We start from the raw sequence: 114662 nt of genomic DNA on the forward strand, positions 1-114662 counted from the left end.
TTGTTCAGTACCGGCGTAAAGTGGGGTTTCCGGCCTTTCTTTCCATGAACAAATGAGGTCATCCGGCATGAAAAAGACGCGTTATACCGAAGAGCAGATCGCTTTTGCCCTGAAACAGGCAGAAACAGGTACGCGGGTGGAGGAAGTCTGCAGAAAGATGGGGATTTCCGAGGCTACTTTTTACAACTGGAAGAAGAAGTTTGGCGGCATGGGCGTGACGGAACTGCGCCGGCTGCGCCAGCTGGAAGAAGAGAATCACCGCCTGAAACGGCTGGTCGCCGATCTCAGCCTGGACAAGGAAATGCTGCAGGACGTCATCCGAAAAAAGTTCTGAGGCCGGTGCAGAAACGCGAGGCGGTCGAATACCTGCTGGCGGCGTACCGCATCGGCGTTCGCAGGGGATGCCGGCTGATGATGCAGAGCCGAACGGTCTACAACTACCGCAGCTGCCGCGATGACCGGGCCCTCACGCAGCGGATACGGGAGATTGCAGAAACCCGCATTCGTTATGGTGTGCAGCGGATCCATATCCTGCTGCGGCGGGAGGGCTGGCTGGTTAACCACAAGAAAACCCACCGGATTTACTGTCTGGAAGGGCTGAACCTGCGGTCAAAACGCCCGCGGCGGCACGTGACGGCCAGGCACAGGCGTATCCGCCCGGCCGTGACCGCGGTGGATCAGTGCTGGAGCATGGATTTCGTTGCTGATAATCTGTTCAACGGACGCCGGATCCGTGCCCTGACTGTAGTCGATAATTTTAGTCGTGAATGCGTGGCGATCGAGGTAGGCCAGGGGCTTCGTGGTAACGATGTGGTCGCCGTGATGGAACGGATCAGGCAGACACAGCAGCGTGTACCAGAGCGGCTACAGACGGACAACGGGAGCGAATTTATCTCGAAAACGCTGGATCGCTGGGCGTATGAAAACAGGGTAACGATGGACTTCTCCCGCCCCGGGAAGCCCACGGACAACGCCCTGGTTGAGTCATTTAACGGCAGCCTGCGTGATGAATGTCTGAACGTGCACTGGTTCCTGTCACTGGAAGATGCTCAGGAGAAGATCGAGCACTGGCGGCAGGAATATAACCAGTACCGGCCACATTCCTCGTTAAATAACCAGACTCCGGAAGAATTTATCCGAAGCCTGCAAACAGGGCCGGATCTCTGATTTACCCTGGCACCGATATTGGGAGGAGATCAAACAGGGCCGGATCTCTGATTTACCCTGGCACCGATATTGGGAGGAGATCAATACCATCATGGCCCTGACTGATACCAAGGTGCGTTCTGCAAAACCGCAGGAAAAGGAGTACACCCTTGTCGAGAGGGATGGCATGTTTTTGCTGATACACTCTAACGGCTCCAAATATTGGCACTTTCGTTTCCGCTTTAGCGGTAAATAACATCTGATGGCGTTTGGGGTTTACCCTGAAACTTCGTTAGCCGATGCGATTCAGTACTAAAAGACGGGAGCACCTCAGCAACGTCGCTGAACCATGGCAATTGATGCCACACCTTTGGATCACCAATAATAAAAATATGCTTTTTGGCGCGAGTGAGCGCAACGTTAAGCAGGTTGGGTTTGCTGGCGGCCCATTTTGCGCCTCCATCGTCATGTTCATCGCATCCCAGCACAAAAATAACGATGTCGTTCTCTTTCCCCTGAAAAGTGTGTACCGTGCCGACGCTGTGCTTTTGCCACTCATTCACCTCTTTAGTGTCTAAACGCGGTGAATATCGTCTCCAGGTACTGATATCTCGCTGATCCAACAACTCAGTAATTGCCTTCTTAACTGCTTTAAACGGCGTAATGATGTAGATTTTTTGCAGCGCGACGTTCTGAATAAGTAAACGATCCAGCAGTTCGATTAAATTTTCACCGTGGCTGTCGCGATACTGCTTTTCGCCTTGTCCGCCTGATGAAATCACCCAGTGATTCTCAATCACGTTATTAACCAACTGACTGCCAATCTCGTCTTGATTAAGTCCGTGAATCATTCGGTTATCGTAAGCCATTTTATTTGCCAGACTGAACATGGGCTCAATGCAGCGACGGTGAACCCAAAGAGGAATACCAATCCACAAAGGCTGGTTCATCACCTCTAATTCACATCCCCACGGATTGGCGCGGTCGGCTATTTGCTGGACAGAAAAATGTGCAGGATTCCACTCCTCCGCGCGGTCATGCAGGGTATCCTCGCACAGGTGCTTGACCAGCGCCGGAGAGGTGGTGAATACAGGCTCAATCTGTAAAGGATCGCTAACCACGACCACGCGTTTCGCTCGCCAGATGGCGCCTACCGCCTGCTGCGGCGAGGCCTGGCCCGCTTCGTCAATCATCAGCCAGCCCAGATTTTCACCTTTAACGCCATGAAACATGCGTCCTACCGACGCAAAGGTGGTGGAAACGACCGGAACAACCATAAACAGCGTTTGCCACCAGCGCAAAGGATCACCATTCAGATGTGGCTTGTCTAAAAAGTTACTGAATTTTGATATCACCGGCGTGAGCCGTTTTTTATCCAGCGCTTCGTAAAGCCACGCCTGATGCAGCTCGATTGCGGCTATAAAAAGTAATGAACGCTGTCGATTAATCTCTTCATTTTGCCACAAGGCAACGCGCTGTAATGTTGCATCATTTACTGGCAGGGTAAGATCGGGCGTTGTGAGAGTCGGAAATTGCTGCTGTAAAGCTTGTAAAGCATGCCGATCTTCGCGCTGCTGACGCGCTTGCTGCTCAATGCGCTGCACTATTTCATCTTTCAATGTTTCGCTTTGATTCAGCTTGGTTTGATGTGCAGCAATATTTTGTGCATGCTCTATCTGCTGCGCGAGCCTCTCTTTTAGCTGGCTTGAAAGCGCGTGAAAATTATCTCTATATTCCTGCAATTTACGGCGCTTTACTAAACGGCTCAGCCATCCCGGCGCCTGGTTTTCAAGGACTTTCTGCTGTTGGTGCAGATGTTGAACCTGTTGATCCATGACGCTCTTTTTGGCTTCCGCCAGTTTCAGATCCCGTTGAATCGCTTCGCACTGCATTTCAATCTGGCGGAGCACGGGTAATAAATTATCCGGCGAGTGAGCCGCCACTTTTTTCAATAAATTGGCATAATCTGTTAACTGGCTGAACGTTTTTTCGGTCTGCTGTCGGCACGCAATAAAGCGCTTTTTCGCCGATGTGAAGGATGGCGCGTTGTGGTGCGTTTTCCAACGCCACAGGCTCAGGAAATTTTCAGTCTCAGGCCGTGAGGTTTCTTCAGGAGTATCCCTTTGAAAATGCTCATCAAAGAACAGGCGCTGGGTGAATTTATTGCGATTTGATTTCTTACCCAGCGCGGCAGAAATGATTCCCCAGCACTGTTTTTCCTCTTCCAGCGGGCGAAACAGGTGATAGTGACACTCCCTCCCTTTGCTATTGGTGTATTTCTTACGCTGGCGTTTCGGGCCATATTCAGCAGCCAACTGATTGGCCGTTGCGGCCAGATAATCAAGTGCGCGAAATTCCTTTGCGAGAGATTTTTTTTGCGGCAGCTCTTTGGAAATATTCTCCACCGCTGCATTATTGGATGAGGCGATAACCATCTCGAAACCGGTCAGTGCCGGAACAATAAAACCGTCCTGATCCAGCGTATCCTCGACTTTCTCAAAGCGCGAAAGTATCGTCCCGCGCTCCACAACGTTATGGGCAACCAGATCGCGTAGCAGAGTGGTTTTCCCTGTGCCAGGCGGGCCATTGACGGAAAGTAATCCACCGTCTGCCAGCTCTTCAACCGCCGTATTAATGGCGAACTGCTGCATCAGCGACATGGCATGTTCTGGCTCAGATGGCCAGCGGCCTGAGGGCATATTTGCCGGATGAAGTTTATCAATGATGGCGGCAAGCCCGTCCTGGGAATAGAGATCGACATTTCTCCGATCGCTACCAGAAAGGTAAGCGCCAAGCGCTTTACCCGTTTCTTTTTGCTCCAGAGCTCTGATTACGTTTTCAAGATCTTCAAAGAAAAAGCTATTGAGAATAGGCAATGCCAGGGCTTTATCGTTGTCGCTCGCCTCCTCATCCTGCTCGCTAATTTCTTCGCCGGCCGATTCATCACGTTCACCGTTGCTTTCGAACCACTCTATTTGTAAAACATATTGCCACTCAGGTGCAAAGTCCGCCCAGTCTCTCAGGTGCGTCTCTGATAATGTTAAAATATCGGCCGCGCGTAACACGCCTCCGCTTTTCTCATGTGAAGGTGTCAGCGTTAAGGCAAATTCAGCCAACGTATCGGCAAGGTGCCTGCAATCTTCAGTGAAAATTGCTGCGCTTAAATACTGAAAACGTCTCTTTTGCAAATGGCCCAGCGCCCAGGGAAGCGAGCTGACGGAGAGTTTATCCATGGCAGGGGCACCATCAGCATTTAACAGTACCTTGGCGAAACAGGTTGTTCCTTCCTGATCCAGTCGTTGTTCGATCTCTTCCCGGACGGCAATGTTTTGCTCCGCGCCGAATATCTCCTGGCTGAGGCGACTGGCGACAGATTTATCAAACAAACCGATGTGGATGCAGTACGAAGCTTTATGTGGGATCTCATATTCCTGCCGTAGATCGGCCGAAAGCCAGGGCAGCGCGTTATCACCGGATTGCCGCAGGGCGGAAGGGGAGATAAGCAGGGTTTTCTCTTTTTTTTCAACAGCGTAGGGCTGAAAAAATTCTATGCGCTGCCAGGCTTTTAAGATATCAATGGTTAGAGAGGTCACGGCCATCCAGGCTTAGTTAATTATCACATTTCATTAATGGGAGTGATGATATCGCAACTGTTGTCTGTTGGGTAGGCGCATTCCCTGAGACCGCAGGGGAACAGCTAACAGCTACAGTCCGGCAAAGCAATTAACCTTCAGCAGGGTAAATAATAATGGCGTCTTTGTCGGGAGAGTTGTGCCTGTTATCGGCTGGGTTATTTTAGCTAATGATGCAACACGGATAAGCTTTTACACTATGGATGAATACATTCGAATGGCACGCGGCGACGATAAGATATAAAAACCGACGAGAACGTATTGGCCATCCTCCGGGAAACACTATCAACGCTGGCTTCAATAACTGTTAAAGCGGTTCCTTTGAGTGTTGATACGTTACTCCAGGATGATGCAGAATGTGATGAGATTATTAAGGCAATTAAAAAAGTTCAGGGAGTTATTTAAGGTTTACAGGTCAGGTTTTGATATTGAAAATGATTTCCCCTGGAAAACTGAAGGGTTCTTTTGTAAATGGTTTACCAGAAGCGATCCTGAAGGTTATGGTAACACAGCATTAACGACAGAAATGTTTGTGCAATCAGCAAAAACAGGCAGATACACAATTTAAATTACAGTCTCGCCTCGCCTTTTTTTTGTGAACCCGATGCCTGAATTCGGCACCCTGCACACTTCCCACGTCAGGTTATGGATGCATGCGCGTATTCTCAGTTTTACTCTCTCAGCCAGTGCTTTCTTATTTCCTGTCATATGAATATTTCCATGACGGGGTGAATGACTCATTTACCTACTGCACTAAAGCTGCGGCGTATCAGTAGCGCTGCTAACTGCGTGCATCAGCGCGTTGAAACCGATGCAGCAGCCAGCTCCTGCTCTCCTTCGCCATCAGTGTTTACGCGCTATTTGTCGATGCCGAAGCCCTGTTTCAGCAACCCGTCCAGCACATCGGGGAAGTAGATGTGGCGATAATAACCTGCCACGCTTTCACTCCAGCTCTCGCCATCTGTGCGTCCGGTCGTCTGCCAGTGCTCACCGATCTGCTGATTATATTGCGCGATGTTCTCCTCAAGTCCGGCGGTCTGATAGGTTTCATTATGACGAAAGGTCTCAAACGGCAGGCGTGGTTTCTGATGTGCAGGCACATCGACATAGCCCATCGCGACGCCCGCCAGCGGAAAGGTGTGTTTTGGCAATTGCAATAACGCCACCATTTCCAGCGGCGAGCGGCGTATACCGCCAATCGGCACCACGCCCAACCCTTCAGAACGGGCAGAAGCCATGACCGACGCCAGAGCGATCCCGACATCCGTGGCACCGGAGACAATGCTTTCAACGCTCTGATGGGCAATCTGTTGTTCATTAATTAACGCCATTGCCCGCTCGCTTTTGTACATATCTAACACAAAAGTTAAAATATCGGCGCTTTGGCAATCCACGGCTGGCCGCCTGCCAGCTGAGCTATTTTTTGCCGGTTCTCAGCGCTGCGCGATACAATCACGGAGACCTGCTGTGAATTCACGGAGGTTGGCGCACGCCAGGCGGTGCTGATAATGCGTTCAAGCAGTGCGTCATCAATCGGTTGATCGGTAAAACTGCGTTCGCTTTTGTGGCGCGTAAAATTATCAATAACTGTACTCATAGAACCTCCGCATCAATGTGGAGTAAGTGTACAAACGCTTCTTAATGCGCCTTTACCCGGAAATGCCGTGCGGACGATATTTCCGGCACGTTGCACTGCGCACAGTATGCCGATAACAACGCCTGACCCGTTACAAACACCCTCCTTAAGCATGACGGTTCAGTTATATAAGCCGGGATCGTGAGCGTCGTCAGACATGGTGAGATTGTTACCTGTCAGGGGCAAGATGTCCGGGTCGGCAGACTGTGGCTGCTGCTGCAACCATTTTTCAAGCTCTGCCGGCGGCAATGGCCTTGAGAAGTAAAAACCCTGTACCTGATCGCATCCGTATGCTTCCAGCACCATCAGCGTTTCCCGATCTTCCACCCCTTCAGCAACCACCACATAGTTGAGATCTTTCAGCATACGGATAACGCTGGCGGCAATAATCCGGCTGCCGGGATCGATTGTCAGGCCCGAGACGAGCGCGCGATCCAGCTTGATCACGTCAATCGGCATTTGCCGAAGATAGCCAATGTTGCTGTAGCCGGCGCCAAAATCATCCAGCGAGATGCGAAAACCCTGCTTCCTTAGCCCCTCCATGTTCGCCAGCGCCGCCGGGTTTTCCGTGGCTTTCTCCGTTTCCAGGCACTCAATGCCCAGCAGCGAAGTGGACAGACCCGCCTGGGCCATTCTGGCCTCAAGGGTATCGGTAAAGTCGCTCCGCGACAGGTCGCTGACGCTGACGTTCACCGATACCGGCAGCAGGCAGGGCGTATCGGACCATATTTTCAACTGACGGATTGTTTCGCCAACCACCCAATCTGTCAGGCTGTTCATCAGGTTAGTGAACTGTGCCACGGGCAGAAAGCCGGCGGGGGATAACTCTCCGTGTTCAGGATGTCGCCAACGAATTAACGCTTCAAGTCCGACAGGTCGGCCGGAGGGGAGAGAAACTTTGGGCTGGTATACCAGGTAGAGACCACCTGTGCCGGTCTGAAGCGCGGCCGCCAGATCGTTCATCAGCCGGAAATCGCCGTTGCGCCGGGCATCGCTAAGCTCGTTAAAACTCCGCGCGCCCACGTGCAGGTTGATGGCCTCATGAAGTGCGCTGACGGCGCGGCGCAACGCTTCCTGGGCCGGAAGCTCTGTGGGATCGAAGCAAACCTCGCCAGCATGGATGGATAAATCCATCGCCACGCCATCCTCGGGGCGGGCGCTGACGTAACGCAGTTTATCAACAACATTCTGCGCGGAAAATCGCCCTTCCGCCGATGCCAGGATGGCGTAGCGGCCTGTCGCCACCGTATAGAGAATATCCTCCGGCGCCAGTTCCAGCCGCTCGCGCAGCAGGCCACCAATATCGCGCAGCAGCGCTTCAACCGGCGCCATACCCAGCGCGCGGGCCAGTTCGTAAGCTCGCGGCATATCAATGCAGTCAATTAAGGTCAGCCGGAGTGGGGCGCGTTGTTCTGAAGTGGACAGCAACTGAAGGTGACGGATTAACCGTTGACGGTTTGGCAACCCGGTGGCTACATCCGTAAAGCCCGCCGAATGCCAGGTTTCCAGGAAGGTCATCGCCAGGCGGGCGAGCGTTTCCAGCATCCTGATTTTCTTACGGGGGAACCGGTGCGGCACACGGTCTGTCACGCACAGCGTACCAAGAATAACGCCTTCCCGGTTTTTCAGCGGGGCGCCGGCATAAAAACGAATGCGGGGTGGCCCCACCACCAGCGGATGCGTGGTAAATCGAGGGTCAAGCAGGGTGTCAGTCACCACCATCACTTCGCCGCTATCCACAACGTAACGGCAGAAAGCGTCTTCCCGCGTCGTCTGACAAAGCGCGATATTGTGGGCAGCGCGGATGAACTGATGGCTGTCATCAATAACAGAAATAAAGCCGCCGGGGATCCCCAGTGACTCGCTGGCCAGGCAGACGAACTGCTTCAGAACATCATCCCGATTCTCGTCGGGCATTTTAAGCGCATCAGTGGCGTTCTGCCGCTGCGTTGCGTTTCCACGGAGGTTTATCAGCATACATTGATCCAGCCTGTGAGCAGGGCAATCGGGCTGCGAAGCGAAAAAGCAAGTGCTGTACTGATCCACAAGGACGGATGTTCAGAAACAGTTTAACGTTGCCGGATAAGGCAGAGCCGGTCACCGCAGGGTTCCTGTGTTCTGCCATCGATGCGACCATACGCTCTTGACATCAACGCGGCCGGTTTTTTCTGTTATCAAAAAGGTTATCGGTCAGCGGCTTGATAATTTTATGCCTGAATAAGCAATCTGCGACCGTTCCTGCTTAACCAACTTATTCCCTTAGTGTTTTTATACGAGGCTGCCTTCATGCCTGAGAGTTGGCGTTGAGGGGTGGGATGGTTTTGAGCATTTACATCGCGCGCATTGGCCGCATAAGTCAGGCCCGTTTCGGAACGGGCCTGACTCACTGTGAAAAAACGTCAGCGTTTTCCTCTCATTCAGGAGGCAGCGCATCATCCAGAAATCTCACGGCATTGCGTAAAGCGTGATCCGCTTCAGGAAGGAGTCCGGTAAATAAATGCCAGACGTGGAACATGCCAGGCCATATCTCAAGGGATGTCCTTACCCGATTCTCTCCAAGGCGGGATGCCAACTGCATGGCCCCGCTCAGCATGACCTCGTTTTCACCAATCTGGATAAGCGTAGGCGCGAGGCCTCTTACATCGGCAAATACCGGTGAGGCATCCGGATGAGTTGGCAATTCCCCTGCCAGGAAAATAGCGGCCAGTTGGGTCAGAAACTCAGTACTGCATAAGGGGTCGATACCATTTCTGATCCTCGCTGACTCACCACTGTGCGTCAGGTCTGCCCAGGGAGAGAAGGCAACGGCTGCGGCAGGAAGTGGGAGACCTGCATCCCGGGCTTTGCGCATAATGGTCACCGCCATGGCTCCGCCAGCGGAATCACCGGAAAGGGCAAGAGATCGCGGATCAACACCGCTTTCCAGCAAGGATCGATAAGCGGTGAAAGTATCTTCAACAGGAATGGGAAAGGGGTACTCAGGTGCCTGTCGATAATCAGGAAGGTAAACACGCGCGCGAAGACGTTTGGCATAATTTCCTGCCAGGCTGCGATAGCCGTTCACGCCTCCATGAACATAGCCGCCGCCGTGTATATAAAAGAGAGTGCGGCCCTCTATCAGGTTTTCAGGCGTCACCACCATCATCGGGATGTCGCCTGAATTAACGTGGGTGAAAGTCACCCCTTCCGGCACCGGGAAAAGACCATAAAGCCCGTTGTCATATTCTGCACGGGCTTCAGCCCAGCTTTGCACATCCTCCCCGGTTATTTTTCGTACTACGGGCATGGCTACCTTTTTCCAGCCATCGAAAGTTTTTTGAGCATGAGCAGTCAACATAATCGGATTGTCCTTGCGTTGAATTATTTTCTACGCTTTTAATATAAACAATAATTTCGGGAAAAAGGTTCTACAGTGAGCATCCAAAAATTCGGCACAGGTCACTATCTGAATGGAGAGATCGACCTTAATACCATGCGTGCCTTTGTGGCGATTGCTGAGACAGGAAGCATCGTTGCTGGCGGGAAAGCGATGGGATTAACACGTTCCGCAGCGGGAAAATCCCTTGCCCGGTTGGAAGCACATCTGTGTACGCGGTTACTTCATCGCACCACTCGCACTGTGTCACTGACTGCCGATGGGCACTATTTTTATGAGCGATGTGTACAAATCCTGACCGATATTCATGAGGCAGAAAGCAGCATCAGGCAGGATAACGCGCAGCCAAAAGGTACGTTGCGGATCACGGTTACATCAGCGTTCGGAAGGATCGTCATTCTGCCCTTGCTGAATGCGTTTTTGCAGAAATGGCCGGATCTGGATGCTGAAATAAGTTTTACCGACAGGCTGGTTGACCTGGTAGAAGAGGGATTTGACCTTGGTATCAGGTTGGGTGAACTGCCTTATGACTCAATGATGATTGCTCGCCCGATTACCCGGTGTCGCCCCTTTATATACGCTTCTCCAGACTATCTTCATAACAACGGCATGCCTGAAAACATTTCTGACGTTGGCGCGCATCAGAGACTGATATATGGGTTTCATTCGGGCTCAGGTATCTGGCAACTGAAGAATAATGACGGTGAAGAAGTTTTTGTGACGGGAAATCGCCGCCTGCGTTTTGATAGTGGGGAAGCTATTAAAGATGCGGCGGTAGAGGGAATGGGAATTGCCTTTCTGCCTTCTTTTTTGGCGGACGGAGACCTGCATAAAAAGCGCCTCGTGAAATTATTTCCAACCTTTTCAGGTAAAGAAACGCCCATTAATGCCCTATATCCCAGCCGAAGACACCTTGCGGCTAAAGTCCGACTTTTCATTGATATGCTGACGACGCATTTTGAGGGTTGAGAGAGCCGATCTGAAAACCATCCGCATCCGGTGACAGGAATTTACCGGGAAAACAGGTAAACGTAAATTTGCCTTACATCACTGCTGCGGTGAGGGTTGTTTATTTAAAAGCAGAGCAGGCTGTTTCAGGCGCGGTTCCTTCCGCGCCCTGGCCACTCAGTCTGACATAATACTTGCCGCCAGCGCTGCGCTGTCCGGCGTGTTACCAATCAACTCGGTTAGCAGGTTATTTACGCCATCGCTCATGGCGGTGAAGTGCGTTTGCGGCGAGCGGGTCACCACAATAAACACGCCAACGCTGTACTGTGGCACCATCGCTATATAGGTAATAAAGCCGCCGCCGCCGCCGGTCTTCTGAATAATGCCGGGACGCGATCCCTGCGGTGCCATATACACCCAGCCGAGGCCCAGCGCGGTGGCCTTGCCTGGTACATCCATGCCGTCCACGCGGGTGAGCTGGCCACGCTGGTAAATCATCGTTTGCAGGCGATCCGCCTGTGCGGTGCGGGTGCTGACGTCGGAAGAGAGGAACTGCTGCATCCAGCGGCCCATGTCGTCCGGCGTTGAATAGACGCCACCGCTGCCGATGGCCGCCAGCGTATTCATGCACGGACTGGCGCCTTTTGCCGCCACCATCAGCCTGCCGCACTGCTCAGGCGATGGCGTGAAGGTGGTATCTTTCATTCCCAGCGGACGGGTGATTTCGCGTTGCAGCAGGGCAGGATAGGACAACCCCGATGCGCGCGACAGCGCATCGCCCAGCAGGTCATAAGCCAGGTTGGAGTAGGCGGCCTGCGTGCCGGGAATGGACTTCAACTGGGCGTTATCCATCCAGCGCCAGCGCTGGCTGTAGGTTGGCCAGACAAATACCGGACGGTTGGCCTTGCCGCCGGGCTGCTCGCGCGGCAGGCCGCTGGTAGGGGTGGCAAGATTAACCAGCCGCACCGGCTGGCCGTCGCGCGACGGCACGCTGCTGCCCGCAGGCGCGTATTTACTCAGGGGATCGTCCAGCCGCACCACGCCCTGTTCAGAAAGTTTTACCAGCAGCTCGCTGGTCATCAGCTTGGTGAGCGAGGCAATACGGATTAACGAATCTTTCTGCGGTCGCACGCCGCTGCCGGGGCGGATCGCGCCTTTACTGGCAAAAACACGCTGGTTTGCGTCAATCGCCACAATCGCCATGCCGGTCGCCTTGGTGTTATAGAAAATATTCCCGGCGTAGCGATCGACGATTTGAGAGGCCAGCAGCGGATCGGGAGAGTTTTTTGCCGCCTGTCCGCAAAGCGGAAGCGCGGCGACAGCCAGAGCCAGCAAACGGTGAACCAGGGATTTCAAGGTATTGGTACCTGTCAGAATGAGCCAGTAAAAAACCTATAGTAATCTGTTTTCAGCAGGCAGAAAAAGCCGTCTGGCGTTTTTTATTACGCAACGGCGTAACAGGCAAAAACGCCCCGGTTTTATCGATCGGAGCGCGCGGTTAGTGTGACGAGATGACCTTGAGGCTGACCAGCCCAATGCCGAGCCGACGGGCGGCAAAGCCATCAATCGCGCCCTCGGTTGTTTCGATGGGGGAAGGCGGCAGAAGGGTGATGACGCGCGCGCGCGAAGGGTTGGCGAAATGTACCTTCACCTCGCTGTCGTGCTCGCTCAGCATCACCTGCTGCGTCTCGCTCCCCACCTTAATAGTAAACGGACGCTGGCTGTTGGCGCCAAAGGCGCGAGCGGTCAGCACCAGGTCAAATTCGGCAGGCAGCGGCTCCAGATACTCAATATTTACCGCAGGCAGCAGGTTCGCGTCAGACCAGCGCCCGCCCCAGGGTTCGATATACGACAGGCCCGTCACTTTCAGTACCTGTTTCGGCAGTCCTGGCAGGCCAAACAGAAGCGTGTCAGAGGTGTATTTCAGGTCATCGTCCACCACGCGCAGACGCGTCACCGCCTGCTGGTAACGTTCGTCGCTGTTGCCGCCAACGCGGCGGAATTTTACCTCGCCCCGGGTCACGCCGGGCTTCACCTGAACGATTTCCGGCGTGGCGTTGAGCGCGCCGTCCGCCACGCAAAGGTTCGGATTTAGCTCCAGCGTTTCATCCCACACGGCGCCCATTTTGTAACAGCGGTCAATCCAGACAAACTTCTCATCCGGCTCGAACTTCGCCAGTTGTTCTTTTAGTGGCGCGGCAAGATACACATCAAATTTTGGCTCAATTTTGTTCGGCTTTACCGATAACAGCAGCGGCAGCTTGAAAGGCACGCCGGAGAAGCTGAAGGTGTTCTTATCCGTATCAATGGTGTAGTCGGAAATTGCTTTCGGAAAGTTCCAAAGCTTAATCACGTCCGGCTTCCACTCGTTGATTTTATCTTTAATGTTCAAATAGGTTGTTGCCAGCGAAGTGGATGACAGGCTGCTGCGCCCCAGGCCAATAAAGTTATCGCCGCCCATTGCATCCAGCACCGTCGCGCCGTTATCCAGCGTACTGCGTTTCACCGGTATCGTTTTGCCGTCGGTTTGATCGCCGCGCACCATAAAAAACAGGTCGCTGCGGTCGTGCTGATTAAGGTACTGGAAGGCGGTGTTGTTCATCGCCAGGTGATCGGAACTGACCACAATAATAGTGTTTTTAAACCACGGCGTGGCCCGGATGCGCTCAATCAGTTTCGCAATATGCTCCTGACTACAGGCGACGGCTGCGAAGGATTTATTCGGCTTGCCCTGATACGGATAGGTCTTGCGCTGGCAGCTACGCGAGATAAACCCGTCCGGATGGTGCGTATCTACCGTCAGGGCAAACAGTGAAAAAGGCTGGTTCTGCTTCGCCAGCTCAACATATTTATCGAATACCACGTCGAGCAGCGTATCGTCATACCATCCCCAGTCGTTGCGATAGTTGGGATCTTTCACCACGCTTTTCAGCTCATTAAAGCCGTACAGATGATCAAAACCGTGCGAGGAGAGAAAGAGATCCTTACCGGCGAAGCTCAGGCTGGCGCCCTGATAAAAATAGTTCTGGTAACCGGACGCTTTCAGAATGTCGCCCAGGCAGACATTCTGCGGATAAAAGGTAGAGAGCGAGCTGGAGGCATTCCCATCAAAAGGCGCAAACAGTGGAATGCCGCACTGCGAGGCGACCATGCCGGCAATGGTATATTCGGTGCCGGGAAGCTGCATGGTATTGCTGAAGTCCGTGCTTTTTTTCCTGATGTTATTCAGCTCAGGCGCCAGGTCAGGAAAGGCTTTTTCATCAAAATAAGTGCGCTCAAGGCTTTCGGCATAGATGTAAACCAGATTAGGTTTACCGCCGCGCATTTGCGTGCCGGGAACCTTGTAGTGTGCGGAGAAATCGGAGTTGCCGCGGCCGATCTGCGATTTAATCAGGCTGCTGACCTGTTGATAAGCGGGCGTGGTTTTGATTGATGCCAGCGCCAGGATCACCGCCAGCAGGCTGTAGATCTGGCTGGCGCGATGGCCCTTACGCAATCGCAGGATCCACGACAGGAAAACGAACAGCGCCACCAGCGCTACGATCAGGCCGATAGCGGGCAGGATATATTTGCTCACGCCCGCGCCGCTGAGGCTGCTGGTAATGGTATAGAGCACCGCATCGTTAATGCCTTCACCGGTGAAGTAGTTGCTGGCGAGCAGCGACGCGTTGAGAATAATATAGAGGCCGAGAAACAGCAGGATCGCCGTGAACCACAGCTTATTTCTGCCTGCTTTCCAGGTGTAAAGCGACACAGAGGCAATAAACAATATCAGCGAAAGTAGTTCTGAACCCATGTGTGGCGTGTATCCTCAGATGCCCGTCGCAGGCGATTAATGCGCTGCTGTGAGCGCTAACTGAACAATTTAACGTGGCGGATTATGGCTGGCAATACGGCTGGCGGACAGCAGAAAGGGCACAGATGACGACTATATTATAGTCTGTTTACGATCTGTTTAATTTCGTAGCTCGAATGCATTGCAAAAATTAATGAATTTTGTTCCAGCGTACGCTAAATTTCGCCAAATGTCGGCGAAATGGAACGATTTAATGATAAAAATCCACTGCGCTATGTAGCATTGCTAATGTATCGTTCTTCGTACATTTCTTGCGAAAAGATCCGTAAACTCCGAGCCGGATCACATGCTCTCAGAGGAAGGTTCACTATTAATGCGTGAAAGTGCATCACATACCATTACCGATATTATCGCGCCCGATCTTCGGGTGCTGTTCTGCGGCATCAATCCGGGAAAATCATCGGCGCATAAAGGCTTTCATTTTGCCCACGGCGGCAATCGTTTCTGGAAAACTATCTGGCAGGCCGGTTTTACTGAAAGATTGCTTAAACCGGAAGAGGAGCAGCAGCTACTGGAGACCGGTTGCGGCATCACCATGCTGGTTGAAAGACCGACGAAAGAGGCCACCGAACTCTCTTCGCAAGAGCTGCGCGCGGGCGGCGAGGCGCTGAGGGAGAAAATCGCACGCTATCAGCCCGCATCGCTGGCGGTGCTCGGTAAACAGGCATACCGACAGGCGTTTGGCATCAGCAAAGTGGAGTGGGGCAGGCAGCCGCAAACGCTGGGCGTGACGGAAGTCTGGGTGCTGCCGAATCCCAGCGGCCTGAATCGCGCCTCACAGGAGGAACTGGTTACGGCCTATCAGGCCCTGAACAAGGCGCTCGATATTTGACCATAAAAAAAGCCCCCGCGAGCGGAGGCTTTTTATCAGAGCAGGGGATTTAGTCGTCCAGGAAGCTGCGCAGAACTTCAGAGCGGCTTGGATGGCGCAACTTACGTAGCGCCTTCGCTTCAATCTGACGAATACGCTCACGGGTAACGTCAAACTGCTTGCCCACTTCTTCCAGCGTGTGGTCGGTATTCATATCAATGCCGAAACGCATACGCAGCACCTTGGCTTCACGCGCCGTCAGACCGGCCAGAACGTCGTGCGTTGCAGAGCGCAGGCTTTCAGAGGTCGCGGAGTCCAGCGGCAGTTCCAGCGTGGTGTCTTCGATAAAATCGCCGAGATGCGAATCTTCATCATCGCCGATTGGCGTCTCCATGGAGATGGGCTCTTTGGCGATTTTCAGCACCTTGCGGATTTTATCTTCCGGCATCAGCATGCGCTCGGCCAGCTCTTCCGGCGTCGGTTCGCGTCCCATCTCCTGCAACATCTGGCGGGAAATACGATTGAGCTTGTTAATGGTCTCAATCATATGCACCGGAATACGGATGGTGCGCGCCTGATCGGCAATAGAGCGGGTGATCGCCTGACGGATCCACCAGGTAGCATAGGTAGAGAACTTATAACCACGGCGATATTCAAACTTATCCACCGCCTTCATCAGGCCGATGTTGCCTTCCTGAATGAGATCGAGGAACTGCAAACCACGGTTGGTATATTTTTTGGCGATTGAAATAACCAGACGCAGGTTTGCTTCGACCATCTCTTTCTTCGCACGGCGGGCTTTCGCTTCACCGATAGACATACGACGGTTAATGTCCTTAACCTGTTCGATGGTCAGGCCGGTCTCTTCTTCGATCTGTCCCAGTCTCTGAAGGCCGCGCTGCACGTCGTCAGCGACGTCATTAAGTTTTTCTGACCACGGCTTGTTCATCGCCCGCGCGGCTTTGAACCAGGTCTCGCTGGTCTCGTTGCCGGTGAACAGGGTAATAAAGTTTTTCTTCGGCATCTTACACATTTCAACACACAGCTTCATGATCAAACGTTCCTGGGTACGAACGCGATCCATCATCTTGCGCATGTTGTTTACCAGGTAGTCGAACTGCTTCGGCACCAGGCGGAACTGTTTGAAGACGTCAGAAAGATTCTGAATTTCAGTGACGGCATCGGCATGACTGCGGCCTTTCGCTTTGATCACCGTACGGGCTTTTTCATACTGTACGCGCAGATCGTTGAATTTTTCACGCGCCAGTTCAGGATCGATGCTGTTGTCATCCTCACTGTCGTCGTCCTCGTCTTCTTCCTCGTCGTCTTCGCGCTCTTCCTGAGAAAGCTCAGAACCGACGTGCGTCGCCGTTGGCGCGGCAATATCCTCTTCGGCGTTCGGATCGACAAAGCCGGTGATCATATCTGACAGGCGTGCTTCTCCTGCCTCGACGCGATCGTACTGCTCAAGCAGATAAGTGATGGCCTCAGGGTATTCGGCCACGGAACACTGTACCTGATTGATGCCGTCTTCGATGCGCTTCGCGATGTCGATTTCACCTTCGCGGGTCAGCAGTTCAACGGTACCCATTTCGCGCATATACATGCGCACCGGATCGGTGGTGCGTCCGATTTCGGATTCAACGCTGGAAAGTACCTGGGCAGCCGCTTCGGCAGCATCTTCGTCGGTATCGGAGCTGTTTTCATTCAGCATAAGATCGTCAGCATCAGGCGCTTCTTCAACAACCTGAATACCCATATCGTTGATCATCTGAATAATGTCTTCGATCTGGTCGGAGTCGACGATATCTTCCGGCAGATGGTCATTGACCTCGGCATAGGTCAGATAGCCTTGCTCCTTACCACGGGTGACAAGCAGCTTAAGCTGTGACTGCGGGTTTTGCTCCATAAGACGGTATCCACACTTCTGTTAATTAGATTGGTGTCGGTCGGCTACACACAGCCAACAATAACAGTGAGAGCATTTGATTATTGCCGCTGCCCATCATAGCGGCTTCCAGGTTCGACCTGGCAGGTATACGGCACTTAAGCCGCTTTGATCGTTGTTCGGGGCTATCCTGCTTGCCATTTTTAGCTTGCGCTTAGCGCACTTAAAAAGCCTGCCGATAACGTCCCTTAATTCTGCGTTAAACGTATTTTGAACGCGCTGATGATGCACATAGCCAGCGCTACTGCTTTTTTAATGCCTGGCTCAGCGCCCAAAATTCGCGGCGCTCTTCGGCATTCAACACATGCGTGCGATCACGCGCAATCAGCTCTTCCAGCCTGCGCTCCAGCGCGGTGTCATACATACTGGCCAGCGAATCTTTAAACATGGTTTCCACTTCATCATCTACGATCATGTGGTTCCAGGTGGCCAGGGTTTCAAGGTGCTGGCTAAATTTTGTTCCACGATACAATTCTAGTAGCTGTCCGGTGGTCAGGCCAGGATGCTCTACGCAAGTGCTCACTAACTCTACAAACAGAGCGAAGCCGGGAAGCTCGGAACTCTCCAGTCCGGCCAGAGAGGGAACCAGGGTCGCCAGCTTCGGATTTTGCACCAGCAGTCCAATCAGTATACGCATGGTTGTGCGTTTTAGCTGAGGCGGCTGAACCCGTTTCGCTTTTTCAGACTGCTGCGGCAGTAGTTTCTCCAGCTGAACGTGGTCGGGAATGCCCAGTTTGTCGCCTAAAACCTGACGAAGGTAAATGCGTAATGTTTCGCCCGGCACCTGACTTATCAGTGGCAATGCCAGCGTGGTCAACTGCGCACGGCCGTCCGGCGTACTTAAGTCTACCTGCGGCAAAAGCGTGTCGTAGAGAAACGCGGAGAGCGGCATCGCCTTTTCCATCCGCGCTTCAAAAGTTTCCTTACCTTCTTTTCGCACCAGCGTGTCCGGGTCTTCGCCGTCCGGCAGGAACATAAAGCGTAGCTGACGACCATCATTCATGTAAGGTAATGCGGTTTCCAGCGCGCGCCAGGCGGCTTCTCGTCCTGCTCTGTCGCCGTCATAACAACATATAACGTTATCGGTCGAGCGAAAAAGAAGTTGAATATGCTCAGGCGTAGTGGAGGTACCGAGCGATGCAACCGCATAATCGATACCAAACTGCGCCAGCGCGACCACGTCCATATACCCTTCGACGACTAACAGCTTCGGAGGTTCGGGGTGCTTTTTCTGCGCTTCGTAAAGGCCGTAAAGCTGACGGCCCTTGTGAAAAATATCGGTTTCCGGCGAGTTCAGGTATTTTGGCACTGCATCGCCAAGTACGCGCCCGCCAAATCCAATTACCCGCCCGCGCTTATCATGAATCGGAAACATCACCCGTTCACGGAAACGATCGTAGCTGCGGCCCTGCTCATTGGTGACCAGCATGCCCGCGTCAATCAGCGACTGGCGATCTTCTGGATTACTGCCAAAGCGCTTCAGGGCGTTATCCCAACCGGCAGGCGCAAAGCCGATGGAAAAATGCTGAATAACCTCTTTACTCAGGCCGCGCTGCGCAAGGTAATCGCGCGCGCCGGCGGCCTGGCTCTGCGTCAGGGCCTGCTGATAAAACTCGCTCAGGCCGGTCATTAACTGATAAAGGCTCTGCCGCTGATGCCGCTCAAGCTGGCTGGGGCCGCTGCCGCTTTCGTAGGGAATTTCCAGCCCGTGCAGCGTCGCCAGTTCTTCAATGCTTTCCACGAACTCAAGACGATCGTAGTTCATCAGGAAATCGACAGCGTTGCCGTGTGCGCCGCAGCCAAAGCAGTGATAAAACTGTTTTTCGCCGTTAACGGTGAAAGAGGGCGTTTTTTCATTATGGAAAGGACAGCAGGCGTGATAATTTTTGCCCTGCTTTTTGAGCTTCACGCGGGCATCGATAAGATCCACGATGTCCGTGCGCGCCAGCAGGTCGTTGATAAATACACGCGGAATGCGTCCAGCCATAAATCCCCTTCATCTTTCAGCCTCTGGCTGCGTTGGCTGTCTTCGCTCACTCCCATCACTTACTGATGTAAGCTCAGGGAGACTCGCTCTGTTGCCGCCTTGCCAGCAACTGAAATCTTTCGGGGATTGGTTACCCTTCATCTTTCAGCCTCTGGCTGCGTTGGCTGTCTTCGCTCACTCCCATCACTTACTGATGTAAGTTCAGGGAGACTCGCTCTGTTGCCGCCTTAACGTTAGTTCAGGGCCATAAACGGCAACAAGCCGCGCATTCCTTTCGGAAAGCACGGCCTTCATAACTACTTACTTGTCTGTGAGAGGTGAGGGCAAACCCTCAACTATTAATACAGACGAGTGCGGCGTGCGTTTTCGCGAGCCAGTTTCTTCGCGTGGCGTTTAACTGCTGACGCTTTAGCGCGCTTGCGTTCGGTCGTTGGTTTTTCGTAAAACTCACGACGACGAACTTCAGCCAGAACGCCTGCTTTTTCGCATGAACGCTTGAAACGACGCAGTGCTACGTCGAATGGCTCGTTTTCACGTACTTTAATTACCGGCATGTAACTCTCACCTCGATAAATTCGGTTTGCTGCTGGGCTTAAAGCCAGCTCATTTCAAAATGGTGCGGAATCTTACTCCAACACAGGCTGCGTTGTAAAGCACCATAGCATTAACTTACCAACAGTGCGCCCGTGCCGCTGCCGGTATTTTCAGGGCGCTTATTATATACGCTCACCTGAACGGAAGCGAAATACTTTTCCTTTTTGATCGGCCCGATGGCCCGACGCATGCTGAAAATTGCCGCGCCACGGGCTCTTCGTGGTACACTGCGCGCCGCCAGAATGAGGGTAAACGTCATGCGAGTGCTTGGAATCGAAACATCCTGCGATGAAACCGGGATCGCCATCTACGATGATGCGGCCGGGCTTCTCGCCAACCAGCTTTACAGTCAGGTAAAGCTGCATGCCGACTACGGCGGCGTGGTGCCGGAGCTGGCATCGCGCGACCACGTGCGGAAAACCGTGCCGCTGATTCAGGCCGCGTTGAAAGAGGCGGGGCTGAGGGCGAAAGAGATTGACGCGGTCGCGTATACCGCCGGGCCTGGCCTGGTTGGCGCGCTGCTGGTTGGCGCTACGGTTGGCCGGGCGCTGGCCTTCGCCTGGAACGTTCCGGCGGTTCCGGTGCATCATATGGAAGGGCACCTGCTGGCGCCGATGCTGGAAGAGACGCCGCCCGACTTTCCCTTCGTGGCACTGCTGGTTTCCGGCGGTCATACCCAGCTTATCAGCGTGACCGGCATCGGTGAGTACAGCCTGCTGGGTGAATCCATCGACGACGCGGCTGGCGAAGCGTTCGACAAAACCGCCAAGCTGCTGGGCCTGGATTACCCGGGCGGTCCGTTACTGTCGAAAATGGCGCAGAAAGGCGTTGAAAAGCGGTTTATTTTCCCGCGCCCGATGACCGATCGACCGGGGCTGGATTTCAGTTTTTCCGGGTTAAAAACCTTCGCGGCAAACACCATTCGCAATAATAATGACGATGAGCAAACGCGCGCTGACATCGCCCGCGCCTTTGAGGATGCGGTCGTTGACACGCTGGCCATCAAATGTAAGCGTGCGCTGGAGCAAACGGGCTTTCAACGTCTGGTGATTGCGGGCGGCGTCAGCGCCAATCGCACGCTGCGGGAGAAAATGGCGAAAGTGATGAAAGCACGCGGTGGCGAAGCGTTTTATGCGCGTCCTGAATTTTGTACCGATAACGGCGCGATGATTGCCTGTGCAGGCATGGTGCGTTTGAAAGGCGGAACGCGTGGCGAACTGAGCATTACCGTTCGTCCGCGTTGGCCGCTGGCTGAGTTACCTGCGTTAAAATAGGCGATCACGGGCTTAGGTATGTTTACTCAGCATAAGCCCGTTCACCCGCTTAGTTGCCCATCAATTTATTCAGCAAACCACCAATCAGAGGAATGCCGCCGATCATATTTTCAGCGATACCGCCCAGGCTGCCGCCCAACGCATTGCCGAGATCTTTTCCTATATCGGGGAAAAACTCATAGATATTAATAGTTCCAATGAGCGGCAGATCAAAATTTAACCCACCTGATACGTTGACGGCCAGCCCATATATACCATCGCCAATTGCCCCACCGACATTAGCGCAGATGTTCTGGATAAAACCGCTTCCGCTAACCATTTGTACTTGCTCGATATTTAATTCTTTCATCTCTCTTTCCTTGTGATTGTTGCAATAGTGCAGAGGTGGACATCACGTGTCCAAAAAGAATTCTATGCTTTTCCTTAATGATCAACTATCGCAATTCATTGATATATTTGCATTATCGTAATATTACTTTTTTCTCTTCCAGATCTTATTTTCCTGACCGCGCCACAGGCGCTGAATATTATCGTGATGACGCAGTAAAACCAGGCAAGAAAGCATGGCGACGGGGAAGGTAAACTGCGGCTTAAACCACCAGACGTAAAAAGGCGCGATCAGCGCGCTGATAATGGCGCCCAGCGACGAGTAGCCGCTCAGCAATACCGTCAGCAGCCAGGTGCCGGTCATCAGACCGGTCAAATCCCAGCCAATGGGCGCGATGGCACCAAAGGCGGTGGCGACGCCTTTGCCGCCTTTGAAGTTGAAGAAGATCGGGTAAATATGACCCAGGCATGCCGCAATGGCTGTCAGGCCGAGGTAAAGAGGCGAAACGCCGTAATGCCATGCCAGCCAGACCGGCAACATCCCTTTCAGTACGTCGAAAATCAGTACTGAAACTGCCGGAATTTTGCCGCCAATGCGCAGCACATTCGTCGTGCCGGGATTGCCGGAGCCGTGAAGGCGGGGATCGGGTAATCTGAACAGCCGACAAACCAGAATTGCGCTGGAAACAGAGCCGCAGAGATAGGCGAAAACGATCATTGCAAGCGCGAATACGCTCATAACTCCACTCCGTCCTGTAGGGGTCGTTTTATTCTCTTCATCCGTGGATAATACGCATAAACCGCCGGAAGTGGTATCCGGCAGCCTTAAAAACAGAGACGGTTATCATGGATATTGTATTTATCGAGCAGCTTTCAGTGATCACGACTATCGGCGTTTGGGAGTGGGAACAAACTATTCAGCAGAAGCTGGTGTTCGATGTCGAAATGGCCTGGGACAACCGTAAAGCTGCCGCCAGCGACGACGTGAATGACTGCCTGAGCTACGCTGACGTTTCCGAAGCCATCATCGCGCATGTGGCAGGCGGCAGATTCGCACTGGTGGAGCGGGTGGCCGAAGAGGTGGCGACGCTGCTGCTAAATCGATTCCCTACGCCCTGGGTGCGTATCAAAGTGTGCAAACCCGGTGCGGTGGCGCAGGCACAGCAGGTGGGTGTCATCATTGAGCGCGGGACTAATCCGAAATAAAACTATTGTGATTGCCATCACGATGAAACCAAACCACATTATTGTCTGTCATAGGCTTGCTGTTTTGCGCGAGCACTATTTGGCGGTAGCGTTGAGCCACCGCCTTTTTAATGTTTTTGATACGGATAGAGGTAGAATTGATGGCAGATATTCATCAGCTTTGGGTGGCGGCGATCCTTGGCATTGTTGAGGGCCTGACGGAGTTTCTTCCCGTCTCCTCCACCGGGCATATGATCATTGTCGGTCATCTGTTGGGGTTTGAGGGCGATACGGCTGAAACGTTTGAGGTCGTTATCCAGTTAGGCTCGATACTGGCCGTTGTGGTGATGTTCTGGCGCCGTTTGTTCGGTTTGATCGGCATCCATTTTGGTAAGGTGCCGCACGAAGGCACGGGAAAAGGCCATCTTTCCCTGATCCATATCCTGCTCGGTATGATCCCGGCGGTGGTAACAGGGCTGATTTTCCACGATGCCATCAAAACGTTGTTTAACCCTATTAATGTAATGTACGCGCTGGTCGTGGGCGGTGTCCTGCTGCTGGCGGCGGAGTACCTGAAACCTAAACAGCCAAAAGCGGTGGGCATTGACGATATGACCTATCGTCAGGCGTTTGTGATTGGCTGCTTCCAGTGTCTGGCGCTGTGGCCTGGTTTTTCCCGTTCGGGTGCAACCATCTCAGGCGGGATGCTGATGGGCGTGAGTCGCTACGCGGCCTCTGAGTTCTCATTTATTCTGGCCGTGCCGATGATGATGGGCGCCACGGTACTCGATCTTTATAAAAGCATCGGCTTCCTGAAAATGGATGATTTGCCGATGTTTGCCGTGGGCTTCCTCACCGCCTTTGTGGTGGCGCTGATTGCCATTAAAGTATTCCTGCGTCTGATCCAGAACATCTCCTTTGTTCCTTTTGCCATCTACCGCTTTATTGTCGCGGCAGCAGTTTATATGGTCTTCATGTAAGCAAGATGATGCGGGCCGTCAGGCCCGCGTTTACGCCTGCTCTTTCCATTCGCTCAGCGCTGAAATACGTCTTCTGGTTAACTCTTCCCGCACTTCGCTGCCCTTAAAACCGGCCTCAACCACCGCTTTGGTGGAGACAGCGCGTGCTACAGCAAAGGCCTGGCGCAAATAGTCGCCCTGCGGATAGGGATTGTTTTCAAAGCCGGTGCGCCCGCGCGCGTCTGCTTCGCTGGTCAGCGCGATCTGCTCAATGCGCTGCGGCTTGCGCCAGGCGTCCACGCGATCAAACAGCGCCACCAGCGCCTCTGGCGTTTGTCGCTCAATGGTATGTACCACGTCATGAAATTCGGTCACCAGCAGCGCCAGGTCGCGAACAGCGTTGGGCACGCGCAGCCGTTGACAGAGATTTTCTACCAGCGGTACGCCAGCCGGGCCATGACCGGGATGGCTCGGCCATTTCTCGCGCGGCGTCAGCGCCTTGCCAACGTCATGAAACAGCGTGGCGAAGCGGACGTCGGTCTCATCGCTGAGCTGCGCCACAATCGCAAGCGTCATCAACGTATGCACGCCGGTGTCAATTTCCGGGTGCCACTTCGCAGGTGCGGGAACGCCATAGAGGTTATCGAGTTCGGGAAACAGCACGGCCAGCGCGCCACAGTCTCGCAGCACCTGAAAATAGACCTGGGGAGAGGGCGTCTGCAATGCCTTTTCCGTCTCCTTCCACACACGCTCAGCCGTCAGCGCGCTCAGTTCGCCGCTGGCGGCCATCGACTGCATTAACGTCAGCGTTTCCGGCGCGATGGTAAAATCGAGATGCGCAAAGCGTGCAGCAAAACGCGCCACGCGCAGCACGCGCAGCGGATCTTCGCTGAAGGCGTTGGAAACATGACGTAGCTGCCGCTGAGTAATATCCTGTCGGCCATAGTAGGGATCGTAAAAGCTGCCGCTTTCGTCCTGCGCGATGGCATTGATGGTCAGATCGCGACGCTGCAAATCCTGTTCGAGAGTGACGTCTGGCGCAGCGTAGCAGCTAAAGCCGGTATAGCCGGTGCCGTTTTTGCGCTCCGTTCTGGCCAGCGCATACTCTTCATGCGTTTTCGGGTGGAGAAACACCGGGAAATCGCGACCAACCTGCGCATAGCCTTTATCCAGCATCTCCTGCGGCGAGGCCCCGACCACCACCCAATCTTTATCTGTGACCGGCAGGTCGAGCAGCGCGTCACGTACTGCCCCTCCGACAAGGTAAGTCTTCACTAACACAGCTCCTGAATCCGTCATTTCAATCAGCATACGCGATGTTAGCGGCAGGCCCCAAATTTACCAGGAAAATCCCCTGCGCGCGCCACGACAAAAAGGGCATCAACGGATGCCCTGCGAAAGAGTGATAAAACTCAGTTCATCCAGCGATCTTTCTTCTTCCTGCTGGGGATCATGTGCGGCAGCAGCAGGCCCAGCAGCAGGCCGACGCCAGCAACGCCGCCGCCGTACATAAACCACTGCATGATAATCGCGCGCTGCTTGTCATCAAGCTGCACGTTGGCCGCGTTAACTTTTTTCTGCGCGACCACCAACTCGTTTTTCAGCTTCTGGTTTTCATCTTTTAACTGATTAATTGCGCCGTCGCTGCCTGCCACTTTTTTCTGCATCTCTGCGGTGCGCTGATTCCAGCTGCCGTCAATATTCGTCAGCTTGTCGGTCAGTTCTTTAACCTGTTTTTCCAGTTCCGGCACGCGCGTACGCAGGCTGGGTTGCTCGCTGAGCTGCGCCAGCGGGATCCAGGTGGTTCGTCCGGTTTGGTCACGAATTTGCGCATAATTCGTGGCGCTGTTGGTTTGCAGCAGCGTCACTTCTTCACCGGCGTTCAGCGTGCCGACCAGGCGATAATCATTGCTGGGGCCACTGCGCACCCAGGTGGAGAGCTCATCGGAGATATAGCGTTTTTCTTCAGCGTGAACGGAGGCAGCGACGCTAAACGTAAGTAAAGTAAGGCCAATAACGTGTCTTTTATTCATTCGATGTCTTTTTTATATCAGTCCTGGTTAAAAAAGTAATGGCACAGTCTGGAACCGCCCCGCACAAAGCTGAATGAGAACTATCCTGTTCTCATTTCTGGTCGGGCCGTTGCGCAAAAGAGGAAGAAAGCCGAGACAGCTGCGGTAATTCTGCATTACTCTTCACGCTATGAATGGCGGGTAGTGCATCCCATCAGACGCTCTTTTATCGGTAGTTTTCCCCGAAAAAAGCAAAAAAGAGAACGCCACAACGCGCCAGAAACCCAAAAACCGTACCGGTAATCATTAAATCAAGAAGATATGACCATTGAGATTGAAATAAAGTTCATTGCAACCCCCGATGCGGCATCAGAATTGCCGACTCAGCTCACAGCGTGGCCTCACGAACACTCGGCTGCCGAAAAGCTGACCAATATCTATTACGAAACCAAAGATGCGCAACTGCGGCGCTGGGATATGGGCCTGCGTATTCGTGGCTTTGGCGACAGCTATGAAATGACGCTGAAAACGGCAGGGCAGAGCGTTGGCGGCCTGCATCAGCGGCAGGAATATAATATTCCGCTGACGCAGCCCGACCTGGCGATTGAAAAACTTCCGCAGACGGTCTGGCCTGCCGGAACGGATCTCTCCGCGCTTCAGGCACAGTTAACACCGCTGTTCAGCACCCATTTTCTGCGTGAAAAGTGGGTGGTTACTTACCGTGAAAGCGTGATTGAAGTCGCGTCTGACCGCGGTGAGGTTCGTTCCGGTGAGCTAACGGAAGCGATCAATGAAATCGAGCTTGAACTGAAATCAGGTCATCAAAAGGAACTGCTGGCATTTGCCGCCGAACTGGCCGGTATGGGCGGACTGCGTCTGGGCAGCCTGAGTAAAGCCGCGCGCGGCTACGCGCTGGCGCAGGGAAATCCTGCACGCGAGCGGCGGCCCTTACCAATATTAAAAGCGAAACCAAAAGCGACCATCGAAGAAGGTATGCAGAGCGCGTTCGCACTGGGTCTGGCACAGTGGCAATATCATGAGGAGCTCTGGCTGAGCGGTAATCACGACGCGTTACAGGAAATACGCCAGGCGCTGGAGACGCTTCGTCAGGCATTCACACTCTTCGGTTCACTGGTGCCGCGTAAGGCGAGCAGCGATCTACGCCAGCGGCTGGCCGTGCTGGAAGAGACGCTGAAAGCAGACGATCTGCATGCGGAAACACTCTGCTTTGCAGCAGACTCTCTACTGGCCCAGTTAGCACTTACCAACTGGATAGCCACGCAGGGATGGCGGGACTTTGTCAGCGCCGAAGCGGATGTCAAACTTCAGGCTTCATTTAAGCGCTTCAGCGATATCATGTTAGGCCGCATTGCCGCCGATCTCAAAAGCACGTTTGATAAAATTCGTCACATCAATGAGTATCAGGACAAGCTGCCGCGACTGAATCATCAGCTACTGGCGGTGCGGCTTCTGGCGGGGGCGTATGAACCATCGGCGGTCTATAGCTGGCTTAGCGGCTGGGAGCGGCTTGCGTTGGCGATTGAAACTCACGATCGTAGCTGGCTTGAGAACGCAGGTCATGACGTACTGAGAACGCCTGCTTTCTGGAAAAATGGCAGCCTCTGACCACGCTGCCTGACGAACGCCATACATAAAGGGAGTATTTATGTCTTCATCTCCTTCGCCGGAACTGCCGCCGCTGCTGGCGGAGGCGGCCAGCCGTACGCTGGATCTACCTGATGAGCCAACCGGCCCGCAGCGTGCCGTGCTGGCCTTCAGCGATTTCATTCGTGAGAACCTCACCCGTCATCCCGAATGGTGGCAGCGGCTGAACGCGCAACCGCCACGGCCCGGTGAATGGCAGCACTACGAAAGCTGGCTGGCGGAAAAGCTGGCCGAAGTGGGGGATGAAAACGCTCTGATGCGCGAGCTGCGTCTGTTCCGGCGTCATATGCTGACGCGTATCGCCTGGATGCAGGCGCTGGCGAGCAGCACAACCGGGGCATCGCTGAAGCAGCTCAGCGAACTGGCCGAAGTGCTGATCGTCGCCGCGCGCGACTGGCTATGGCACGCCTGCTGCCGCGAGTTTGGCACGCCGATGAATGCGCAGGGTGAGCCGCAGCCGCTGCTGATTTTAGGTATGGGCAAGCTGGGCGGCGGCGAACTGAACTTCTCTTCCGATATCGATCTGATTTTCACCTGGCCAGAGAATGGCACAACCCGGGGCGGCAGACGGGAACTGGACAACGCGCAGTTTTTTACCCGCCTTGGTCAGCGACTGATTAAGGTGCTGGATCAACCCACGGCGGAGGGCTTTGTTTACCGCGTCGATATGCGCCTGCGGCCCTTTGGCGACAGCGGACCGCTGGTGCTCAGCTTTGCTGCGTTGGAAGATTACTATCAGGAGCAGGGCCGCGACTGGGAGCGTTATGCGATGGTAAAAGCGCGGGTAATGGGCGACCGCAATGATCGCTGGAGCCAGGAGCTTCAGCAGATGCTGCGGCCGTTTGTCTATCGTCGCTACATCGACTTCAGCGTGATCCAGTCGCTGCGCAACATGAAAAGCATGATCGCTCGCGAGGTGCGACGACGCGGCCTGACCGATAACATCAAGCTTGGCGCGGGCGGCATCCGTGAGATTGAATTTATCGTGCAGGTCTTTCAGCTAATCCGCGGCGGTCGTGAAAGAACGCTTCAGCTTCGTTCGCTGCCAGCGGCGCTGGAGGCTATTGCCAGTCTTAATCTGTTGCCTGCCGCGCAGGCGACCCTGTTGCAGACGGTATGGCTGTTCCTGCGTCGCCTGGAAAATTTGTTGCAAAGCCTCAACGATGAGCAAACGCAGACGCTGCCCGCCGATGAGCTTAACCGCGTGCGACTGGCATGGGCGATGGGGTTTGCCGACTGGAGCGCGCTTTATCAGCAGCTTAATCAGCATATGCAGTCGGTGCGGGCGATCTTCGACGAACTGATTGGCGATGATACGCCCGACGCGGGCAGCAACAAAGAGGCGGAGGAGTTTGGTACGCTCTGGCAGGATCGGCTGGAAGAGGCCGAACTGACGCCTTTAGTCCCGCATCTGGACGCACAGACGCGTCAGCGTCTGCTGCGGGCGATAAACGATTTTCATCGCGATGTGGATAAACGCACCGTCGGCCCGCGCGGTCGTCAGGCGCTGGATCAGCTGATGCCGCGTTTGCTTTGCGAGGTGTGCCCGCGCGACGACGCGGCCGTCGTGCTGGAGCGACTGATCCCGCTTCTGCTGGGCGTGTTGACGCGTACCACCTACCTGGAGTTGCTTACCGAATATCCTGCCGCGCTGAAGCATCTGGTTCATCTCTGTGCCGCGTCGCCGATGGTAGCCAGCCAGCTTGCACGCTATCCGCTGCTGCTCGATGAACTGCTCGATCCGGCCACGCTTTATCAGCCAACCGCCACGGATGCCTATCGCGATGAGCTGCGCCAGTACCTGTTGCGCATTCCCGAAGAGGATGAGGAGCAGCAACTGGAGGCGTTGCGGCAGTTTAAGCAGGCGCAGCAGCTGCGTATTGCGGCTGCCGATATCGCCGGAACGCTGCCGGTGATGAAAGTGAGCGATCATCTTACCTGGCTGGCGGAAGCGATAATTGAACAGGTCGTGCAGCAGGCCTGGCAAATGATGGTGCAGCGCTTTGGTCGTCCGCAGCACCTTGAAAACGCGCAGACGCGTGGGTTTGCGGTGATTGGCTATGGCAAACTTGGCGGTTGGGAACTGGGTTACAGTTCCGATCTTGACCTTGTTTTCCTGCATGACTGCCCGGCCGATTCTGTTACCTCCGGCGAGCGTAGCATCGATAGCCGACAGTTCTACCTGCGGCTGGCGCAGCGTGTGATGCACCTGTTCAGCACCCGAACGTCATCGGGCATTCTCTATGAGGTGGATGCGCGCCTGCGGCCTTCCGGGGCGGCGGGAATGCTGGTCAGCACGTTTGCCGCCTTTGATGAGTATCAGCGGCAGGAAGCCTGGACGTGGGAACATCAGGCGCTGTCGCGTGCGCGCATCGTGTTCGGCGAACCGGCGTTGAGCCAGCGCTTTGACGATATCCGACGTGGTGTCCTGTGCCTGCCCCGCGAACCAGAGAAACTCAAAACCGAGGTGCGCGAAATGCGTGAAAAAATGCGCGCGCATCTGGGTAATAAGCACAAAGGCCGCTGGGATATCAAAGCGGATCGCGGCGGCATTACCGACATTGAATTTATTACGCAGTATCTGGTGCTGCGGTATGCGGCTGAGGCGCCGGAACTGACCCGCTGGTCGGATAACGTGCGCGTGCTTGAACTGCTGGCCAACCACGGACTGATTGACGATGAAGAAGCGCGCGCGCTGACAAAAGCCTATGTGACGCTGCGTGATGAGCTGCATCATCTGGCGCTACAGGAGCAGCCGGGGCATGTGCCGCCGGAAACCTTCAGCGCTGAGCAGGCGACGGTCAACGCCAGTTGGCAACGCTGGTTCGAAGCGTAGCGTTCCGTGTATTCATGCGGCGGCGCCCTGAAAGATGATGGCTAAAATGGGCGGGATAATCAGCTTGTGATATTATCGCGCGCACTATTTTTGACTTCGGCCTGGAGTATCTGGAATGAAAATTACGCTGCCCAATTTTAAGCGTGCGGGTGTTCTGGTAGTTGGCGACGTGATGCTGGATCGCTACTGGTACGGTCCAACCAGCCGCATCTCGCCGGAAGCGCCGGTTCCGGTGGTGAAAGTGGATAGCGTGGAAGAGCGTCCCGGCGGTGCAGCAAACGTGGCTATGAATATCGCGTCGCTTGGCGCGTCCTCCCGGCTGGTGGGCCTGACCGGCACCGACGATGCAGCCCGGGCGCTGAACAGCACGCTCACCGGCGTAAACGTACAGTGTGATTTTGTGGCCGTTTCCACCCACCCGACCATTACCAAACTGCGCGTACTTTCGCGCAACCAGCAGCTTATCCGGCTTGATTTTGAAGAGGGCTTTGAGGGGATCGATCCTGAACCTTTGCATCAGCGTATTCGTCAGTCGCTGTCTGATGCAGGCGCACTGGTGCTCTCTGATTACGCCAAGGGCGCGCTGGCCAGCGTCGAAACGATTATCCGCATCGCGCGCGACGCGAAGGTGCCGGTACTGGTCGACCCGAAAGGCACGGACTTTGAGCGCTATCGCGGCGCCACGATTCTGACGCCGAATCTGTCGGAATTTGAAGCCGTCGCGGGCAAGTGCGCCAGTGAAGAAGAGATCGTGTCGCGCGGAATGGCGCTGATGCAGCAGTTCGAACTCTCTGCGCTACTGGTGACGCGTTCAGAAAATGGTATGACGCTGCTCCAGCCGGGCAAGGCGCCGTTCCACCTGCCGACCCAGGCGCAGGAAGTTTATGACGTCACCGGGGCAGGCGATACGGTGATTGGTGTGCTGGCGGCGGCGCTGGCGGCAGGCAACACGCTGGAGGAGAGCTGCTTCCTCGCTAACGCGGCGGCGGGCGTGGTGGTCGGCAAACTGGGTACTTCTACCGTTTCCACCGTTGAACTGGAAAATGCGATCCGCGCCCGTCCTGAGTCGGGCTTTGGCGTGATGAACGAAGAGCAGCTTAAAGACGCGGTGGCGCTGGCGCGTCAGCGCGGCGAAAAGGTGGTAATGACCAACGGCTGTTTCGACATTCTGCACGCCGGGCATGTCTCCTATCTGGCTAACGCGCGTAAGCTGGGCGATCGGCTGATCGTGGCGGTCAACAGCGATGCATCAACCAAACGTCTCAAGGGCGAGAGCCGTCCGGTTAATCCACTGGTTAACCGTATGATTGTGCTGGGCGCGCTGGAGGCGGTCGACTGGGTGGTCGCTTTCGAGGAAGACACGCCGCAGCGGCTGATTGCCGACGTGCTGCCGGATCTGCTGGTGAAAGGCGGAGATTACAAGCCGGAAGAGATTGCGGGTAGTAAAGAGGTTTGGGCCAACGGCGGCGACGTGCGCGTGCTGAATTTCGAAGACGGTATCTCAACCAGCAACATCATCAAAACTATCCGTTCGCAAACGTGAGGGGATAATAAGTAAAAAGGGCGCATAAGGCGCCCTTTTTCGCTTATAAATCTTCCGTTTTGAGCACCCCGGCGACGGGGGCAGCACTTTGCGGCACCGCGCCGCGGCTTTCAAGATCGGCAATACGCTGTTCCAGCGCCGCCAGTTTCTCACGCGTGCGCAGCAGCACCTGCGTCTGCACATCAAACTCTTCACGATTTACCAGATCCAGACGGGTCAGCTGTGACTGAAGCGTTTGGCGGATCCTTTTCTCTACGTCGTCGCCAAACTCGCGAATGCCTTTCGGCATGGATTCATGGACCTGACGTGCGAGCTGTTCAATTTTTTTAGGGTCGATCATGGCGGCTTCCTGATAGCGGCAAATTTTATTAAGTGTAATGCCATAACCTGAAAGGATAAACCCGAAAAAGCCAAAGCCGGAAAATGGATAACGACAGGCACATTTTGTACATTGCCCTGTTGTTTTTTCAGGGTTATAGTAATCGTGCTTATTCTCAGGGCGGGGCGAAATTCCCCACCGGCGGTAAATCAGCTCACGCTGAAAGCCCGCGAGCGCTTCAGGCTTCCTGGCCTGAAGGTCAGCAGATCCGGTGTGATTCCGGGGCCGACGGTTAAAGTCCGGATGGGAGAGGGTAACGCATCTGTCGGGCCTGCGCCCGCCTTGCCGTTATTTTTTGTCACCGTTTGACACTCCTAAGCACGCCCTGGTTCTGGTAACCCATAAATTTTATAAGGTTTTATTACCATGAATCAGACGCTACTTTCTGAATTTGGCACGCCTGAACAGCGTGTGGAACGAGCCATTGCCGCACTGCGCGACGGTCGCGGCGTAATGGTGCTGGATGATGAAGATCGCGAAAACGAAGGCGACATGATTTTTGCCGCCGAAACCATGACAGTTGAGCAGATGGCGCTGACCATTCGTCACGGCAGCGGCATCGTTTGCCTCTGTCTGACCGAAGATCGCCGCCGCCAGCTTGAGCTGCCGATGATGGTTGAAGATAACACAAGCGCCTACGGCACCGGTTTTACCGTTACCATCGAAGCAGCAAAAGGCGTGACGACCGGCGTATCGGCGAAAGACCGGATCACCACCATTCGCGCTGCCATTGCAGATGACGCGAAACCCGGCGATCTGAATCGCCCCGGTCATGTTTTCCCGCTGCGCGCGCGTGAAGGCGGCGTGCTGACCCGCGGTGGTCACACCGAAGCCACTATCGATCTGGTCACCCTGGCCGGTTTCAAACCGGCAGGCGTATTGTGTGAACTGACCAATGATGATGGCTCAATGGCTCACGCGCCGGAAGCGGTGGTTTTCGCTAAACAGCATGCTATGCCGGTGGTGACGATTGAGGATCTGGTGGCGTGGCGCCGCAGCCACGAAACCCGTCAGGCAAGCTGAGCAAAGCCGACACGTTAAAAACCGGGCCTGGCCCGGTTTTTTTATGCTTAACCGACGCCGCTGCTTTGTAGCAGCGTCAGGCTGAATTCCATTACCGTCATGCCGCACAGCACGCCGTAGCTCGGATTACCGTGCGGATCGACGTCACGCGCCAGCGGCATCAGTTCATCCACGGAAAGCGCGACCATAATGCCAGCCACCGCCGCCATTACCGCGCCCATTACCACTGGCGACAGCAACGGGCCGAGCAGCATGAACGCCATCACGCCGCCCGCAATTTCCGCCATGCCCGACAACCCTGCCCAAAATAACGCTTTACGCTTTGAGCCGGTTGCGGCAAACATTGGCCCGGCAACGGCCAGCCCTTCGGGAATGTTATGGATGGCAACGGCCAGCGCAATGCCAAAGCCGAGTTTAATATCGCTGCTGGCGGTAACGTAAGTGGCCACGCCCTCAGGAAAATTATGCAGGCTGATGCCGAGCGTGAGTAAGATAGCAGTGCGACGCAGGCTGGCTGGTGTGTCGGGAGACGCGGACAAATCCTGCGGATGCTGATGAGGCAGCAGGCGATCGAGTGCGTAATAGCCCAGCAGCCCGGCGATAAACATGCCGTAACCGAGAACCGGCGACATGCCCTGCGCATTCAGTGCGGCAGGCAGCATCTCCATCAGCGAGATAAGCAGCATTATCCCGGCGGCAAAACCAAGCGAAAAAGCCAGCACGCGGTTTGAAGGTTTCTGCCCGATCACGCCCAGAAACGCGCCGATAAAAGTGGCGCCACCGGCGAGCACGGTCAATAACAGCGGCACGGACATGCGTTTCTCCCCTCACAAAATGAAAAGTATAGCCTTGGCTATACATTGCAGACAATTTAGCACTCCGTTCGTAAAGAAACGTTACCTGTTCGTCAAATTTCCTGAAAATCTTCATCATGACTCTCCGCGTTTATCACGACGAAAAAGCGCGTAATGTAGCCATCATTAAGGTAATTCGTAGAGGGTATTTACAATGAGTAAGTTACGCATGCCCGCGCTTTTTCTCGGACACGGCAGCCCGATGAACGTGCTGGAAGAGAATACCTGGACCCAGGCCTGGCGCAGACTGGGAGAAACGCTGCCGCGGCCAGAGGCGATCCTCGCCGTTTCCGCACACTGGTACACAAACGGTACTGCCGTCACTGCCATGGAAAAACCGCGCACCATTCACGATTTTGGCGGCTTTCCGCAGGCGCTGTTCGATACGCACTATCCTGCGCCCGGTTCGCCCGCGCTGGCGCGTAAGATAGCTGACGCGCTCTCGCCGCTGGCCGTGCAGCAGGATCTGGCGTGGGGATTGGATCACGGCTCATGGGGCGTATTGATCAAAATGTATCCGGATGCGGACATTCCGGTTGTACAGCTGAGCGTGGACGCCACAAAGCCGCCGTTATGGCACTTTGAACTGGGTCGCAAGCTGGCAGTGCTACGCGAACAGGGCGTGATGATCGTCGCCAGCGGCAACGTGGTGCATAATCTGCGCACGGCACGCTTTCAGGGCGAGGCGGAACCCTATCCCTGGGCCCGGTCGTTTGATTGCTACGTTCGCGACAATGTTGGCTGGGAAGGGCCGGCAGAACAGCATCCGCTGGTTAACTTTATGCAGCACGACGGCGCAGCGCTGTCGAATCCGACGCCGGAACACTATCTACCGTTGTTGTATGTTCTGGGCGCGCGCGACCACGATGAGGCTGTTTCGATACCGGTTGAGGGTCTTATCATGGGATCGTTAAGCATGCTGTCAGTGCAGGCAGGCTGAAGGGCGGTCAACTGCCGCCCTGATTTAACGCATTACCCGATAAAGGCGTGCGGATAGAAGCGTGAAAGATCCTGGGTGATCAGCGCGCGATCTTCCCGCAGGCCGATCCCGGCAGGCTGATCGTCTATCAGCCAGCTGCCGATTAACGTGTAGCTATCGCCAAATTTCGGTAGCGGATGAAACTGCTGCACAATCATACCTTCTTCGCCATACGGGCCGTCGACGCGGGCAATCTCTTTACCGTTATCGATAATGCGAATATTTGCACCCTCCCGGGAAAACAGCGGCTTGATCACGTATTTGTCCAGGTGCGGAACATTATCATCCGCAAACCAGGCGGGAAGCAGATTGGGATGATTGGGGAACATTTGCCACAGCAGCGGTAGCAGCGCCTTATTCGAAATGATGCTTTTCCAGGCCGGTTCCAGCCAGCGCACGCCCGCGTCTTCCAGCTTGGTGGAAAACGTTTCGCGCAGCATAAACTCCCACGGATAGAGTTTAAATAAATTGCCGATCACCTGGTCGTCAACGTCGGTGAACTGACCTTTTTCGCCCAAGCCAATATCGTCAATATAGAGAAATTCACTGGGCAGACCGGCTTCCGTCGCGCAATCCTGAAGATATTGCACCGTGCCGCGATCTTCTTCCGTATCGCGGCAGCAGGCGAAATGCAGCCAGCTAAATCCGTGCTGCTGATGCAGCGCAGTAAAGCGCTCAATCAGCTTCTCTTGCAGGCTGTTGAACTGGTCGCTCTGCGCGGGCAGATTTCCGGCGTTAAGCTGATCCTCAAGCCATAACCATTGAAAAAAAGCGGCTTCGTAGAGGGAGGTCGGCGTGTCGGCGTTGTTCTCCAACAGCTTTGCGTCCGTCTTACCATCCCATGCAAGGTCAAGACGGGAATAGAGCGAGGGCTGGCTGGATTTCCATGAATCGCGCACAAAGTTCCAGGTATGCTTTGGAATGCGAAATTTCGTTAACAGTTCTTCACTGTTAACGACTTTTTCCACCACCTGTAAACACATCTGATGCAGTTCGCTGGTCACGTTTTCCAGCGTCTCAACCTGTTGCAACGTAAACTGATAGTAAGCGTCTTCACACCAGTACGGTTCACCGTGCATGGTATGAAAACGAAATCCATATTCCGTTGCTTTTTCACGCCAGCCGGGACGTTCCGTGATGGGTAAACGTTTCACCCGTCAGCCTCCAAAGGAGCGACGTGAACCTGAGGTCGCGCTGCTGCGTTGCATAGTCGACTGCTTCGCCACGCTTTCGCCAAAGCCGCCACGGGTCACCGTACTGGTGGTCGCCGGTTTTGGCGCCAGTGCGGTTTTCGGTACGGTCATAGTGCGCCCCGGGGTCGCATTGCCGAAGCTTTTGCCCGCGGCGTCAACGAATTTACCGTTAGCAGGACTGTTTGGCGCACGAGAAGTAAACAGCGGCTGAGGCGCAACGCGACCGCTGCCGCCCATCATGCGACCCATCATATAACCGGCCATCAGCGGCATCCAGAAGCTGCCGCTCTGCTGCGACTCGGCATTGGTGTTGCCGACACCGGCCTGCGCGGGTGCCTGCTGGCACTGGCCTTCGCCAAACTCTGCCACACACTCTTCGCGGCTGGCGTATTTCGGCGCGGTTTTGGCCGCCTCTTTTTGCGCGTCGTTAAATGCGGTGGTGCACTGCTCGCTTTTGCCAGGATTGGCGCTTGAGCAGTCGTCGGCATTCTGATAAAGCGAAACCGTTTCATCCGCCTGCTCACAACCGGCAAGCATAAAAACAGCGCTGACGGCGAAAGCGACGGGTGTTAAGTGTCGTGCGCTCCAGCTTTTGCGAAAGGAGGCATGATTAATATTTTTTGTCCGTTTCATCATTATTGTCCTGAGCCCAGAGTAAGGGGACAGGATAGGGGAATGGCGCTGAAAAATGAAGCGAGAAGGCCGCAATGGTGGTGGGTATTTACACAGCTATACGTTCGTCAGATCGTTTGCGTGCGTCCACCCAATGCGGACGCACGCGAAGAGCTTATCTACAAAATCAGCAGCTACTCACCCGATTTATTACCTGAGTCAATGGAGCCGATGTTAAAAACGATGCCATCGACGTTCAGGTTTACCTTGTTATCCGCATAGATGCGGTTAAACAGATAATTTCCAAGCTGTGATGCAGTAATATCGATATTATTACCCGCCCTCACCGTACTCCAGTTATGAAAACCGCCATCAATATCAAGAGTAATATCATTCCCGGCAGAGATATTTTGATAATTTGAAAAAGCCTGGTCAACCTTTAGCTGAAGATCATTTTCGGCCTGTAATAAGCCAGAGGTTCCGTTAATAGCATGCGTTGTCATAAGCAGATCCTGCCCGGCCTTCACATTGCCATTTTGATTGCGCATCTCTTTAATGTTAAGGATGGCACTCTGTTTGCTTAAAATATCGGCATTCGCGTTATCAACTGAATTTGCATTGATCGTCATATCGTTATTACTGAGGATCCGGCTCTGCTGATTACTCAGTCGCTCGGTTTTAAGATTAAGCGCGCCTCCGCTAACGATGCCACCCTCAACATCAATCTCGATATTTTCCAGCCAGACGCCAAACATCGGACCATATAGCGTCTTATAGCGATTGACGACTGACTTTGCATCAATCTTCATATCGCCTTTTGAAACCAGGATACCACCCGTATTGCTGAGTTTGTTGGTATTAATGATCAGCTCGCCCGTTGCGATGGCGGCAGTATCGTTTATAACGGAATCAGTCGCGTTCAGGGTGGTTTTTCCACCTGTTTCAATGCCGCCCATCCGATTGTCAATTTTAGTGGCGTTAATGGTAAGATCCTGACCGGTTGTGATGCCACTATAACTCAGATCAAGCTTATCGATGTTCAGCAGCATATTATTTGTAGCATACAGACCGCCGCGATAATTCCACAGGGAGTTTGCCTTTATCTCCATATCCCCTTCGCTGAGCAACCGTCCAGTTTCGTTATTGATATGATCTGTTTCGAGCGTAAATTCCTGCCTGGCATAAATGACAGAATCGTTGACGTTTTTCAGATTAGCCGCCGAGATATTTATGGCTCGTTGACTTACCAGTTCCGCAGAGCGACCGCTTGCGCCGTTTTCAAGGTCGCCTTTACCGGTATTGATAACCAGATCGCCCGCACTCCTTATCGAGGCTTTATTAACCAGTTTTCCACTTTGAATAGTTAAGTGTCCAGTGGAAACCAATTCGCCGGCGTTTTCAAAATTGTTCCCCTGTGTTGATAGCACCATATTTCTGCCACTTTTAATGCGCCCGCTGTTGCTTAAATTTCCTTTGAGCGTCGTGGTTAGATCACTGGCAGCATCAATGACGCCATTATTACTCAGATAGCCTGCTGTAGTGATCGTAATATCATTCAGCGTTGACTGAAGCAGACCTGCGTTTTTTACGCCAAAGCCTTCTTCAGTCGCAATCATCGTAATACGATCGGCCTGAATGCCCCCCAGCGCGGTCACATCGACGGCAACTTTATTGCCAAACCAACTGTTATTCTGACCTGTTTTAGTCACATTAAGCGTATCATTATCAACAGCGTTCTTTCCGGTAACAATTCGCAGGTTTTCGGCTTTTAATGCTGCGCTGACTTTGAGCATATTCGTCAGGATATCGGTGTAGGATGAATCATGGTCGATCAGACCTTTGCCTTTGATATCAACTTGCCCGCCTTTAATATCAAAACTTTTGAGCACGCCATTGTCAATAAGCGCTTTACCGGTCGCCAGGGTTGAGCGTTGTGTGTTGATGAATCCACAACCGCTACAGGTAATACCTGCGGGGTTTGCAACGATAACCTGCGCTTTTTCACCGGCAACTTCGACCATACCGGCGAGAATGCTTGGGAGACCACTGGTGACTTCATTCAAAATAATAGAGGCTGACTGCCCGGCAAGCCTTTCATTGGCAGCTATGTTGCCAGCCAGTTGCGTGTTGCTGGCCTGAGTTCCGTTGTTTAAGACAACGCCCTTCATGCCTACATCAAAGTTAGAATAAACATTATGAGAGAGCCCATTCCCAGAAACAGGATTAATATTTACAACTGTTGTTCCATTATTGCTTGAAATAATTTTTGGTGACTGGGGATGATTCATATCAGGAATTATGGCTGAATAGCTCTGAATGCTGTATCCTGATGCGATCAACGTTGCAATAAATGCACTATAGATCGGTGATTTCTTTTGATTTTTATCCCGCATATGATATTTCCTTATTTGATGGGGTCGGGGGTTATGGGAAATTTTATAGTGAGGATTTTCAGATCATAAGAAATCCTCCCCATATATATTGGCATTGAAAAAAATAACTTTATATAGTAATAAAGTTATTTGCATGTGTGAGAAATTTGACGGAATATTAAATTAATCATCTGGAGTATTATGAAGTAAGATTCAGTACGCTTTTCTGGTATTCTGACAGGACTAAATAAGTTGTATATCATTATTGTTTTGTTATAAAATTCAGCTGGTAAAACTCCCGATTAAAATCTTCGGGGCATCATAGTGAAATAAGAGGGATCTTAATGCGCACCTTAAACCATCATGAAGTGCTTTGTGTCAGTGGCAGCGGTAGTGAAAATGCTTTTGATTTTATCATGGATGCTATTTGTGGTTTTATTAGCGGGCCGGTGAATGCTATGCTTAACTTCATACCTGATATTATATCAAACTTAATTAACTTCGGCGCCAGCGTGCTGACGGCTATTTTTCATGAAGCCTTAGCAAGAATGGGCTTATAACCATCCAGTTTATTTATTACTGGTGGGAATAAGCGTTGTAGTAAAGTAAGTGTGTTGTTTCTAAGAGTATTAATTCTACTTAATAAGGAAGGAGTAAAAAATGAGGGAACTCACTGTTAAAGAAATACACCAGACCAGTGGTGGAATATTCGGTATCATTACAGCGCCGATTGGTGCTTTCATTGGTTTTGTTGTCGGTGAACTCGTCGATGAAGCGCTGGCAATGTTTGGCAATTTCGAGACAAACTTCAGAGGTGCTGGCATGAGTTTAGGTGCGGGAATCGCGGCACTCATCGGCTTATCACCTATTATGACGCTGGTCTTCATGCGTGAAGGTATCTTAGGTATGGTACAAAACGGCCTTGATATTGCTCAGCAAGCCAGGGATCGTCGTCAGCCTTCCGCATAATATTCTGTCATTTCTGAACTAATTAAACCACGTCCTGAGACGTGGTTTTTTTAATTATCCACATCGGCAGGTTTAAACTGACTAAGATCATGCAGGATTTTCTTTGCCTGATGATAGTCGCGTTTAAGGACGTTATATTTTTCAATACTAAATATCATTAATGGTATCAGCAGGCAACATAAATAGACTGCCCAGAATTGAGCGTTACTGAAACTGGATAAAATCAGGCAGGCAGAGCATGTCCACGCAAGGGTGATGCTCATCCAGAAAATTATTCTGCTTTTTATCGCGGTTTTCAGATATTTTTTTGACGTCAGGTTAACAAGCGCTTCAGAAATAATTTCTCCGCAGAAAATGTACCGTCGGCTTCGCTGCGCGACCAGCAGCATAAAGCCAGTTACAATCTCCATTAGAATAATCATTGCAATAATAAAAGCTGGTGAGTCAATACCTGCCGTTACGCTAAAGTCAGGCTTGCTGGAGAGGGGAAGCACCAGTGCAAGATTAACCATGAGCACTATGACGATATCTTCAACGAGATAATGGGTTATGCGCCTTCTTTTTATTTTCAATAAAGTTCGTTTTGAAATATGTAAAATTACTTTTTGAATATAAGCATGGAGCGTTTTTTTATGTAAAACAAAGATTCCATATGGCAGGATAATTACTCCACAAAAAAGCAGCCAGCCGGTAATTAAATAATCCGGAAGCAACATGCTAATGCCATATAGTACTATGGATGTCGCTATCGATATTCCTGCGCTGCATAAAGGCTTTGCAAGCCAGATAGTTATATCTCCAATGGTTTTTTTTGCTAATTGTTCAATAGTCTGCTTATTTTCATACATGCGCATCGTACAGATGGTATACATCCAGTAAGCCCGTCCTTCTCTGGCCATTGTCCACGCGAAAGATACCGCAATGGCCGTCAGGCCAGTAAACATCTCTTGCGGGGTGGCATAAAGTGTATTCCTGACCAGAGAAGTCATCAGAATTGCGACAGAAATAAAGCAGCCAATCGCGAAGAATACATTATGCCGATTGATGAAACGGAAATAGGTCGGGATCATTATTCGCAATGCCTTATACAGAATTCAGAGGTAATAATAAATCACGGTAATGATATTTACCGTGCGTAAGTCTGTTTTCGTCCAGTAGTGTTAACAGGAATTTTTTTGCGCTGATTTCAAGAAAGTTATGCTGCGCAGTCTGCTGGCAATGCACCATCGTTTCGCGCCAGCGCACCGGGTCTGTCAAATGATGCGCAAGATGGTCGATAATCGCCTCCGGACAGGTTTCAGGCTGTGCGGTGCGATTCATATAAACAGCAATCTCAGGTGCTTTTAGCGGCAGAGATGACAAAAGTTGGCGAAGTTCCGCTACACCTGCGGCCATCAGTTCGCAATGCCATGCACCATTTACCGCCAGTTTAGTGGGTGCGATGCCTCTTGACAGCAGGGCACTGACCAGGGTTTTCATTGCGTCAATGTTGCCCGCAACCACCTGGCGATCGGCTGCATTGTCGCACGCTACCTGCAAAGTCGGGCGTAGTCCAAGCTCGCCGATCAGCGTCGACAGCGTGTTTCTGCACAAACCCTGAATGTGATACATGGCGCCTTTATTTTCAGTCGCCAGCCGCTGCATGATAGCCGCACGCCCGGCAATCGCCCTGAACAGGCTTTCCTGCGTAAAAACACCCGCCAGCCACAGCGCTGAGTATTCGCCAGCGCTATGGCCAGCGCAGGCTGTAACAGGCAGTTTTTCTTGTTCTTTCAGTGCGGTTACCGCCGCGACATTAAATGCGGTAATGGCGATTTGTTGATATCGCGTTTGCGTTAAACGCGTCATCGGTCCTTTCAGGCAAAGTTTGCGAACATCCATGCCGGTTATATCACTGGCGCATTCAAATACCTGGCGGGTAGCCGCTGAGCGATCGATAATATCGGCACCCATGCCGGGTTGTGCCGAACCCTGGCCAGCAAACAGCACCATCCATTGTCGTTCACCGTTACCAGAAATAGCGTAATCCTGCATAATAAAGTCCTTTTTCGCCAAATAAGCTAAATTCGCTGCCAGCACGCCCAAAACTGAGTGTTGTACCTGTATAAATTTCCGTGTCATCCCTGACCGGGCTACTCACCTGCATAGTTGTTAACACGCTTCCGTCCGTCAGGTTAGCGATCGCTGATGTTCGCCAGTTCAATGCGCCTGTTTCACTACGATTTCGGCTGTTAAACAGCATAAGATAGTGTTTGGTTTGTAATGCGCCCTGTCGGCCGGTTCGGTCAATTTCAGCGGCCATTAAACGTGAATAAAGGCGAAAGCCATCCTGCACGATGGGCAATGAGGTTATGGGATAACGGGGGTTGATATAGCCGCCGTTCGCAAAGGCAACATCCCGCGTTAACTGCCGCCATTCACTGCGAGAGTAACCCTGACTCTGGCCATAATACTCAACGCCTGATTCAATTTGTTCGCTGCTGGTATAGCGCACGCCGCCGCCAATATCGCCGGTGACACCGCCTGAACGTCGACTAAACGGCTCTTTTGTTGCCGAAGCATCGTAGCTGTGCAGTCCCTGGGTGGCCTCTTTTTGAAGGTGGCGCCAGGTTTGACCCTTCGCGAATCCCCCTTCAAGATTGAGCACCCAGTTGTCGTTCAGCATGTAATTCACGCCGGCAGAAAGGCGCTTTTGCGCACCGGCGAGCAGCGATATCGTTGAGGTTCTGTTCGCCAGCCCACTTGTCGAATAGCTGAAAAGATAGCGATCCTGAGCATTAGTTCTTTTAAGCGAGCTCTCGTGGTAGTCAGCATCAATATCCGTATTTTCCTGCGTCAGCCGGGGCAGGATCACCGCATCCCAACTGCCGGAGGCCGTCAATAAACTGGCGGAGATCCCCCACGATCCTTCATCGTAAAAAGCGGGCCAGCTATCGCCTGCGGCATTAACGTGAACGCTGCGAAATGCCCCGTGAGGGTTACGCAAAAGATCCAGTGGCGATACGGTATAGAGATAACCGTAACGCCGTCGTATTTTTCCTGCGTCAATAAACAGATTTTCACGAGCGGCCCAACTGAGCGCCGCCAGGTTATAAAACATTCTTCCCTGACGACGGCGATCCTGTAGCGAACCCGGCTGATGACGGTGCCAAATGAACTCGCCGTTGGCTTCGCCTTTAAAAGTGAGTGCTTCTCCGGCATAACAGTTAAGCGAAGCCGAACCGTAAACGTTTAGCAACGTGTTGTGTTTGAATGCGTTGTCATGATCGTTCCACTGTGTACGGCTACTGCTTAATTGCACTCCTTCCAGACCCACATTCCCTCTGGGAGATTGGCAACCCACATCCGCCAGCGCCGCCAAAGGCATAAGAAACACCAGTAAACCAGGCTGTTTCATTGGCTGCCCCGGCTTAAATAGTCTTTCTGAAAATAGCTTTCAGGCAGCGATTCCAGCATCAGATCGCTGTACGTCATGGTGGTCCAGTTATCTTTTCGCAGCGCATCTTCTACGATAATTGTTGCCGGACGCATTACGCCCAACGCGTCGGTATAGTTATGGTAGCGAGAGCGCTTAATCAGCCGTCCTTCCGTAGAAAGGAAATCTATCTGCTGAGGGTAATACGTGCCGACTTCGACCCAGTAAGTAATGGCGGGATAGGGGACTGACGGCCACCGGCGGGTTAACGACAGCTTGTAGCATTTGGTTTCGTTACACGCTTCCGTGCCCAACAGGGTGGAAACGTAGGAGTAGTCGAAGTCCGCTGCGACCACATCGCCATTCGAGACCTGGCCCAGCAGGCGTTGCTGGCGCGAAATAGGAATGGGACGACGCAGTTCCGGCGCGAAATACCACATTTTATCAAGATCGGAGAGCAGTACTTTACCCTTGTCTCTCACGGGGGAGACGAAGCGCACCAGCGCGCGCGCTTCGCCTTTTTCGCGCTGCTCATCCGGTTTATAGAAGCGCATTGAGATATCCAGCACCTGCTGCTTTTCCGTCAAATCCCTGCCGTTCTTATGCTCCGTTAGCGTCAGCGTATAGCGGAAGGGTTTGTCCGGAGCACGAACACGGTCGGCGCGACGGATGATCTCTCTGGCTTTGCTGTCTTCTTGCGTGATTTGCGACAGCTGCTCGCGATCCAGTGAGAGCACCGGCGGCCGATCTTCCGCCTGCAAAGGGGCTGACAGCAGGAGCAGGAGTAGTAATGGCAGCATTTTTCCACCTCAGGCCGACAGCGACATGCCAAGATCGGCAACAAGTGTGGTGCCGCGAATAGCGCTGGACTGAGGAGAGATTAAAAAGGCTGCGATATCCGCGACTTCTTTCGGCTCAATCAGCCAGCGGCGCGGACTGTGTTCATATCGCGCGTACAGCTCTGGCCAGAGTTTTTGCAGATATTCCGCCATATCGGTGTTAACCATACCCGCACACAGGCCATTGACGCGGATGCCCTTTGCATAGAGTTCCACCTCAAGATAGCCAACCAGCGACTCAAGCGCCGACTTCACAATGCCCAGCGGATAATCGGGTAATACACGACGGCTGCCCATACTGGATATGATGCAGATTGAACCGCCGACAGGCATCAGCGGTACAATTTCGTTAACGCAGCTATTATTTCCGATGATGTTGCCATTCAGCAGCAGTTTCCAGTCGCTACGGGTCATCTCGCTAAAGGGCTTAAACGGTGCGCTGGCGGCATTAAGGACTAAATGGTCGATTCGCTCCACGCCGTCCTGCTTCAATTTTTTAACCATTTCAGCAATTTCACGCGGTTCGCTGATATCAGCCTTCGCCAGTCTGACCGACACCTGCTGCGCGGCGGGCGATACCAGAAACTGTTGTAGTCCGGCTGCGCTTTTCCCCTGATCTTTTCGATAGTTTAAAATAAGATCATAGCCCTGAGCGGCAAACTCCTGCGCCATGGCCATGCCCACGCCGCGGCCGGCACCGGTAATAAAAACGGTTTGATCCTTTTTATTCATTTTTCATTCCCTGATTTAACCTTATTAAATTAATTCCTAAACAAAGCGAAATGCTTCAGCAATAACCAGATTGGCTGCGCGGCGTGAAGGAATAATCGACGCAATAAGCGCAGTCACCAGCGGTAACGCACATGAGAACCAAAACAGATGCATATCCTGATCCCACATCACAAACGCCAGATATCCCTGTGTATAGCCGGGAGAGGGCGGCATGGGTACGCCATTAATATTGATAAGCATGGCAATGATCAGTCCAAAGAAGACGCTCAACACGGCACCTATCAAGCCGATGATGATCCCTTCAAGAATAAACAGCCGGCCAATATACGATTTGCTCAGCCCCAGCGCTCTTAGCGTGGCAATTTCGCGGGTGCGTTCAATGACATTCATCATCAGGGTGTTGCCGATCATAAACACCACGATAATGCTGACAATGGTCTTGATAAACAGGAAAATACCTTCAAAAAGATTGACCACCTGATGGTAAAAAATGGCCAGTTCATCCCAGGCGTGAACCTCAAGAGGAAGATTATTTGCCCCGACAATCTCCTTAACCCGAGCCATTACCGCTTCGGTCTGGCTGGTGTCCTGAAGGAGCATAATAATTTTGCTGACATCTTCGGTCTGTAGCAGATGCTGGGCCGTTGCAAGCGGCACTTTAATTGCCGTATCGTCATAGTCTTTAATCCCCGATCGGAACACGCCGCGAACCAGGGCAGACATTGCGTTCTGGCCGCCTTCAGGATTCACCACCAGCAGATCGGTCCAGTCATCGTAACCTGCGTTCAGCATGTTTGAGACACCGCTGCCCAGCGTGATATTAAGCGGCTTAACGTCTGATAAATCGCTGCCGGAAATAATGGTGTCCAGCGCACCCAGCAGTAACGAGGTTTTTGGTTCAATGCCTACGCCGGCAAAAAACGTTGAGACGCCTTTGTCGTACTGCGAAATGATGCCGGAAAACTCCAACTGGCCGGTGATGGTTTTGGTCTGTTCGGCAATCATGGGGTCGGCCAACAACAGGGCTTTCACCTTTGTATAATCTTTAATGGTGTATTGCAGTGAGCGACTGTTGCCGTTAGCCATATAACCCTGTTGATATATCTGGATATGGCCAAGATTGGTGCGGATGGTCTGTTCGCGCAGGGCATAGAATGAGTAATCGACAAAACCGCCAAAAATGAACACCGCTACGCCGCCAAGCGTAATGGCCATCAGTGTTACGGCCGAGCGGCGCCGGTGACGAAACAGATTAAGAAAGGTATAACGAATATCCGTTGGCTTTCGCACCAACGTAACGGCCACCACGCAGACCGCATAAGCAATCAGAATATTAGAGATAATGAATAATACGTTGCTCATCCTTTGCCCTCCATAAGCGGGAGTATCACCTCGTCAATTTCTTCCGACGTCCAGGCGGGTGCCGTACCAGCGTTATTTTCCAGCAGGGCTTCGCCGTCAGCGTCCATCTCATGCAGCGTTTTCCATGCCAGGGCGGCCATGTCGCCGTCGTTGCAACTTTCTGCCGCACGCGCGCGCATCAGCGTCAGCATCGGTTTAAGCGAGGCAGGAACGGCGTCATTCAGGGTGTTCACATCTTTGATAGCAACAACACAACGGCCGTTACTGGCAGGTACAAAGGCATCCATACGCGCACGTAGCCAGAACAGACGCCAGTTTTCAGGCTCAGTCTCTGCGGCTTCATCCAGTGCATAAAATCCCAGTTTTGAAAGCTCAGCCGCGCGCATGTAATTCTTTTTACGCAGATAATCACCCGCCTGAAAGAGCTGCCCATAGCCATAAAACATTCTGACGGTACGGTCGTCAGGTTGAGCGCCAAGCTGTTTTTCTAATAAAAACGTCGCGTCGTTGAGTCTGGCGCTATCTCGCTTATCCTGCATCAGCAGCAGAGCCTGCGCGGTAACATTATCGGTGCTCAAGGCTTGCAGGCGCTGCTTCAGTTGCGAACCGGCGGCCCAGCCTGACGAAGGCAAACCCAATACCATCAGGGCAAGCAGTAGCAAAAAGCCGAGCCCCAGACGGGTCAGCTTATGCATTGCAGTAATCATCCTTGATCCTTCCATCTTCAATTTGCAAAACTCGCCGCGCCCGGTCGCGTAATAACGGGGAGTGAGTGGAGATAATGAACGTGGTTTTCAGTTCATGGTTCATCGCCAACAATAAATCGATAATCTCTTCACCCGTCCGGGTATCCAGGTTACCGGTTGGTTCATCAGCAACCACTAAACGCGGCTTTTTCACCAGCGCGCGCGCGATCGCCACCCGCTGCTGTTGACCGCCGGAAAGCTCACCCGGCGGCCGACGGTAATGATCCAGTAAGCCCACTTTCTCAATAATATGCATAACCTGCTCGCGGGCGTCGTTTCGCCTGAATCCGTTGAGCATCAGCGGATAGTAGACGTTATCGAAAACGCTGAGCACCGGCAGAAGGTTAAAGAACTGAAAAACAAACCCTATGGCGTCAGCACGCAGCTTCGCCATCTGGCCATCGTTGAGCTGCGCGAGATCGTTGCCAAGCAGATACACTTCTCCGTGAGTCGGTTCATCTATGCCTGCGAGCAGGTTAAGCAGGGTACTTTTACCACTGCCGGACGGCCCGCAGAGTGCGATAAACTCACCATCATGGATCTCGGTGGTGATGGCATGAAGCGCATGAACAGGATTAGCCGGATCGCCATAGCTTTTGCTGGCCTGATTCAGAATGGCCAGCGGTAGAGGTCGGGCAGACTGAGTGTTCATAGTGACGTGTTTTTCTCCCTGAGATCGATAGTGTCCTGATGCAGTGCCGCTGCCGGAAGGCAATTAACCAGCCACAGGCGTTGGTCGGGATGCAGGCTGCTTATCAGGGCCGGCGTCCGCGCCGCTTCAGCCGTAAACCAGTGATATATTCCCAGCGCCGGATTCAGACTGCCGCTGTCTCCGTATTGGTGATAAAGAGGGACATGGTGGGCGAACGCGGCTGCGGCGCGGCGGTTGATGTCAAGCAAAGCAGGCGCCGGAGGAGCACAGCTGAAAATGTGTTCACCGCCGGCATCACGCCAGTATTCTGACAACCGCTCTGCGGCGGCGCGGTGCGCTGTCGGCAGGATCTGCCTCGGGCCAACCGAGAGGGAGGGCAGGGTCTCCTCGCATTTTGTTACCAGCATACAAAGATTGCGCTCTACGGCGAAAAGCGCATTCGTCCCGCGTTGTGGCGACGGTTTTCTGCGCGGCCAGCGCTCTGTCTCGGATAAAGACATCACCGGGAAATGCCGATGTTGGCCGCAAATCACCACGTTATCGGCAACACCGCTATGAAGACAGTCCTGCGCCATATCCAGCGCCAGCAAGAAGCCCGTGCGTTCACCGCGCAGTTTGCCGCTAAAGGCCTGAATCTTAAAATCCCACAGGATTTTTTTGGGCAGGATGTCGACAAACATCGAATCACGCCAGTTATCGATATCTTCGAACAGACTGGTTTCGCCCCAGGAATCGAAAAATATCATGGCGTTTTTTGCCCCGCGCTGACGCAGCCGTTTCTGCGCTGCGCGAGTCTGTAAGGCACGCTCGCAGGTATCGGTAAAGGCGTCGATGCTGTCACGAAGTTCCGTTTTACGTGGCGCAAGCGGCACGTCACCACCAAACCGGCGAAACATCCAGCCATCTGTTAACGTTTTTCTGCACGCTTTTTTATAAAGTGACGCTTCCCAGACATTATGCCAGCCGGGTTGGAAGCGGACAGGCAGGCTGGTGGGCTCCTGTATCTCCATGGCAACCAGTCCTGTCGCCAGCGCGGAAGTGGGTTTCAAGGCTGCACCTCCCGGCGCGAAAGGACGCTGCTGACGATAGAGCCTTCCATGCCCAGGGCCGTTTTGACCAGATGTCGGGCCGTTAACGTAACGGGGGCGGTATTGCAATGCAGGTGAAGATGGCTGGAGGTCGTCGTCTTCACCGGACTGTGCCAGGAGAGCAGTCGCTGTGTTTTCAACGCGTCGCAGGCAATAATCAGATCCACCAGCGCGCTACAGGTGGAGAGGTAGCCTGTCTGGCCTTTATAGCTCACGACCGGAATGCCTTCATCGCCCCAGAGTTTACGAATTGCCATCGCTTCGGTGTTATCACTGGCAGGAATGCCGTTACCGTGGGGAAATATGCAGCCAATCGACCCGGCGGCAACGTCGGCTTCCTTCATCGCCTGCTCAATTGAGTGCGTAATGGTGCGGAAATCACCCGTTGAGGCGTTATCACGCGCTCCGCTGTGTTGATAGCTGACACAACTATCCAGATAGACCGCTGGCGAAAGCCCACGTCTGCGGGCGAGGTCATCACGGCACATCAGTAGCGCTGCGGCGCCGTTGCTGAATAAAACGCTGCTTTCCCGTCCATTGAAAGGGCAAGCGGGAGATTCACCCAGCATGTTTTGCGCGGCAAGAAACATCATATCCTGAGTCAGGATATCCACCCAGCTGACCACCAACGCAACGTCTGCCAGACCGCTGCGAAGAGCGGCGTGCGCAAGGTGCACCGCCGACATTGACGATGCGCTGGCGCTGTATAACGTGGCGGGAGGGCGCGTCAAACCGTAGTGCGCAGCCAGGGCCTCGCTGAGCGCGTCCTGAGCATAACAGTTGGCATGCAATTTTTTGATCGCCGGAAAATAGAGCAGATCTTCCGGGTCGTTGCGATCGCGGTAGCCCGCCACTTCGGCGATATCTGTCCTCAGTCCGTTGCCGGCTATATAAACTCTGACGCGCTCGCCGCTGAGCAAAGAGTGCGGCTGGCCCGACTCGCGCAGCGCTTCATCGATAACGCCGGTTATAAGCCGCAACGTTTCTTTGAGCGTGAGCGCGCGGCGCGTCTTTTGAACGGGCAAAGGCGCGTGTTGCGGATTCACAAACATATTCATCATGCTGCGATCGCGCTCACAGCTGAACCACGGGCGCGAAGGAACGTGGCGACCGGCGGTGAGTCCGGCAATCAGCGCCGGTACATCGCTGGCAAAGGCGCTATACGATCCCCGACCAATCAGCGCCACCGCCTGATTGCGCGACGTCATGCAGGTTTCCTGAGTACGATGGCGTAATGGTTGCCGCCTTCTGTTGAACCCAGCACCAGCGCCGTTTCCACCGTTTGCTTACGTCGCTCGGTAACGAAATCCACCTCTTTTTCGCAGAATGACGTGGTGTGTGGAATGGGCAGAATCTCGCTGCGGCGCATGATTTCAGAAACCATTATCACATTCAGGATCCCCATACAGGATTCCACTACCCCGAAGCAGGCGTTGTAGTTAACAAAGGGCGTTGAGGCCATTTTTTCAGCAAATACATCGCGTATTGCGTTAACTTCGGCACGATCGCTGCTCGACGTACCAATACTGGAACCACAGAAGAGTGAAATATCTTCAGGAGCAAGCTGCGCTTCTGTAAGCGCCTGGCGTATGGCGCAGGCCAGGGCTTCAGCATTTCCCTCTGTGCTGTCAATGTCGAAATAACCGGTACTATTGGCGCGGCCATACCCTGCTATTTCTGCCAGAATCGTGGCGCCGCGTTCAGTTGCCCGCTCGGTGTCCTCAAGGAACAGCATGCCCGCCCCTTCACCGGTGAAAAAACCGGCGGGACTGTCGCTGTAAACGCGAAACGCTTCCGGCGATTCATTCATCATCAGGTTGCGATGGAGCGATTGCAGATAGACCGAGAATGAATTCATCGCCTCATCCGCGCCGCCCACGATGGCCTCAGGTTGCAGACCCTGCCTTACCAGTTCATAACCATAGGTGAGCGCACCCAGGCCGGCATTCATGCCGGTTGCGAGCGTGGTGTTATATCCTTTTATCCCTTCAGAGATGGAGCAGAAGGTGGAGATAGCATTCATCAGCGAGCCGGGAAATTCGGAGGTGCGCACGTTCGCCGTATCGGGATAGAGGCTGTTCAGATAGCGTTCGACGCGCTTTTGCGGCCCGCGCGACATGCCAAGCACCAGGCCCAACTGATGGCCGTCGCGCTTGATTTTACGTCCGGCCTCTTTCATTGACTGCGTCAGCGCCAGCAGAGCGTAGGTTCCGACGTCATCGGCCTTGCGCGGATCGTAACGGCGGAGATATTTACGTGGTTCCAGGCCGTTTATCAGATGCTGCCAGGTTTTTCCGCGCAGCTTTTTGCGCCACTCGCTGCCATCGCCATAGCGTTCAAACAGGAAGTTTTGCATTTCGCTGTTCTCCTGCAAATTGCCGATCATCTCTTCAAACTGCTGAATGGTCTCCTCGTCCAACATCAAAGGAACCAGGCCCTGCGGGGAGGTATCCTGCCAGAGACGATCGAACACGGCGCTCAGATCGTGCCCCTGCGACGTCACCATTCCGCGGCCCACGATGGCTACGCGTCGGGGTTTGTAAGCTGTTTCTGCTGCGCTGCCCACATGCGGGCTGGCGATCACGCAGCAGTTATTACCGCCGAAAGCATAATTGTTCTTCATAAACAGCCGGACAGCGCCGCGCTGGAACTCATTTGGCACGTAATTGAGATCGCAGTTGATGCGTGGTGAACCAAAATTCAACGTTGGCAAAATCATGTCATCGGCCAGTGTCAGGAAACAGGCAACCATCTCAATGATGCCCGCTGCGCCAATATTGTGACCGATATATGACTTTGTTGAACTGACCGGAATTGCGGCGATGTGAGGAAACACTTTTTTCATCGCCAACGTTTCACAGCGATCGTTGGCCTCGGTGCCGGTGCCATGCGCGTTAATGTAATCGATATCAGCGGGTTGCAGGTTCCCGTTTGCCAGGGCGCTATTCATTACCTGTACGGCGCCTTCGGCACGAGGATCGGGCGCGGTTTCATGGCAGGCATCGCCGGAGGTGGCGTAGGAGATCATCTCACCGTAAATGGTGGCGCCACGGGCCACCGCATGCTCATACTCTTCCAGTAACAGCGCGCCTGCGCCTTCGCCAATTGACATACCCGGCGTGCCAGAAAAGGGGCTGGTTGGCGTCGGTTTCATCGCCTGTAATGCGTAGAACCCGGCAAACGTTGGCAGGTAAATGGGTTCTGTGCCAATAACCAGCGCGGTACTGTTTTTACCGTTTTGGATCAAATCAAACCCGATGCCCATGGCGTTGGTGCTGGCCGTACAGGCCGTTGCGAGCAGCTCAAATCCCCCTTTCAGACCGAGCAGGGATGCCACGATGGCGCTACAGGACGAGAAGCAGCCGCAAACAATCGCTTTTTTGAGTGAGAATCGATCTGGCTGGTTTTCGAAAAGTGGAATAAAGGCTTCCGTGCCCGCAGAGGAGACGCCGATAATGAGCGCCGTTTTTGCGCGCCGATCCGCTTCATCCAGGCGTGCCGATTCAAGCGCTTCGTGGCCCACTTTATAAGCCCACAGGGCAGCGTTATCCAGGGTGGCGATCTGTTCTTCGCTCAGTCCCGGAAAATCAAGCGGTTGTAAGACTTCCGAGGCATTGGCATCTTTGAACAGGCCCAGGTATTTTTCGCTTGGGTGTATTCCGCAGGTTTTATTTAACAGCGCCTGTTTGAACTCAGGGACATTGCTGGCGATGGAGGAAAGCTGCCCCATGCCGGTAATGACTACCCGCTTACGTTTTACTAACATTATTTCGTCTTCCCTTACCAGGCTTCCCTGAAATCGCGTTATTCTGCTGCTGTTACCGCCGCATCGGCCTCAGCCTTTTCTTTTTCTTCTCTCTCTTTTTGCCATTCCAGTTGCTGAAGAAGATCGCGGGGGCGGCTGCTGTCGATATAGCTGTGTTCCGAAGGATTCACCAGGAAGCTGTAGTTGCGGGCAAAAGGCACAGCGGCAGTCTGTAGTGAGATGAGCTTCCCATCCGCCGTGCGCGCAGAAAAGTGGGTAAGATCGGCCCAGGCGTACGCATTATCGATAAAAAGTCGGCCAATGGTTTTTTCAAGATCGGCCGAGTAGCCGCACTCAATCACTTCACCAATGGTTTCGCCGTCAAACAGGATCTCGTCGCCTTTTTGCGGCAGTATGTCCGGCTGGCCGTCAATGACCATGCCAACGATGCGGCGTCGCGGCCCGGCTTCAAGGCGCTCCTTCAGCGGGGCCATGCCAATAAATGCTTCTTTATCGTAACGCACCATCCATTGCAGTTGGAGTTCGACAGGACAGCGGCTAATGTGGGAGGGTTGCCAGCAGGGATTCTCAAGGCGCACCTGATGCTGATAATCAATACCGCCGGGTGAAAGATCGAATTTTTCACCCGCTTCGATCAGTTGCTGCCATGCATGGGCCAGGGCGCTATATTCGCCAGCGAGTTTATACGAGAATTCGCCATGTTTACCGGCACGTAGCAACAGCATATCGTCATCAACGTGCATATGTTCCTGGAACGGCAGGCCCGCAATGTCCATGCCGTAAAGCTCGACCAGCAATTCCCAGCTGTAGGGGCCTTCAATATGCAGCATGCCCCAGTCGTTTAAAGCGGTGATCTCATCAATGTCTTCGAATTCTTCGGCGTGTTCAGAAAGAAGCCGCTGCATCATGTCGCATAGCGCGTCGCCCGTCACCCATTCTGAAAACAGGATATAGGCTTCTTCATCACAAAGAATATAAAGATCGGTAATAATCTGACCCTGCTCATCCAGCACCAGCGTATACATTGCCTGCTCATCGCGAATCCAAGAAACATCGCCGCTTACCAGCAAGTTGAGTAATTCCCACGCGCTTTCGCCACTGATTTTTGCCTTACCGAAATGTGAATAATCGGTAAGGAGAATATTTTTACGTACTGCCAGATGCTCTTTTTCCGACGTGGTGTAACGTGCAGGTACAGCCACGCCATTACGTTCAATCATCGCCACACCATGCTGTTGATGATGCTGCATCAAAGGATTCGTCATGTTAATTGCTCCCTGCAACCGCTGTGTTCTGCTGCTCTTCCTGGGACGCCAGCTCAGCGTTTTTTCTTTTTTTATCAATAATGAAAGAGACCAAAGTATTTACACTGCGCATATAGGATGGATCGTCGCCTTCGCCAACACGAATACCAAAGTTTTTGTCGAGAAGAACAAGGAGTTCAGTTGCATCGACTGAATCCAGTTTTAAACCACTGCCAAACAGCGGTGTATCATCGTCAATTTGCTCTGGTGTCTGGTAAAGATTCAGCCGCTCGATAAGGCCATTTTTAACGTTGATAAGCGTTTCTTTACGCTCATCTATTTCCACCTGTAAAGCTGTTCTCTCCATGATACTGCCATATCCCTGTATTAATTAATGCGCCCCGGTTTTCGGCACGAGTTCGTTCTATTCGGAAATTAATAATTTTGCCCTGGCTGGCAATGTGTCTTCCGACTCTGGCACTGACGTCATAATGATAAAAACCATGACTGTCTGTCATGCTCAATTTACTGGTCACCTCAATGGTATCGCCAGGCACAACAACGTGCTTAAATTTGAGATCCTGTGCGGCCAGAAAGCCAACAATACGATGTCGCTCTGCGAGGACGCGTTCGGTTCCGTCCGGTGTTTGCAGTGAGCGAGAGATATCATCAAACTTCTTCAATGCATTACCGTATTCTTTTTCATGTGCGTGACAGTAATCATTTAGCAAACTAAGGTATTCGCTGGCCTGCCCAAATATTTCGGCAACCATGACGCCTGGCATTACGGGATTATCCGGAAAATGTCCCGGAATATATGGCTCATTAAAACCCACATGTTTAATTACGGTGATGCTACCGTCATCACCTGGCTTAAAATCGATAATCCTGTCAACCATAAATATAGGTGAGCGCCATGCGCCCATCTTTAATAAAAGTTGTGGAGGGACTAAGCTTTTCGTTGTTTTCAATCTTATCGTTCCTTTTACGTTAACGCATGATCAGGCCGCCGTCGACGATCAGCGTTTGTCCGACAATATAGCTGGCGGAAGATGAACTCAGGAAGGTCGCTACGTTGGCAACTTCATCGACATTTCCCTGACGACGAAGTGGAATAGCTGTCATGATGGCCCGCATAATTTGACGAGGAACTTTCTTTACCATGCGAGAATCAATGACGCCTGGCGCAATCGCATTGACTCTGATCCCACGCGCGGCATACTCAGCGGCAAGCGTGCGCGTAAAACCAATGACGCCTGCTTTAGCTGCGCTATAGTTTGTCTGACCAAAACTGGAGGTTACGCCTGCTATTGAAGAGACGTTAACGATGGCCGCAGCATCGGCAAGCGTGAGCAGGCGGAAAAATGACTTACAGACGTTAAATGTGCCATAAAGATTGGTTTGCACCACAGAATCAAACATCTCCCAGTTCATTTCTGAGAAAAGCGTATCTTTGCAAAGGCCGGCATTATTAACTAATACGTGCAGCGCGCTTATTTCAGCTTCTAATTGTCCAGCCAGCCGGGCAACGTCTTCCCGCTGCGTGATATCACAGCGAAGCAGGAAAAGATTTTCCCCTGCCGGATGTGCCTGTTTAAGCGCTTCAAGTTCAGCAGAATTATGGTGATAGACCGCGTAGACTTTACACTGTTGTTCAAGATACTGTTTACAAAGCGCGAGACCAATATCGCCACTCGAACCCGTAATTAATACATTTTTATCCGCTAAATCTGAATAAACTGCCATACTTTCTCCGTTACTTAACTAAAGGCGGCCACGGCCACGGCATGAGTGCTGCAATGTGAAATGCTCAACGTTACAGAATGAATCTTTTTTTCACTCATTATTTTTAAAAACGCACCGCTGAACTGGTATTCGGGGCAACCAAAAGCATCATGATCAATTTCAATATCATGAAAAGTAATGCCGTGCCGAAATCCAGTGCCAAGCGCTTTTACCGCCGCCTCTTTTGCTGCCCAGTAGCCCGCAAAACGTTCTGCATTTTCCCCAATCGGATGAAGATAGCGCTGTTCACCAGGCGTTAATACGCGCCTGAAAAAGTCGTCACCGCTTTTTGATAACGCTCGCGCAATGCGATCGACGCTAATAATATCCACACCCATTTTCATCGTTATAACTGGCCTTTTTATCGCTGGTGATGGTTAATTGCTGTTGATAGTTTATGTTCTGCAAGCATAACGGTTATAAATCTTAATTTATTCTCTTTATATCTTTTAATTTTTCCGGTTTTTTCCATAACGCTTTTTTATTATGGGTGTTTTTCTGGAAAGAATTATGCAGCTTTCAGTATGTTATTATAATTAATGGCGATAAATTTTTTTCTGTTGATTTTAATGGGTTTATTGTGTTTTTCATGCTGACTTAATCTATCCGGGTTCTTTGCCGGAGGGTTTCGTTATCCACAAATTATGTGAGTCAGTATCATAACGCATTAATTCCAGAAATTATTCCTCTGAAAATTGTACTAACACGCTTATATTTTGCAAAAGATAACGATCTTCCTGCCTGAGGATAATGAAATTTATTTTTTAAATCTGAAAATAGCCAGCCTGAGATTGACGTCGGGGGTTAATCGTAATGGCGTTCCTCAAAATGATAACGCTGCCAGTCCGATAGCTGTAATTGATGCATTGCAACATATAGCTTACAAAAGGGAAATCGTAAAAAAACGAAAATATCTCCGTGGCTATTTTAAGAGAGTCATTTATAAGGTGTTTTGGAAACCCATAAGGGCAGCATGATGCTGCCCCGGAATACGTTAATGGCTGAAGGGATTGCGACGGGTATCAGCGGCTTTAACAGCAGGTGCAGCCGATGAGTTTGCACGCGGTTCGAGCGTCTGCTCAGCCGATCCAGCCTGAGCGCCGTTATCAGCAGAGGCGTTCTGCTGCGGCGTTTCAGGTGCCACCGCTTCCGGCGACGTCGGGACATCTTTACCCAGACGGCTGTTCAGATCGGCGAGATCCTGCTCGTTAAGCGTGCCCAGCGCAGCCTTGATATTCAGCTCGTTAATCATATAGTTATAACGCGCATCGGAGAGTTGCTGTTTCGCGTTAAACAGGGTCGATGTGGCGTCCAGCACGTCGACAATGGTGCGCGTCCCCACCTGATAGCCTGCTTCCATCGCGTCAAGCGAGCTTTGTGCGGAAACCACGGCCTGCTTGTAGGCGTCGATGCTGCTGATCGAAGCGTTTACGTTGTTAAACGAAGAGCGCACGGTTTGCACGGCGGTGCGGTGCGCGCTCTCAAGCTGTTCGCTGGCGGAAACGTAGGCATACTGCGACTGCTTCACCTGCGATGATACCGCGCCGCCGCTGTAGAGCGGAAGCGAGAAGCTCAGCCCGACCTGATTCGAACCCGAAATGCTGTCGGCGGTTGAGGCGGTCTGATTAGCGCGGCTGCCGCCGTATTTGCTGTTCGACAGGCCGGTTGAAGCCGTCAGATCCACCGTAGGTAGATGACCGCTTTCGGAAACGCGGATCTGCTCGCGCGCCAGATCCTGCGATAAACGCGCGGTCAGCACGTTGAGGTTACGGCTTTCCGCCTCTTTCAACAGCGCATTGACCGGCTTTGGCTTCACCGGTTTAAAGCTGTCGACGTTTAGCGACGCCAGGCTCAGGTAGTAGTTGCCGGTTACCTGACGCAGCGTTTCAAGATTATTGTCAAGATTGTTGCGCGCCGTCACTTCGTTAGCCAATACGGTATCATACTGCGAACGGGCGTTTTGCACGTCGGTAATCGCCACCAGGCCCACATTAAACCGCTGCGTGGTCTGGTCAAGCTGACGATAAATCGACTGCTTCTGTGCTTCATTGTAAGAGAGCGTGTCGATGGCGTTGAGCACGTTGAAGTAGGCGGTGGCCGTGTTCAGAATCAGCGTCTGCTGGGAAGCCTGATAGGAGACATCCTGAATGCCCGCCTGCTTTTCCTGAAGCGTTAAGGCACGCCATTTTGACATGTCAAAAATGGTTTGCGTCAGTTGAAGCGAGCCGCTGGTGGTATTGGAATGAATACCACTGCTGTCGCGGTAACCGCTGTTATAGGTATAATCTGCACCCAGACCTAACTGAGGAAGCAGCGGACTCCGTGCCTCATTGATTTTTTCGAACGCGGCATCGCGATCGGCTGCAGAACTGCGTAGATCCGGGTTTGACAGTCTGGCCTGCTGATAGACCTGAAGCAGGTTCTCTGCCTGACTGCCGACGCTGAAGCCGCCCAGGCTCAGGCCGATAAATAGTGGGAGCAGTTTCTTCATTTGCATTCCTTGTAGTGCAGCAATATTGGTATGGTAGCGCTGACGTAAGCCAAAAAATAATCGCTGATTCTAACGAGTAGAAGAATGAGATAAGTTGGCTGAACGTGCCATCTTGCCTTAATTTACTCAAATAGTTCATTAAGAACCAGACTCTGTGCAAATCCGGCATTGCTTTTTCCGTTTTTGCCCATATCACAACAGGAGCGATCCCGATGGAAACCGGCAGCAATTCTCCCGTGATTTTTACAAAAAACGATGTAGAAATTATTGCGCGCGAAACACTTTATAACGGTTTTTTCACCCTTACGCGCTATCGTTTCCGTCATCGCCTGTTTAATGGAAAAATGAGCGGTGAAGTGACACGCGAAGTGTTCGAGCGCGGTCATGCGGCTGTGCTGCTGCCTTACGATCCGGTGCGTGACGAGGTGGTACTGATTGAGCAGATCCGTATTCCGGCTTTTGACAGCAGCCCGACGCCCTGGCTGTTAGAATTAGTGGCCGGCATTGTCGAGCCGGGCGAAACGCCAGAAGACGTAGTGCGGCGCGAAGCCGTTGAAGAAGCCGGTATTGCCCCGCATCGCGTTAAGCCGATCGTCAACTATCTTGCCAGCCCCGGCGGCACCAGCGAGCGTCTGGCGGTTCTGGTGGGTGAAGTGGATGCCAGCGTGGCACAAGGAAACCACGGTCTGGAGGAAGAGAATGAGGATATTCTTGTTCACGTGGTCAGCCGACAGCAGGCTTACCAGTGGGTGGAAGAGGGGAAAATTGATAACGCGGCCTCGGTCATCGCATTGCAATGGCTTGAACTGCATCATAAAAGATTACGAGAAGAGTGGAAACCTGAATGATTAAGCGCTATGTACCTGATTTTCCTGAAATGATGCGCCTCTGCGAAACCAATTTCGCTCAGTTGCGCCGCCTGTTGCCGAAAGAGGATGCGGCAGGCGAGTCAGTGACCTATCAGGTGAGCGGCGCACGCTACACGGTGACTGTCCAGGAAGCCACGCGCTATACCACGCTGGTGGAAATTAAACAGGTTGCGCCAGCCGTGAGCTACTGGAGCCTGCCCGCGATGTCCGTCCGGCTCTATCATGATGCCATGGTCGCAGAAGTGTGTTCAACGCAGCAGATTTTTCGCTTCAAAGCACGCTATGATTATCCCAACAAAAAGCTGCATCAGCGCGATGAAAAGCATCAGATAAATCAATTCCTGGCCGACTGGCTGCGCTACTGTCTGGCGCACGGCGCGATGGCGCTTCCGGTACTGAATGCCTGACGACATCATCTGAGAGAGGTCAACCTTAAGGACTGTGATTGGATAGCCTGTTAAAACTTCCTGTAGCAAGTGGGTCGAAAATCAGGATTTTACAAATAACGGACACCCACCTTTTTGCCGGTAAACACGAAACGCTGCTCGGTATAAAAACCTGGGCCAGTTTCGAGGCGGTGCTTCAGGCGATTTCGGCCAGCCAGCGGCCTTACGATCTGATCGTCGCCAGCGGTGATTTAGCGCAGGATCATACCGTTGCCGCCTATCAGCATTTCGCTGAGGGTATCTCCCGCCTGTCGGGCCCGTGCGTCTGGCTGCCGGGTAATCACGATTTTCAGCCTGTGATGTTCGGCACGCTTGCCGAGGCAAAAATTGGTCATGAAAAGCAGGTTTTAGTGGGCGATAACTGGCAGGTTATTTTACTGGACAGCCAGGTTTCCGGCGTGCCGCACGGTGAACTCAGCGACTATCAGCTGGAGTGGCTGGAGAAGGCGCTGGACCGCTTTCCGCAGCGTCATGCGCTGGTATTTTTGCATCATCATCCTTTGCCTTCCGGCTGCACCTGGCTCGACCAGCACGGCCTGCGCAATTCACATATGCTCGATGCCGTGTTGCAGCGCTATCCGCAGGTCACCACGCTGGTCTGCGGACATATTCATCAGGATTTGGATCTGGACTGGAACGGTCGGCGGCTGCTTGCCACGCCGTCAACCTGCGTTCAGTTCAGGCCGCACTGCACGAATTTCACTATTGATACCGAGGCGCCGGGCTGGCGTTGGCTGGAACTTTTTGACGACGGTCGGGTTGAAACGGAGGTGGAGCGCCTGCAAACGCGCGCCTTCAGCCCGGATCTTGATTCAGAAGGATATTGATATGGCGACGCTGCTCTATCTTCACGGTTTCAACAGCTCCCCGGACTCGGCCAAGGCCACGCAGTTTACGCAGTGGCTGGCGGCGCATTATCCGACGGTGCGCATTGACGTACCGCAGCTCCCGGCGTTCCCTGCCGACGCTGCCGCGCTGCTGGAAGAGAAAGTCATGAGCGCCGCCGGAGAAACGCTGGGCATCGTAGGTTCCTCGCTGGGTGGCTATTACGCGACCTGGCTGTCGCAGTGCTTCGGTCTGCCTGCGGTGGTGGTGAACCCCGCCGTGCGGCCCTTCGAGCTGCTGACCGATTATCTGGGCGAAAACGAGAACCCCTACACCGGCCAGCAATATGTGTTAGAGTCTCGCCACATTTACGATCTGAAAGTGATGCAGATTGAACCGCTCGCCTCGCCCGACTTATTGTGGCTGATTCAACAAAAAGGCGATGAAGTGCTCGACTACCGTCAGGCTCTGGACTACTACAGCGCCTGTCGCCAGACGGTGGAAGAGGGCGGCAATCACGCTTTTATCGGATTCGAACGCCATTTCTCCTCAATCCTCAGCTTTTTGGGCTTAACGTCCGCCTGAAGGGGTTGCGGGAAGGTCCATTTTATCCATCAACAGATGTTAACGATGACTCAATCCAGCTATAACGCTGACTCCATTGAGGTACTCAGCGGCCTTGAACCCGTTCGTCGTCGTCCGGGAATGTACACCGACACCTCTCGCCCGAATCACCTCGGGCAGGAAGTGATTGATAACAGCGTCGACGAAGCGCTGGCGGGCCATGCCAGCCGCGTTGAAGTGATCCTGCATGCCGATCAGTCGCTGGAGGTGATTGACGACGGGCGCGGGATGCCGGTCGATATCCACCCGGAAGAGGGCGTGCCAGCCGTTGAGCTGATTTTCTGTCGTCTGCACGCCGGCGGTAAATTTTCCAATAAAAACTACCAGTTTTCCGGCGGCCTGCACGGCGTAGGCATTTCGGTGGTGAATGCGCTGTCCAAACGCGTTGAGGTCACGGTTCGCCGCAACGCTGAAGTGTATGAGATGGCGTTTGAAAACGGCGACAAAGTGGAAGATCTGCGCGTCACCGGTACGGTCGGCAAGCGCAATACCGGTACGCGCGTCCGCTTCTGGCCCGACGTCAGCTTCTTTGACAGCCCGCGCTTCTCGGTGTCGCGCCTCAGCCATCTGCTGAAGGCGAAAGCGGTGCTTTGCCCCGGCGTTGAAATTGTCTTTAAAGATAAAGTAAACAGCACCGAACAGAGCTGGTGCTATGCCGACGGCCTGACTGACTACCTGAACGAAGCGGTTAATGGCCTGCCGGTGCTGCCTGAGAAGCCCTTTGTCGGTGCCTTTGCGGGCGATGTCGAAGCGGTAGACTGGGCGTTGCTGTGGCTGCCGGAGGGCGGCGAACTGCTGACCGAAAGCTACGTTAACCTGATCCCGACCATGCAGGGCGGCACGCACGTGAACGGCCTGCGCCAGGGATTGCTCGACGCCATGCGCGAGTTTTGCGAATACCGCAACATTCTGCCGCGCGGCGTGAAGCTGTCGGCAGAAGACATCTGGGATCGCTGCGCCTATGTGCTGTCGGTCAAGATGCAGGATCCGCAGTTTGCCGGTCAGACCAAAGAACGTCTTTCTTCGCGCCAGTGCGCCGCGTTCGTTTCCGGCGTGGTCAAGGACGCCTTCACTCTCTGGCTGAATCAGAACGTGCAGGAAGCCGAACAGCTGGCGGAACTGGCGATCTCCAGCGCCCAGCGCCGCATGCGCGCCGCGAAAAAGGTCGTCCGTAAAAAGCTTACCAGTGGCCCGGCGCTGCCCGGCAAGCTGGCGGACTGTAGCGCGCAGGATCTTAATCGTACCGAACTCTTTCTGGTGGAAGGGGATTCAGCAGGCGGATCGGCCAAGCAGGCGCGCGACCGCGAGTTTCAGGCGATTATGCCGCTGAAAGGCAAGATCCTGAACACCTGGGAAGTCTCATCCGACGAGGTGCTGGCGTCGCAGGAGGTACACGATATTTCCGTGGCGATCGGCATCGATCCCGACAGCGAAGACATGTCCCAACTGCGCTACGGCAAAGTCTGTATTCTGGCGGATGCGGATTCGGACGGTCTGCACATCGCCACGCTGCTTTGCGCGCTGTTTGTCCGCCACTTCCGCACGCTGGTGAAAAACGGTCACGTTTACGTTGCCATGCCGCCGCTCTACCGTATCGATCTCGGCAAAGAGGTTTACTATGCGCTGGATGAGGAAGAAAAAGCGGGCATTCTTGAGCAGTTGAAGCGTAAAAAGGGCAAGCCGAACGTGCAGCGTTTTAAAGGGCTGGGCGAGATGAACCCGCTTCAGCTACGCGAAACCACGCTTGATCCCAATACGCGTCGCCTGGTGCAGCTGACGGTTGATGATGAGAATTACGAGCAGACCCTCGCGGTAATGGACATGATGCTGGCGAAGAAACGCGCGGAAGATCGTCGTAACTGGCTTCAGGAAAAAGGCGACACCGCCGAAATTGAAGTGTAAGTTTCAGCAAAGGCGGCCCGTCACGGCCGCTTTTTTTTCAGGATCGACACGCCGTGAAAATCACTCTTGAAGAGCTTCGCGCCTGGGTAGCGGTGGTGGACAGCGGTTCAATCACCGCCGCCGCCAGCCAGCTCAGCCAGACCACCTCCGCCATCAGCCGCGCGCTGAGCCGGCTGGAGAAAAAGCTGCAAACCACGCTGTTGCACCGCACCACGCGGCGAATTGCGCTGACCGAAGAGGGACAGCTGTTTCTTGAGCATGCCAGAGAGATACTGCAATCCGTTGAACGAGCGGAAGAGCAGATCGCTCACCGCCGTGAAGTGCCGTCCGGTCGTCTGCGGATTAACGCCGCCACGCCGTTTATGCTGCACGTGATCGTACCGCTGCTGGATGAATTTACCGCCCGCTATCCGCTGATCCAGCTTGAGCTGAACACCGACGACATCTTTATCGATCTGCTTGAGCAGAAAACGGATATTGCCATTCGCATTGGCGAACTGCGCGATTCCACCATTCACGCCCGTTTTCTTGGCGTCAGCAAAATCAGACTGATGGCCAGTCCGGCCTATCTGGAGAAGCACGGCACGCCCACCAGCGTCGCCGACTTAAGCCATCACCGGCTGCTCGGCTTCAGCCAGCTTGACCAACTGAATGTGTGGCCGATCTGCCAGCCCGACGGTACATTTTTACCGATCGCACCCACTGTTTCTGCCTCAAGCGGCGAAACGCTGCGGCAGCTGGCGGTGTACGGGCAGGGGATTGTGCGCATTTCGGACTTTCTCAGCCACTGTGACAGAAACAACGGAAGGCTGGTGCCGGTGCTTGAGGAGGAGACGCGCGAGATGCATCATCCCATCCACGCGGTTTACTACCGTACGCCGTCGGTACGGATCCAGTGCTTTATCGATTTTCTTCGCGAAAAATTCGCCAGCCAGGCGCTGCTATAAAAAAACGGAGCGACAAGTCGCTCCGTCAGTAATGATTCAGCTCGCCGGTTCCAGCACAAAGATCTTCACCTCCAGCACGTCATCTTTGATCAGGCCGCGGTGTGCTTCCATATGCTCTGCCTGCTGGTGCTGCTCCAGATGACGCAGCGAATCCCACTGTTCCACCATAAAAATGGAGTCCGGCGAGTGCTGCTTCCACGGCACCTGCGCTTTATGGTCAATCATCGCCTGATAGCGGCCGCAGCCCTCTTCGGCCAGCACGGCAGGGATGAGCTTTTTAATGGCCTGCATTACCGCGGTTCGACGGCCTGGCTTAACGCATATTTCAGCAATTACGGTGAGCATGGTCATTTCCTTAAACTGACGTCGTGTCCGGTAAGTTAAGCAAAGATCTCGCTCAGATGAGTCCGATAGCGCTCAAGATCGTGTGGAATGTCCGGCTGCTTTATCACGTCGTTACAGATAAAGGTCGGCAGCCCTTCCATGCCAAGGAACTGGTTCGCTTTATGAAAATGCAGATATAACCCATCCACGCCGACGCCTTCGAAGAACTGCTGCGGATCGGTAAAGGCTTCAAGCGGCGCGTTCCAGGTGAGCGACAGCATGTATTTTTTACCCTGAAGCAGGCCGCCTGAACCGTATTTTTTCGCGGCGTCGGCGCGGGTGCGGCCATCGCTGGCGTAGAGCACGCCGTGGCCTTCGGTAAAGACCTCATCAATGTACTTTTTCAGGATCCAGGGCTCGCCCATCCACCAGCCAGGCATTTGATAAATTACCGTGTCGGCCGTGCGGTACTTCTCAACTTCTTCGGCGACAACGTAGCCATCATCAACCACGGTCAGGTCCACTTCATGGCCCGCATCGCGCAGGAAAGAGGCGGCGGCGTTCGCCAGCGTGTGGTTCAGTTCGCCTTTGGAGTGGGCGAAGGCTTTGCCCGCGTCCACAATCAGAATTTTGCTCATGTTTACTCTCTCCGGTTCATGACATTGCGGTCAGTTTACGCGCGAACGGCAGGGAAAAAAATGTGGCATTGATCACAACACTTTTGCTTTTTACGCAATAATGCCGCCTGGCAGGGTAGGATTCACCTTCCCCAACCCGGACAGAACAAGACGATAATGATAAAAACAGCTATTGCCGCGCTGCTATTGGTCGCGGGCGGCGCGCAGGCGCAATCGCATCTCGATCGCATCGCGCAGAGTAAAACGCTGACCGTTTGCACCACCGGCGACTACAAGCCTTACACCTTTCTGCGCGGCGACGGTCAGTATGAGGGTATTGATGTGGATATGGCGCAGTCGCTGGCGCAGAGTCTTGGCGCACAGGTGAAGTGGGTGCCCACTACCTGGAAAACGCTATCGCCAGACTTTTTAGCGAAGCAGTGCGACATCGCGCTCGGCGGTGTTTCCGTCACCCTGAAGCGCCAGCAGATCGCGTGGTTTGCCACACCGCTGGGGGTTGACGGTAAAATTCCGCTGGTACGCTGTGCCGATAAAAAGAAATACCAGACCCTGGCGCAGCTTAATCAGCCGGAAGTGCGGCTGGTGGAACCCGCGGGCGGCACCAATGAAGCCTTCGTGCACAGCCACTTGCCGAAGGCCAGTCTGACGCTGTTTCACGATAACGTCACCATCTTCCAGCAGTTGGTGGACAACAAGGCCGACGTGATGATCACCGATGCCTCAGAAGCGCTTTTCCAGCAGAAATACTTCCCGGCGCTCTGCGCGGTTAACCCTGAAAAGCCGATGCAGTACGGCGAAAAAGCGTACATGCTGCCGCGCGACGACATCAGCTGGAAGCTGTATGTCGATCAGTGGCTGCACCTGAGCACAGCGACCGGCGAATACCAGCAGATCCTCGATCGCTGGCTGGCGCCGGCCAAACAGGGTTATTAATTCGATCCGCGCTGCGGCATCGGCAGCGCAGGCAGCGTCACGATCGCACTGCCGCGCTGCGTGCCGTTTACGCTTCCCTTATTCCGCCTCTGCTTTAGCGCCTGACGCCGCCTGTGCCTTGTCGAACTCTGTGACAGATGTGGCCCGGATAGGGTACTATCCACGCCAAACGATCCGGGTGCGGCGCGACGTGAGGAACAAAGAATAATGAGTGAACTGACGCAGGATGGTGCAGAGCGTCTGGCCCTGCATAAATTTACGGAAAATGCGTACCTCAACTACTCCATGTACGTCATTATGGACAGGGCGCTTCCCTATATCGGCGACGGTCTGAAGCCGGTTCAGCGACGTATTATCTACGCCATGTCTGAACTGGGACTGAACAACAGCGCGAAATTCAAAAAGTCTGCCCGTACGGTGGGCGACGTGCTGGGTAAATACCATCCGCACGGCGACAGCGCCTGCTATGAAGCAATGGTACTGATGGCGCAGCCGTTCTCCTATCGCTATCCGCTGGTGGATGGGCAGGGAAACTGGGGCGCACCGGACGATCCGAAATCCTTCGCGGCGATGCGCTACACCGAATCACGCCTGTCGAAGTACGCCGAGCTGCTGCTGGGCGAACTGGGGCAGGGCACCGTTGACTACGTGCCCAACTTTGACGGTACGCTCCAGGAGCCATCCATCCTGCCTGCGCGGTTGCCGAATATCCTGCTGAACGGCACGACGGGCATTGCGGTTGGCATGGCGACGGACATTCCGCCGCATAACCTGCGTGAAGTGGCGCAGGCGGCGATGAAACTGATCGACGCGCCGAAAACCACTCTCGACGACCTGTTGGATATTGTGCAGGGGCCGGACTATCCCACCGAGGCGGAAATCATCACGCCGCGCAATGAGATCCGCAAGATTTACCAGACCGGTCGCGGCTCGGTGCGGATGCGCGCGGTATGGAAAATTGAGGACGGCGACGCGGTGATCACCGCACTGCCGCATCAGGTGTCCGGCGCGCGCGTGCTGGAGCAGATCGCGGCGCAGATGCGCAATAAAAAGCTGCCGATGGTGGAAGATTTGCGCGACGAGTCCGATCACGAAAACCCGACTCGCCTGGTTATTGTGCCGCGCTCCAACCGGGTCGATATGGATCAGGTGATGAACCACCTGTTCGCCACCACCGATCTGGAAAAAAGCTATCGCGTTAACCTCAATATGATCGGGCTGGATAATCGGCCAGCGGTGAAAAACCTGCTGGAGATTGTCAGCGAGTGGCTGGTTTTCCGTCGCGATACCGTGCGCCGTCGTCTCAATCATCGCCTGGAAAAAGTGCTCAGGCGCCTGCACATTCTGGAAGGCTTGCTGATCGCCTTTCTTAATATCGACGACGTCATTCATATCATTCGCACGGAAGATGAACCCAAACCGGCGCTGGTGGCGCGCTTTGGCATCAGCGAAACCCAGGCGGAAGCGATCCTCGAACTGAAGCTGCGTCACCTGGCGAAGCTGGAAGAGATGAAAATTCGCGGCGAACAGGATGAGCTGGCGAAAGAGCGCGATCGGCTGGAGAGCATTCTTGCCTCCGAGCGCAAAATGAACACGCTGTTGAAAAAAGAGCTTCAGGCCGACAGCGACGCCTACGGCGACGACCGCCGTTCGCCGCTGCGCGAGCGCGAAGAGGCGAAGGCGATCAGCGAAAACGAACTGGTGCCTTCTGAACCGGTTACCATTGTGCTGTCGCAGATGGGCTGGGTACGCAGCGCCAAAGGGCACGATATCGATCCCGGCGGTCTGAGCTACAAAGCCGGCGACAGCTACCGCGCCGCCGCGCGCGGCAAAAGCAACCAGCCGGTGGCGTTTATCGATTCCACCGGCCGCAGCTACACGCTGGACCCGACCACGCTGCCTTCCGCGCGCGGACAGGGCGAACCGCTTACCGGCAAGCTGACGCCGCCGCCGGGCGCGGTGGTTGAGCAGGTGCTGATGGAGGCGGATGAACAACGACTGCTGATGGCGTCAGATGCCGGTTACGGCTTCGTCTGTACCTTCAGCGATCTGGTTTCCCGCAACCGCGCAGGTAAGGCGCTGCTGACGCTGCCGCAGAATGCGAAAGTGCTGACGCCAATGGCGATCCACCACGAGGACGATCTGCTGCTGGCGATCACCGCCGCAGGCAGAATGCTGCTGTTCCCGGTTGGCGATCTGCCACAGTTGTCAAAGGGCAAGGGCAACAAGATTATTTCAATCCCTTCCGCTCAGGCGGCGTCCGGTGAAGACCGGCTGGTCTGGCTGCTGCTGTTCAGCCCGCAGGCGTCGTTGACGCTGTTCGTCGGCAAACGTAAGCTCACGCTGCGACCGGAGGAGCTGCAAAAATTCCGCGCCGAACGCGGACGTCGCGGCACGCTGCTGCCGCGCGGCCTTCAGCGTATCGACCGGGTGGAGATCGACGCGCCGCCGCGTCCTGAAGAAACCCGTGACGAAGCATAACGCCAGCGGCGTATTTTGACGTTTAAGGATATACTCTGCGATTGTCAGGCCGGACGCGTTCCGGTCTGCGATTGGGCACAGGTCAGAGTTTAAAAGCAATAATGAGGATGCGATGCTCGCAATTTTACGTATCATTATCATGGTTATCTATTCGATACTGGTTTGTCTGTTTGGCTGTATCTGGTGTCTGTTCAGCCCGCGCAACCCGCGCCACGTTGCCACCTTCGGCCACCTGTTCGGGCGCCTTTCTGGCGTGTTCGGCATCGACGTTGAACTACGCAGACCGCCGGGCGCGGAACACTATCCCAACGCGATCTACATCGCTAATCACCAGAACAACTACGATATGATCACCGCAGCGAAGATTGTTCAGCCTTCCACGGTGACCGTCGGCAAGAAGAGTTTGCTGTGGATCCCGTTCTTCGGGCTGCTTTACTGGCTGACCGGCAACCTGCTTATCGATCGCGATAACCGCGCCAAAGCGCACGGCACTATTGGTCAGGTGGTCGATCAGTTTAAAAAGAAAAGAATCTCCTTCTGGATGTTCCCGGAAGGGACGCGCAGCCGCGGGCGTGGCCTGCTGCCGTTTAAAACCGGCGCGTTTCATGCGGCGATTGCGGCTGGCGTGCCGATCATTCCTATTGTGGTCTCCACCACGCACGGCAAGATCAAGCTCAACCGACTGAAAAACGGACTGGTGATCGTTGAAATGCTGCCGCCGATTGCGCCGTCGGAATTTGCCGATCGCTCCGTCCGTCAGTTGGCAACGCACTGTCGCGAACTGATGACGGCGAAGCTGGAAGCGCTGGATGCAGAGGTTGCCGAACGCGAAGCCGCCGCCCGGAACAAGAAATAATCATCACCACACAGCGTTAATAATAATCATAATAAAAGAGCGCGGTCTGACGGCCGCGTTTTGATGGCGAGGTTTGTATGTCTCTAACCAGACGACAGTTTGTTCAGGCAACGGGCCTGGCGATGTGCGCTGGCGCACTGCCGGTTCGCGCGCGCGCCGCTGGCGTGGATACGCCGCTGCCGGTACCGCCGCTCGTTGAGTCGCGGCGCGGACAGCCGGTCTTCCTTACTCTGCAACGCAGCCACTGGTCTTTTACCGGCGGCAGCAAGGCACAGGTGTGGGGCGTCAACGGCATGTATCTGGGGCCGACGGTGCGCGTCTGGAACGGTGACGACGTCAAACTGATCTATACCAATCGTCTGTTGGAGCCGGTCGCCATGACCATCAGCGGGCTACAGGTGCCGGGCGCGCTGGTTGGCGGCGCGCCGCGGCTGATGTCGCCGGGCGTGGACTGGTCGCCGGTGCTCCCGGTGCGCCAGAGCGCCGCCACCCTCTGGTATCACGCAAACACGCCTGACCGCATGGCGCCGCATGTCTATAACGGTCTCGCCGGAATGTGGATTGTTGAGGACGACATCAGCAAGTCTTTACCGATCCCCAATCACTACGGCGTGGATGATTTTCCGTTGATTATTCAGGACAAACGGCTGGATAACTTTGGCGCGCCGACCTACGATCCGCCGTCAGGCGGCGGCTTCGTGGGCGACACGCTGCTGGTAAACGGCGTACAAAATCCGTCGGTGGAGGTATCGCGCGGCTGGGTGCGCCTGCGCCTGCTGAATGCCTCAAACGCCCGCCGCTATCTGCTACAGATGAGCGACAACCGCCCGTTTAACGTCATCGCCAGCGATCAGGGTTTCCTGCCCGCGCCGGTGGCCGTACAACAGCTTTCGCTGGCGCCGGGCGAACGGCGCGAAGTGCTGGTGGATATGAGTCAGGGAGATGAGGTTTCCATTACCGCCGGCACGGCGGCCGGGCTGGTTGAGCGTCTGCGCGGGCTGTTTGAGCCGTCCAGTATTCTGACCTCAACGCTGGTGCTGACGCTGCGTCCGACCGGCCTGCTGCCGCTGGTGACCGACAATCTGCCAATGCGTCTGTTGGCGGATCAAATCATTGAGCAGAGCATCAGCCGTACGCGTGAATTCAACCTCGGCGATAGCATCGCAGGTATCAACGGCGCGCTGTGGGATATGAATCGTATTGACGTTACGGCGCAGCAGGGGAGCTGTGAGCGCTGGATAATCCACGCCGATCAGCCGCAGGCATTTCATATTCAGGGCGTGATGTTTTTAATCAAAAACGTCAATGGCGCACAGCCAATGGCGGAAGATCGCGGATGGAAAGATACCGTCTGGATTGACGGCACCCTTGAACTGTTTGTCTCATTTACCCAGGCGTCTTCCGACCACTTTCCGTTTACCTACTACAGCCAGACGCTGGAGATGGCGGATCGCGGTACGGCGGGACAGCTACTGGTGCAGCCCGCCGCGTAACATTAAGAAAGGGTTAATTCATTTCGTCGGGATTCGGGCCCAGGCGATTGCCCTTATCCAGCGAGGCAATTTCGCTGATTTCCGGCTTCTCCAGGCGGAAATCAAACACCTTAAAGTTTTCTTCGATACGCGACGGCGTGACTGATTTCGGGATAACCACCAGGCCGCTGTCCAGATGCCAGCGGATCACGATCTGCGCCGGCGTTTTGCCATATTTCTTCGCCAGGGTTTTGATGATCTGCTGATCGAACACGCCTTTTCCGCCCTGCGCCAGCGGACTCCAGGACTCTGTCTGAATCTGATGCATGGCGTTCCATGCATGAAGCGTGCGCTGTTGCAGCATCGGGTGCAGCTCAATCTGATTCACTACCGGACTGACGCCGGTCTCATCAAGCAGGCGCTTTAAATGCGGTTCGTGAAAGTTACAGACGCCGATACTTTTGGTCAGGCCCTGCTTTTGCAGCGCAATCATGCCTTTCCAGGCCTCAACGAAATTGTCTTTTTCCGGACAGGGCCAGTGCATCAGGTAGAGATCAACACTCTCCAGTTGAAGCTTCTTCAGGCTGGTTTCCATAGCCTGCTCAGCGTTAAGCTGATCGTCATTCCACAGTTTGGTGGTGACAAAAATGTCATCGCGCGCGATCTCCGTTTCCTGAAGCGCCTGCCCGATGCCTTCCTCATTTTTATAGATGGCGGCAGTATCAATGGAGCGGTAGCCCACCTGCAACGCTTTTAACGCCGCGTTGCGCGCATCCTCAATGCTGGCCTGCCAGACGCCAAGGCCCAACTGCGGCATCATGTTGCCATCGTGAAGTTTAATTATCGGTTGCTCTGCCATATTAGCTCCTTTGCAGTGTGTCGCCCTGAACCGGTTAGAGAAGTAAGTCTAGTTGAGATTAGGGCGGTCATGCGAAATCTTCATGACGCGGTATCCGGATGACGAGAAAGAGGCTTTGCCGTAGCCTGCCCGATCCTGCTTAACGCTTGCCTGATTCTCCACAGCCGTAGAGGAATCACCGCGAATCAGGCATGATAAGACGCAACCGCTTTTGGAAGAGAATTAATTATGGATCGTAATGCACTCTGCGCACGGCTGGCGCAACGGGTCACCGCGCTTCAACACTCGCCGCTGCTGGCGCCCGTGCCCGGCATTCGCCTGCTTTTCGCCGATCGGCCCAGCGGCCGTACGCCGGTCATGTATTCGTCCGGCATCATCATTCTGTTTCAGGGGCAGAAAACCGGCTATCTCGGTAACCATATTTTCCATTACGACGCCACCAAGTATCTGATGCTGACGGTAACCATGCCGTTTGAGTGCGAAACTTTCGCCACGAAGGAGGAGCCGCTGGTCGGGCTGTTGTTTGATGTGGATACGGCGCGTCTACAGGATTTGCTGATTGATATCGGCGATGACGACAGCTTCCAGCCGGTTTCGCAGACGCGCGGCGTTCATACCGCGCTGCTGACGGAAGAGATGCTCTGCGCGGCGGAGCGGCTGCTGGCTGTCATGGAAAACGCGCGTGACGCCCGCGTGCTGGGGCCGCAGCTGGTGCGTGAGATCCTCTATTATGTGCTGCTTGGTCCCTGCGGCGGCGCGCTGCTGGCGATGGTCAGCCGACAGACGCAGTTCAGCCAGATTGCCCGCGCGGTGCGACGTATTGAGCACCACTACACCGACAGCCTGAGCGTTGAGAAGCTGGCGGCAGAGGTGAACATGAGCGTCTCGGCGTTTCACCATAACTTTAAGGCGGTGACCAGCACCTCGCCGCTGCAATACCTTAAAAACTATCGTCTGCACCAGGCACGCGCCATGATGATTCAGGAAGGCGTCAAGGTCAGCGCGGCGGCGATGCGGGTGGGTTATGAAAGCGCTTCCCAGTTCTCACGTGAATTTAAACGCTATTTTGGCGTGACGCCGGGTGAGGAGCTGACCCGCGCGCGCCAGGCGGGCTGAGTCGGCTACTCGCTGTCGGCAGCTTTCTTACGCTTCACCAGCAGCATAATGCTGCCGATCAGGCCAATGCAGAGCAGCGCCAGCGGCAGAATCATCAGGATCGCCATCACCTGATCCTCATGCCTTTTAATAAAAGGAACCTGACTTATCGCATAGCCTGCGGAGATCAGAATACCGACCCACAGCAGGCCGCTCAGCCAGTTGAAAAGCTGAAAGCGCGCGTTTTTCAGGCCGGAAATGCCCGCCATCGTGGGTAAAATGGTGCGCACAAAGGCCAGAAAACGACCAATCAGCAGCGCCATCAGGCCGTGGCGGTGAAAGAGCGACCAGGCGCGCTGGTGATATTGCGCGGGCAGATGCATCAGCCAGCCTTTCACCAGCCGTGTGTTTCCCAGCCACTTTCCCTGAAGATAGCTGAGCCAGCAGCCCAGGCTGGCGGCCAGGGTGAGGATCAGCAGCGTCGGCACAAAACCCATCACGCCTTTTGCAATCATCGCGCCTGCCAGCAGCAACAGGCTGTCGCCGGGCAAAAAGGAGGCGGGTAGCAGGCCGTTTTCCAGCAGCAGGGTGACAAACATTATTCCGTAGACGATCCAAATCACATCCGGATTGGCGAGCGCGGCGAAATCCTGATGCCACAGCGCCTGCACAATCTCATGTAGTACACCCATTTCATATCCCGTTTGCCGCGTTGAGATAACAATTGTACCTGCAAACTCTCATTTATACCTTGATCAAGGGCGCTGACCGGGCAATGCGGCGCGTTTATTTCTCCATTTTTGTGAGGCGGGCAAAGCCCTCGGCCAGATCGGCGATCAGATCCTCAACGTTTTCCAGGCCGATATGCAGCCTGACCAGCGTGCCGCTGAAATCCACGCCGCCGGTCGGGCGGATCGCCGCCAGCTCTTCCGGCTGATTCGCGAGGATCAGCGACTCAAAGCCGCCCCATGAGTAGGCCATGCTGAAATGTTCAAAATGGTCGAGATAGTCGGCCAGTTGGCGATCGTCGAGGCGCGCCTTCAGGACGAAGGAGAACAGGCCGCTGCTGCCGGTAAAGTCGCGCTGCCAGACCGCATGGCCTTTACTCTGCGGCAGTGCCGGATGATTAACGGCGGCGACTTCCGGGCGCGCGATAAGCCAGGTCGCCACGCGCAGCGCGCTCTCTTCATGCTGACGCAGCCGTACCGCCAGCGTTCGCAAACCCCGGCTCGCCATATAGGCGGTATCCGCATCCACCATCTGTCCCATCAGATAGGAGTTTTCCCGCAGCTGCGCCCAGCAGCGCTGATTAGCAACGGCGGTGCCGATCATCGCATCCGAATGACCAATCAGATACTTGGTGCCGGCCTGAATAGAGATGTCCACGCCGAAATCAAGCGCGCGAAACAGAATGCCCGCCGCCCAGGTATTATCGATCATAATCACCGCCTCGGGCGCCCGACGACGAACGGCAGCCACAATCGCCGGCACGTCCTGCACCTCCATGGTGATTGAAGCGGGCGACTCCAGAAACACCACGCGCGTGTTGGGCTGCACCAGATCGGCAATCGCGTCGCCCATAGTATGATCGTACCAGGTGGTGGTGACGTTCATTTTACTGAGGATTTTGGTGCAGAAGTCCTGGGTGGGTTCATAAACAGAACCGGCTATCAGTACGTTATCGCCTGCGGAAACAAAAGAAAGAATGGCGTTTGCCACCGCCGCCGCGCCGCAGGGATAGAGCGCGCAGCCCGCGCCGCCTTCCAGTTCGGTCATGGCGTCCTGAAGCGAAAAGTGGGTCAGCGTCCCGCGACGACCGTAAAACAGTTCGCCGTCAGCACGGCCGGCGGTGGCGCGTTTTTTGTCCGCCACGCTGTTAAAAACCAGTGAAGACGCGCGCTGAATAACGCTGTTAACGGCGCCCTGGGTGAAGCGTTTGCTGCGTCCGGCGGCAATCAGCGCCGTTTCAATTTTTTTACGGGTCATCAGATCTGCTCTGTTTGTGGAAATCGTCAATGGCTTAACGTTACCACGCCGGGCGTCGGCGTGAAATTCAGCATCCCGTTAAGTGAGGAAGTTTCAGCAAACAGCGCCTGTAAATGCGGTGGAACAAAAAAGTCGCTAAAAAAACGCCAGCGAAGCGGTAAATAGTAATGATAACCACTATCAATTCCCCGCTTTTTTGGTATGATCCGCACTGGTTTTTTTTGCTTATGTTTGAATGAGCCTGGGGAGATAGCGTGACGAACAATTTGATGCAGACGGATCTCTCCGTCTGGGGCATGTATCAGCATGCGGACATCGTGGTTAAAGTAGTAATGATTGGCCTGCTGCTGGCGTCGGTCGTTACCTGGGCGATTTTCTTCAGTAAAAGCGTGGAACTCGGTTCGGCCAAACGTCGCCTGAAGCGCGAACAGCAGGCGCTGGCAAATGCGCGCTCGCTGAATGAAGCATCAGCCACCAGCGCCAGCTTTCATGCTAACAGCCTGACCAGCCGCCTGTTAAAAGAAGCGGAAGATGAGCTGATGCTATCTGCCGGTTCAGATGACAACGATGGCATTAAAGAACGTACCGCTTTCCGTCTGGAGCGCCGCGTGGCCTTCTTCAGCCGCCATGCGGGGCGCGGTAACGGTTTTCTCGCCACGATTGGCGCAATCGCGCCGTTTGTCGGCCTGTTCGGCACCGTTTGGGGCATTATGAACAGCTTTATCGGCATTGCGCAGACGCAAACCACTAACCTCGCCGTGGTCGCGCCCGGTATTGCGGAAGCGCTGCTGGCGACGGCAATCGGCCTGATTGCGGCGATCCCTGCCGTGGTGATCTATAACGTCTTTGCCCGCACGATTGCCAGTTACAAAGCGTCCATGGGCGACATTGCCGCGCAGATTATGCTGTTGCAAAGCCGCGATCTCGATCTTGCCGCCAGCGGCAGCCCGCGCACAACGCAGAAACTGCGGGTGGGCTGAGCATCATGGCCATGCGATTAAACGAAGATCTCGACAATAACGGCGAAATGCATGAAATCAACGTGACGCCGTTTATCGACGTGATGCTGGTATTGCTGATTATCTTTATGGTCGCCGCACCGCTTGCCACCGTTGACGTGCGCGTTAACCTTCCGGCTTCCACCAGCACGCCGCAGCCGCGTCCTGAAAAACCGATCTACCTCTCCATCAAGGCCGATAAGCAACTCTATATCGGCAACGATGCGGTCACCGGGGAAACGATGATCAACGCGCTGAACGCCCAGACGGAAGGAAATAAAGAAACCACCATTTTCTTCCAGGCGGATAAGTCGGTGGATTATGAAACGCTGATGACCGTCATGGACAAGCTGCGTCAGGCTGGCTATCTGAAGATAGGCCTGATGGGTATGGAAACCGTCGCCAGATAACCTCTCTTTCCCACGCTTCCTGTGCCGGTCAACTGACCGGCATTTTTATGCCCTCTGCTCCTGAAAAGCTGCCTTGCCAATTGTTACGATATAACATAACATTTTATCGTTTTTTTCCGGCAACTGTTTTCATATTAAGGAGCAACAATGACACACCTCAACAAGGCCGCCTTGCTTATTGCGCTCGCTTCCACGAGTTTCTCCGGCGCCGCGCTGGCACACTCGCACGATCATCATCACAGCCACAACAGCACGATACAGCAGGGCACATTCAGCGATGCTGACGTGCATGACAGGGCGCTGACCGACTGGCAGGGAAGCTGGCAATCCATCTATCCCTTCCTGAAAGACGGTAGCCTGGATGCGGTATTCCGCCACAAAGCGGAGCACGACCCGCAAAAAAGCGCCGGGGCGTACAAAGCGTATTACGATAAAGGCTACGCCAGCGATGTTACCGGCCTGAAAATTACCGCAGACAGCATGACCTTTGAGCGCGGCGTAAAAGCCGTAACGGGCAGGTACGACTACAGCGGATATAAAATCCTCACCTATCCCTCCGGCAAAAAAGGCGTGCGCTATTTGTTTACGCGCAGCGGCGGCGACGCGCAGGCACCGAGGTTTGTGCAGTTCAGCGATCATGAAATCGGCCCAAACCACGCGGCGCACTTTCATCTCTTCTTTGGCGACAGCAGCCATGAGCAGCTTGAGAAAGAGCTGGTCAACTGGCCGACGTTCTTCCCGGCAGGCATGACCGGCGCTGACGTTGCCGGCGATCTGATGCACGAATAAATGCAGTCGAAGGGCGTGCCCGGTGCGCCCTTTTCATGAATTTAATCAGCCTTTTGCAACGCAGATCGCATTTTTTTCACGCCCCCGGAATAAAGTCACGCACGCTTTAGCCGATATTATCAGCACCATTCCTGGCTTCGCTGGTCAGTTCACCCGTGACGACTGTGCAACAGCGCCGCCCCCTGAGATACGTCAATGCTGATGAGTTCTTACCATCCCCTGCTGGTGACCGTTTCAGTTTTTGTTGCTTTTCTGGCGTCGTACACGGCGCTGGACATGGCAGGCAGAGCAGCCATTTCATCGCGTGATGCGGCCCGTGCGTGGCTGATTGGCGGCGGCGTGGCGCTGGGCATCGGCATCTGGGCGATGCACTTTATCGGCATGCTGGCGATGAGCCTTGAAATGGTGATGAGCTACGATCCTGTTCTCACCGTGATGTCGATGGCGGTGGCCATTGCCGCCTCGACGGGCGCGCTGTGGTTTGTCTGCCATGATGTTCTGCCACCGGGGCGTCTGATTCTCGCCGCGCTGGTTCTCGGCTCCGGGGCCATCGCAATGCACTATATCGGCATGGCGGCGCTGATATTTGAACCGGGTATTATCTGGGACGGGCGGTGGATAGCGTTATCGGTCGGAATTGCGCTGCTGGCGTCATTTATTGCGCTAGGGCTGGCCTTCAGGCTACGTCGCGGCGGGGCACGTATCGCCCTGCTGCGCGCTGGCGCGGCGACGGTGATGGGCATGGCGATCGCCGGTATGCACTATACGGGCATGGCCGCCGCCCATTTTCCGATGAGCAGCCACGCCAGTGAAACGGGCGTTGACAGCAACTGGCTGGCGGTGCTGGTTACCGTGGTGACGCTCTCCATTCTGGGGATCACGCTGCTGGTGTCGACGATGGATGCGCGCCTGCAAAAACGGGCGGTTTTACTCACCTCTTCGCTGGTTGAAGCCAACCGCGAGCTGGCGCAGCTGGCCCTGCATGACAATTTAACCCGTCTGCCGAACCGCATCCTGCTGGAGGATCGCCTGGAGCAGGCGATGAATAAAGCGGTACGTGAATCCACCTCTTTTGCGCTGATGTTTATGGATCTGGATGGCTTTAAAGCGGTCAACGACGCTTTTGGTCATCACGTGGGCGATACCCTGCTGGTGGCGGTTGCCGACCGCATGAAGACATTGTTAAAGGAGTATCACACGCTGGCGCGCCTGGGAGGCGATGAGTTTGTGCTGCTGCTGGAGGGTGACGAACCGAACGATGCAGCGGCGCTGGCCGACAAGCTGGTGAATGCCGTTGATGCGCCTTTCTGGCTATCCCGCTATGAGCTGTCGGTTTCGCTCAGTATCGGCATTGCCGTCTTTCCCGGCGACGGCAACAGCGAGCGTGAGCTGATGTTCAACGCCGACACGGCGATGTATCACACCAAAAACAGCGGCCGCAACGGCTACAGTTTCTTTCAGCCTTCGATGAATGAACAGGCGCAGAATCAGCTTCAGCTTACCCGCGATCTGTTCGTGGCGCTGGAACGCAATGAGTTTTGCCTGGTCTGGCAACCGATCTTCAGCGTCCCGCAGGGCGCGGTGCAGGGCTTTGAGGCGCTGCTGCGCTGGCAGCATCCGCAGCACGGATTGCTGACGCCGGATCGCTTCCTGCCGCTGGCGGAAAAGGCGGGGCTGGGCGTTCCCCTTACCCGCTGGATAATCAATCACGCCTGCCGACAGCTGCGCGCATGGCACCTTCAGGCCGATCCGCAATGGTCGATTACGCTCAATCTTTCCGCCATGCAGTTTGTGCTGCCGGAGCTGGCTGAAACCGTTTCTGACGCGCTGGCGACGCATCATATTCCTCCGGCCCGCCTGACGCTGGAGGTGACGGAGGCGATTGCGATGCGCAATCCGGACGAAAGCGAGCAGATGCTGAAACGGCTGACTGCGCTGGGCATACGTGTTGGCCTCGATGATTTTGGCACCGGCTACTCCAGCCTTTTCCATCTGCATCGTCTCCCGTTCAGCCAGCTAAAAATTGACCGCAGGCTGGTCAGCGAACTGGATGGTTCCGGCCAGGAATCGACGGTGATCGCGGCTATTGTGGCGCTGGCACGCGCGTTAAAACTGCCGGTAGTGGCAAAAGGCGTTGAGACGCCGCAACAGCAGCGTCTGCTGAGTGAGTCCGGCTGCAATGCGCTTCAGGGCTTCCTGTTTGGCGAGCCTTTACCCGGCAGCGCCATCGCCGGGCGATACCACCATGCAGAGAATGAAGAGAAGCAACCGCTGCCGATGCTGAAAAACATTCCTGATGTCATGCCGCATCGTGCGTAATGGTGTTCCCGCACCTATAATAGTTTTTAAATTTCTCAAACTGACATGTAACAGTTTTGGCAAAATATCAACAGCTCATAGCAACGATCCAACAGCAAATTGCGGCGGAGATCTGGCTGCCCGGTGAGAAGCTTCCTTCATTGCGTGAACAGGTGACGCTCAGCGGCATGAGCCTGATGACGGTGATGCATGCCTATCAGGTGCTGGAGAGTCAGGGCTGGATCCAGTCCCGGCCGCAGTCCGGCTATTTTGTTGCTCCCCGTGCCGAATTCCTGACGCAACCCGCCAGCCACCAGAAGGTGCAACTGGCGGAGTCCGTGGATATCAACGCGTTTATATTTGAAGTGCTCAACGCCTGCCGCGATCCTGCCATTCTGCCGTTTGGCTCGGCCTTTCCCGATCCCGAACTCTTCCCGCAGCGGCAGCTGATGCGTTCACTGAACGCCGTTTCGCACTCGCTGACGCCCATGGATGCACTGAACAATCTGCCGCCCGGTAATGAATCGCTGCGCAAAACGCTGGCGCAGCGTTACGCATTGCAGGGCATTCAGGTGTCGCCCGAAGAGATCGTCATTACCAACGGCGCAATGGAGGCGTTGAATCTGAGCATGCAGGCGGTCACCGAACCCGGCGACTGGGTGGTCATTGAAAATCCCTGTTTCTACGGTGCGCTTCAGGTGATTGAGCGGCTGAAGCTCAGGGCCGTCGCCATCGCCAGCGATCCGCAGCATGGAATGGATCTGGACGAGCTGGCGAGGGCGCTGGCGCGCTGGCCGATCAAGGCGTGCTGGATGATGACCAGTCAGCAAAACCCGCTTGGTTGCACGCTGAGCAGCGAAAAAAAAGCGGCGCTGGTGGCGCTACTGGCGTTGCATCAGGTGACGCTGATTGAGGATGACGTTTACGGCGAGCTTTACGTGGGCGGAGAGAAACCGCTGCCCGCGAAGGCGTTCGACAGGCACGACACCGTGCTGCACTGCGGCTCTTTTTCGAAAAATCTGGTGGCGGGATTTCGCGTTGGCTGGGTGGCGGCGGGTCAACACGCCAGAAAAATACAGCATCTGCAACTGATGAGCACCCTGGCCACCAGCGCGCCGATGCAGCTTGCGCTGGCGAACTACCTCAGCACGCGCAGCTACGACAGCCATCTGCGGCGGCTGCGCCAGACGCTGGCGCAGCGAAAAAACCTGGCGCGGCAGTCGCTGAAACGCCATCTGCCCGCAGAGGCCAAAATCAACGATTCGCCCGGCGGCTACTTTTTATGGATTGCGTTGCCTAAGCAGGTGAACACTACCGAACTTTACTATCGCGCGCTGGCGCACAACATCAGCATTGCGCCCGGTAAGATGTTCTCATCGGGCGATCAGTATCAAAACTACTTCCGCTTCAATACGTCATGGGCGTGGGGAGATGCGCAGGAACTGGCCGTTTCGCTGCTGGGCGAGCTGATCGCTGAGGCGCTGACCTGAACGCCGGACGCGCGGCGTTGTCCCCAGGTGAGATGATAAACGTCGTAGAAATCAACTTCGCCCTTCAGCGCCAGCAGTTTTTCGATGCCCTGCTTAACGTGACCCGGCGTTTGCGCGCTGTTGAGGATCTCCGCGATGGCGCTGTCAGACAGCGCGCGCACGTAGTACCACTCGCCGTTATAGCAGACGCGCAGATCGAGCGTATCAATATCTTCAAAGCGATAGCGTGGATTGATGTCCATCAGCATCAGCAGGCTCATCAGCGCCACGAACAGCGTTGCACCCCAGAAGGCAGGCCAGCCGAGAAACTCGGTGGTGAAAATCAGCGCCACCGTCAGCGCATAACAGACATACATTGAGATCCACAGGCCGGGATGCTCTTTCAGAAACGTCAGGCTGAGGCGCGGTTTATTATCACGCTGTTCTTCATGATTCAGCGTGTCAATTTCACGCAGCAGGATCTATTTTATCTCGTTCACTCATTCACCTCATTACGTCAGCGTCATCAGTAAACCACAGCGCGTCAACTTCTGGCAGACACAGTTATGTTCATTTGAGCTATAACAGTTTCCGGTTACGCAATCCAGGATAGACTTTCTGTTTAACTGTTTCCGAAAACAGGGCCAGCCACATGAATATCTTCCGCCTTAAGCGGCATTTGTTGACGTTTTTATTTCTTTTCGCCCTCAGTGCACCGGCGCTGGCGATTGACTGCGCGCGTTCGGAAACGGTGGTGGAGAACACCATCTGTTCCTCACCGCAGCTGGTATGGATGGACAGCGTGCTCAACGACAACTATCGCAATCAGGTTATGGCCGATCCGGTTGCCATTAATGGCCGGATGGCGCAATGGCGTAAATCGCGCGACGCCTGCGCCAGTAACGGCTGTCTGCGACGTGCCTACTTTCACGGGCTGAGTGACATTTACAATGCCAGCCGCCCCTTCGACTGGAAGGGCGAATGGTGGAACAGCACCGCCATCAACGGCAGCGGCGGACGCATTATGATCCAGAGCACCGCCGACTGGGGCTTCCGGCTGGACGCCACCTTCTGGGGCGGCGCGTTCAAATCCAGCTTTAACGGCGACGTGCGTAAATTTTACGGCATCGGCTTTATGGACAAAATCGCCTGGGGCGGAAACTGCGCCATTTTGCTGATGCCGCGCCCGGATGGCAAAGTGGAAGTCAGCAGCGATACGCGCAATAGCTGCCGGCTGCTGATGCCGGGCGGCATCGCGATTGACGGCCTGTACGTCAGGGCGAACAGCGATCCGCGTCCCGCGCCGACCCTGCTGTCGCTGGGCATTCTTCCCGATAAAGAGATGGACGATCGCTTTCGCGCGCTGGCGGGCGCGGAGTATGCGGAGTACGTCAGCACCGCCAACAGCGTATTGTACGGGCAGGATATCGACAACTTTGGTGCGGCGGTGCTTAATCTGTCGGTAAAAGGCATGGCAAACCGCAAATCCGCTATCGTGATGTACACCACCGAAGGGAAAATCTGGGCGATGCGCGTCGCCCCGGATAAACAAAACAGGCTGAAACTGCACTATTTCACCACGGAAAAAAGCGGCCAGATGCCCAAAACGCTGCTGAGCTGGACGGCGTTCTTTCCGGGCAGTGAAATGGTCAGCGCACAGGACGCAGGCGGCAAAGCCGGCTGATTCACACCGGCCACGGCACCTCTTTCAGCCAGTCGAGAAAAACCGCCAGGCGGCGAGACATCTGCTGTTTATGCGGAAAAACCACGTTGATCGGCATCGGTGGCGACAGCGTGTCAGCAAATACCTCCACCAGACTGCCGCTGGCCAGTTCGTTACTGAAACGATAACGCGGCGCCTGGATAAGGCCAAACCCCTGGCGGGCGAGATCGGCGCAGGTATCCGAACTGTCTGCCGCCACCGACGCGGGGATTGGCCGCGTCTCCACTTTCCCGTCGCGCACAAACTCCAGCGGCATAACTCTGCCCGTCCGGGAAGAGATAAAACCGACCATCACGTGCCCGTCCAGATCGTCGATGCTGGCGGGTATGCCATGTGCGTCAAAATAGGCGCGGCTGGCGCAGGTGACTTCATGCAGCTCGCCCAGTTTGCGGTAAAACAGGCTGCTGTCGCTTAACTCGCCGACGCGAATCGCACAATCGAAACCTTCACGCACCAGATCAACCAGCCGGTCGGTCTGGCCGAACTGTATTGTCAGCTCTGGGTTGCGCTTCAGAAAAGCAGGCAACTGCGGGATCAGAAAGTTGCGCGTCAGGATGCCGGGCGCCTCAATGCGCAGATGTCCGCGCGCCGTCTCTTCGCGAAATGCGCCCCAGGCTTCATCCAGTTCGGCCAGCACGGCGCTGGCGCGCTGGTAGAACGCTTCTCCCTCCGGCGTGGGCGAAACGTGCCGCGTGGTACGACTCAGTAGTCTGACCGACAGCGCCTTCTCCAGTTGCTGAATGGTCGCGGTGGCGGTTGAACGCCCAATCCGCAGTTCCTGCGCCGCCCGTATAAAACTGCCGCTTTCCACAATGCGAACAAACAGCGTCATCTGGCTGATGCGATCCATCGGATTGTTCTCTCCGGGTGAATTATGATGTCGAAGTATAGGGCATTGTTATCCGGCGGGGATCATATAGGCTTCTTATTAACCAATGGAGGTCACTATGAACACAGCACAACATAAAGTCGCAATCGTTACCGGCGCGTCGCGGGGCATCGGCGCGGAACTGGCAAAAAACCTGGCGGAAGCGGGCATCAGGGTAGTGGTCAACTATGCCCATAGCCCGGAAAAAGCGGAAGACGTCGTCCGGGAGATTAACGCGCAGGGCGGCAGTGCGATAGCCCTCAAGGCCAGCCTCGCTGAGCCAGCGGGCGCCCGCGTGCTGTTTGACGTCGCGGAAAAGGCGTTTGGTCGTGTCGATATTCTCATTAATAACGCCGGCAGCATGGCGCTTTCTCCGCTGGCGGAGATGACCGACGACGCCTTTGAGCAGATGCTGGCCCTGAACCTCAGCGGATCGTTTCGCACCATGCGCGAGGCGGCCGTCCGGCTGAACGACGGCGGACGCATCATCAACTTCTCCTCAAGCGTGGTGGGCCTTTATCAGCCCGGCTATGCCGCTTACGCCGCCACCAAGGCTGGTGTGGAAGCCATGACAAAAATTCTGGCGAAAGAGCTGGGTCCGCGCGCCATCACCGTCAATGCGGTAGCGCCGGGGCCGGTCGCCACCGAGCTGTTTCTGGAAGGTAAAAGCGACGCGCTCATCGACAAAATCAAAGGAATGAACCCGTTCGGCAGGTTGGGCGAGGCGAATGACATCGCCCGCATCGTTCGCTTCCTGGCGAGCGAAGAGAGCGGATGGATTAACGGTCAAATTATTCGTGCTAACGGCGGCGTGGTGTAACGGCCAGACCTGCTTACGTTACAACGGTCACTCTCTGTAATCTGAAGGAAACCACTATGCCATTCGTTAATATCAAAACGCCTGAAGCCGCGCTGAGCGTGGCGCAAAAAGAAGAGATCGGCCACCGGGTGACCGAACTGCTGGTTGAATATTTCAGCGAGGCCGCGCGTGCTCATACCATGGTGCTGATCGAAGAAGTGAAGGATGGCGGCTACTATCGCGCGGACCAGCCGTTCACGATTCCACAGGACTATCGGGCAAAAGAATAATATGCTTTGTGAGCGGGGCCGAATGCCCCGCAACCTGTCAGTTTACGTTCCCGACAATCCGCAAGTCCACATCGTCCGGCACCTCATTATAAGAAAGCACGTGCAGCCCGGCAGCGAACAGTCGCGCGTAGCGGGCAATCAGCGGTCGTAGCTGTGGCGTCACCAGCAGTACGGTGGTCAGGTTTTGTGCTTTCAACTGCTCCAGCACCACCGGCAGCGTTGACTGGAGCTGAGTCAGAATATTGGGGTCGACCGGAAAGCTGTCCAGGCTCACCTTGCCCGCCTGCTGCGCCTGATTCAGCGAACCGAGCAACAGATTCTCCAGCGCGTTATCCAGCGTCCAGGCCGAGAGCGGCCTGTTGTCCGGTGCGATAGCCGCCACCATTGCCCGACGCAGCGCGTAGCGCACGTCTGAAGCCAGCAGGATCGGATCTTTGGTGATGGACGCGCTCTCCACCAGCGTGGTGGCAATAGTGATAACGTCCTTCAGCGAAACCTGATCGTTGAGCAACAGGCGAAAAACCTTTAGCTGAAGGCTGTAGTTGAGCGCATTTTGCAGATCGTCCGCCAGCCGCGGCGCAATCTCGGCAAGGCGCTGGTGAAGGTGGGTAATGTCATCATAATTGAACAATTCCGGCAGATGTTCGCGGGCGATCTTATTAAGGTGCGTGGCGATTACGCTGGCGCAGTCCACCACCTGATAACCCAGGTTCAGCGCCCTGGGCTTGGTTTCCGGCGTAATCCAGGTAATCGCCAGGCCATAGGCCGGATCGTTATCCAGAATGCCGTCCACTTCGCCATACTGCTCGGCGGTGGGGATGGCCATCAGGCGTTCGGCATGCACTTCGCCAATGGCGGTGCGCACGCCGTTCACCTTAATCGCATACTGCGTGGGCTTGAGGCGGAAATCTTCCCGAATCGAAACTTCAGGCAGCAGAATGCCGCTGGTTTCCGAAACGACCTGGCGCACGCCGCGCACGCGTTGCGTCAGCGGATTGCCTTTCGATTTATCCACCAGCGTCACCAGCTTGTAGCCAAGGTTCAGCCCCAGCGGCTCAATCAGCGGAATGCTCTGCCAGCTGACGGCGACGTCATTATCCTCAAGCACGTTGCTGATGGCCTGCATCTCTTGCGCGTTTTGCTGCGGTTTTGCCGCGTTCTGATGTTGACGCCAGGCGGTAAACAGCAGCAGGGCGGTAAAGACCAGAAAGACCACGTGCGGCATACCCGGCACGATTGCCAACACAAACATCACAAAGGCGGCGGTGCAGAGCGTGGCCGGTTTCGCCAGAAGCTGGGTTTTGATGTCGTCAGAGATGCCAACGCTGTCATCATCGCTGATGCGCGTGACGATAATGGCGGCGGCCGTCGCCAGCAACAGCGACGGGATCTGCGCCACCAGACCGTCGCCGATGGAGAGCAGCACATACTGTTCGAAAGCCTGTCCGGCGTCCAGGTTGTATCTGAAGATACCAATCAGGATACCGCCGACGATGTTGATCGCCAGGATCATGATCCCGGCGATGGCGTCGCCGCGCACGAACTTCGACGCGCCGTCCATCGCACCGTAGAAATCCGCTTCGTTCGCCACGTCTTTGCGACGCGTTCTCGCCTGCTCCTGATTGATCAGTCCGGCATTAAGATCGGCGTCGATCGCCATCTGCTTGCCGGGTAGCGCATCCAGCGTAAAGCGCGCGGAGACTTCAGAAATACGTTCAGCCCCTTTCGTCACCACCACAAAGTTAATGATCATCAGGATCACGAACACCACGAAGCCGACCACGAAGTTACCGCCGATCACCACGTTGCCGAAGGCTTCAATCACCTTACCGGCCGCGCCGACGCCTTCATGACCGTTAAGCAGCACCACGCGCGTTGAGGCGACGTTGAGCGTCAGGCGCATCAGCGTGGTGACCAGCAGAATGGTCGGGAAAACAGAGAAATCGAGCGGCCGACGGCTGTTGACGCTGGCCAGCAGCACCATGATCGACAGCACGATATTGAAGGTGAACAGCACGTCCAGCACCAGCGGGTGAAGCGGCAGAATCACCATCGCCAGCACGCTGAGGAGCAGAACAGGTATGCCAATGTGACTGTGACGGATTATCGCCATCAGCCCTCGTGGATTAAACGTTGCCATCGGTTTTCAACTCGTTTTCAGAAGTAAGGATCAGAAGGTCAAGGCGGGGCTTTTCACCCTGTCCGGCACGCCATGATTTCACCTGCATCACGTAGCTCAGCACGTGCGCGATGGCCTTATACAGCGAGGCGGGGATCTGCTGATTTACCCGCGTGCTGTGGTAAATGGATCGTGCCAGCGGCGGATACTCCACGATCTCAATGTGATGTTGGGTGGCTACGCTGCGAATATAGAGCGCAATATCGTCCAGTCCTTTGGCGATGATGTAAGGGGCGGCGGCTTTCTCCGGCGCATATTTCAGCGCGACGGCGTAGTGCGTGGGATTCATGATCACCACGTCTGCTTCCGGTACTTTGCTGTTGATCTGTCCCATCGCCATCTGTCGCTGAAGCTGACGGATCCGCCCTTTGATTTGTGGATTGCCTTCCTGATTTTTATGTTCCTCGCGCACCTCTTTTTTAGTCATGCGCATCTTTTTGGTGAACATAAATTTGCTCAGGGGAATATCAATGGCGGCAAACAGGGCAATGGTGATGATAAAGACGCGCATCACGCTAACATAGTGTGCCAGTCCAGCGGTAATCGCCTGATGCAAAAAGAGACCTTGCAGCGCCAGCAGGGTCGGTAGCGCATCGCGAATGCTGTTCCACAGCAGCGCCAGTAAAATGGCGCACTTCAGGATCATCTTCAGCACGTCAATAAAATGCTGCTTGCTGAACAGACGCTTAATGCCGCCGATCGGACTCATTTTTTTAAAATCCGGCTTGATGCGGGTGGGCACGAAAATCCAGCCGCCCGGCACCAGCGAGGCGATACAGGCCGCCAGTGGGATCGGGATCAGCGTGGCGGCCACTTTTAAAATAATCAGCACCTGGCTGAGCATAAACTGATGCAGCGCGCCGTCATCGTTAATGCGCGCGCCCATCTGCGCCATCGCCAGAAAGGAGCCTTTAATCAGTTCGCGATAGTAGGGGAAAAACGCGCTGACCGTCAGCAGGCTGGTCACCAGGCCAGCCGCCATGGTGATATCTTTCGAACGCGGGATCTCGCCTTTCTGCCGCGATTTATTCAGCTTACTTGCTGTGGGTTTTTCGCTTTTATCGCCCGCGCCCGACATCAGAAGCTCCTCAGTCGGTCAAGCTGCGCCAGCACCTGGTTGGTCAGCGACAGATAGTGTTCAGGAATGCTGCTGCTCATCATCACCAGGCAGAACAGACCGAACAGCATGCTGATGGGAAAGCCCAGCGCAAACAGATTCAGCGTCGGCGAAACGCGGTTCAGCAGGCCGAACGTACCCTGTACAATCAGCATGACGAACACCGCAGGCAGCGCCAGCAGCAGCGCGCTGGCAATGATCCAGCCGACGCCGGTGAGTAGCGTGCGCAGCGTCAGTTGGTTAATCGCCTGACCGATGGGCCAGTAGGTGAAGCTTTTATAGAGCACGGTCAGCAGCAGTAAATGGCCGTCCATGCTGAAGAACAGCAGCACGCTGAACACATAGATAATTTGCGAAACCACCATGGTGGAACTGCCGCTGCCGGGATCGTTCATCACCGCCATGCCCAGCCCCATATTCATCGATAAAATCGCGCCCGCCGCCTGCAATGCATGAAAGACCCAACCCAGCATCTGACCGAACAGAAAACCCCAGAGGATCTGTTCACCGGTCAGCCACAGCGTCTGAACATTCATCAGCGCATGCAGAACCACCGTGTTATGCAGCATCGGGGTAATGAGTATGCTCAGAAGCAGCGCCAGGCCGGCTTTCACCTTACGCGGCAGCGCGCGTTGTTCGAAAACCGGACAGAAGTGAAAAAAGGCTGTGATGCGCACAAACGGCAGCCACAGCGCCAGCAGCGGCGTAATCAGTTCGTTGATGTTGATGCCCATTGCGCTTACCCGACCAGCTTCGCAGCCTGTTCGAAAATCAACAGGGTGAAGTCAATCAGCTGCGTGAGCATCCACTTACCGGCAAAGACCAGCACCAGCATGGTCATTACCAGGCGCGGCAGGAAGCTGAGGGTCTGTTCGTTGATCTGGGTGGTGGCCTGAAAAACGCTGACCATCAGGCCGGTCACCAGGCTGGGCAAAATCGCCACCACGGAGATCATCAGCACCAGCTTCAGTCCCTGGGCAATAATGTCGCCGGCGACGTCGAGCGTCATCATAGCGCAATCCCCTGCACGCTCTGGGTCAGCGTACCGACAATCAGCGACCAGCCGTCGCACAGAACAAACAGGATCAGTTTGAACGGCAGCGAGACGATCAGCGGCGACAGCATCATCATCCCCATCGCCATCAGAATGCTGGCGACAATCAGGTCGATCACCAGAAACGGGATGTAGATCATAAAGCCGATTTTGAAGGCGGTTTTCAGTTCGCTGAGAACAAACGCGGGCGTCACAATGGTCAGATCCTGCCGTTCAGGCTCGCCGGAGGCGTTGGCGATGGACATGATTTGCGCCAGTGAGGCGGTGCTGGTTTGCGACAGCATAAACTTTTTCAGCGGAACTTCGCCGGTCGCAAGCGCCTGTTTTAAAGTGATTTTGTCGGCCTGATAAGGGATCACCGCGTCCTGATAAATGGTTGTCCATACCGGACGCATCACCAGCATCGTCAGCACCAGCGCAATGCCGGTCAGCACCTTGTTTGGCGGGCTTTGTTGCAGGCCGATGGCCTGACGCAGCAGCGCCAGAACGATGATGAAACGGGTAAAGCAGGTCATCATCAGCAGCATAATCGGCAGCAGGCCGAGCAGCGTCATCAGCACCAGGATTTCAACTTTTACGCTGTAGTCCTGGCTTCCGTCCGGCAGGGGCGTCGCGCTGAAAAGTGACAGGCCGTGCGCATCGGCAAAGGCCAGCGCAGGGCAGAGCAGCAGGCCAGCCAGTGTGACTGCCTGCGTCAGGCGGCGGCCGGTGTCAGCATTCATAGCGCGAGTTCGCTCAGTTCTTTGTTATTGAACTCAATAATGCGCAGCCCGTACTTGTCGTTGAGCACCACCACTTCTGCTTTACCAAACAGAATGCCGTTAACCTTGACATCAAGCGGCTCGCCGGCCAGCTTATCCAGCTCCACCACCGAATCGTTACGCACATTGACCAGTTCGGCGAGCGAAATGTCCACCGAGGCAACCTCCAGCGTCAGGGTGACCGGAATGCGGCTCAGTAACGAAAGATGACGCTGCTTTTCGCGGCGCGATCCATCCGGCGCAACGCTGTCGCCGCTCTGCGGTGGTGTTTCAGACTCTTCTTCCATGGAAAAATCAAAATCCAGCTCGCTCGCCAGTGCATCTTTAACGTCAGTCATGGGATTTCTCACTGCCTCGTTCGGTAAATTCTGAGAAGAAAAGTTTGCCGCGATCTTCAGCAATAACGGCGTTAAATATCGGCTGTTGGCCGATATAGAGCGGAATATTGTCGCCCAGCGCTATCGGTAAAATATCACCGCTTTGCAGGCGTGACAGCGTCTCCACCGTCAGCGAAAGGGCTGCCAGCCTGCCGTTCAGGCGCACCGGCAGCGACATAAAAGAGGTGTGCGTGTTGATGCCGGGTTTTTGCGCGCTGCGATTGCTGTTAGCATCCTGACGCAGATTAGCCAGCAGACGATCGACATGCGCGTTATCCAGCAGCAGCGAGAATTTACCCTCATAGCCATCAAGAGAAAAATCAACGCGGTAAGACCAGTTCGTTATTAACGATGCCGGATCAGCTTTAATTGTCAGCGCATCCAGACTGAATAAGTTATCGCCGGTAATAAGTGTCACTAATTCATGCGCCAGTTTATTTTTAAGCCGCTCTTCGGTTTTGGTGACCGGTGTCTGCTCCAGCGAAAGCGTTTCCTGTTTATCTTTATTCAGGCCGTAATAATCCTGCAACACGCTGAGCAGCAGCGATCGCTCGATATCCAGCGCGAGGCTGCCTATTTCATCGGAAAATATCTGGCTGTTCTTTTGCCAGACGTCCATATGAAAATCCAGATTTTTTAACGCCACGTTAACGCGATATTTCTTCAGGAAGTAGATGCTGAGTCTGGCGTCAATATGATCATATTTATCATTGAAGATTTTCGGGATCTTATGATAAAGACGGCCGAGCTTATTGACTTCAAGCTTCATCATATCGGGATGATTACCGCTATGATAAATTCTTATCCTGCTACTTTTGGGTCGCATGAGTGTGATCCGCTTAGCGATTGCCCTACTGTTAAACGCCTGATACGGCGAGAAGACAAGGCAGATTCTGTCAGTGATTTTTTTGGAATTTGTATATTTTTAAAGTTTTTTATTAGCGTATATCGTAATTCGCAATGAAGTGGATTTCCTGATTTTCATTAGGATAATTCCTTCGTAAATTAAACTATGGAACAGGGTTAAGAACAACCCCTTTTCGCTTATTAATCAATTAATATCGCGCTTAAAATATCAGCGTGAAATTAGTTAACTAACTGATTTTTAATAGTTTATATTTTAATATGCAATTAATGGTGGTTAAGGTAGATGCAAAAGGTATACTCGCCGTACCATTTTTGACTGGTGAGAAAACGCTCAGAAAAATCTGCCTGTTTAATGGATAATTATTGTGATATTTCTGCTTGCTTATTGTAAAGCTCCCAGTCAGTAATGTCCTGTTCAAATACCGAATCCGGTAAGAATAAATGATAATAAAAGAGTGAGACTCCTCGTTATGAAAATGACCGAGAAGATGCCCGGTAATGACAGTGTTAATTTTATTGCGCAGGCACCCTCCAGTCGGGAACTGTTCTCACTGGCGCGGCGTGTCGCCAGGTTTAATGTGCCCGTATTAATCACCGGTGAAACGGGAACAGGCAAAGAGTGCGTTGCGAAATATATTCATGCGCATGCGTTTGAATCGCATTCGCCTTATGTTGCGATCAACTGCGCGGCTATTCCGGAAAATATGCTGGAAGCCATTTTATTTGGTTATGAAAAAGGTGCGTTTACCGGTGCGGTTAACAGCCAGCCGGGAAAATTCGAAATCGCTAACGGCGGAACGCTGCTGCTGGATGAAATTGGCGATATGCCGCTGGCGCTTCAGGCGAAATTACTTCGCGTATTACAAGAGCAGCAGGTTGAGCGGTTAGGCAGCCATAAACGTATTCCGCTGGATATTCGCCTGATCGCGTCAACCAATAAAAACCTTGAAGCAGAAATCGCCGAAGGGAATTTTCGTCAGGATCTCTATTATCGCCTTGCGGTAGTGCCTGTGCATATTTTGCCATTGCGCGAGCGGGTTGAAGACATTATTCCGCTTGCGGAGCGTTTTATCCGCAAGTATCGGGCTTTCGCTACGCAAACGCCGCGCCTGACGCCCGAAGCGCGCGACTGCCTGGAGGCCTGGCACTGGCCGGGCAATGTGCGTGAGCTGGAAAACGTGGTGCAGCGCGGGCTGATCATGTCCAACGGCGGCGAGCTGGACGCGGCGTGTTTTGGACTGGCGCCGGCGGCCGTTTCCGCACGGGTAATGCCTGCTCAGGTTTTGAATACGGACGACGCCGCGCAGGCGGCCAGCAGCCCGATTAAGCATCGCGGACGCATGGCAGAATTTCAGTACATCGTGGATCTGTTAAAGCGCCACCACGGCAGCAAAGCCAAAACGGCCGAATTCCTGGGGATCACCCCGCGAGCGTTGCGCTATCGCCTGGCCTCAATGCGTCAGGAAGGGTTCGATCCTGGCGTGATGTCTTCGCCCTAACTTATACATCTGGAAAACACAATGATCGAAAAAGTAAATACCGGCAGCGGCCAGATACTTGCCGAAATGGCGCGGATGCGCGCGTCCGCCACCGCCCCGCTGAGCCATGACATCGCCACCGCGTCGTTGTCCACCCCGTCGTTCAGTTCGGTGCTCGATCAGGCGATCAATCATGTCGACAGACTGCAAAACAGCGCCAGCGAAAAACAGCGGGCGGTGGATATGGGCATCAGTGACGACCTCACCGGTGCGATGCTGGAAAGTCAGAAGGCCAGCGTGGCCTTTACCGCGATGGTGCAGGTGCGTAATAAGCTCACCAGCGCGCTCGACGACGTCCTGAACCTCTCAGTGTAAGGGGATCTCCGTGGGCGAAAAATTAACGTCGCTGCTGGCCGCGCTGCCGCTCGACAGGCTTAAAAAAAGCTGGCTGCCGATAGCGGGTGCGCTGGCGGCGACTGCCGTCATCGTGGCGATGCTCTGGTACAACAGCGGCAGCTACACCATGCTGTTCGGTTCGCAGGAAAACCTGCCCGTCGCGCAGGTGGTAGAGGTGCTGGGCGGCGAGAAAATTCCTTACCGCATTGAGCCGCAAAGCGGCAGGCTGCTGGTCAAAGAGGGGGATTTGCCAAAGGCGAGAATGATGCTGGCGGCGAAGGGCATCAGGGCTATTTCTCCAGCGGGCTACGAGCTGATGGACAAAGAAGAGATGCTCGGCAGCAGCCAGTTTATTCAGAACGTACGCTTCAGGCGCAGCATGGAGGGCGAGCTGGCGCAGAGCATTATGGCGCTCGATGCGGTGTCGTTCGCCAGGGTGCATCTGGGCATCAGCGAAACCAGCTCCTTTGTGCTGAGCAACAAACCGGACAGCACCGCGTCGGTGATGCTGCGGCTGCGCTACGGCCAGTCGCTTGATGACGAGCAGGTGGCGGCGGTCGTCAATCTGGTGTCTGGCAGCGTGCCGGGCATGAAGCCGCAACAGGTGCGCGTGGTCGATCAGCATGGCGCGCTGCTCTCCGCCAACATTGCCGACACGCTGAGCGGCGCAGGCGGCGGCAAAGCGAACGCCGAATCCGTCGCGCGACTGCGTCATGAAACCGAACGCAACCTCACCAACCTGCTGACGCCGATTATCGGCAGCGAGAACTTTCGTATCAGCGTGGTGCCGCGCTTCAATTTCAGCCAGGTCGAAGAGACGCAGGAACGCCTGCTCGGCGAGCCGCGCGTCAACAACGAAAACCTGAATCAGGAAAACACCACCGATCAACTGGCGATGGGCATTCCCGGTTCGCTGAGCAACCGACCGGTCAATCAGCCGCAGGGCAACGCCCAGAACACGAATCCGGCGCAACTCTCCACCCGTAACCAGGCACAGCGGCAGTACAGCTACGATCGCAACGTTCTGCATATTCGCCATCCCGCCTACCAGTTGGAGAAGCTGTCCATTGCGGTGGTGCTGAACAAAAGCGCGCCAGCGGTTCAGGCCTGGACGCAGGAAAACCAGAGCGACGTGCAGCGGATGCTGAACGAAGCGGCAGGCATTGACGCCGCGCGCGGCGATGCGCTGACGCTCAGCCTGCTCAGCTTCAGCGAAACCGAACCGTTTATCGAACCGGCACTGCCGTGGTGGGAACGCCAGAGCATTATCGACTGGAGCGTGCGCGGCGGTATCGCGCTGCTGGCGCTGATTATTACGCTGTTTGGTCTGCTGCCGATGCTGAAGCGCATTGGTCGTCACGAACGGCCTGCGGAACCGACTGCGGCACAGGCCGCGCTGCCGGAAGGTATGTTCATCGACGATGAGCCGCCGCAGGACGAGACATCCGGCGAAACGGTGTCGACGCTACCGGCCAGTTCCTTCCAGGGCGATGATAATTTGCCGCCGCAAAGCTCCGGCCTGGAAACCAAGATCGCCTATCTCCAAACCCTGGCCCAGAGCGAAACCGATCGCGTGGCCGAAGTCATCAAACAGTGGATTAGCAGCAATGAGCGAAGCAGCAGAAAGTAAAGTCAGAAAAGGCGACGCCAACACGCGCTCCCGGCTGGAGCAGGCCGCCATTCTGTTGCTGAGCATTGGCGAAGAGGCCGCGGCAACGGTAATGAGCAAGCTTTCGCGCGAGGAGGTGTTGCGCCTCAGCGAAACCATGGCGCGCCTGCACGGCGTCAAGCTGACCCAGGCCCGTCAGGCGATGAACAATTTTTTTCAGGACTACCGGGAACAGAGCGGAATCAACGGCGCTTCGCGCACCTACCTGCGCAGCATCCTTGAGCGCGCGCTGGGCGGCGAAATCGCACGCAGCGTCATTAACGGCATCTATGGCGACGAGATCCGCTACCGGATGGCGCGCCTGCAATGGGTGGACACGCCGCAGTTGGCGGCGCTGATTGACCAGGAGCACCTTCAGCTCCAGGCGGTTTTCCTCGCTTTCCTGCCGCCGGACGTTGCGGCCACGGTGCTGACCCACCTTGAGCCGTCGCGCCAGGATGAAATTCTTTACCGCATCGCGCGCCTTGAAGACGTTAACCGCGACGTGGTGGATGAGCTGGATCGCCTGGTTGAGCGCGGCGTGGCGGTACTCTCCGAGCATGGCTCGAAGATCATGGGCGTAAAACAGGCGGCCAACATCGTTAACCGCATTCCTGGCAATCAGCAGGCGCTGCTTGAACAGCTTCATGCCCGCGACGAAAGCGTGGTGGAAGAGCTGAAAAACGAAATGTACGAGTTCTATATCCTCAGCCGTCAGACCCCGATGACGCTTCAGCGTCTGCTTGAGGAGATCCCGATGGAGCAGTGGGCCATTGCGCTGAAAGGCACCGAGCCGGTGCTCAGCCAGGCAATCTATGCAGCCATGCCGAAACGTCAGGTGCAACTGCTGCAAAGCACCACCTCACGACTCGGGCCGGTACCGGTCAGCCGCGTCGAGCAGGTACGTAAAGAGATTATGGCTATCGTGCGCGAGCTGGGCGAAGAGGGCGAGATCGACGTCCAGCTCTTCAGTGAAAGGACGATGGAGTAAGCCGATGAAACCGCTCAAGAATTATCACGGTGCGATTCGCCGGCACCAGTTTCCGCCGCTGCGTAAAGCCTGGCAAAAGAACGTACAGCCAGGCGATCGTCCCGCCGATCCGGCGGAGTATCAGCAGCAGTTGATGGCGGGTTTTCAGCAGGGCATCAATGATGGTTTCGAACAGGGCCTGACGCAGGGCAAAGAGCAGGGCTATCAGGATGGCCTGCTGCGCGGCGAGGAGGAGGGACGTCGGCAGGGAAAAGAAGCAGGCAGACAGCAGGCCAGGGAAGAATTTATGCGCGCGGCGCAGCCGCTGGATACGTTAACCGCGCAGCTTCAGCAGGCGCTGGACGATTACGAACAGCGCCGCCGTCACGAGCTGCTGCAACTGGTTGAGAAGGTTACTCGCCAGGTGATTCGCTGCGAGCTGGCGCTCCAGCCCGGGCAGATGCTGGCGCTGGTCGAAGAGGCGCTGACCAGCCTGCCTGAACCGCCGAAGCGGCTGCGCGTGCTGCTCAATCCTGAAGAGTTCAGCCGCATCAGCGAGCTTGAACCGGAAAAAGTCAGCGAATGGGGCCTGTGCGCCGATAGCGAGATGTTGCAGGGCGAGTGCCGCATCATCACCGACTCCGCAGAAATGGACGTCGGCTGCGATCACCGCCTGCAACAGTGCATGAGCGTGCTGGATCAGACGCTCACCGACGCGTCCTGAACGGACAGGAGCACGCCATGAGTAACGCATCTGCCTTTGATAAGGCGCTGAAATCCATTGAAAAAATAAGCTTTGCCCGCATCAGCGGCAGACTGGTTCGGGTAAACGGCCTGCTGCTTGAATCCGTCGGTTGCCAGCTGGCGGTGGGGCAACGCTGTCAGATCGAAAACATCGACGGCACGCTAATAGACGCGCAGGTGGTGGGTTTCGATCGTGACGTCACCTGCCTGATGCCGTTTAAACAGCCGGAAGGACTGATGGCGGGCGCGCGCGTTTTCCCGGCGGAAAAGAGCCGCGAACTGATGATCGGCAGCGGCTGGCTGGGCCGGGTGATTAACGGCCTCGGCGAGCCGATTGATGGTAAAGGCGCGCTGGAAGGCGATGCGGTATTGCAGCAGCAGCGGGGGCAAATCCATCCGCTGACGCGCAAAGCGGTCGACAGTCCGCTTGATGTCGGCGTCAAGGCGATTAATGGCCTGCTGACCATCGGCAAAGGCCAGCGCGTCGGCCTGATGGCGGGTTCCGGCGTGGGTAAAAGCGTGCTGCTGGGAATGATCACCCGCTGCACCGCCGCTGACGTGGTGGTGGTCGGGCTGATCGGCGAGCGTGGACGCGAAGTGAAAGAATTTATCGAACATGCGCTGACGTCGGCGGGCATGGCGAAATCGGTGGTGGTGGCGGCGCCGGCGGACGAATCGCCGCTGATGCGCATTAAAGCCACCGAACTTTGCCATGCGGTGGCGAGCCATTTTCGCGATCAGGGACATGATGTGCTGCTGCTGGTGGACTCCCTGACGCGCTACGCCATGGCGCAGCGCGAAATAGCCCTGTCGCTCGGTGAGCCGCCCGCAACCAAAGGCTATCCGCCTTCGGCTTTCGGCATCATTCCCCGGCTGGTGGAGTCGGCGGGCAATGCTGAGGGCGAAGGCACCATGACCGCTATTTATACCGTGCTGGCCGAGGGGGACGATCAGCAGGACCCGATCGTCGACTGCGCCCGCGCGGTGCTCGACGGGCATATCGTGCTGTCACGCCACCTGGCGGAAGCCGGACACTATCCCGCCATTGATATCGGGCAAAGCATCAGCCGCTGCATGAGCCAGGTCAGCGAAAAACCGCACCAGGCCGCCGCGCGCGCCCTGAAGCAGCTCTATGCCGACTACATGGCGATTAAACCGCTACTGCCGCTGGGTGGCTACGTGGCGGGGGTGGACGCGGCCGCCGATCGCGCCGTGCGCCTTTTCCCGGCGATTGAGAATTTTTTGCGTCAGCAGGTCGATGAGTGCGCCCCGCTGACCCAAACGGTCAGCAGCCTCACGGCGCTGGCGAAGGCCTGAGAAACAACATGCAAAAAGATGTCAGAACCCTCGGCGTGCTGGAACAGTTGCGTCAGATGCGCGAGCGCGCGCTGGATGAAGCGGCCGGCAGGCTCTCGCAACAAAAAATACTTTGTCAGCGCTACAGCCAGAACATCCACGCGCTGACCCGGCTCAGCGACGGCAGCTCGCGCCCGACGTGCGACGCGCTGCAAATGAGCAACCAGGCGAAATTCAAAGCCACCGTGCAGCGGGTGATCGACTGGCAGAAGCAGGAGCAGGCGCTGGCGATGATTGAGCAGGAGAGCCTGCAACGGGCGGTGGTCGAGGAAGCGTGCCGTGAACGTACGCTGAATATTGTGCTGGAGCGCCAGAGAGCGGCGCTGCGGCAGGTGCTGCAAAAGCAGGAGCAGAAGCAGACCGACGCCCAGGCAATGCAAAGCTGGCTGCGGCGGCGCGGCGGCTCCTTTTCAAAATAGCTGGTGGAAAAATTTCAAATGAAAAACTCCCGCGATGTGTTGTCGCGCCTGATCGCCCGACAATCCTGCAAAACGGCTGCCGCGCTTCCCTTCGTCAGCGTGGTGACGCCGACGTGGGAACGCCGGCACTTTTTGCCCTATCTGCTTTATATGTTTCAGTATCAGGACTACCCGGAAGATCGCCGCGAACTGGTGATCCTCGACGACAGCGAACAGAGCAACGCTGACCTGATCGCGATGCTGACCAAATACATTCCTTTCCCGGAAAATATTCGCTATATCCATCAGACGGAGCGGCAGACCATCGGGCAGAAGCGTAACCGCCTGAATGAACTGGCCCGGGGCGAATATATCATCTGCATGGACGACGACGATTACTATCCGGCGGATAAAATCAGCTTCACCATCAGGGAGATGCGGCGAAACAAGGCGATTTTTGCCGGCTGCGACCGCATACCCATCTGGTACAGCCATATCAATCGCATCTACATGACCGCGACGATGGGCGCCAACCATGCGCTGAATGGCACGTTTGCCTATCACCGCAATTTCCTCAGAAACCACCGCTATGACGACCGCGCCACGCTGGCCGAAGAGGCGCACTTTCTGAATAACTTCACCGTGCCGGTGTTACAACTGCCCCCCGAACGCAGCATTTTGTGTATCTCCCACAGCGCGAACACCTTCGATAAAGACTTTGTGATGGGCAGCTGCGAGCGGGAAACCCGCGATCTGACCCATTTTGTCACCGACGACCATCTGCTCAGGTTTTATCAGCGGCTGAGCAGAGCGCCGGTGAAAAGCCAAATCCGTTGGGCCTTTTTCGATCGCATCGTCGTGAATGCGCTATCGGGCGACAGCGCAGGCCTGGTGAATGTCGTCCAGTCGCTGACCGAACAGGGCGTTACGGCGGAGCAGATCGAAATTCACTATCCGCAGGCAGGCGCTCCGCTGGCGCACAGCCATCTCAGCGTGGCGCAGCGCGCGGCGAAAGAGGGCTGGCGTAACTATCTGCTGCTGGACGATCGCGCACGGTTTGTGCGCCAGGAAAAAACGGTACACAACCTCAATCAGCTTATCGACGCCTGTAGCGTACTGGCGTGGGATGTGCTGCTGCTTGGCTGCGAACTGCATTACGGCCATCCGCTGAAAGCGCTGCCTGCCGCGATCAAGGCAACGAAGGTCTCCCGCCCGATAGCCTGTGCGGTCAATCAGCCGGTCTATGACGATTTTATTGCCATGCTGACGCAGACGCTGGAACAGCACGCCGATGACGACATGCAGCAAAATTCGCTGTGGGATGATATGTGCCGACAGGGGCGCTGGTTCGCGCTCTATCCGAGCTATGTCTGGCGCGACGGTGACGAACCCGGCCAGCCGCAGGCCCACCATTTCTTTCGTAAAATCAATACTATCAGTGCCGCATGCGCTGAGGAGACACCATGAATGTCGTTGAAAGCTATACCCCTGGCTACGTTTTGCGCCTTCAGGAAAACACCGATCCCTGCGGCTGCCCGTTTTGCCGCAGCCAGCCTGCGCTGGTTTCTCTGCGCTGGCAGAACCAGGTACGGCACAGCGCGCATCCTGGCTGCGATCGCGCAGCGCACGCGGTGTTATGCCACGACGACGCCTTTCTGCTTCATCAGGGGGAAACGCGCAGCGACGCGGTGGTGCCGCTCAGTGAAAAACTGGAAAAGTGTAATCAGGGCTGTATCAACCTGCTGATCAACAGCGATGCCGATCTTAACGTCAGGCTCTACACGCTGGGGATCTTTATCAGTAAAGCCCGACAGCTTGACGATGCGGCGGCGATCGGCGCGCTGGCCGACCAGCTGGAGAGCCTGCTTGCGGAGGGGGAAATGGCAAAGGCCTTCGCCCAACTGCCGCCCATCAATAAATACAAGCTGGCGGCGCTGCGCGCGCTGAGCGAAAGCGAACTGGAGGCCGATCTCGATCCGCTGAGCGGCATGATGCTGGTGCTCAAGATGAACGAACTCAAGGTAATGAGCGACAGCTATCTGGAGGAGAGCTTGTACGAACTGGAGAACAGCGCAGAGCTGGCGGCGTTTATGCAGTCTCATTCGCGGCTGTTTGTGAATTACCTGCTTTGGGAGTGCTATCACAACGTCTTTCCGGGCGAGGCCACAGACGCATGGGAAAAGAACTTTTACCGTCTGTGCCTGACGGTGTTCTCAATGCGGATGCTGTGCGCTATTTTCCTGCAAAATGAGATCGAACCGGACGACGCAGTACAAAGCGCGCTGTTTGCGGCCTGGCAGCGGGCCGCAACGGAGAAAAACGCGGGCGAACCGGCATTATTAATCGGGCTTTCACTGTTGCAGCCTTCATCATGAAAACGGTTATTACCTTCGGTACCTTCGATATTTTTCACGTCGGCCATCTGAATATTCTGCGTCGTGCCAGTGAGATGGGCGACCGGCTGGTGGTGGGCGTGTCGTCGGATGCGCTCAATCTCCAGAAAAAAAACCGCGAGCCGATCTATTCTGAGCAGGAGCGCATGGCGATCGTGGGGAGCATAAAAGGCGTGGATGCGGTCTTTCTGGAAACGTCGCTGGAGAAGAAAGGCGACTATATTCGCCATTACGCTGCCGACGTGTTGGTGATGGGCGACGACTGGCAGGGGCGTTTTGACGGCTTCCGCACGCAGTGCGAAGTCTGCTATCTGCCGCGCACGCCGTCGATTTCCACCACGTCGATTATCGAAATTACCCGCGCCACCTTCGCGCAGGTTACGCGCGAGTGTTGAACAACTGCTCGCGCAGGCTGTGCAAATAGAAGTTCACCGGCGTCGGCCTGGTCAGCAGATCCGCAATGGCCGTCGCCGCCCGTCCGCCTGCCTTGCCATCCTGAAACTTATCGCAATAGCGCTGGCGGAATACCGTCAGTTCATCAGGGACGCGGTAGCTGCTCTGGTTCTCAAGCAGCGTCTGTAACGTTTTTAGCGACCCCGCCGTTTCAATCTTTTTGCGGGCCTGCTGCTCTGCGCTGTGCAGATCGCTCAGGGTGCGGTCGCTCTCCAGCAGCGCTTTCAGTCCTGGCCACTCCAGCAAGACGGTGCGTTTTCCGGCATGGATAGCGTCGAAAAGAAACCCGCTGTTATCCGTCAGCACCATATCTGCCGCTTCAAGCAGCGGGAAAGCCCCGGCGCCGGAAACGATATTTTTGCGGAAGTACCTGTCAACTAACGCCCGCGAGGCCGCTTCGGACGGGCGCAATCGCGTGCCGTGGTGAAGCCTGATCAGCAGCGTGCAGCGTGATTGCAACGCGTTGAGCTGTTCCGCCCAGTGAGGAACAGAACAGAGCTCACCAAAGGTCGGCGCGTACAGCACCACTGGTTTTTTCCTGTTGCGGCCAAGCGCCTGCACCAGGCTGCGGTCATAGCGCAGGTTATGCCAGTCATCGAAGCGTGGATTGCCGACGGTGACGGCAGTGCCGGCAATATTCAGCTTCTCCTGCGTATGGTCGCCATAACAGAGGATCAGGTCATAGAAAGTGTTCCACCAGGCATGGCCCCAGCGATCTTTCGCCAGGCCGTACAGCGCGCGCACGTGATGCCGTGCTCTGCCCTTCAGCAGCGGCGTGTAATACGGGCTGACCATACACGGCAGCACCACGCGCTCGCTGACCAGCTTTGAAAGGGTAAACACCGGCAGATCGGGATGGCGCAGCGTTTTTACCTTCTCCACCATCTCTTTAACAAAGCTGGCTTCAATGACGTCGCTGATCACCAGCGCGCAGGCGTGCCCACTGGCCTGCAAGGCAAGAATGATATTTTTGTAAACGTCGTAGTGGAAAGCGGTTTCCATGTAGAAACCTATAAGTGGGCGTTCTGACATTATGCCGGCCCCTGCGGGCTGTAAATATAGTTCGGCTCGTTCAGCAGCGCGCCCAGCGTCTCCCGCTGCGCATTAAGCAGCATGCCGTTACGATCGTTCAACTGCTGGCAGAAGTGGGTGAGCGTCTCCAGGTGCTGCCAGTAGCCTTTTGCGTTGGCCGCGATGGCGGCGGGCAGACGCGCGAACAGCGTCGCCATACCCTGGCTGTCGGAGGGCAGGTTAAACGCCAGCAGCGTCTGACGTCGGCGCTGCGCGCGGTGCAGCAGCGCATCGTAAACCGTCATCACTTCCGCGCCAATGCTCTCGCACAAGGCGGCATTGCAGGCGACCATCGCCTCGCGCTGCTGTTGCAGCAGGCGCTCAAGCTGCTGATAGTCTGCGACATCCTGTGGCAAATCACGTAGCAGGGCCTTGACTCTGTCGGTGGGACTCATGGGCGATAAAAACAGCTAATGGCCGCGGCGAGCGAGGCGTTATCGGTTAACAGCTCGCCGTTTTTGATCGCGTCTTTCATGGCATTCACGCGTTCCATATCCACTTCCGGCATCGCCTCCAGCGCCTGCCGGGCCTGGCTGATTTCGCCGGAGAACGCAGCGGCCTGCACGACGCGCGGCTTTTGCACCTCGGGTGCGCCGGCAGCAGCGGCAGTATTGAGCGGAGCAGCAATCTGGATTGAGGAATCAGATGTAATTTTCATCGTAGGCCAATTGTTTAAAAAAAGTTCAGTGGTAAAAAAGCGACGCCCAACGGCTTAACTTAAACGCGCAAAGAAAAAAAATATCACCATGCTGTTCCCCGGCTGCGATGCCAGATGACCATCGCTGTGGCAATCTTCTCCACATCCAACAAGATGCCGCCTTTTTGCAGCGCGCGCCTGACAACTAAAACACGCTGCTCATCCACCTCAGGAAGAAGCGCAAGCTGCGAAAGCGCCTCAATCAACAGGCTCCCTTCTTTATGCTGAGTGTCGATATTGATCGGCTTACGGCCATTGGCTCTGTTCTGCGATGTGTTCAGACTGGCCTTGCCGATGCCTGAAATTTTCAACGTCCTGCTCCCTTTACGATTATTGACAATGTCGAAGCAAAGCGGCCAGGGAGGAGGAAACTTAAATTCCGCCGGAGGTGTCCGATGCGGACAGGATACGCACCACGCCCGCGCCGTCCACGATTGCGCTAACCGTGCGCTGACTGCTCAGGTTTTTCACCGTAATAACATCGCCTTTACGGCCTTTTTTCATGGCTTCGCCAATCATCTTTGCTTCCACGCCGTCCTGTCCGGCAATCATCACCACGCGCTGGGCGCGTTCAACCAGAATCGGTTGATCGAGCATGGACAGAGAGAGCGGCTGCATATCGCGTACACGCATTTTCAGGCGAAAACCAACGGCATCATCCGGGTTACTGATAAAGCCATCGCGCAGGCCAACCACGTTCCTTTTTTTCACCTCCACATCGCTGGCCGCCAGCACTTTGCCGCGTGGCAGCGCTGCTTTTGCCGTCAGCACCGGCAGATAGATATCCGGCTTAACCGTGACGGCAGCTTCCCAGCCGCTGCTGTCTTCGCAGCGAATATCGAAGCGCAATCGCGCCAGATCGAAGCGGTTCCCGGCAGGAAGCGCCACCCGCAGCGGCTGACTGCAACGGCGAAAACGGCTGACTTCAGTGGGAATGAACACGTTGAGTTTAATTTGCGGTTCCGGCCAGCTGTTCGCCTGCGCGACGCGTTTGATATCGGCGGTCGCGCTGTCCACCGCCAGTTGATAAATCTGTCTGCGCGCGGTAGCGGCATCGGAGGCGGCATGGGCGGTAAAGCTCAAACACCACAGGGTGACGAGGGGGAAAGAATACTTCCTCAGAAAGGAACGACCGTTCATGGAAACCTCACTATTTCAACGAGTTAAATTTTGGCACGAGAATTGCTATGTGCGTAAGGAATCGTTGAATAATTGAGGTTTTATCTGTGGGAATAAGTTTTGAAAGAGCATTGAGCAATCACCCTGCCGCACTACAGCTTCGACTTTCCCGAGCTGAGCTGTTGTCGGCGAACCTGGCCAATGTCGATACCCCAAACTTTCAGGCTAAAGATATTGATTTTGCCGCGGAGATGCAACGTTCACTGAATAAAAATTCGCAGCACGGTGCGCCGGAGGTGAAGTACCGCGTACCCAACCAGCCCGCCGCCGACGGCAATACCGTTGAGCTGAACGTTGAGCAGGCCGAATTTTCCAAAAACCACCTTGATTACCAAACCAGTTTGCAATTTTTGAATTCAAAATTTCTGGGCCTTAAACAGGCTATTGAAGGGAAATAATCATGTCTTTCAACGATATCTATCGCGTGTCGGGTTCCGCGATGAATGCACAAACGGTACGTCTTAACACCATCGCCAGTAACCTGGCGAACGCGGAATCACCGGCTTCCTCCGCGCAGGCAACCTATAAAGCGCGCCGCCCGGTATTTGCCGCCGTCTATCAAAACAGCAGCCTGATGAATAACAACGCGCTGGCCAGCGCGCGCGTTCAGGTGATGGACGTGGTGGAGAGCGGCGGCGCAGTGCAGCGTTATGAGCCGGGCAATCCGCTGGCTAACGCGCGCGGACAGGTTTTCTATCCGGACATCAACACCGTCGAAGAGATGGCCGACATGATGTCCGCCTCACGCAGCTTTGAAACCAGCGTTGAGGTGTTAAACAGCGTAAAAAGCATGCAGCAGAGCCTGCTGCGTCTGGGAGAAGCGTAATGAGTATCGGTAACGTCGGCAGCACGGATTACTACAGCGACACCCTGGCGCAGTCCGGCACAACGCAAAGTAATGACGGCAGCCTCAATAATCTGTTTATGACGCTGCTGGTGGCGCAGATCCAGAATCAGGACCCGCTGAACCCCACGGACGGCACCGAGTACGTTAGCCAGCTGGCGCAGATGACCCAGGTACAGTCGATGGAGAACATGAGTTCGATGATGGCGAACACCGCCACGCTGATCGATAACCTCCAGGTGCTCGCCACGGGTAATCTCGTCGGACAAACGGTGATGGTTCGCTCAGACAGCATCAGGCTGGAAGAGCAGGCGATCAACGGTCGCCTGACGCTGGCGCATCCGGCCAATACGGTGACGGTGCACGTTAAGGACGCAGCCGGTAATGAAAAAATCATTGAGCTGGGCAAGCAGGAAGAGGGCCAGGTGGACTTCACTATCGATCCGGAATCGCTGGGCCTGGAACCGGGAAACTACAGCCTGTCGGTGGTGACCGATACCGGTGAAGAGAGCATTCCGGTGGAAATTGCCGGAACGGTTAACAGTGTGCGGATTGGTTCCGACGGTACGCCGATGCTGAATATTCCTGGTCTGGGCGAAATCGCTTACTACAACATCAGTCAGTTCGGCGGGCAAAACAGCGCGTCCGGGCCGTCGAAAATTTAAGGAATTATCATGAGTTTTAATATTGCGACTTCCGGCCTGAACGCCATCACCGAACAGCTTAATGCGATCAGTAACAACATCGCCAACAGCAACACCACCGGTTATAAATCCATGCGCGCCGAGTTCGCGGCGCTCTACGCAGGCAGCACGCCGCTCGGCGTGGGCGTCAGCAACGTTTCGCAGAGCATCTCTTCCGGCGGCAACATCTCTGCAACGGGACGTAGTCTGGATCTGGCGATCAACGGCAACGGTTTTTTTGTGGTGCGTGATACCAACGGCTCCACCACCTACACTCGCGCGGGCTACTTCGGAAAAGACGCGAACGGTTTTCTGGTCAACAATCTCGGCGGCAAACTTCAGGGATATCCGATAGACGCCGAGGGCAAGCTGCAAACCGGTACGGTGAGCGATCTGCAAATTAACGCGGCGGGCCTGCCGGCAAAATCGACCTCCTCTGTGGAATTCGTGGCCAACCTGGACGCGCGCGAAGAGGCAAAGCCCGCCACGCCAGCATTCGATCCGGAAAACAAAGAGACCTTTAACAAAAGCTACACCACGCAGGTCTTTGATTCGCTGGGCCGTGAACACACGGTAACGCAGTACTTTGTCAAAACCGATGACAATAAATGGACCGCGCATTATGTGGTGGATGGCGACAAAACCGGGGCCACCACGGCGGAAATGCAGTTTGATACCAACGGCGTATTAATCGCGCCGACGGAGCCCGTGACCGTCACCGGCGCCATTCCCGGCGCGAAAGATTTAGAAATTAAATTCAGCTACAGCGGTTGCAGCCAGTACGGTTCTGACTTCGCCGTCAGCAAAAACAAATCCGACGGCTATAAATCCGGCGAGCAGACCGGACAGCAGATTGATGAAGACGGCATGGTTTACGCCACCTACAGCAACGGCCAGCGCCTGCTTCAGGGACAGCTGGTGCTGGCGAACTTCACTAATGCCGACGGCCTGAAGTCTATCGACGGCACGGCGTGGGAACAGACCAACAGCTCCGGCAATCCGCTGCTGGGTACGCCAAAATCCGGCATGTACGGGCTGATCAAGTCTGCGGCGCTGGAGTCCTCCAACGTTAATCTCACTGCTGAACTGGTCGAACTGATGTCCACTCAGCGCAATTACCAGGCAAACACCAAAGTCATCTCGACCAACGATCAGATGATGAACGCTCTGTTCCAGGCAATTTAACCATGGACCGCTTAATTTATACCGCCGTGAGCGGCGCAAATCGCAGTCTGAATCAGCAGATGATCCACGCCAACAATCTCGCTAACGCCAATACCGAAGGCTTCCGCGCTGACCTGGAGCGCGCCGCTTCACAGCGGGTCAACGGCTACGGTTACGACTCGCGCTTCCAGGTCAACAGCCAGAACGGCGGGGTCAATATGGCCCCCGGCGCGCTGCGTGAAACCGGACGCGAACTGGATATCGGTATCCGTGGCGATGGGCTGATCGCCCTCAGAGAGGGCCGCCGCGAAGTCTATACGCGTGGCGGACATATCGACGTTGACGATATGGGCAACCTGACCATTGGCGGGTTGCCGGTGCTGGGCGACAACGGCCCAATCCAACTGCCGCCTTATTCACAACTGGCGATAGCCGACGACGGCACCATTGCCGTGGTGCCGGAAAACGGCGACGTGAATGCCGCGATGGACGTGGAGCGTATCAAGCTGGTGGATATTCCGGCCAGTCGTCTGAGTAAAAACAATAACGGGTTGTTGATCGGCGACCGTGCGACCACGCCACGCAGCGAAGCGGTGCAGATCGCCAGCGAACATCTGGAAACCAGCAACGTTTCGGCCATCAATGAAATGGTGGCGACCGTCTCGCTCAGTCGCCAGTTCGAGGCGCAAATCAAAATGATGAAAGCGGCGGAAACCCTTGCTCAGGCGGGTAACCGCCTGATTCGCGGCAGTTAATCGAAAAGGAAGCAGAGCAATGAATCCAGCATTATGGGTAAGTAAAACCGGCCTGGCGGCGCAGGATGCCAAAATGGCGGCGATCTCCAACAACCTGGCCAACGTCAACACCACCGGCTTTAAACGTGACCGGGTCGTGTTTGAAGATCTCTTCTATCAGACGCAGCGCGCGCCCGGCGCCGGTCAGGATCAAAACAACAACCTCGCCAGCGGCATTCAGTTTGGCAGCGGAGTAAAAATCAACGGCACGGAAAAATCGTTCACCGTTGGCGCCATCCAGAACACCTCAAAAGAGCTGGACGTGGCGATTACCGGCCAGGGTTTTTTGCAGGTGGAAACCCCCAGCGGCGATATCGCCTACACCCGTGCCGGTAATCTCCGCATCAGTCCCGATGGCGTGCTGACTAACGCTTCTGGCTATCCGCTGGTGCCCAATATTGAGCTGCCGGAGGGCACCAAAAGCATCGGCATTGCCAAAGACGGCACCGTCACCGCGCAGGTGGGCGGTGAGGATGAACCGGCCAATCTGGGGCAAATCACCCTGGTGAACTTCGTCAATCCGGCCGGGCTTGAAGCCCTCGGCGGCAACCTTTACCGCGAAACGGTCGCCAGCGGCGAGGCGTACGAAGGCGTGCCGGGAGAAGACGCGTTTGGCGAGCTGGAGCAGGGTTCGCTGGAAGGTTCCAACGTGCAGGTCGTTGAGGAGATGGTGGACATGATCACCGTCCAGCGCGCGTATGAAATGAACGCCAAAATGGTTTCGGCGGCGGACGACATGCTGAAGTTCCTTAATCAGCAGGTGTAACGCCGGTTGAGGAAGCGCGGCTTCCTCTCTGCAACGCTCGTACACAACTGACAGGTTAATAATGAAAGTACATATCATGCTGCTGGGCGCCATGCTGCTGCTCAGCGGCTGTGAAAGTTCACCTTTTCTGGTGACGAAAGACGATGCCGCCTTTGCGCCACCGGAAGAGCTGTCCCTGCCGGTTGAGCCAGTACGGGGCGGCGGCCTGTATCACAGCGGCTATAACTGGTCGCTGATGCAGGATCGCCGCGCCTACCGCGTGGGCGATATCCTGACCGTGCGTCTGGATGAGTCCACCCAGGCGAGCAAACAGGCGAAAACCAACTTCGGCAAGAAAAACGACGTGGAGCTGGGTGCGCCAACGCTGATGGGTAACACCCTCGATAAACTGAGCGGCTCCGTTTCCGGCAATCGCAATTTTAACGGCAACGCCACCACGGCTCAGCAGAACATGCTGCGCGGTGCCATAACCGTCGCCGTGCACCAGGTGCTGGCGAACGGCGTCCTGGTTATTCGCGGTGAAAAGTGGCTGACGCTCAACCAGGGCGACGAATACATGCGCGTGACCGGGCTGGTCCGCGCCGATGATATTGAGCGGGATAACTCGGTTTCGTCGCAGCGCATCGCCAACGCACGCATCACCTATGCGGGACGCGGCGCGCTCAGCGACGCCAATTCCGCTGGCTGGCTGACGCGCTTTTTCAATCATCCGCTGTTCCCGATTTAAAGGTTTCTCAATGGTTCGTTATTTCTTTCCGTTTCTGTTTGTCGCCCTGATGCTGGCGCGGCATCCGGCGCATGCCCAACCGCTCAGTCAACTGGTGGATGTGCAGGGCATTCGCGGCAACCAGCTGGTGGGCTACAGCCTGGTGGTGGGGCTGGACGGCACCGGCGATCGTAATCAGGTGCGCTTCACCAATCAGTCGGTGACCAATATGCTGCGCCAGTTCGGCGTGCAGATGCCGCCTAAAATCGATCCAAAAGTGAAAAACGTGGCGGCGGTGGCGCTGAGCGCAACGCTGCCGCCGATGTATGCACGCGGACAAACCATCAACGTCACCGTCTCTTCCATCGGCGATGCCAAAAGCCTGCGCGGCGGCACGCTACTGTTGACCCAGCTTCGCGGCGCGGACGGCGAAGTCTATGCGCTGGCGCAGGGTAATGTGGTGGTGGGCGGCATCAAGGCGGAAGGCGACAGCGGATCCAGCGTGACCATCAACACGCCGACGGTCGGCCTTATTCCCAACGGCGCCACCGTCGAGCGTGAGGTGCCCAGCGATTTCCAGGAGGGCGGCGAAATTAACCTCAACCTGAAACGCCCCAGTTTTAAAACCGCCAACAATATCGCGCTGGCGCTGAACCAGCGTTTCGGCGGCAACACGGCGGTGGCGAAAAGCGCAACCAACGTGTCGGTCAGCGCGCCGCAGGACGCGGGGGCGCGCGTCGCGTTTATGTCGATGCTGGAGGAGGTGCAGATCGACGCGGGCAAACAGCCTGCGCGGGTAGTTTTCAACGCGCGCACCGGCACGGTGGTGATGGGCGAGGGCATTGTGGTCAGGGCGGCTGCCGTTTCCCACGGCAACCTCACGGTCACCATTCGCGAAAGCAGCAACGTCAGCCAACCCGCGCCGCTCGGTCAGGGGCAAACCGCCGTTACGCCGCAGAGCGATATCGGTGTGTCACGCGGCAGCGGGCAAATGGTGATGGTTCCGGCGGGCACCAGCCTGCGCAGCATTGTTAATACCATTAACAGCCTTGGCGCGTCGCCGGACGACACCATGGCCATTTTACAAGCGCTGCACGAAGCGGGTGCGCTGGATGCTGAGCTGGTGGTGATGTGATGATCGATAAACTCAATTTCTCCTCTCCGGCGGCCCCTGCGGGGGCGGCGAAGCCCACCACGCTGGAGCAGGCCGCCGGCCAGTTTGAAGCGATGTTTTTGCGGCAGATGCTGGCGGAGATGCGCAAAAGCGCCGACGTTTTCGCCAGTGAAAGCGGCATGTTCAGCAGTCGTGAATCGCGTACCGTCCGTGACTTTTATGACGACGCGCTGGCGCAAACGCTGGCCAGCCAGCGCAGCACCGGCATTGCGGCATTACTGATTAATCAGCTTTCACCCGCGGGCGAGAAAAAATAGCGGCGGCAGGCGACATTTAAGAATGGCGTATCCGGCGTCGCCTTTTTCGGGCAGCGATCTGACGTCATCATTTGAGAGGGGAAGATGAACAGTCTGTTTGATATTGGTTACAGCGGCATGAACGCAGCGCAGACGCAGCTTAACGTTGCGGCGCTCAACACTGCCAATATGGCGACGCCTGGCTACACCCGCCAGCGCGTTGAGCAGATGGCAATCGGCCCGATGGGCGGATCGCGATTTACCGGCGGCAGCGGCGTGGAGGTGACCAGCATTCGCCGCATGGCGGATCAGTTTTTGATTGGCCAGGTATGGCGCGCCAACACGGCGGGTAATTTCTATGCTACGTCGCAAAACTATCTGAGCCAGCTTGAAACCATTGTCGGTTCCGAAACGTCCGGGCTGGGCGACGGTCTGGATAATCTGTTTGCCGCGCTGAATGGGGCAACAGAAAAGCCTGAAAACCAGGCGATGCGGCAGGATGTGATCACCACCGCCAAACAGATGACGCTGCGCTTCAACAAGCTTCAGGACTTTATTAATAAGCAGCGCTCCGATATTCGCTCTCAGCAGCAAAACACCGTAGGCAGCATCAACGTGCTGAGCGGCAACATTGCCGACTACAACAAGAAAATTGCCGAAACGGAAGCGCTGGGCGGCGACACCAGCATCATGCGCGATCAGCGCGATCAGCTGGTTAACGAGCTGAGTAGCTACGTTGAGATAAGCGTCAATGAAAGCAGCGATGGCAGCTACACCATCGCCATGAACTCAGGGCAGCCGCTGGTGAGTGGCTCCACCGCCGGTACGCTGGAAATGAAACAGGACGCCACCGGAAAAATGGGCCTGAGCATGCGCTTTTCCAGCGCGACCTTTCAGGTGGATATGGCCTGCGGCGGCACGCTTGGCGGCCTGAATGACTACGCCACGCAGACGCTGGACAGCATGGAAAGTTCGGTGAACGGCATGGCGAAGTCGCTGGCAGAGGCGTTTAACGCCCAGCTCGCTCAGGGCTTTGATATCAACGGCAATCCCGGCAAACCGCTGTTTGTTTTTGATCCGACCAACGCAGACGGCATGATCCAGTTAACCGACATCAGCTGGGATGAACTGGCGTTTTCCAGCGATCCGGCATCAACCGGCAACAACAATAACCTGAAAAAGCTGATTGAGATCGGCAATCTGGCGATGGATATTCCCGGCCTGGGCAATACCACGCTCTCCAGCGCCAGCGCCACGCTGGTCAGCACCGTCGGTATTAAAAGCAAGGACAACCAGTCCGCGCTGGAGTCGGCCGCCGCGCTGCTGACGCAGTCGCAGAACGATCGTGATAACTACAGCGGCGTCTCTGAAGACGAAGAGGCGATTAACATTATCATTTACACCAAAGCCTACCAGTCAAATATGAAAATCATTGCAACCGGCGAGCAGATTTTTAGCGATCTGCTGGCGCTGTTTTAATCGGAGAACGGCATAATGCGTATCAGCACTATGAGCTTTAATAACAACATGTTGGCGAATTTTAACCGCAACAACAGTAAACTTTTCGACGTGCAGAACAAAATCGCCAATCAAACCCGCATTCTCAAGCCTTCGGACGATCCTATCGCCAGCACGCAGATGGCGCAGATCCGCCGTGAACAGGCCGCTATCAATCAGTATCAGAGCAATATCACCCGTTTAAGCGGCAATCTTTCGGTACAGGAAACCACCGTGAAGGGCACCGAACAGCAGCTTCTGGCGATGAAAGACAAACTGGAAGAGGCGATGGGCGGCACGCTGTCGGCAGAAGAGATGAGCGGTTACGGAAAAGAGCTTTCCTCAATGCTGGAAGCCACCATCGCGCTTATGAATACCCGGGATGAGGATGGCCGCTACCTGTTTTCCGGTACGAAAACCGATCAGCAGCCGGTGGTGTATGACGAACAAACCGGCGCCTGGCGCTATGCAGGCAACAACGACAGCGCGTCCACCAACGTCGCCAACGGCGTATCGGTACAAATCACCACGCATCTCGCGGAAACCTTCGGCGACGATCTGGAGACCCTGAATGCCCTGAAGGCCATCGCCGATAAAATGCAGGACGGCACGCTCTCTCCGTCGGACTATGGCGATGAAATGCGCGATGTTTTCAACGTGCTGGAGACCACCCACAGCAAAGTGGCGGCGATCTACACCGATCTGGGCGGACGGCACAATAACCTGGATCTGCTGAAAGATGCGCATGATGATAACACCGTGGTGAACGACACCGTGATGCGCAGCCTGACGCAACTGGATATGGGGCAGGCGAGTATCGATCTGACCGCGTACTACAACGCCAGCCTGGGTGCGCAGAAAAGCTATACTAAAATCCAACAGCTTTCGCTGTTTTCAATGATTTAAGCTGAATTCATGATGCAGGTAAACCACTCAGGCGCGGCGTCTGGCAGCGTCGGGGCTTCTCTGACGCCCGGCCTCTCCGCCCGTCCGCTCGATGGCGTTGCGCGTTCCGACGCATCGCTGAAAATCACGCGTAAAGAGCAGAGCTGGCCCGATCGCCCGCTTATCTCTTCTCAACCGCTGCGTTATAACGTTCAGCTCAATCGACAGCTCACCGCCGTTCAGCAGGCGAACAGTTTTCTTCAGGCGACGGAAAAGCAGGTATTGCAGCTCAGCCACGCCATCGCCCGCCGGGCGGGAACGGAAGAGCTTCAGCAGCAGGCGGAAAAGCTACAGCGGCTGCTGGCGAACCGCGAGACGCTGTCGGGCGGCACGGTCGATCGTCAACTACGCCTGTCGCTGCAAAACCGGGCGCAGGTGAGTTTCACCCTGCACGACGGCACCGCGCTGCTGAACCCTGCCGATCCTGAAATTCTCACCTTTTCGCTGGCCGGACGCCAGCGCGATATCAGCGCCGCGGTGCTGAAAGGCGATACGCCGCAGCAAAACCTGTTGCAGCTCAATCAGGCACTGGGAAAATGGGGAATACACGGCAGCCTTGATAGCTGGCAGCAACTGCGCTTTCAGGTTGATGAGCAGCGCTGGCCGCAGGTCAGTCAGCATCTCAGCGTGCAGGGCGGCGGCAATCGTTATCCTGAAAGCCAGTTCTTCCCCATCCGACCGCAGCCGGAAAACAGCCTTGAACAGGGGCTTCAGCAACTGCTTCGCCTGCCGGAAAACGCCGCCGCGTTTATGGATACGCTGGAGGACACGCTGGAGGGCCTGACGCAACAGCGGCGCCTCCTCCAGACCACGCGCGACAGCGCCCAACGGCGCATCGACAGTATGGCGACGTGGCAGGGCGAAACCTCGCCGCTTGACGCCTCGCGTCAGTTGGGTGAACAGTTGCAAAATGGCGGCTACGCCACCCTGGCGCAGGCGCTGGGCGGGCAGGCTAACGTGCAGGCCGGCAGGGTGCGGAATGTTCTTGCTTAGCGATAACGAATAATCAGGCCGTAAGGGGTGACTAAAACTGGTTCGCCCCGAAATTCAAACCTGTCGAAGGCCACGCCATTGCGCGCCATAAAACCAAGGTTATTGGTTAACATCCTGTCCTGCGTGGGTTCTGAGTTATAAATCAGTCTGTAGTTAAAATTCACGCCTTCCTGATTGCGCTGCTGTTCCAGCCTTGCCCGCACAATAAACCGATGATCGTTTGGACTGGTCAGGGTCATCATCACTGCCCTGTCCTGCGCGTCGAAATGGGCGTCATAAAGCTCCCGATTTTTCGAGATCATATCGAAATAGCCAAGCTGAAGCGCCTCACGATTGTAGTCAGGCTGAAGCCTCGACGCGCGTTGGAAAAAGGTAAAGTGGTCAATCAGCGCGGTAATCAGCACCAGCAGCATTAACGCTGCCAGACTCATTGATACAGGTTGCCATTTCATTCAGCTTTCTCTCCGTTTCCCGATAAATCAGGTCGTTAAGCTCAGACAGGTCGGTATGCCACTGGCTGATATTCAGCGCCAGCTGGCGGCGCTCACAGCGATTTTTCAGAGCGAGGGTGTAATTCAGCGTGCTGCCGGAAGTAAAGAAAAAGACGTCCATGTCCACCTTCTGGCTGGCCATCATCTGATTAAGCGCAAACAGCGTCGAACTGAGCAGATTATTGATATCTTCCCGGGTGGCGAGGCGATCGTAACTGCGGGTCAGTTCAAACAGGCGGATATTGCTGTAGACGCCTTCGTCCTGCATCGTCATGTCATTACGCGGGCCGGCCTGTCTGATGACAAGCAGCAGCGCCACCAGCGCCACCAGCGCCAGCGCCTGCACCAGACTCACCCGACGCCAGATGCGGTTGCGCTTTGCCTGGCGGATCGCGGTCAGGCGTTCATTTTCCTGTTGCGTGGCGGCATTCCACTCCGCCTGCGCAACCTGAAATTCGGAAAGCGCAGCGTCTGGCGCCTCCCTGATTTCTTCCTCTGCCAGCGGTTCGGCGAGGTTCTCTTCAACCGAGACCTCATCCTCTTCTGTCTCCGCAGGCTCACGGCGGAACTGGCAGAAATCCGCTTCGAGAATGTAGCCTTTTTTGGGGATGGTTTTGATAATGCGCTGCTGTTTTCCATCATCTTCCAGCGCGACGCGCAGCGCATGAATCGCATTAGGCAGGCTGTTATTACCGATAACCCGGCGTTCCCAAACCAGCGTATTTAACTCGTCACGGGTGAGAATTTTGCCAGCGTGCTGCACCAGTACGATCAGCAGCTTAAGCTGATATTCACCCAGCCTGCGCTGTTCGCCCGTCTGCTGATGAATCAACGAGCCGGAACTGATGTCAAGAAGCCAGTGATGAATGAAACATTCAGAAGTCATAGGTTGTGATTAACCAGCGTGAGCATGAAAGCGCATATAAACCCTGCGTTAAATGCGGGTTTCTTTTAAAAGATATTTTAAATGTAACTATTAAACGTTACGCCGGGTTATACCAGAATTTTCTTATAGCACAACATTTCGCGGCGATTTCGCCGCGTAAAACTTTATTTAAGCCAATACATAATTAAGGCAGATAGGTAAATGTATG

The 114662-nt window shown here is 55.0% G+C and carries 109 protein-coding genes, 3 pseudogenes and 1 riboswitch; of the genes and pseudogenes, 56 read left to right on the forward strand and 56 right to left on the reverse strand.

Annotation, left to right across the window (positions count from 1 at the left end; all coding sequences use genetic code 11):
* The first annotated feature begins 67 nt into the window (after positions 1–67).
* A protein-coding gene (locus tag GS12_RS01385; protein WP_152601331.1) for an IS3 family transposase occupies positions 68–1167 on the forward strand; the annotation gives its coding sequence in 2 pieces (ribosomal slippage) (positions 68–329 and positions 329–1167; 1101 coding nt in all).
* Between the two features lie 91 nt (positions 1168–1258).
* A pseudogene (locus GS12_RS24895) lies at positions 1259–1399 on the forward strand (Arm DNA-binding domain-containing protein); the annotation flags it as partial.
* On the opposite strand, the gene GS12_RS01390 reads toward GS12_RS24895, so the two are convergent.
* Positions 1389–4745, reverse strand: a complete 3357-nt coding sequence (locus GS12_RS01390; protein ID WP_052118316.1) for a DEAD/DEAH box helicase — start codon at positions 4743–4745, stop codon at positions 1389–1391. The pseudogene GS12_RS24895 and the gene GS12_RS01390 overlap by 11 nt on opposite strands.
* A gap of 394 nt (positions 4746–5139) precedes the next feature.
* Here GS12_RS01390 and GS12_RS23140 point away from each other — a divergent pair, with 394 nt between their 5' ends.
* Positions 5140–5346 carry a DUF1493 family protein gene (locus tag GS12_RS23140; protein ID WP_231566813.1) on the forward strand — a complete coding sequence of 69 codons (207 nt, stop codon included), beginning with the start codon at positions 5140–5142 and terminating at the stop codon, positions 5344–5346.
* 289 nt (positions 5347–5635) lie between these two features.
* Here the strand turns inward: GS12_RS23140 and GS12_RS01395 are convergent.
* The 3 genes and pseudogenes from GS12_RS01395 to GS12_RS01405 all read right to left on the reverse strand — a co-directional run bounded on the left by GS12_RS01395 (position 5636) and on the right by GS12_RS01405 (position 9751).
* Positions 5636–6375: pseudogene (locus GS12_RS01395) on the reverse strand (nitroreductase family protein).
* Between the two features lie 159 nt (positions 6376–6534).
* Complete coding sequence (locus GS12_RS01400; protein ID WP_072016816.1) at positions 6535–8391, reverse strand: sensor domain-containing phosphodiesterase; 1857 nt, start codon at positions 8389–8391, stop codon at positions 6535–6537.
* A gap of 436 nt (positions 8392–8827) precedes the next feature.
* Positions 8828–9751: an alpha/beta hydrolase gene (locus GS12_RS01405; protein ID WP_034943295.1), complete on the reverse strand. Its 924-nt coding sequence runs from the start codon at positions 9749–9751 to the stop codon at positions 8828–8830.
* 75 nt (positions 9752–9826) lie between these two features.
* Between GS12_RS01405 and GS12_RS01410 the strand changes: the two genes are divergently transcribed.
* Positions 9827–10759, forward strand: coding sequence for a LysR family transcriptional regulator (locus tag GS12_RS01410; protein ID WP_034943297.1), 933 nt, complete (start codon positions 9827–9829; stop codon positions 10757–10759).
* Positions 10760–10915: 156 nt separating this feature from the next.
* On the opposite strand, the gene ampH is transcribed toward GS12_RS01410, so the two are convergent.
* On the reverse strand, positions 10916–12094 hold the full coding sequence (ampH, locus tag GS12_RS01415; RefSeq protein ID WP_084089529.1) for a D-alanyl-D-alanine-carboxypeptidase/endopeptidase AmpH: 1179 nt from the start codon (positions 12092–12094) through the stop codon (positions 10916–10918).
* Between the two features lie 142 nt (positions 12095–12236).
* A complete protein-coding gene (gene opgB, locus GS12_RS01420; RefSeq protein ID WP_034943299.1) occupies positions 12237–14534 on the reverse strand; it encodes a phosphatidylglycerol--membrane-oligosaccharide glycerophosphotransferase in 2298 nt (765 codons plus the stop codon).
* Between the two features lie 373 nt (positions 14535–14907).
* On the opposite strand from opgB, the gene mug reads away from it, so the two are divergent.
* Entirely contained in the window at positions 14908–15426 is a 519-nt protein-coding gene (mug, locus tag GS12_RS01425) for a G/U mismatch-specific DNA glycosylase (RefSeq protein WP_034943301.1), read from the forward strand.
* A gap of 49 nt (positions 15427–15475) precedes the next feature.
* On the opposite strand, the gene rpoD is transcribed toward mug, so the two are convergent.
* The 3 genes from rpoD to rpsU form a co-directional block, all read right to left on the reverse strand.
* Positions 15476–17314, reverse strand: a complete 1839-nt coding sequence (rpoD, locus tag GS12_RS01430) for an RNA polymerase sigma factor RpoD (RefSeq protein WP_034943303.1) — start codon at positions 17312–17314, stop codon at positions 15476–15478.
* Positions 17315–17594: 280 nt separating this feature from the next.
* Positions 17595–19340: a DNA primase gene (gene dnaG, locus GS12_RS01435; RefSeq protein ID WP_034943304.1), complete on the reverse strand. Its 1746-nt coding sequence runs from the start codon at positions 19338–19340 to the stop codon at positions 17595–17597.
* 338 nt (positions 19341–19678) lie between these two features.
* Positions 19679–19894, reverse strand: coding sequence for a 30S ribosomal protein S21 (gene rpsU, locus GS12_RS01440; protein ID WP_001144069.1), 216 nt, complete (start codon positions 19892–19894; stop codon positions 19679–19681).
* A gap of 297 nt (positions 19895–20191) precedes the next feature.
* Here rpsU and tsaD point away from each other — a divergent pair, with 297 nt between their 5' ends.
* Entirely contained in the window at positions 20192–21208 is a 1017-nt protein-coding gene (tsaD, locus tag GS12_RS01450) for a tRNA (adenosine(37)-N6)-threonylcarbamoyltransferase complex transferase subunit TsaD (protein WP_034943309.1), read from the forward strand.
* A gap of 49 nt (positions 21209–21257) precedes the next feature.
* Here the strand turns inward: tsaD and GS12_RS01455 are convergent, their stop codons facing one another.
* Positions 21258–21557, reverse strand: coding sequence for a hypothetical protein (locus GS12_RS01455; protein ID WP_034943311.1), 300 nt, complete (start codon positions 21555–21557; stop codon positions 21258–21260).
* Between the two features lie 123 nt (positions 21558–21680).
* A complete protein-coding gene (gene plsY / locus GS12_RS01460; RefSeq protein WP_034943313.1) occupies positions 21681–22274 on the reverse strand; it encodes a glycerol-3-phosphate 1-O-acyltransferase PlsY in 594 nt (197 codons plus the stop codon).
* 107 nt (positions 22275–22381) lie between these two features.
* Between plsY and folB the strand changes: the two genes are divergently transcribed.
* Positions 22382–22741 (forward strand): bifunctional dihydroneopterin aldolase/7,8-dihydroneopterin epimerase, encoded by a 360-nt coding sequence (gene folB, locus GS12_RS01465; RefSeq protein WP_034943314.1) that lies wholly within the window; start codon positions 22382–22384, stop codon positions 22739–22741.
* 140 nt (positions 22742–22881) lie between these two features.
* Positions 22882–23700 (forward strand): undecaprenyl-diphosphate phosphatase, encoded by an 819-nt coding sequence (bacA, locus tag GS12_RS01470; RefSeq protein WP_034917092.1) that lies wholly within the window; start codon positions 22882–22884, stop codon positions 23698–23700.
* 30 nt (positions 23701–23730) lie between these two features.
* On the opposite strand, the gene GS12_RS01475 is transcribed toward bacA, so the two are convergent.
* Positions 23731–24954 carry a multifunctional CCA addition/repair protein gene (locus GS12_RS01475; RefSeq protein WP_034943316.1) on the reverse strand — a complete coding sequence of 408 codons (1224 nt, stop codon included), beginning with the start codon at positions 24952–24954 and terminating at the stop codon, positions 23731–23733.
* 137 nt (positions 24955–25091) lie between these two features.
* Positions 25092–25712 (reverse strand): TIGR04211 family SH3 domain-containing protein, encoded by a 621-nt coding sequence (locus GS12_RS01480; RefSeq protein WP_034917089.1) that lies wholly within the window; start codon positions 25710–25712, stop codon positions 25092–25094.
* Between the two features lie 300 nt (positions 25713–26012).
* Between GS12_RS01480 and GS12_RS01485 the strand changes: the two genes are divergently transcribed.
* From GS12_RS01485 to hldE, 3 genes are all read left to right on the forward strand, one after another.
* Positions 26013–27317 (forward strand): CYTH domain-containing protein, encoded by a 1305-nt coding sequence (locus GS12_RS01485; RefSeq protein ID WP_034943317.1) that lies wholly within the window; start codon positions 26013–26015, stop codon positions 27315–27317.
* A gap of 40 nt (positions 27318–27357) precedes the next feature.
* Positions 27358–30192: a bifunctional [glutamate--ammonia ligase]-adenylyl-L-tyrosine phosphorylase/[glutamate--ammonia-ligase] adenylyltransferase gene (gene glnE / locus GS12_RS01490; RefSeq protein WP_034943319.1), complete on the forward strand. Its 2835-nt coding sequence runs from the start codon at positions 27358–27360 to the stop codon at positions 30190–30192.
* A gap of 115 nt (positions 30193–30307) precedes the next feature.
* Positions 30308–31735 carry a bifunctional D-glycero-beta-D-manno-heptose-7-phosphate kinase/D-glycero-beta-D-manno-heptose 1-phosphate adenylyltransferase HldE gene (gene hldE, locus GS12_RS01495; protein WP_034943321.1) on the forward strand — a complete coding sequence of 476 codons (1428 nt, stop codon included), beginning with the start codon at positions 30308–30310 and terminating at the stop codon, positions 31733–31735.
* A 43-nt stretch (positions 31736–31778) separates the two neighbouring features.
* Here hldE and ubiK read toward each other — a convergent pair whose 3' ends face one another.
* On the reverse strand, positions 31779–32075 hold the full coding sequence (gene ubiK / locus GS12_RS01500; RefSeq protein WP_034917079.1) for a ubiquinone biosynthesis accessory factor UbiK: 297 nt from the start codon (positions 32073–32075) through the stop codon (positions 31779–31781).
* Between the two features lie 146 nt (positions 32076–32221).
* Positions 32222–32373: riboswitch (FMN riboswitch) on the forward strand.
* Between the two features lie 107 nt (positions 32374–32480).
* Between ubiK and ribB the strand changes: the two genes are divergently transcribed.
* Positions 32481–33137 (forward strand): 3,4-dihydroxy-2-butanone-4-phosphate synthase, encoded by a 657-nt coding sequence (gene ribB / locus GS12_RS01510; protein WP_034917076.1) that lies wholly within the window; start codon positions 32481–32483, stop codon positions 33135–33137.
* A 47-nt stretch (positions 33138–33184) separates the two neighbouring features.
* Here the strand turns inward: ribB and zupT are convergent, their stop codons facing one another.
* Positions 33185–33952: a zinc transporter ZupT gene (zupT, locus tag GS12_RS01515; protein WP_034943323.1), complete on the reverse strand. Its 768-nt coding sequence runs from the start codon at positions 33950–33952 to the stop codon at positions 33185–33187.
* Between the two features lie 193 nt (positions 33953–34145).
* On the opposite strand from zupT, the gene ygiD reads away from it, so the two are divergent.
* The gene (gene ygiD, locus GS12_RS01520) at positions 34146–34931 is read left to right on the forward strand and encodes a 4,5-DOPA-extradiol-dioxygenase (protein ID WP_034943324.1); all 786 of its coding nucleotides are present in this window, start codon (positions 34146–34148) and stop codon (positions 34929–34931) included.
* Positions 34932–34963: 32 nt separating this feature from the next.
* Here the strand turns inward: ygiD and GS12_RS01525 are convergent, their stop codons facing one another.
* From GS12_RS01525 to GS12_RS01535, 3 genes are all read right to left on the reverse strand, one after another.
* A complete protein-coding gene (locus tag GS12_RS01525) occupies positions 34964–36124 on the reverse strand; it encodes a glutathionylspermidine synthase family protein (protein ID WP_034943326.1) in 1161 nt (386 codons plus the stop codon).
* Positions 36125–36127: 3 nt separating this feature from the next.
* On the reverse strand, positions 36128–36796 hold the full coding sequence (locus GS12_RS01530; RefSeq protein WP_034943328.1) for a DUF1190 family protein: 669 nt from the start codon (positions 36794–36796) through the stop codon (positions 36128–36130).
* Positions 36797–36969: 173 nt separating this feature from the next.
* Complete coding sequence (locus GS12_RS01535) at positions 36970–39168, reverse strand: filamentous hemagglutinin N-terminal domain-containing protein (RefSeq protein WP_034943330.1); 2199 nt, start codon at positions 39166–39168, stop codon at positions 36970–36972.
* A 323-nt stretch (positions 39169–39491) separates the two neighbouring features.
* Here GS12_RS01535 and GS12_RS01540 point away from each other — a divergent pair, with 323 nt between their 5' ends.
* Positions 39492–39707, forward strand: coding sequence for a hypothetical protein (locus GS12_RS01540; protein ID WP_034917064.1), 216 nt, complete (start codon positions 39492–39494; stop codon positions 39705–39707).
* A 100-nt stretch (positions 39708–39807) separates the two neighbouring features.
* Positions 39808–40116 carry a hypothetical protein gene (locus GS12_RS01545; RefSeq protein WP_034917063.1) on the forward strand — a complete coding sequence of 103 codons (309 nt, stop codon included), beginning with the start codon at positions 39808–39810 and terminating at the stop codon, positions 40114–40116.
* 50 nt (positions 40117–40166) lie between these two features.
* Here GS12_RS01545 and GS12_RS01550 read toward each other — a convergent pair whose 3' ends face one another.
* The 17 genes from GS12_RS01550 to tolC form a co-directional block, all read right to left on the reverse strand.
* Positions 40167–41186 carry a hypothetical protein gene (locus GS12_RS01550; RefSeq protein WP_034943331.1) on the reverse strand — a complete coding sequence of 340 codons (1020 nt, stop codon included), beginning with the start codon at positions 41184–41186 and terminating at the stop codon, positions 40167–40169.
* Positions 41187–41199: 13 nt separating this feature from the next.
* The gene (locus tag GS12_RS01555) at positions 41200–42150 is read right to left on the reverse strand and encodes an ACP S-malonyltransferase (RefSeq protein WP_052118318.1); all 951 of its coding nucleotides are present in this window, start codon (positions 42148–42150) and stop codon (positions 41200–41202) included.
* The gene (locus GS12_RS01560; RefSeq protein ID WP_034943333.1) at positions 42125–43513 is read right to left on the reverse strand and encodes a hypothetical protein; all 1389 of its coding nucleotides are present in this window, start codon (positions 43511–43513) and stop codon (positions 42125–42127) included. The genes GS12_RS01555 and GS12_RS01560 overlap by 26 nt, the downstream gene beginning before the upstream one ends.
* Positions 43510–44331, reverse strand: coding sequence for an outer membrane lipoprotein-sorting protein (locus tag GS12_RS01565; RefSeq protein ID WP_084089535.1), 822 nt, complete (start codon positions 44329–44331; stop codon positions 43510–43512). Before GS12_RS01565 ends, GS12_RS01560 begins: the two co-directional genes overlap by 4 nt.
* Before the next feature lie 9 nt (positions 44332–44340).
* On the reverse strand, positions 44341–45102 hold the full coding sequence (locus tag GS12_RS01570) for an SDR family oxidoreductase (RefSeq protein ID WP_034943335.1): 762 nt from the start codon (positions 45100–45102) through the stop codon (positions 44341–44343).
* 36 nt (positions 45103–45138) lie between these two features.
* Complete coding sequence (locus GS12_RS01575) at positions 45139–46464, reverse strand: ABC transporter permease (protein ID WP_034943337.1); 1326 nt, start codon at positions 46462–46464, stop codon at positions 45139–45141.
* Positions 46461–47159, reverse strand: a complete 699-nt coding sequence (locus GS12_RS22890) for a hypothetical protein (RefSeq protein ID WP_052118319.1) — start codon at positions 47157–47159, stop codon at positions 46461–46463. Before GS12_RS22890 ends, GS12_RS01575 begins: the two co-directional genes overlap by 4 nt.
* Complete coding sequence (locus tag GS12_RS01585; RefSeq protein ID WP_034917052.1) at positions 47152–47862, reverse strand: ABC transporter ATP-binding protein; 711 nt, start codon at positions 47860–47862, stop codon at positions 47152–47154. The genes GS12_RS22890 and GS12_RS01585 overlap by 8 nt, the downstream gene beginning before the upstream one ends.
* The gene (locus tag GS12_RS01590) at positions 47859–48911 is read right to left on the reverse strand and encodes a hypothetical protein (protein WP_152601333.1); all 1053 of its coding nucleotides are present in this window, start codon (positions 48909–48911) and stop codon (positions 47859–47861) included. The genes GS12_RS01585 and GS12_RS01590 overlap by 4 nt, the downstream gene beginning before the upstream one ends.
* Positions 48908–50158: a beta-ketoacyl synthase N-terminal-like domain-containing protein gene (locus GS12_RS01595; RefSeq protein ID WP_034943341.1), complete on the reverse strand. Its 1251-nt coding sequence runs from the start codon at positions 50156–50158 to the stop codon at positions 48908–48910. The genes GS12_RS01590 and GS12_RS01595 overlap by 4 nt, the downstream gene beginning before the upstream one ends.
* Positions 50155–52716 carry a beta-ketoacyl-[acyl-carrier-protein] synthase family protein gene (locus tag GS12_RS01600; RefSeq protein WP_034943343.1) on the reverse strand — a complete coding sequence of 854 codons (2562 nt, stop codon included), beginning with the start codon at positions 52714–52716 and terminating at the stop codon, positions 50155–50157. Before GS12_RS01600 ends, GS12_RS01595 begins: the two co-directional genes overlap by 4 nt.
* Before the next feature lie 38 nt (positions 52717–52754).
* A complete protein-coding gene (locus GS12_RS01605) occupies positions 52755–53981 on the reverse strand; it encodes an aminomethyltransferase family protein (RefSeq protein WP_052118320.1) in 1227 nt (408 codons plus the stop codon).
* Between the two features lies 1 nt (position 53982).
* The gene (locus tag GS12_RS01610; protein WP_034943344.1) at positions 53983–54327 is read right to left on the reverse strand and encodes a phosphopantetheine-binding protein; all 345 of its coding nucleotides are present in this window, start codon (positions 54325–54327) and stop codon (positions 53983–53985) included.
* Positions 54293–54886 carry a 3-hydroxyacyl-ACP dehydratase FabZ family protein gene (locus tag GS12_RS01615; protein WP_052118331.1) on the reverse strand — a complete coding sequence of 198 codons (594 nt, stop codon included), beginning with the start codon at positions 54884–54886 and terminating at the stop codon, positions 54293–54295. The genes GS12_RS01610 and GS12_RS01615 overlap by 35 nt, the downstream gene beginning before the upstream one ends.
* Positions 54887–54950: 64 nt before the next feature.
* Positions 54951–55706, reverse strand: coding sequence for an SDR family oxidoreductase (locus tag GS12_RS01620; protein WP_034917039.1), 756 nt, complete (start codon positions 55704–55706; stop codon positions 54951–54953).
* A 14-nt stretch (positions 55707–55720) separates the two neighbouring features.
* Positions 55721–56089 carry a holo-ACP synthase gene (acpS, locus tag GS12_RS01625; protein WP_034917037.1) on the reverse strand — a complete coding sequence of 123 codons (369 nt, stop codon included), beginning with the start codon at positions 56087–56089 and terminating at the stop codon, positions 55721–55723.
* A 650-nt stretch (positions 56090–56739) separates the two neighbouring features.
* Complete coding sequence (gene tolC / locus GS12_RS01630) at positions 56740–58236, reverse strand: outer membrane channel protein TolC (RefSeq protein WP_034943346.1); 1497 nt, start codon at positions 58234–58236, stop codon at positions 56740–56742.
* 212 nt (positions 58237–58448) lie between these two features.
* Here tolC and nudF point away from each other — a divergent pair, with 212 nt between their 5' ends.
* From nudF to GS12_RS01660, 6 genes are read left to right on the forward strand one after another with little or no spacing between them, the layout of a single operon-like run.
* A complete protein-coding gene (nudF, locus tag GS12_RS01635; protein WP_034943348.1) occupies positions 58449–59084 on the forward strand; it encodes an ADP-ribose diphosphatase in 636 nt (211 codons plus the stop codon).
* A complete protein-coding gene (locus tag GS12_RS01640; RefSeq protein ID WP_034917031.1) occupies positions 59081–59512 on the forward strand; it encodes a DUF1249 family protein in 432 nt (143 codons plus the stop codon). The genes nudF and GS12_RS01640 overlap by 4 nt, the downstream gene beginning before the upstream one ends.
* A gap of 38 nt (positions 59513–59550) precedes the next feature.
* Entirely contained in the window at positions 59551–60378 is an 828-nt protein-coding gene (gene cpdA, locus GS12_RS01645; RefSeq protein WP_034943350.1) for a 3',5'-cyclic-AMP phosphodiesterase, read from the forward strand.
* 1 nt (position 60379) lies between these two features.
* Positions 60380–60961, forward strand: a complete 582-nt coding sequence (gene yqiA / locus GS12_RS01650) for an esterase YqiA (protein ID WP_034943352.1) — start codon at positions 60380–60382, stop codon at positions 60959–60961.
* A 45-nt stretch (positions 60962–61006) separates the two neighbouring features.
* Positions 61007–62902, forward strand: coding sequence for a DNA topoisomerase IV subunit B (gene parE, locus GS12_RS01655; protein WP_034943354.1), 1896 nt, complete (start codon positions 61007–61009; stop codon positions 62900–62902).
* A gap of 53 nt (positions 62903–62955) precedes the next feature.
* Positions 62956–63849, forward strand: coding sequence for a LysR family transcriptional regulator (locus GS12_RS01660; RefSeq protein WP_034943356.1), 894 nt, complete (start codon positions 62956–62958; stop codon positions 63847–63849).
* Positions 63850–63885: 36 nt separating this feature from the next.
* On the opposite strand, the gene GS12_RS01665 is transcribed toward GS12_RS01660, so the two are convergent.
* Positions 63886–64194 carry a putative quinol monooxygenase gene (locus GS12_RS01665; RefSeq protein WP_034917020.1) on the reverse strand — a complete coding sequence of 103 codons (309 nt, stop codon included), beginning with the start codon at positions 64192–64194 and terminating at the stop codon, positions 63886–63888.
* 35 nt (positions 64195–64229) lie between these two features.
* The gene (locus GS12_RS01670; protein ID WP_034943358.1) at positions 64230–64811 is read right to left on the reverse strand and encodes an NAD(P)H-dependent oxidoreductase; all 582 of its coding nucleotides are present in this window, start codon (positions 64809–64811) and stop codon (positions 64230–64232) included.
* 156 nt (positions 64812–64967) lie between these two features.
* On the opposite strand from GS12_RS01670, the gene GS12_RS01675 reads away from it, so the two are divergent.
* The 4 genes from GS12_RS01675 to ftsP all read left to right on the forward strand — a co-directional run bounded on the left by GS12_RS01675 (position 64968) and on the right by ftsP (position 70574).
* Positions 64968–65744 carry a transporter substrate-binding domain-containing protein gene (locus GS12_RS01675; protein ID WP_052118321.1) on the forward strand — a complete coding sequence of 259 codons (777 nt, stop codon included), beginning with the start codon at positions 64968–64970 and terminating at the stop codon, positions 65742–65744.
* Positions 65745–65951: 207 nt separating this feature from the next.
* A complete protein-coding gene (gene parC, locus GS12_RS01680) occupies positions 65952–68225 on the forward strand; it encodes a DNA topoisomerase IV subunit A (RefSeq protein WP_034943361.1) in 2274 nt (757 codons plus the stop codon).
* Positions 68226–68337: 112 nt separating this feature from the next.
* Positions 68338–69081 carry a 1-acylglycerol-3-phosphate O-acyltransferase gene (locus GS12_RS01685; protein WP_034917013.1) on the forward strand — a complete coding sequence of 248 codons (744 nt, stop codon included), beginning with the start codon at positions 68338–68340 and terminating at the stop codon, positions 69079–69081.
* Between the two features lie 77 nt (positions 69082–69158).
* Positions 69159–70574: a cell division protein FtsP gene (gene ftsP / locus GS12_RS01690; protein WP_034917011.1), complete on the forward strand. Its 1416-nt coding sequence runs from the start codon at positions 69159–69161 to the stop codon at positions 70572–70574.
* 13 nt (positions 70575–70587) lie between these two features.
* On the opposite strand, the gene dkgA is transcribed toward ftsP, so the two are convergent.
* On the reverse strand, positions 70588–71412 hold the full coding sequence (gene dkgA, locus GS12_RS01695) for a 2,5-didehydrogluconate reductase DkgA (protein ID WP_034917010.1): 825 nt from the start codon (positions 71410–71412) through the stop codon (positions 70588–70590).
* Between the two features lie 228 nt (positions 71413–71640).
* Here dkgA and GS12_RS01700 point away from each other — a divergent pair, with 228 nt between their 5' ends.
* Entirely contained in the window at positions 71641–72528 is an 888-nt protein-coding gene (locus GS12_RS01700; RefSeq protein ID WP_034917008.1) for an AraC family transcriptional regulator, read from the forward strand.
* A 5-nt stretch (positions 72529–72533) separates the two neighbouring features.
* Here GS12_RS01700 and GS12_RS01705 read toward each other — a convergent pair whose 3' ends face one another.
* Together GS12_RS01705 and metC are read right to left on the reverse strand one after the other, a co-directional pair.
* The gene (locus GS12_RS01705; protein ID WP_034943363.1) at positions 72534–73199 is read right to left on the reverse strand and encodes a DedA family protein; all 666 of its coding nucleotides are present in this window, start codon (positions 73197–73199) and stop codon (positions 72534–72536) included.
* A gap of 94 nt (positions 73200–73293) precedes the next feature.
* On the reverse strand, positions 73294–74493 hold the full coding sequence (metC, locus tag GS12_RS01710; RefSeq protein ID WP_034943365.1) for a cystathionine beta-lyase: 1200 nt from the start codon (positions 74491–74493) through the stop codon (positions 73294–73296).
* A gap of 254 nt (positions 74494–74747) precedes the next feature.
* Between metC and exbB the strand changes: the two genes are divergently transcribed.
* The 5 genes from exbB to GS12_RS01740 all read left to right on the forward strand — a co-directional run bounded on the left by exbB (position 74748) and on the right by GS12_RS01740 (position 80478).
* The gene (gene exbB / locus GS12_RS01715; protein WP_072016820.1) at positions 74748–75473 is read left to right on the forward strand and encodes a tol-pal system-associated acyl-CoA thioesterase; all 726 of its coding nucleotides are present in this window, start codon (positions 74748–74750) and stop codon (positions 75471–75473) included.
* A gap of 5 nt (positions 75474–75478) precedes the next feature.
* Entirely contained in the window at positions 75479–75901 is a 423-nt protein-coding gene (gene exbD / locus GS12_RS01720; RefSeq protein ID WP_034916999.1) for a TonB system transport protein ExbD, read from the forward strand.
* A gap of 147 nt (positions 75902–76048) precedes the next feature.
* The gene (locus tag GS12_RS01725) at positions 76049–76690 is read left to right on the forward strand and encodes a ZinT/AdcA family metal-binding protein (protein ID WP_034943367.1); all 642 of its coding nucleotides are present in this window, start codon (positions 76049–76051) and stop codon (positions 76688–76690) included.
* Between the two features lie 195 nt (positions 76691–76885).
* Positions 76886–79009: a putative bifunctional diguanylate cyclase/phosphodiesterase gene (locus tag GS12_RS01735; protein WP_034943371.1), complete on the forward strand. Its 2124-nt coding sequence runs from the start codon at positions 76886–76888 to the stop codon at positions 79007–79009.
* Positions 79010–79065: 56 nt separating this feature from the next.
* Entirely contained in the window at positions 79066–80478 is a 1413-nt protein-coding gene (locus tag GS12_RS01740; protein WP_034943373.1) for an aminotransferase-like domain-containing protein, read from the forward strand.
* Here the strand turns inward: GS12_RS01740 and GS12_RS01745 are convergent.
* A pseudogene (locus GS12_RS01745) lies at positions 80478–80939 on the reverse strand (YlaC family protein); the annotation flags it as partial. The gene GS12_RS01740 and the pseudogene GS12_RS01745 overlap by 1 nt on opposite strands.
* A 170-nt stretch (positions 80940–81109) precedes the next feature.
* Between GS12_RS01745 and GS12_RS01750 the strand changes: the two are divergent.
* Positions 81110–82141 carry a lysozyme inhibitor LprI family protein gene (locus tag GS12_RS01750; protein ID WP_051937222.1) on the forward strand — a complete coding sequence of 344 codons (1032 nt, stop codon included), beginning with the start codon at positions 81110–81112 and terminating at the stop codon, positions 82139–82141.
* Between the two features lies 1 nt (position 82142).
* Here the strand turns inward: GS12_RS01750 and GS12_RS01755 are convergent, their stop codons facing one another.
* Entirely contained in the window at positions 82143–83030 is an 888-nt protein-coding gene (locus GS12_RS01755) for a LysR family transcriptional regulator (protein ID WP_034916992.1), read from the reverse strand.
* A 97-nt stretch (positions 83031–83127) separates the two neighbouring features.
* On the opposite strand from GS12_RS01755, the gene GS12_RS01760 reads away from it, so the two are divergent.
* Together GS12_RS01760 and GS12_RS01765 are read left to right on the forward strand one after the other, a co-directional pair.
* Positions 83128–83868, forward strand: coding sequence for an SDR family oxidoreductase (locus GS12_RS01760; protein ID WP_034943375.1), 741 nt, complete (start codon positions 83128–83130; stop codon positions 83866–83868).
* A 56-nt stretch (positions 83869–83924) separates the two neighbouring features.
* Positions 83925–84137, forward strand: coding sequence for a tautomerase family protein (locus GS12_RS01765; protein ID WP_034943376.1), 213 nt, complete (start codon positions 83925–83927; stop codon positions 84135–84137).
* 37 nt (positions 84138–84174) lie between these two features.
* Here the strand turns inward: GS12_RS01765 and GS12_RS01770 are convergent, their stop codons facing one another.
* Genes GS12_RS01770 through GS12_RS01800 form a run of 7 tightly spaced genes read right to left on the reverse strand, consistent with a single transcriptional unit; the run spans position 84175 to position 90451 of the window.
* On the reverse strand, positions 84175–86277 hold the full coding sequence (locus tag GS12_RS01770) for a flagellar biosynthesis protein FlhA (RefSeq protein ID WP_034943378.1): 2103 nt from the start codon (positions 86275–86277) through the stop codon (positions 84175–84177).
* Complete coding sequence (flhB, locus tag GS12_RS01775; RefSeq protein ID WP_034943380.1) at positions 86264–87397, reverse strand: flagellar type III secretion system protein FlhB; 1134 nt, start codon at positions 87395–87397, stop codon at positions 86264–86266. Before flhB ends, GS12_RS01770 begins: the two co-directional genes overlap by 14 nt.
* A complete protein-coding gene (fliR, locus tag GS12_RS01780) occupies positions 87394–88167 on the reverse strand; it encodes a flagellar biosynthetic protein FliR (protein ID WP_034943381.1) in 774 nt (257 codons plus the stop codon). Before fliR ends, flhB begins: the two co-directional genes overlap by 4 nt.
* Positions 88168–88172: 5 nt before the next feature.
* Positions 88173–88445 (reverse strand): flagellar biosynthesis protein FliQ, encoded by a 273-nt coding sequence (gene fliQ, locus GS12_RS01785; protein WP_034943382.1) that lies wholly within the window; start codon positions 88443–88445, stop codon positions 88173–88175.
* A complete protein-coding gene (gene fliP / locus GS12_RS01790; protein WP_034943383.1) occupies positions 88442–89209 on the reverse strand; it encodes a flagellar type III secretion system pore protein FliP in 768 nt (255 codons plus the stop codon). Before fliP ends, fliQ begins: the two co-directional genes overlap by 4 nt.
* Positions 89206–89586 carry a flagellar motor switch protein FliN gene (fliN, locus tag GS12_RS01795; protein ID WP_034943384.1) on the reverse strand — a complete coding sequence of 127 codons (381 nt, stop codon included), beginning with the start codon at positions 89584–89586 and terminating at the stop codon, positions 89206–89208. Before fliN ends, fliP begins: the two co-directional genes overlap by 4 nt.
* A complete protein-coding gene (locus tag GS12_RS01800) occupies positions 89579–90451 on the reverse strand; it encodes a FliM/FliN family flagellar motor C-terminal domain-containing protein (RefSeq protein WP_034943385.1) in 873 nt (290 codons plus the stop codon). Before GS12_RS01800 ends, fliN begins: the two co-directional genes overlap by 8 nt.
* 511 nt (positions 90452–90962) lie before the next feature.
* Between GS12_RS01800 and GS12_RS01805 the strand changes: the two genes are divergently transcribed.
* From GS12_RS01805 to GS12_RS01850, 10 genes are read left to right on the forward strand one after another with little or no spacing between them, the layout of a single operon-like run.
* The gene (locus GS12_RS01805) at positions 90963–91991 is read left to right on the forward strand and encodes a sigma-54 interaction domain-containing protein (RefSeq protein WP_034943386.1); all 1029 of its coding nucleotides are present in this window, start codon (positions 90963–90965) and stop codon (positions 91989–91991) included.
* 21 nt (positions 91992–92012) lie between these two features.
* Positions 92013–92345, forward strand: a complete 333-nt coding sequence (locus tag GS12_RS01810) for a flagellar hook-basal body complex protein FliE (RefSeq protein ID WP_072016821.1) — start codon at positions 92013–92015, stop codon at positions 92343–92345.
* A gap of 10 nt (positions 92346–92355) precedes the next feature.
* On the forward strand, positions 92356–93996 hold the full coding sequence (fliF, locus tag GS12_RS01815; protein ID WP_052118322.1) for a flagellar basal-body MS-ring/collar protein FliF: 1641 nt from the start codon (positions 92356–92358) through the stop codon (positions 93994–93996).
* Positions 93974–95005 carry a flagellar motor switch protein FliG gene (locus GS12_RS01820; protein ID WP_034943389.1) on the forward strand — a complete coding sequence of 344 codons (1032 nt, stop codon included), beginning with the start codon at positions 93974–93976 and terminating at the stop codon, positions 95003–95005. The genes fliF and GS12_RS01820 overlap by 23 nt, the downstream gene beginning before the upstream one ends.
* A gap of 4 nt (positions 95006–95009) precedes the next feature.
* Positions 95010–95708, forward strand: a complete 699-nt coding sequence (gene fliH / locus GS12_RS01825) for a flagellar assembly protein FliH (protein WP_034943391.1) — start codon at positions 95010–95012, stop codon at positions 95706–95708.
* 17 nt (positions 95709–95725) lie between these two features.
* A complete protein-coding gene (gene fliI / locus GS12_RS01830; protein WP_034943393.1) occupies positions 95726–97045 on the forward strand; it encodes a flagellar protein export ATPase FliI in 1320 nt (439 codons plus the stop codon).
* Positions 97046–97053: 8 nt separating this feature from the next.
* Positions 97054–97503, forward strand: coding sequence for a flagellar export protein FliJ (gene fliJ, locus GS12_RS01835; RefSeq protein WP_034943395.1), 450 nt, complete (start codon positions 97054–97056; stop codon positions 97501–97503).
* A gap of 18 nt (positions 97504–97521) precedes the next feature.
* On the forward strand, positions 97522–98949 hold the full coding sequence (locus GS12_RS01840; protein ID WP_052118323.1) for a glycosyltransferase family 2 protein: 1428 nt from the start codon (positions 97522–97524) through the stop codon (positions 98947–98949).
* On the forward strand, positions 98946–99857 hold the full coding sequence (locus tag GS12_RS01845) for a hypothetical protein (RefSeq protein ID WP_034943396.1): 912 nt from the start codon (positions 98946–98948) through the stop codon (positions 99855–99857). Before GS12_RS01840 ends, GS12_RS01845 begins: the two co-directional genes overlap by 4 nt.
* A complete protein-coding gene (locus tag GS12_RS01850; protein ID WP_034943398.1) occupies positions 99854–100270 on the forward strand; it encodes an adenylyltransferase/cytidyltransferase family protein in 417 nt (138 codons plus the stop codon). Before GS12_RS01845 ends, GS12_RS01850 begins: the two co-directional genes overlap by 4 nt.
* Here the strand turns inward: GS12_RS01850 and GS12_RS01855 are convergent.
* From GS12_RS01855 to flgA, 5 genes are all read right to left on the reverse strand, one after another.
* A complete protein-coding gene (locus GS12_RS01855; protein WP_034943400.1) occupies positions 100254–101360 on the reverse strand; it encodes a CDP-glycerol glycerophosphotransferase family protein in 1107 nt (368 codons plus the stop codon). The two genes, GS12_RS01850 and GS12_RS01855, sit on opposite strands and share 17 nt — an antisense overlap.
* The gene (gene flgN / locus GS12_RS01860) at positions 101360–101794 is read right to left on the reverse strand and encodes a flagellar export chaperone FlgN (RefSeq protein WP_072016822.1); all 435 of its coding nucleotides are present in this window, start codon (positions 101792–101794) and stop codon (positions 101360–101362) included. Before flgN ends, GS12_RS01855 begins: the two co-directional genes overlap by 1 nt.
* Positions 101791–102057, reverse strand: coding sequence for a flagellar biosynthesis anti-sigma factor FlgM (flgM, locus tag GS12_RS01865; RefSeq protein WP_034943403.1), 267 nt, complete (start codon positions 102055–102057; stop codon positions 101791–101793). The genes flgN and flgM overlap by 4 nt, the downstream gene beginning before the upstream one ends.
* An 83-nt stretch (positions 102058–102140) precedes the next feature.
* Positions 102141–102407, reverse strand: a complete 267-nt coding sequence (locus GS12_RS01870; protein ID WP_034943405.1) for a hypothetical protein — start codon at positions 102405–102407, stop codon at positions 102141–102143.
* Positions 102408–102468: 61 nt separating this feature from the next.
* Positions 102469–103236 (reverse strand): flagellar basal body P-ring formation chaperone FlgA, encoded by a 768-nt coding sequence (gene flgA / locus GS12_RS01875; RefSeq protein WP_052118324.1) that lies wholly within the window; start codon positions 103234–103236, stop codon positions 102469–102471.
* Positions 103237–103322: 86 nt separating this feature from the next.
* Between flgA and GS12_RS01880 the strand changes: the two genes are divergently transcribed.
* The 12 genes from GS12_RS01880 (at position 103323) to GS12_RS01935 (ending at position 113077) form a co-directional block, all read left to right on the forward strand.
* Positions 103323–103673 (forward strand): flagellar basal body protein, encoded by a 351-nt coding sequence (locus tag GS12_RS01880; RefSeq protein WP_034943409.1) that lies wholly within the window; start codon positions 103323–103325, stop codon positions 103671–103673.
* Positions 103674–103675: 2 nt separating this feature from the next.
* A complete protein-coding gene (flgC, locus tag GS12_RS01885) occupies positions 103676–104101 on the forward strand; it encodes a flagellar basal body rod protein FlgC (RefSeq protein ID WP_034943411.1) in 426 nt (141 codons plus the stop codon).
* The gene (gene flgD, locus GS12_RS01890; RefSeq protein WP_034943413.1) at positions 104101–104784 is read left to right on the forward strand and encodes a flagellar hook assembly protein FlgD; all 684 of its coding nucleotides are present in this window, start codon (positions 104101–104103) and stop codon (positions 104782–104784) included. The genes flgC and flgD overlap by 1 nt, the downstream gene beginning before the upstream one ends.
* Before the next feature lie 9 nt (positions 104785–104793).
* The gene (gene flgE, locus GS12_RS01895) at positions 104794–105987 is read left to right on the forward strand and encodes a flagellar hook protein FlgE (protein WP_034943415.1); all 1194 of its coding nucleotides are present in this window, start codon (positions 104794–104796) and stop codon (positions 105985–105987) included.
* A 2-nt stretch (positions 105988–105989) separates the two neighbouring features.
* Positions 105990–106721: a flagellar basal body rod protein FlgF gene (locus tag GS12_RS01900; protein ID WP_034943417.1), complete on the forward strand. Its 732-nt coding sequence runs from the start codon at positions 105990–105992 to the stop codon at positions 106719–106721.
* A gap of 19 nt (positions 106722–106740) precedes the next feature.
* Positions 106741–107526 (forward strand): flagellar basal-body rod protein FlgG, encoded by a 786-nt coding sequence (gene flgG / locus GS12_RS01905; RefSeq protein ID WP_034943419.1) that lies wholly within the window; start codon positions 106741–106743, stop codon positions 107524–107526.
* 61 nt (positions 107527–107587) lie between these two features.
* On the forward strand, positions 107588–108253 hold the full coding sequence (gene flgH / locus GS12_RS01910) for a flagellar basal body L-ring protein FlgH (protein WP_034943421.1): 666 nt from the start codon (positions 107588–107590) through the stop codon (positions 108251–108253).
* 10 nt (positions 108254–108263) lie between these two features.
* Positions 108264–109367, forward strand: a complete 1104-nt coding sequence (locus tag GS12_RS01915; RefSeq protein ID WP_034943423.1) for a flagellar basal body P-ring protein FlgI — start codon at positions 108264–108266, stop codon at positions 109365–109367.
* Positions 109367–109663: a rod-binding protein gene (locus GS12_RS01920; RefSeq protein ID WP_034943425.1), complete on the forward strand. Its 297-nt coding sequence runs from the start codon at positions 109367–109369 to the stop codon at positions 109661–109663. The genes GS12_RS01915 and GS12_RS01920 overlap by 1 nt, the downstream gene beginning before the upstream one ends.
* Positions 109664–109747: 84 nt before the next feature.
* Positions 109748–111121 carry a flagellar hook-associated protein FlgK gene (gene flgK / locus GS12_RS01925; RefSeq protein WP_034943427.1) on the forward strand — a complete coding sequence of 458 codons (1374 nt, stop codon included), beginning with the start codon at positions 109748–109750 and terminating at the stop codon, positions 111119–111121.
* A 15-nt stretch (positions 111122–111136) separates the two neighbouring features.
* On the forward strand, positions 111137–112045 hold the full coding sequence (flgL, locus tag GS12_RS01930) for a flagellar hook-associated protein FlgL (protein ID WP_034943428.1): 909 nt from the start codon (positions 111137–111139) through the stop codon (positions 112043–112045).
* 9 nt (positions 112046–112054) lie between these two features.
* Complete coding sequence (locus GS12_RS01935) at positions 112055–113077, forward strand: hypothetical protein (protein ID WP_152601334.1); 1023 nt, start codon at positions 112055–112057, stop codon at positions 113075–113077.
* Here GS12_RS01935 and GS12_RS01940 read toward each other — a convergent pair.
* Entirely contained in the window at positions 113074–113529 is a 456-nt protein-coding gene (locus tag GS12_RS01940) for a hypothetical protein (protein WP_034943432.1), read from the reverse strand. The two genes, GS12_RS01935 and GS12_RS01940, sit on opposite strands and share 4 nt — an antisense overlap.
* Positions 113459–114454, reverse strand: coding sequence for a winged helix-turn-helix domain-containing protein (locus GS12_RS01945; protein WP_052118326.1), 996 nt, complete (start codon positions 114452–114454; stop codon positions 113459–113461). Before GS12_RS01945 ends, GS12_RS01940 begins: the two co-directional genes overlap by 71 nt.
* Between the last annotated feature and the right edge of the window lie 208 nt (positions 114455–114662).

Origin of the sequence: Erwinia oleae (genome assembly GCF_000770305.1) — a bacterium.
GTDB lineage: Bacteria > Pseudomonadota > Gammaproteobacteria > Enterobacterales > Enterobacteriaceae > Erwinia > Erwinia oleae.

Excerpts from the sequence above, each read along its gene's own strand:
- GS12_RS01390 (WP_052118316.1), bottom strand. The coding sequence starts at position 4,745 with ATGGCCGTGACCTCTCTAACCATTGATATCTTAAAAGCCTGGCAGCGC.
- GS12_RS23140 (WP_231566813.1), top strand. The coding sequence starts at position 5,140 with ATGAGATTATTAAGGCAATTAAAAAAGTTCAGGGAGTTATTTAAGGTT.
- GS12_RS01400 (WP_072016816.1), bottom strand. The coding sequence starts at position 8,391 with ATGCTGATAAACCTCCGTGGAAACGCAACGCAGCGGCAGAACGCCACT.
- GS12_RS01405 (WP_034943295.1), bottom strand. The coding sequence starts at position 9,751 with ATGTTGACTGCTCATGCTCAAAAAACTTTCGATGGCTGGAAAAAGGTA.
- opgB (WP_034943299.1), bottom strand. The coding sequence starts at position 14,534 with ATGGGTTCAGAACTACTTTCGCTGATATTGTTTATTGCCTCTGTGTCG.
- mug (WP_034943301.1), top strand. The coding sequence starts at position 14,908 with ATGCGTGAAAGTGCATCACATACCATTACCGATATTATCGCGCCCGAT.
- rpoD (WP_034943303.1), bottom strand. The coding sequence starts at position 17,314 with ATGGAGCAAAACCCGCAGTCACAGCTTAAGCTGCTTGTCACCCGTGGT.
- dnaG (WP_034943304.1), bottom strand. The coding sequence starts at position 19,340 with ATGGCTGGACGCATTCCGCGTGTATTTATCAACGACCTGCTGGCGCGC.
- rpsU (WP_001144069.1), bottom strand. The coding sequence starts at position 19,894 with ATGCCGGTAATTAAAGTACGTGAAAACGAGCCATTCGACGTAGCACTG.
- tsaD (WP_034943309.1), top strand. The coding sequence starts at position 20,192 with ATGCGAGTGCTTGGAATCGAAACATCCTGCGATGAAACCGGGATCGCC.
- GS12_RS01455 (WP_034943311.1), bottom strand. The coding sequence starts at position 21,557 with ATGAAAGAATTAAATATCGAGCAAGTACAAATGGTTAGCGGAAGCGGT.
- plsY (WP_034943313.1), bottom strand. The coding sequence starts at position 22,274 with ATGAGCGTATTCGCGCTTGCAATGATCGTTTTCGCCTATCTCTGCGGC.
- folB (WP_034943314.1), top strand. The coding sequence starts at position 22,382 with ATGGATATTGTATTTATCGAGCAGCTTTCAGTGATCACGACTATCGGC.
- bacA (WP_034917092.1), top strand. The coding sequence starts at position 22,882 with ATGGCAGATATTCATCAGCTTTGGGTGGCGGCGATCCTTGGCATTGTT.
- GS12_RS01480 (WP_034917089.1), bottom strand. The coding sequence starts at position 25,712 with ATGAATAAAAGACACGTTATTGGCCTTACTTTACTTACGTTTAGCGTC.
- GS12_RS01485 (WP_034943317.1), top strand. The coding sequence starts at position 26,013 with ATGACCATTGAGATTGAAATAAAGTTCATTGCAACCCCCGATGCGGCA.
- glnE (WP_034943319.1), top strand. The coding sequence starts at position 27,358 with ATGTCTTCATCTCCTTCGCCGGAACTGCCGCCGCTGCTGGCGGAGGCG.
- hldE (WP_034943321.1), top strand. The coding sequence starts at position 30,308 with ATGAAAATTACGCTGCCCAATTTTAAGCGTGCGGGTGTTCTGGTAGTT.
- ubiK (WP_034917079.1), bottom strand. The coding sequence starts at position 32,075 with ATGATCGACCCTAAAAAAATTGAACAGCTCGCACGTCAGGTCCATGAA.
- ribB (WP_034917076.1), top strand. The coding sequence starts at position 32,481 with ATGAATCAGACGCTACTTTCTGAATTTGGCACGCCTGAACAGCGTGTG.
- zupT (WP_034943323.1), bottom strand. The coding sequence starts at position 33,952 with ATGTCCGTGCCGCTGTTATTGACCGTGCTCGCCGGTGGCGCCACTTTT.
- ygiD (WP_034943324.1), top strand. The coding sequence starts at position 34,146 with ATGAGTAAGTTACGCATGCCCGCGCTTTTTCTCGGACACGGCAGCCCG.
- GS12_RS01530 (WP_034943328.1), bottom strand. The coding sequence starts at position 36,796 with ATGAAACGGACAAAAAATATTAATCATGCCTCCTTTCGCAAAAGCTGG.
- GS12_RS01535 (WP_034943330.1), bottom strand. The coding sequence starts at position 39,168 with ATGCGGGATAAAAATCAAAAGAAATCACCGATCTATAGTGCATTTATT.
- GS12_RS01540 (WP_034917064.1), top strand. The coding sequence starts at position 39,492 with ATGCGCACCTTAAACCATCATGAAGTGCTTTGTGTCAGTGGCAGCGGT.
- GS12_RS01545 (WP_034917063.1), top strand. The coding sequence starts at position 39,808 with ATGAGGGAACTCACTGTTAAAGAAATACACCAGACCAGTGGTGGAATA.
- GS12_RS01550 (WP_034943331.1), bottom strand. The coding sequence starts at position 41,186 with ATGATCCCGACCTATTTCCGTTTCATCAATCGGCATAATGTATTCTTC.
- GS12_RS01555 (WP_052118318.1), bottom strand. The coding sequence starts at position 42,150 with ATGCAGGATTACGCTATTTCTGGTAACGGTGAACGACAATGGATGGTG.
- GS12_RS01560 (WP_034943333.1), bottom strand. The coding sequence starts at position 43,513 with ATGAAACAGCCTGGTTTACTGGTGTTTCTTATGCCTTTGGCGGCGCTG.
- GS12_RS01565 (WP_084089535.1), bottom strand. The coding sequence starts at position 44,331 with ATGCTGCCATTACTACTCCTGCTCCTGCTGTCAGCCCCTTTGCAGGCG.
- GS12_RS01570 (WP_034943335.1), bottom strand. The coding sequence starts at position 45,102 with ATGAATAAAAAGGATCAAACCGTTTTTATTACCGGTGCCGGCCGCGGC.
- GS12_RS01575 (WP_034943337.1), bottom strand. The coding sequence starts at position 46,464 with ATGAGCAACGTATTATTCATTATCTCTAATATTCTGATTGCTTATGCG.
- GS12_RS22890 (WP_052118319.1), bottom strand. The coding sequence starts at position 47,159 with ATGCATAAGCTGACCCGTCTGGGGCTCGGCTTTTTGCTACTGCTTGCC.
- GS12_RS01585 (WP_034917052.1), bottom strand. The coding sequence starts at position 47,862 with ATGAACACTCAGTCTGCCCGACCTCTACCGCTGGCCATTCTGAATCAG.
- GS12_RS01595 (WP_034943341.1), bottom strand. The coding sequence starts at position 50,158 with ATGACGTCGCGCAATCAGGCGGTGGCGCTGATTGGTCGGGGATCGTAT.
- GS12_RS01600 (WP_034943343.1), bottom strand. The coding sequence starts at position 52,716 with ATGTTAGTAAAACGTAAGCGGGTAGTCATTACCGGCATGGGGCAGCTT.
- GS12_RS01605 (WP_052118320.1), bottom strand. The coding sequence starts at position 53,981 with ATGACGAATCCTTTGATGCAGCATCATCAACAGCATGGTGTGGCGATG.
- GS12_RS01610 (WP_034943344.1), bottom strand. The coding sequence starts at position 54,327 with ATGGAGAGAACAGCTTTACAGGTGGAAATAGATGAGCGTAAAGAAACG.
- GS12_RS01615 (WP_052118331.1), bottom strand. The coding sequence starts at position 54,886 with ATGGGCGCATGGCGCTCACCTATATTTATGGTTGACAGGATTATCGAT.
- GS12_RS01620 (WP_034917039.1), bottom strand. The coding sequence starts at position 55,706 with ATGGCAGTTTATTCAGATTTAGCGGATAAAAATGTATTAATTACGGGT.
- acpS (WP_034917037.1), bottom strand. The coding sequence starts at position 56,089 with ATGAAAATGGGTGTGGATATTATTAGCGTCGATCGCATTGCGCGAGCG.
- tolC (WP_034943346.1), bottom strand. The coding sequence starts at position 58,236 with ATGAAGAAACTGCTCCCACTATTTATCGGCCTGAGCCTGGGCGGCTTC.
- nudF (WP_034943348.1), top strand. The coding sequence starts at position 58,449 with ATGGAAACCGGCAGCAATTCTCCCGTGATTTTTACAAAAAACGATGTA.
- GS12_RS01640 (WP_034917031.1), top strand. The coding sequence starts at position 59,081 with ATGATTAAGCGCTATGTACCTGATTTTCCTGAAATGATGCGCCTCTGC.
- yqiA (WP_034943352.1), top strand. The coding sequence starts at position 60,380 with ATGGCGACGCTGCTCTATCTTCACGGTTTCAACAGCTCCCCGGACTCG.
- parE (WP_034943354.1), top strand. The coding sequence starts at position 61,007 with ATGACTCAATCCAGCTATAACGCTGACTCCATTGAGGTACTCAGCGGC.
- GS12_RS01665 (WP_034917020.1), bottom strand. The coding sequence starts at position 64,194 with ATGCTCACCGTAATTGCTGAAATATGCGTTAAGCCAGGCCGTCGAACC.
- GS12_RS01670 (WP_034943358.1), bottom strand. The coding sequence starts at position 64,811 with ATGAGCAAAATTCTGATTGTGGACGCGGGCAAAGCCTTCGCCCACTCC.
- GS12_RS01675 (WP_052118321.1), top strand. The coding sequence starts at position 64,968 with ATGATAAAAACAGCTATTGCCGCGCTGCTATTGGTCGCGGGCGGCGCG.
- parC (WP_034943361.1), top strand. The coding sequence starts at position 65,952 with ATGAGTGAACTGACGCAGGATGGTGCAGAGCGTCTGGCCCTGCATAAA.
- GS12_RS01685 (WP_034917013.1), top strand. The coding sequence starts at position 68,338 with ATGCTCGCAATTTTACGTATCATTATCATGGTTATCTATTCGATACTG.
- ftsP (WP_034917011.1), top strand. The coding sequence starts at position 69,159 with ATGTCTCTAACCAGACGACAGTTTGTTCAGGCAACGGGCCTGGCGATG.
- dkgA (WP_034917010.1), bottom strand. The coding sequence starts at position 71,412 with ATGGCAGAGCAACCGATAATTAAACTTCACGATGGCAACATGATGCCG.
- GS12_RS01700 (WP_034917008.1), top strand. The coding sequence starts at position 71,641 with ATGGATCGTAATGCACTCTGCGCACGGCTGGCGCAACGGGTCACCGCG.
- GS12_RS01705 (WP_034943363.1), bottom strand. The coding sequence starts at position 73,199 with ATGGGTGTACTACATGAGATTGTGCAGGCGCTGTGGCATCAGGATTTC.
- metC (WP_034943365.1), bottom strand. The coding sequence starts at position 74,493 with ATGACCCGTAAAAAAATTGAAACGGCGCTGATTGCCGCCGGACGCAGC.
- exbD (WP_034916999.1), top strand. The coding sequence starts at position 75,479 with ATGGCCATGCGATTAAACGAAGATCTCGACAATAACGGCGAAATGCAT.
- GS12_RS01725 (WP_034943367.1), top strand. The coding sequence starts at position 76,049 with ATGACACACCTCAACAAGGCCGCCTTGCTTATTGCGCTCGCTTCCACG.
- GS12_RS01735 (WP_034943371.1), top strand. The coding sequence starts at position 76,886 with ATGCTGATGAGTTCTTACCATCCCCTGCTGGTGACCGTTTCAGTTTTT.
- GS12_RS01750 (WP_051937222.1), top strand. The coding sequence starts at position 81,110 with ATGAATATCTTCCGCCTTAAGCGGCATTTGTTGACGTTTTTATTTCTT.
- GS12_RS01755 (WP_034916992.1), bottom strand. The coding sequence starts at position 83,030 with ATGGATCGCATCAGCCAGATGACGCTGTTTGTTCGCATTGTGGAAAGC.
- GS12_RS01760 (WP_034943375.1), top strand. The coding sequence starts at position 83,128 with ATGAACACAGCACAACATAAAGTCGCAATCGTTACCGGCGCGTCGCGG.
- GS12_RS01765 (WP_034943376.1), top strand. The coding sequence starts at position 83,925 with ATGCCATTCGTTAATATCAAAACGCCTGAAGCCGCGCTGAGCGTGGCG.
- GS12_RS01770 (WP_034943378.1), bottom strand. The coding sequence starts at position 86,277 with ATGGCAACGTTTAATCCACGAGGGCTGATGGCGATAATCCGTCACAGT.
- fliR (WP_034943381.1), bottom strand. The coding sequence starts at position 88,167 with ATGGGCATCAACATCAACGAACTGATTACGCCGCTGCTGGCGCTGTGG.
- fliQ (WP_034943382.1), bottom strand. The coding sequence starts at position 88,445 with ATGATGACGCTCGACGTCGCCGGCGACATTATTGCCCAGGGACTGAAG.
- fliP (WP_034943383.1), bottom strand. The coding sequence starts at position 89,209 with ATGAATGCTGACACCGGCCGCCGCCTGACGCAGGCAGTCACACTGGCT.
- fliN (WP_034943384.1), bottom strand. The coding sequence starts at position 89,586 with ATGACTGACGTTAAAGATGCACTGGCGAGCGAGCTGGATTTTGATTTT.
- GS12_RS01800 (WP_034943385.1), bottom strand. The coding sequence starts at position 90,451 with ATGCGACCCAAAAGTAGCAGGATAAGAATTTATCATAGCGGTAATCAT.
- GS12_RS01805 (WP_034943386.1), top strand. The coding sequence starts at position 90,963 with ATGAAAATGACCGAGAAGATGCCCGGTAATGACAGTGTTAATTTTATT.
- GS12_RS01810 (WP_072016821.1), top strand. The coding sequence starts at position 92,013 with ATGATCGAAAAAGTAAATACCGGCAGCGGCCAGATACTTGCCGAAATG.
- GS12_RS01820 (WP_034943389.1), top strand. The coding sequence starts at position 93,974 with ATGAGCGAAGCAGCAGAAAGTAAAGTCAGAAAAGGCGACGCCAACACG.
- fliH (WP_034943391.1), top strand. The coding sequence starts at position 95,010 with ATGAAACCGCTCAAGAATTATCACGGTGCGATTCGCCGGCACCAGTTT.
- fliI (WP_034943393.1), top strand. The coding sequence starts at position 95,726 with ATGAGTAACGCATCTGCCTTTGATAAGGCGCTGAAATCCATTGAAAAA.
- fliJ (WP_034943395.1), top strand. The coding sequence starts at position 97,054 with ATGCAAAAAGATGTCAGAACCCTCGGCGTGCTGGAACAGTTGCGTCAG.
- GS12_RS01840 (WP_052118323.1), top strand. The coding sequence starts at position 97,522 with ATGAAAAACTCCCGCGATGTGTTGTCGCGCCTGATCGCCCGACAATCC.
- GS12_RS01845 (WP_034943396.1), top strand. The coding sequence starts at position 98,946 with ATGAATGTCGTTGAAAGCTATACCCCTGGCTACGTTTTGCGCCTTCAG.
- GS12_RS01850 (WP_034943398.1), top strand. The coding sequence starts at position 99,854 with ATGAAAACGGTTATTACCTTCGGTACCTTCGATATTTTTCACGTCGGC.
- GS12_RS01855 (WP_034943400.1), bottom strand. The coding sequence starts at position 101,360 with ATGTCAGAACGCCCACTTATAGGTTTCTACATGGAAACCGCTTTCCAC.
- flgN (WP_072016822.1), bottom strand. The coding sequence starts at position 101,794 with ATGAGTCCCACCGACAGAGTCAAGGCCCTGCTACGTGATTTGCCACAG.
- flgM (WP_034943403.1), bottom strand. The coding sequence starts at position 102,057 with ATGAAAATTACATCTGATTCCTCAATCCAGATTGCTGCTCCGCTCAAT.
- flgA (WP_052118324.1), bottom strand. The coding sequence starts at position 103,236 with ATGAACGGTCGTTCCTTTCTGAGGAAGTATTCTTTCCCCCTCGTCACC.
- flgC (WP_034943411.1), top strand. The coding sequence starts at position 103,676 with ATGTCTTTCAACGATATCTATCGCGTGTCGGGTTCCGCGATGAATGCA.
- flgD (WP_034943413.1), top strand. The coding sequence starts at position 104,101 with ATGAGTATCGGTAACGTCGGCAGCACGGATTACTACAGCGACACCCTG.
- flgE (WP_034943415.1), top strand. The coding sequence starts at position 104,794 with ATGAGTTTTAATATTGCGACTTCCGGCCTGAACGCCATCACCGAACAG.
- GS12_RS01900 (WP_034943417.1), top strand. The coding sequence starts at position 105,990 with ATGGACCGCTTAATTTATACCGCCGTGAGCGGCGCAAATCGCAGTCTG.
- flgG (WP_034943419.1), top strand. The coding sequence starts at position 106,741 with ATGAATCCAGCATTATGGGTAAGTAAAACCGGCCTGGCGGCGCAGGAT.
- flgH (WP_034943421.1), top strand. The coding sequence starts at position 107,588 with ATGAAAGTACATATCATGCTGCTGGGCGCCATGCTGCTGCTCAGCGGC.
- GS12_RS01915 (WP_034943423.1), top strand. The coding sequence starts at position 108,264 with ATGGTTCGTTATTTCTTTCCGTTTCTGTTTGTCGCCCTGATGCTGGCG.
- GS12_RS01920 (WP_034943425.1), top strand. The coding sequence starts at position 109,367 with ATGATCGATAAACTCAATTTCTCCTCTCCGGCGGCCCCTGCGGGGGCG.
- flgK (WP_034943427.1), top strand. The coding sequence starts at position 109,748 with ATGAACAGTCTGTTTGATATTGGTTACAGCGGCATGAACGCAGCGCAG.
- flgL (WP_034943428.1), top strand. The coding sequence starts at position 111,137 with ATGCGTATCAGCACTATGAGCTTTAATAACAACATGTTGGCGAATTTT.
- GS12_RS01935 (WP_152601334.1), top strand. The coding sequence starts at position 112,055 with ATGATGCAGGTAAACCACTCAGGCGCGGCGTCTGGCAGCGTCGGGGCT.
- GS12_RS01940 (WP_034943432.1), bottom strand. The coding sequence starts at position 113,529 with ATGAAATGGCAACCTGTATCAATGAGTCTGGCAGCGTTAATGCTGCTG.
- GS12_RS01945 (WP_052118326.1), bottom strand. The coding sequence starts at position 114,454 with ATGACTTCTGAATGTTTCATTCATCACTGGCTTCTTGACATCAGTTCC.